The following is a 102733-nucleotide window of genomic DNA, read 5'->3' as shown; positions in this document are numbered from 1 at the left end:
GCGAAGCGGGTGGGGGGATTGTTGGGTGCGGGTGTTGGGGGGTGGTGGTTTTTTCCCCCCCCCAACCCCCCCCCCACGACCACCTGGACCGATGACTCACGGCCACCCTCACCTGCCCGATGGACATGGAAGCCCCTTACTCGCGCCTGGGGTGGTTGTGGCGATCACCGGGGTAGCGAAGGCCTCTTTTCACTACCTTCAGGGTAGGCAAGGAGGCCTTCACGGATCGGCCCCGCAGCCAGACCGCTACTCACGAGCGCGTGGACCGCGGCAGGTCCAGCGCGCCCGCGTGAAGCGCTACCCGACGACCACCCTTTTGGGTTAGGTTCCCCCTCATGAAGCTGCGCTGGGGTGTCACCGCTGTCGTTTCCGCTCTCGCCGCCGTGCTCCTGCCCGGTGTCGCCACCGCCGCGCCCGCGTCTTCGGTGCCGATCGTGCGCTGCGAGTTCACGCCGACGCCGGAGAACCCCGCGGCCCGCCCGGTGCTGCGCCCGCTCCCCTTCGCGTTCACCCGCGGCACCGTCGACGTCACCTTCCGCTTCAACTACGGCCCGGTGACCGTCCGGCTGAACCGCGCCGGCGCCGCTCCGTGCGCCGTCCACAACCTGGCGAGCCTGGCGCTGCAGCGGTTCTACGACCACAGCCAGTGCTGGCGCCTGACGAACTCGTCGCGCCTCGGCGTCCTGCAGTGCGGCGACATCTACGAAGCCGAGAAGGGCGGGCCGGGCTACAAATTCCCGGACGAGGTCGACGGCACCGAGACCTACGAACGCGGCACCATCGCCATGGGCAACCAGGGTCCCGGCACCAACGGCAGCGAGTTCTTCATCGTGCACTCGTTCGCGAACATCCCGAAGAACTACTCGGTGATGGGCAAGGTCGTGCGGGGTATGGAGGTGCTGGACCGGATCGTGGCGAACGGCATCGTCCCGACCGATCCGAACGGCCCGCAGGACGGGTTGCCCGCGAAACCGGTGAAGATCCAGAAGGCGACCGTCGGTTTCTGAGAGCGGCAAGCCTCGGACACGATCTTCTCGTCCGAGCTAGAGGAGAAGATGCTGCGCGCCGCTCATCGACGGTGCGCGGATGGAGATATTCGCACCCCATCGATGAGCGGTTTCACGAGTCAGTACGGTCAACGACGACATCATCTCCCCGCGCTCCAAGAACGCCCGGCTGTTATAGCCGAATGCCCAGCCCTCATCCTCCTCGACGCACCTGGCGATGACGATTTCCGTCGCATGTTCGGGCCGAATCCTCTCATCGAGAAAACGTTGAGCAGCCTCGAACGCGTCTTGCAACACCACGTTACTTCGCCCTAATAAAGTGGAAAGTTCGTTGTCGGTACCGACCATCGACCGCGCGCCATGCGGCGACGTAGCGCGCGACCAGCTCAAGGCCGCAGGGACGCGAGCGCTGGACATGACCCCGTCTCACAGTGCGGGAAGCCGAACCCGCGTTGGCCAGCGGGTGAGCAATTCGGGCGAAGTGCCCTTGTCTTGATCCGGTAGTCTTGGCCACCAAGGTCGAGAGGCGCTGCAACGGACCGCCGGGTCCGCCACGCTCGGCCCCGGACTTCACCGCAAGGGCGCCTCCCACGACATGGGAGGAGCGCTGGATGAAAACGACCGCCCTGCGAAAGCTGCTGGATGAGCGCATCGTCGTGCTTGACGGGGCGTGGGGGTCGATGCTCCAGAACGCCGGCCTCAAGCCGGAGGACTACCGCACCGAGCGGTTCCAGGACCACCCCCGTGACATCACCGGCGACCCCGACCTGCTGAACATCACCAGGCCGGACGTCGTGCGCGACATCCACCGCCAGTATCTGGACGCCGGCGCGGACATCACGACCACGAACACGTTCACCGCCACCACGATCGGCCAGGCGGACTACGGGCTCGAGCACCTCGCGTACGAGATGAATCTCCGCGGCGCCCAGATCGCCCGCGAGGCGGCGGACGCGGCGGGCGGGAAGTTCGTCGCCGGGTCGGTCGGGCCGCTGAACGTCACCTTGTCGCTGTCGCCCAAGGTCGAGGATCCGGCGTTCCGGGCGGTCACCTTCGACGAGGTGTACGCCGCGTACGCCGACCAGATCAAGGCGCTCGCCGAGGGCGGCGTGGACCTGCTCCTCATCGAGACGATCTTCGACACGCTCAACTGCAAGGCCGCGATCGCCGCCGCGCGCGACGTCGCACCGCATCTACCGCTGTGGATCTCGGTGACGATCGTCGACCTCAGCGGCCGGACGCTGTCCGGGCAGACGGTCGAGGCGTTCTGGAGCTCCATCGAGCATGCGGATCCGCTGCTCGTCGGCGTCAACTGTTCGCTGGGCGCCGAGGAAATGCGCCCGCACATCGCCGAACTGTCCCGCCTCGCGGGCACGTACACCGCCTGCCACCCCAACGCCGGCCTGCCGAACGCGTTCGGCGGGTACGACCAGACGCCCGACGAGACCGGCGGCCTGCTCGGCGACTTCGCCACGGCCGGGATGGTCAACGTCGTCGGCGGCTGCTGCGGCACGACCCCCGCGCATATCAAGGAGATCGCCGACGCCGTCCGCGGGATGGCGCCGCGGAACGTCCCGGCCCCGAAGCCGCACACCCGGTTCAGCGGGCTCGAGCCGTTCGAGATCGGCAAGGACACCGGGTTCGTCATGATCGGCGAGCGGACCAACGTCACCGGATCCGCCAAGTTCCGCAAGCTGATCGAGGCCGACGACCACCAGGCCGCCGTCGACGTCGCGCTGGAGCAGGTCCGTGGCGGGGCGAACCTGCTGGACGTCAACATGGACGCCGACCTGCTCGACAGCGAAAAGGCGATGACCACGTTCCTGAACCTCATCGCCACCGAACCCGAGGTCGCCCGGCTGCCGATCATGATCGACAGCTCGCGCTGGACAGTGCTCGAGGCCGGGCTGAAATGCGTGCAGGGCAAGGGAGTCGTCAACTCCATCAGCCTCAAGGAGGGCGAGGAGCAGTTCCTCCAGCAGGCCCGGCGCATCCGCGACTACGGCGCGGGCGTGGTCGTGATGGCCTTCGACGAACAGGGCCAGGCCGACACCGCCGACCGGAAGGTCGAAATCTGCGCCCGCGCCTACGACCTGCTCACCCAGCAAGCCGGTTTCGTCGCCGAGGACATCATCTTCGACCCGAACGTGCTCGCGGTCGCGACCGGTATCTCCGAGCACAACGGGTACGCCAAGGCGTTCATCGACGCGCTGCCGCGGATCAAGGAACGCTGCCCCGGCGTGCATATCAGCGGCGGTATCTCGAACCTTTCCTTTTCCTTCCGCGGCAACAACGTCGTGCGTGAGGCGATGCACTCGGCCTTCCTGCTGCACGCGGTGCGCGCCGGGCTGGACATGGGCATCGTCAACGCCGGACAGCTCGCGGTCTACGAAGACATCCCCAAGGATCTGCTGGAGCTGGTCGAGGACGTGCTCTTCGACCGCCGCGAGGACGCCACCGACAGGCTGGTCTCGTTCGCGGAAACGGTCAACGGCAAGGGGACCCGGCGCACGGTCGACCTCTCCTGGCGCGAGAACACGGTCGAGGCACGGCTGAGCCACGCGCTGGTGCACGGCATCGTCGACTACATCGAAGAGGACACCGAGGAAGCGCGCCAGAAGCTGCCGAGGCCGCTGGAGGTCATCGAAGGCCCCCTCATGGACGGCATGAAGATCGTCGGCGACCTGTTCGGCTCGGGCAAGATGTTCCTGCCGCAGGTGGTCAAGAGCGCGCGCGTGATGAAGCGGTCGGTGGCCTACCTCGAACCGTTCATGGAGGCCGAGAAGGAGAAGGCGCGCCTCGAAGGCCGGATCGAGACCCGCCAGGGCAACGGGAAGGTCGTCCTGGCGACGGTCAAGGGCGACGTGCACGACATCGGCAAGAACATCGTCGGCGTCGTCCTGGGCTGCAACAATTACGAGGTGATCGACCTCGGCGTGATGGTCCCGGCCTCGGTCATCCTGGACACCGCCGTCTCCGAGGGCGCCGACGCCATCGGGCTTTCCGGCCTGATCACGCCGTCGCTCGACGAGATGGTCAACGTCGCCGCCGAAATGGAGCGGCGCGGCCTGAAGCTGCCGCTGCTGATCGGCGGTGCGACCACGTCGCGCCAGCACACCGCGGTCCGCATCGCGCCCGCGTACGAGCACACGACCGTGCACGTCCTCGACGCCTCCCGCGTCGTCGGCGTCGTCGGCGACCTGCTCGACGCCGACCGCGCCGAGATCCTCGACAAGAAGAACCGCGAGGATCAGGAAGAGCTGCGCGTGCAGCACGCGAACAAGCAGCGGACGCCGTTGCTGACGGTCGAGCAGGCGCGGGCCAACCCGGAGAAGGTCTCCTTCGACGACATCCCGACGCCCGCGTTCACCGGCGTCCGGTACGTCTCGCCGTCCCTCACCGAGCTGCGCGAGATGATCGACTGGACCTTTTTGTTCCTGGCCTGGGAGCTGAAGGGCAAGTACCCGGCGATCCTGGAGAACCCGGTGGCGCGGGAACTGTTCGACGACGCGAACACCCTGATGGACCAGATCATCGCCGAAGAGCGGTTCCAGGCCAAGGGCGCGTACGCGTTCTGGCCGGCGCACTCCGAGGGTGACGACATCATCCTGGAGTCGGGCGTCAAGTTCCCGATGCTGCGCCAGCAGACCAAGAAGCCGCTGTCGCGCCCCAACCGCTGCCTGGCGGACTACATCGCCCCGGCCGGCGCGGGCGATCACCTCGGCGGTTTCGCGGTCACCATCCTCGGCGCCGAGGACTTCGCGGCCGAGTTCGAGGCGAAGCAGGACGACTACCGCGCCATCATGGTGAAGGCGCTCGCGGACCGGCTCGCCGAGGCGTTCGCCGAGCACCTCCACCTCCAGGCGCGGCGGGACTGGTTCGAGCCCGACGCCGATCCGAAGCTGGAGGACCTGCACGCCGAAAGGTTCCGCGGCATCCGCCCGGCGCTGGGCTACCCGGCGAGCCCGGATCACAGCGAGAAGCGGGAGCTGTTCGAACTGCTCGATTCCGACCGGCTCGGGATGGGGTTGACCGAGTCGTTCGCGATGACGCCGGCGGCGAGCGTCAGCGGGCTGATCTTCGCCCACCCCGATTCGCGGTACTTCACCGTCGGACGGCTGGGCAAGGACCAGATCGAGGACTACGCCGCCCGTCGCGGCCTCGAACTGTCCACTGTGGAGCAGTGGCTGCGTCCGAACCTCGCCTACGAGCCCGAATGACACAATGATCAGGTGACCGCCGAAGGCTCGGACTTCCTGCAGCTGGACATCGGGGACGCCCCGCCGGGACGCCGGTCGGACTGGCTGGCGTCGCGGTTGCGGCACGCCATCTCCGACGGCCGCCTGCCGGTCGGCAGCAGGCTGCCCGCGACCAGGGCACTGGCCGCGGACCTGCGGGTCTCCCGCGGTGTGGTCACCGAGGCCTACCAGCGGCTGGTCGAGGATGGTCATGTCGCCGGACGCGGCCGCGCGGGCACGGTGGTCGTCGCGGCGCCGGCGCGGACGAAGGAGCAGACGGCGCCCGGTCCCCCGTCCGCGGGCACGATCTTCCGGCCCGCGCCCGGGATCGGTGTCTTCGACTCACTGCGGTCGACCCCGGCGAGGATCGACCTGTCCCCCGGCGTGCCGGATCTGACGGCGTTCCCGCGAACGGCCTGGCTCCGCGCCGAACGCGCCGTGCTCAACAATCTTTCGGCGGCGGACTTCGGCTACGGCGACCCGCGGGGCGCGCCCGCGTTGCGGCTCGCGATCGCGCACTGGATCGCCCGCACCCGGGGGATCACCGCCGACGCCGACGACGTGCTGATCGTCGCCGGTGTCGCGCAGGGCCTCGGCCTGCTGGCCCAGGTGCTGTGCGACACCGGGATCTCCGAGATCGCGGTCGAGGATCCGAGCTCGCTGGGCGCCCGGCAGCATCTGCACGACCGGCGGCTGGCGACGCCGCCGATCCGCGTCGACGAAGACGGGATCGACGTCGAGGAGCTCGTGCGCAGCGGCGCGCCCGCCGTACTGCTCACGCCGGCGCACCAGTTCCCGACCGGGGTCGTGCTCGGCGGGGAACGCCGTCGCGAGCTCATGCGCTGGGCCGCGGACGGCGGGCTGATCATCGAGGACGACTACGACGCCGAGCACCGCTACGACCGTCCGCCGGTCCCCGCGCTGCGCTCGATGCTCGCCGAGCAGGTCTGTTACGCGGGCAGTGTGTCGAAGTGGCTCGCCCCCGCGCTCCGGGTGGGCTGGATGCTGGTTCCGCCGCGGTACCGGGACGAGGTGGTCGCGGCCAAGCGGTTCGCCGACCTGGGCAACGCCGTCCTCCCGCAGCTGGTACTCGCGCATCTGATGGAGTCCGGCGAGATGGAGCGGCAGCTGCGGTTCGTGCGCAAGCGGCACCGCCGCCGCCGGGACGCGATGATCGACGCGCTCCGGACGCATCTCCCGGACGCCGTGGTGCACGGCGCCGCCGCCGGGCTGCACCTGACGATCACCTTCGACGCGGAGTTCTCCGATCTCGACTTCGCCGCCGCCGCGCTGGATCAGGGGGTGAAGGTGCAGCCGCTGTCGTGGCACTGTCAGCGGCCGATGAATCCGGGGCTGGTCCTCGGTTATGGGGCCAGCCCGGCGAGCGACATCGCCGAGGGCATCGCCGTCCTGGGCAGGCTCAGGCGCTAGCCACCATCGCATTTCGTCCTCTGAATGCGGTGGTTCGATGGCGAACTACCGCATTCAGAGGACGAACTGCCGGGGGAAGGGCAGGAGCGCGGACGGGTCTTCGACGTGGGCGTTGTGGCCCAGTCCGGGGAACTCGACGGTGAAAGAGCTGAGCGCGCGAAGCTGCTCGGGACGGCTCATGGGGTCGTGCTCCCCTGCCGCGAGGACGACCGGGCAGCGTGCCGCGCCGAGCAGTCCACGCATGTCCGGAGCCCCGACGGCGAACGCCCGGGGGTCCAGCGCCAGCCGCCAGCCACCTTCGGTTTCGGCCACGCCGTCGGGATCCGCGTCGGCGATACCGACCAGGCCGGCGATCTTGAGGAAGCCGCGTTCGGCGTCTTCCCGCGCCGGGAACACTCGCGGCGGTTTCGCCGCCATCGCGGCCGCCCGCGCGAGGTCCTCCTCGCTCCATTCGACCTTGACGCCGACCGCGAGCAGCCCGGCGACCTTCACCCCGAACCAACCGGAGGCCAGCGCGAGCCCGACCACACCACCCAGCGAATGGCCGACCACCAGTACCGGACCGCGTTCCGGGAGCGCGTCGGCGACCGCCGCGGCCAGGCCGCCGAACGAGTAGTGCGGCAACCGGGGCGATCCTCCGTGACCAGGCAGATCCGGTGCCAGCCAGCGATATCCCGGCTGCGCCATGAGGCCGTCCCAGACCGCTCCTGTCGCGCCGAGGCCGTGCAGCAAGAGCACGGCGGGGCCTTCGGTTCCGGCGGTGCGCATCTTCAGCGTGTCCACCGGACGGATCTTTCCGCAGTCCCCCGTCCGCGGGCTAGGGTCGGAGGCGTGATCACCGATCCGGACGTATACACCCGGGGCGTGCCGTACGAGCACCTCGCGTCGCTGCGCCGGGGGTCACCGGTCGTGCGCGTCGACGATTTCTGGGCCGTGCTGCGGCATTCGGACGTCAAACACGTGCTCAGGAACCCGAAGCTGTTCTCGTCGCGGCTGGGCGGGACGCAGATCCGGGATCCGGCGACCGAGCAGGACCTCGGGTACGTCCGCCGGATGATGCTCAACATGGATCCGCCCGAGCACGCCCGGCTGCGGGGCCTGCTCACCAAGGCGTTCACGCCGCGCGCGGTCGGCAGGCTGACCGAACGGATCCAGGGCTGGGCGAGGGATCTGATCGCCGGAGTCCGCGCGGACGGTGGGTGCGACTTCGCCGCGGTCGCCGCCGATCTCCCGCTGCTGACGCTCGCCGAGGTCTTCGGGATCCCCGAGCAGGACCGGCGACTGATGTACGACTGGAGCAATCGCGTGATCGGCTATCAGGACGCCGACTACGCGGTGAGCGCGACCGTCGAGGCGGACGAGGTCACCGATCTCGCGCGGGCGGCGCTGGCCGTCCGGCCGGTTCCGGGGCCGGACGGGTCGATGCCCGATCCGCGCACCCGCGCGGGGATGCCGGATCTCTACGCGTACGCCAACGAGCTCGGCGAGTACAAACGCCGGCATCCCGGCGAAGACGTGATGAGCAACCTGATGAGTCACGTCGAAGACGGCGGCCGGGTGTCCATCGCCGAGTTCGAGAACCTGTTCTGGCTGTTTTCCGTGGCGGGCAACGAAACGTTGCGCAACGGCATCCCCGGCGGCATGCAGGCGCTGCTGTCGCATCCGGACCAGTACCGGCGGCTGCTCGCCGACCGTTCCCTGCTTCCCGGTGCGGTGGAAGAGATGCTGCGCTGGTGGACGCCGGTCATGCACTTCCGCCGGACCGCGACCGAGGACGTCGTCCTGTCCGATGTGGACATCCGGGCGGGTGACAAGGTGGTCGTCTGGTTCTCCGCCGCGAACCGCGACGAGACCGTTTTCGAGGACCCGGACCGCTTTGACATCGGCCGCACCCCCAACGATCACCTGACCTTCGGGCACGGCCCGCATTTCTGCCTCGGCGCCCAGCTCGCCAGGGTGCAGCTGCGCGCGATGTTCGGAGCGGTCCTGGACCTGCTCGGCGAGGTCGAACCCGCCGGGGAACCGGTGAGGTTGCGGTCGAACTTCCAGAACGGGCTGAAATCGCTGCCGATCCGCTGGTAGCGACGGGCCCCTTCCCGCCCCCGAGCGCGGGAAGGGGCCATCACCCCCTGGTCATTCGGCCGCGGCGAACTCCGGTTCGGCGACGGTGGAGCGGACTTCGGCCTTGCGCAGGCCGACGACTCCGGACAGCGCCACCAGGACACTGATCACGGCGATGCCGGTGACGACGGTGAGCGCGGGCGCCAGCCCGTTCAGCAATGCGGCAGGACCGGTGGCACCACCGGAGTTACCGGTCAGGACCGCGGTCACCACGGCGAGGCCGATCGCGCCGCCGACCTGGATCGACGTGTTCAGCAGCCCGCCGGCGAGCCCCTGCTCGTCGTCGGAGATGCCGTTGGTCGCCTGGATGTTCAGCGAGGAGAACGCCAGCATGAAGCCGATACCCAGCAGGATCATGCTCGGCAGCACCGAACCGGCGTAGCTGGAACTCTCGTCGATCCGCAGGAACAGCGCGTACCCGATGACGTGGGCGACGACACCGGCGAGGATCGTGCGCGGGGTGCCGAGCCGGTCGATCAGCGGCTCGATCCTGGGCGAACCGAAGGCCACGATCAGCGCGGCGGGCAGGAAACCGAGCGCGGTCTGCAGCGCGGACCAGCCCAGCACGGTCTGCAGGTACAGCATGACGACGAACTGGAAACCGATGTAGGCGCCGAAGAACGTCGCACCGCCGAGGTTGGCGCGGGCCAGCGGGCCGGAGCGCAGGATGCCGAGGCGGAGCAGCGGGTGCTTGCTGCGCTTCTCGATGAACACGAAGGTGACGAGCAGGGCGAGCGCGAGGGCGAACGAGATCAGCGTCCGCGGCGCGGCCCAGCCGATCTCCGGTGCCTCGACCACGGCGAAGACCAGCAGAAGCGAACCGGCGGCACCGGTGATCGCGCCCGGGAAGTCATAGCCGCCACCGGTCTGCGGCCGGTAGGACGGGATCAGCTTGATCGCGGCGACCAGCGCGGCGAGCGCGATCGGCACCGGCAGCAGGAACGTCCAGCGCCAGCCCACCTGGGTGAGCAGACCGGAGAAGACGAGGCCCGCGGAGTAACCGCTGGCACCGAAGACGGCGAAGATGCTGATCGCCCGGTTGCGGGCGGGGCCTTCGTGGAAGGTCGTGGTGATGATGGACAACGCGGCCGGTGCGGTGAACGCGGCGGCGAGTCCCTTGATGAAGCGGGTGGCGATCAGCAGCGCGCCGTCGTCGACGAGGCCGCCGAGCAGGGAAGCGAGCGCGAAGACCGCGACGGCGACGAGGAAGACCCGGCGCCTGCCGAGCAGGTCGGCGGTGCGCCCGCCGAGGAGCAGCAGGCCGCCGTAGCCGAGCACGTAGGCGCTGATGATCCATTGCAGGGCACCGGTGGAGAGACCGAGTTCGGCCTGGATGGACGGGAGGGCGACGGCGACCATCGACACGTCGAGCGCGTCGAGGCCCACGACGACGGACACAGTGAGCAGGACACCCCAGAGGCGCGCGTCCCACCTTGTCGAGCTGGTGGACAGCTGCACGGAAGAACTCATGACCCGTACAGTACATGCACGCGCATCTAATGCAAGTGCATTTAATGACTTTGCATAAAATTCATGTGCATGCTATCTTGGGCCGCGTGAGCGACGTCGCCGAACAAGACCTGCTGCGGGAGTGGCACGAACTGTCCGCCCGGCACGCGGCGGTCTTCGGACGGCTCGAGTGCCGCCTCCAGGAGCGCCACGGCCTCGGCGTCACCGAGTTCGAAGCTCTCGAACGACTGGTGACCTGCGTCGTCGGCAAATGCCGCGCGGCCGACCTGACCGAGGTCGTCCACCTGAGCCAGAGCGCCACCTCACGACTAGTCGCCCGCCTCGAACGTGAAGGACTCGTCCAGCGCGCGCTCTGCGAGTCGGACCGGCGCGGGATCTTCGTCGTCGTGACCGACGAGGGCCGCCGTCGCTACGAAGAGGCGAAGCCGACGCACCGGGCGACCCTCGAAGAGACCCTCACCGTCGACGCCTGAATCTCGGCAGCCGGGTCAGTTCCGGGCGAGCTCCTCGCGGATCGCCGGGACGACCTCGTTCCCCCAACGGCCGAGCGCGCTGTCAGTCGTGGTCGCGTCTTCGACCGGGAAGTAGATGAACCCCGCGGCGCCGTGGTCGCGTACCGCCGGAACCAGTTCCTCGACCCACCGCTCCGGCGAACCACCGACCCATCGTCCCTCGTCGTCACGCGGCGACGGCAGGGGCTTTTCCGTTATGCGGCCCGGAAATTATAGATGGTGGCGATCTCGCCAGGGTCGCGGCCCGCGTCGGCGGCGGCCTGGTCGATCACCGGACGGGATTCGGCGAACCGCGGGCTGAGCCAGTGCGCGGCATGCCCGGGGATCCAGCCATCGGCGAGTTTTCCGGTCACCGCCAGGGATTTGGGCCCGACAGCGCCCGTCCAGACCGGGGGCGCGGGCGCGGCCGCCGGCACCAACCCGTCGACGGAGTAGAACTCCCCCTCGAACGTCAACGGCGCCCCGCCGCCGGAAAGCGCCTTGATCAGGGTGATCGCCTCGCCCATCGCCCGGACCGCTTCGGCGGGCGTCCGATGCTCGACACCGAGTTTGGCGATCTCCCGCCAGAGGCCGCCCGCACCGATGCCGAGCGTGACCCGGCCGCCGGAGAGCGCCGAAAGCGAGGTGATCGTCCTCGCCAGCATCGGCGCGGGACGGCTCGGCAGGTTGGTCACGTTGACCGCGGCCGTGACCTGCGACGTCCGGCCGAGGATCACGCCCAGTGCCGCGTACGCGTCGAGCCGGTCGGCGAAGTACGGGTGATCGGACAGGCTGACCAGGTCGAGTCCCGCGCGGTCGGCCTGTTCGGCGTGCCGCAGGAGGTCCTCCAACTCGCCGACGCCGGTTTCGAGCCCGAATCCGGACAGTGTCATCACCACTCCTTAAGTTCGTACTACGCACTATTTGCATCACGAACTAGCTGCCCGCGTCGAAGTAAAGAATGTTTGACATGATGTCTAGAACTCTTTACCTTTGGTCTCGTGGCTATGGAAGAGAAACGCGCGTGGATCATGGTGGTGGTCACGATCTTCGGCTACGCCGCGTACCTGATCGTCGTCCTCCGCCGGGCGGGCTCCGGCCCGCTCGTCGATGTCCCTTACGTGGCGGCACTGGTGTGGACGATCGGCGCGGCCATCGCGGCTTCGATCGTGCTGCACATCGCCGCGGCGATCGCCTCACCGCGCGACGCGGGCCGCAAGGACCAGCGCGACCGCGAGATCGGCCGGTTCGGCGAGCACATCGGACAGTCGTTCGTCGTGATCGGTGGTGTCGCGGCACTCGTCATGGCGATGGCGGAGCTGGACCACTTCTGGATCGCCAACACCGTGTACCTCGCCTTCGTCCTGTCCTCCGTGCTCGGCTCGATGGCGAAGATCGCCGCCTACCGCCGGGGATTCCAGGCATGGTGAAACCGACCAAGGTCACGAACTCCATCCGTGCCCTGCGGTTCGCGAAGGGTGAGATGACCCAAGCGGGACTCGCGGACCGGATCGGCGCCACCCGCCAGACGGTGATCGCCATCGAACAGGGCCGCTACTCGCCGTCCTTGGAGATGGCCTTCCGGATCGCCAGGGTGTTCGGCGTCGGGCTCGACGACGTTTTCCAGTACCCAGACCAGGAATGAGGCCGCCGTGAAGGCGATCGCCCAGAACGAGTACGGCAACACTGACGTCCTGACACTGACCGACCTGCCCGAACCCGAAGCCGGACCGGGAGGCGTGGTCGTGCGGATCCGGGCGGCGGCGGTCGATCCCGGAGTCTGGCACCTCATGGAGGGCACGCCGTACTTGGTGCGCTTGATGGGTTTCGGCGTACGGAGACCGAAGGCCCGCGTCCGCGGGCTGGACTTCGCCGGCGTAGTGCACGCCGTCGGCGACGGGGTGACCCGATTCCGGCCGGGCGACGAGGTTTTCGGCACCTGCCAAGGGTCCTTCGCCGAGTACGCACTGACCACGGTGGACAAGATCACCCGGAAGCCCGAACGACTCAGTTGTGAAGAAGCCGCGGCGGTCCCCATCTCCGCTTTCACCGCGCTCCAAGCCCTTCGGGACAAAGGCCGGGTCGCGCCCCGGCAGAAGGTCCTGGTCATCGGTGCCGGCGGTGGCGTGGGCACCTTCGCGGTGCAGATCGCCAAGGCGTTCGGTGCCGAGGTGGACGGCGTGTGCGGAACGGGCAAGGTCGACCTCGTCCGCTCACTCGGCGCGAACCGCGTTTTCGACTACACACGCGAGAACTTCGGCGGCGGCTACGACCTCATCCTCGACACCGCGGGCAACCGGCCGCTGTCCTCGCTGCGGAAGGCCCTTACCCCGCAAGGCACTCTCGTCCTCGTCGGCGGCGAGAGCGAGGGGAAGTGGATCGGCGCGGTAGGACGCAATGTGCAGGCGCTGCTCCTCGGGCCGTTCGTGAAGCAGAAGCTCCGTGGCCTGTTCTCCACGGAGGACCACGACGATCTCCAGACACTGCGGGCGCTCATCGAAGCGGAGAAACTGGCGCCGGTCATCGATCGGGCCTACTCGCTGGCCGAGGTGCCCGAAGCCATCCGGTACGTCCGCGAAGGACACGCACGCGGCAAGGTCGTCATCACCGTCTGATGTTCTCCCCCACGTCGGACTCCGGCCATCTTGGCAGTGTTCGGTGTCGGAGAGCGATCCGCCGAGTGCCGAGGAGACCACCGATGTCCGTCAACCGCCGCGACCTGTTGCGAGGCGCCGCCACCGCCGGTGCGCTGGGGCTGGCCTGGCCGTTGAGTTCGCGGATGACGGTCGCGCAGGCCGAGGAGGCCGCGGCGGCGCTGGGCGCGACCTGGGACGAAGCGCCGTTCACCCTGGGCGTCGCGTCCGGTGACCCGGTCCCGTACGGCGTCGCGCTCTGGACCAGGCTCGCGCCGAAACCGATGGAGTTCGAGCAGCCGCTGGACGACACCGTCGAGGTCGCCTGGGAGGTCGCCACCGACCGCGCGTTCCGCCGTCGCGTGGCACACGGGACGACGGCCGCCACCGCCGGGCTCGGGCACAGCGTGCACGTCCCGGTGTCCGGGCTGGAGCCGGGCTCTCAGTACTACTACCGGTTCCACGCGCTCGGCAAGGTCAGCCGGATCGGCCGCACCCGAACCGCGCCGGTCGGGCCGGTCCGGCGGGTGCGGTTCGCCTCGGCGAACTGCCAGGCGTTCCACGACGGGTTCTACGCGGCGCACGCCGGGATCGCGCGGGAGGACCTGGATTTCGTCGTCCACTTCGGTGACTACGTCTACGAGCACGGTCAGGTCGGCGGGAATCCGCTGCGCGATCACGAAGGACCCGAAGTGCTCACCCTGCCGGCGTACCGGCGGCGGCACGCGCTCTACAAATCCGATCCCTCGCTGCGGGACGCCCACGCCGCCCACCCCTGGTTCATCACCTGGGACGATCACGAGGTCGTCAACGACTACAGCGGTACCACCCCGTCGTTGCGGGCGCGGCGCTCGGCGGCGTACCAGGCCTGGTTCGAGCACATGCCGGTGCGCCCCGACCACCCCTCGTCACCGAGGATCCACCGGCAGCGCCGCTGGGGCGACCTCCTCGATCTGTCCATTTTGGACCTCAGGCAGTACCGGTCGGCGCAGAACCTGCCCGACGGCACGATCCTCGGCGCGGACCAGAAGGCATGGCTCAAGGACCAGGTGACCGGTGCGGGCGAGGCGTGGCACTGCTGGGTGAACTCGATCATGCTGAGCCAGCTCGCGAAGCCCGGCGGCGGCTACATGTTCACGGACCAATGGGACGGCTTCCTAGCCGAACGCAAGGAAGTGCTGACCCACGTGGCCCAGAGCGGTCTCGAAGACCTCGTGGTGATCACCGGCGACTGGCACTCCGCGTTCGTCGACGACATCCGCCCGGACTTCGCGGATCCGGCCACCCCGGTGATCGGCACGGAGTTCACCGCGCATTCGGTCACCTCCGGGGCCTACTCCCCCGAATGGAACGCCACGAACGGACCGAAGATGGGTGCGGCGAACCCGCACCTCAAGTACTTCGAGGGCGACCGGTACGGCTACGACGTCTACGAGGTCACCCCGCACCGCTGGAGCACGCACATGCGGGTGATCGGCGACCGGCGCGACCCGCGCTCCCCGGTCAGCACCCTGACGACGTTCCACGTCGACCGCGGCAGGCCCGGGTCGTACGAGGACAGGTCCACCATCACGTCTCCGGCGCAGTACCGGAGGCGCTAGGCCAAAAGGGGAGCCGGGAACTCAGAAGAGGGGCGAGCGACGCCCTTTCGGAGCAGCGTGGTTCACCGCACGCGTTCTCGTTTCACCTGCCCGATGAATTCACGACAATTCTTCCGTGCGGCTAATCTGGGCATTCCATTGGGAACGAGCCGCGGGAGAAAGCAATGAAGAAGAAAATCGCCGCTTTAGTCATGGCCGCCTTTTCGGCGGCCGGAATCCTGGCCGCTTCACCGGCCTCCGCGGCGACCGAGGGCAGGTTCCCGCCCTACGGATGCGGCAGCGATCGCTATGGAATCCTCTTCGGCGAGGGTATTTCCCTGACCTGTTTCGGCCTGCCGGGACACTCGGAGACCTACCGGGTGGTCGCCCACTGCGCGTCCGGATCCTCCTATTGGTACACCGTCGGACATTGGGTTCCGGTCGGTTTCGGCCCGTCGACGGCGGAATGTCACGGCGCACTGCTTTCGAGCGCATACGTGGCCGGATATCACGTAGACGACTTCTAATATCCGAATGACTTGATGTCGATCTTGACGGCGCGGTTCAGCGTCCGCTCCCGGCAGGTCCCCACCGGCCCACTTCCGCGGTGAGCCACCGATGCAGGGAAAAGGCCAGTTCGACCGGCGCGTCGTACTGGATCAGATGCCCGGCCTCGGGAATGACGTCCAGTAGCGCATCGGGAATCGCGTCGGCGAGACGCTTCGCCCGGTCCACCGGGATCCACGTGTCGTCCGCACCCCAGATCACCTTCACCGGCAACGCCAGTTCCGGATAGCGGTCCTGGATCTCGTCGGTGTAGCGGACGTCCGCCTCGGCGATCTGCCGGTAGAAGGCACGTTGCCCGTCCGCGTCCAGCCAGGGCCCGGTGAGCGTGGCCAGCTGCGCGCCGGTGAGACCGCGATGGGAGGCCGTCCCGATGTAGGACTCCAGCGCTCCCCTGTGCACCGCCGGGGGCTGCGCCTGGAAGACCTCGGCGTTCTCCGCGACGAGCCGGAAGAACTCCGAACCCCACGGCCGCAGCGCGACGACGTCCACAAGGGCGAGCGAGGCGTACTCCGCGCCGTGCAGCAGCTTCGCGCGCAGAGATACGGCCCCGCCGTAGTCGTGGGCGATCACGTGCGGTGCCGTCAACCCCCAGTACTCGAGCAGGTCGGCGAAAAGCTCGCCCTGCGTCCCGAGATCGACGGCGTGGCCGGGGTCCTTCGACGAACGGCCGTACCCCGGCATGTCCCAGACGTGGACGGCGAACTCCGCGCTGAGCGCTCGCGCGAACGGCGCCCACAGTTGCACCGACCACGGTGTCCCGTGGCACAGCACCACCGGGGCGCCTTCGCCGAGGCGTTCCCACGCCACCGAACGGCCACGCCACTCGAACGTCCGCGACAACTCCAGCTCGCCGAAACCCATGATCGCGATCGTAGTGGCGTCCACCCGATCAGTCCGGCAGTTGCAGTTCCGTATGCCGTTTGGACAGCATCTCCGCCAGCTCCCGGAGTTTGACGTTCATGTTCTGCGACGTGTGCCGCAGCACCTCGAACGCCTCAGCGGCGTCGATCCCGCGCCGCGCCATCAGGATGCCCTTCGCCTGCCCGATCGCGTCGCGGCTGTCCAGCGCCTGCTGGAGCTGCTCCTCCTGGAGCTGACCGCGCGTGACCGCGTGGGTCGTCGCCAAGGCCAGCGACGCGTGCGTCGCCAGAAGCAGCAGCACGTCACGGTCGGCCTTGGCGATGCCGTGCGGACTGCGCGAATAGACGTTCAGCGCGCCGGAAGGCTGCGAACTCGACGCTTCGGGCAGGAGGGCCGTCGAGACCAGCGAGTGGAACCCGAGCGCCGCGGCGGCGGGACCGAAACGCGGCCATCGGGCGTCTTCCGCGAGATTGTCGCTGAACGCCGCCGCCGGCCCCGAAACCCGCGCCGCTTCGACGCACGCACCCTCGCCGTACTGATACTGCAGCTGATCCAGCTCGCCGGCGATCTCGTCGGTCCGCACCGGCGTGTGGAACCCTCCGTCGGGATCGAGGAGGGTGACGCTGACCAGATCCGCGCCCGGCACCAGGTCTCGCGTCGCGAAGACCACCCGTTCGAGGACCGCCGCTATCGAACCGGAATCCAGCAACGCCCTGGTCAGGGCTACGAACTGGGTGACAAGTGGCCCGGCGATGAGCCGGACGCCGCTTTCGGAGATCACCGGCAGGTCGCCGTCGCCGACATCCTCGACGAATCGGTTCTTATCCTGCTGCCAGTCGAATTCATCGGCCAAAGCCCGCCTCTCCCACTTCTGCACATCGGCGTGATGCACCACGGGAGTCACCGGCGGGAACCGGCGCCGAGCGCGCACCATCAACCGCCGCAACCAACCCGGTTACCGGCGGATCGGCGCTAACTTCTCAACGCTCAGAACCGCTTTCGGAAGCCGACTTTAGCCGAATGCGATCACCCGGCCTACCGCACCCCACGTTCGGCCCGTCCCGGATCGCCTCCTCCGGCCACACCGGCGATGACGGGTTCGGCCACCTGGCGTAATTCCGCATCGGCCCGCCGGGTCCGGCTCATGTTTCACCTCGGGCCGTGGTGGTACCCGGGCCGGTGTCGCCGAGAACCCCGGGGGGTGATCACTGTGTCCTCGCTCCAGGCCGCGGAGCAGCGCCGGATCATCGCCGATTGCTTCACGCGCACAGGGCTGACTTTGGAACAACTGTGGCTGAGATACTTCGCACTGGGCGGCGATGTCAGCGAAGTCGACTTGGAGGCCTACCTGCGGGGAGTGCTCCCCTTGCCCAGAATCCAGCGGGACATGGTGGCCCACGCGGTCAACGAGCGACTCGACGAGCTCTCCGGCGCGCGACGGGCACCGTACAGCCGCGACGTCGGGGAGGACAGCCGCCCCCGCGGTCTCCTGGCCGCGCTGGTGGGACTTCTCGATGGCGCCCAGCGGGTCTCACCCGAGCGGCTGCCCGAGATCGTCACCGCATCGGGCCGGGCGCTGGACCTGGAGCTGACGGTCTATCTCGCCGACTATGAGCAGCGGCTGCTCTTCCCCCTGCCCGGCGAGCGGGCGCCCGGCCGAATGCCGCTGCCCATCGAGGCCAGCACCGCCGGCCGGGCCTACCGGAACGCCGGCACCACGCTGACCGAGGAGCCGAGCGGACCGCGGTTGTGGGCCATCCTGCTGGACGGCGACGAGCGGATGGGCGTGCTCGAGATCGAAGCCACCACGGACGCGGACCTGCACGACCCCACCCTGCGCACCCAGTGCCAGTGGCTCGCCTCGCTGTCCGGCCACCTCATCGCCGCCGCGATGCGCTACGGCGACGGCCTCGACATGACCCGGCGTCGAAGACGGCGCGGCCCCACCGCCGAGCTGCTTTGGCAGAACCTGCCCCCGTCGACGGCGGCGACGGGCGACTTCGTGGTGGCGGGCGGCGTCGAACCGGCTTACGACGTTCGCGGAGTGAGCTTCGACTACGCCCTTTCCGAAACGACGGCGTGGCTGGCGATCTTCGACGCGGGCCGGGACACCGTGTCCTCGGGCCTGGTGGTGTCGGCGGCGCTCGCCGCCTACCGATCCGCTCGCCGCGAGGGCCAGGATCTACGTGGTCAGGAGCACTCTGTCGACAAAGCGCTTTCGACGCAATTCGGTGACGGCACCACGGTCCGCGGCACACTGGCCGAAGTGGACCTCACCCATGGAGCCCTGCGCCATCTCGAAGCGGGCGGGGAACCACCGCTCGTACTCGGCACCGGGTACGAACCGACCACAGTGGACAGTGAACGGCGGCCACCGTTCGGCGACGGAGGCCCCGGGCGCATCACGACCGCCCACCTCCGGGCCGGAGATCTCCTTGTCCTGCACACCGAAGGCCTCGCGGGAACACGCGTCGCCGACGGCGGACGGTTCGCGCTCGCCGACAGCCTGGCCGCCGGCGCCGGGCACGTACCGCCGGAAATCGTCCGTCGTGTGCTCGCGGCGGCGAACTCCCACTGCCGCGGCGGTTTCGCGGGCGACGCCGGACTGCTGGTCGCTCGCTGGCCGGGCACGCGGTGAAGCGGCTCAGCCGCGGAAATCGACGTCTTCGGTCTTGACCGTCCCTCCCTTCCGGCCCGGCGCGACCTGGTGCCGCCAGTACAGATTCGTGTGCGCGATGACCTGTTCCGGCTTGGGCGCACCCCACTCCGATTTGTCGAAGGTCGTGTGCGCGTCACCGACCAGCGTCGCGTCGTACCCGCGGACCAGCGCGCCGTGCAGTGTCGAACGGATGCAGGCGTCGGTCTCCGCCCCTGCGACCACGAGCCGCCCGACACCGCGCTCGGCGAGCACCTTCTCCAGATCGGTGTCCTCGAACGAGTCCCCGTAGGACTTTTCTACGAGCGGCTCGGACTCGTCACGGTCCAGCTCGCCGACGATGCGCCACTCTTCGCTGCCTCGCACGAGTCCGTCGTCGGAATGCTGCACCCACACGACCGGCACGCCTTCCGTCGCGCCTTGCCGACGAGAGCGCCGATGTTCGCGACCACGGAGTCACGCTCGTGGGCCTCGTCGACGACGCCGTTCTGGACGTCGACGACGAGGAGCGCGGTGTTCGGCCGGTTGGCGAGTGTGGTCATTGCGGGATCCCTCCAGGTCAGGCTGCTGTGGCAGACCTTAACCCGGACCACCGACAAGATCCGCCGATCAAGCTCCCGGAACGGCCAGCGCCTTCGCGTTGCGCTGAACGTCGGACCACGCCCGGTCGCTGCACAATCCGCAGGAAGCGCCGAAGAATTCCGCGTGTGCCCGCTCGTCGCCGGAAAGCCAGAACCGGAACCACGCCGTGATCGCGCCGCGGAACCCGCCTCCGTCCCCGACGGGCGTGAAATGGGTCGCTCCCCCGAGTTCGCCGTAGACCGCGGGGACCTGGTCCGCGAGGCGGTAGCGCGGGATGACCAGCAGCCCGGGAACGACGATGGTGTCGAACTGCCCACCCAGGAAGAACGCAGGCCCCTTCAGCGCCGCGGCCGAGCCCTGCGGTCCCGGTTCGATCGGGATCGTCGTGGTGACACGGGAGTCCGCGCCGGCGGCGATCGCCCCGCCGCCGCCCTGGGAGTGGCCGGTGGCGCCGATGTGCGCCGTGTCGATCTTCCCGTGGTACGGACTGCCGGGACGGGAGTTCTCGGCGATCAAGGTCGTGGCCCCGGCCAGCATCTCCTGACCGGAACCCGCGTTCGGCGTGTCCGCCGCCGCGACCACGAAACCGTGGGAAGCCAGATGCCGCAACAGGCCGTCATAGGTTTTCGGGTTCGCGCCGGTCCCGTTGCCCCACAAGATCACCGGGTGCTTCTTCAGCCGCGAAGGCCGGTACACGGTGTGGGCGCCGTCGAGGGCTTCGACGGTCACCGCGTACGGCCCCGGTTCACTCCACCGGCTCGCGATGCCGGACTCGGCCGTCGCGGCGGGCGTGATACCCACGGTCGCGAGCGCGACCATCCCGGCGATCAGTATCCGTGCGCGAAGTTTCCCCATCGTGGCCACCGTCCCGTTCCGTCCGGGCCTCGTTGCCCGCGCCCCTCCCCCAGCGTGTCGGCACGGTCACCGTTCGTCCATGGGGCCGCTCACAAGATCGGGCGAACGAGTCTTGTGATCGACCCCAAACCGGGTCAGCCGATGAGCTGCCACAGGTAACTGGGGCTCTTGACCGGTGCGACGGCGTTCTTCTTCCAGAGGTACTTGACCTTGCACGGCGGAACGATCCGGTACTTCTGCACGGTGAACGAGCGCGCTTCCTTGTACTGCTGCAACCGCAACGTCTTCCCCGCGGGCACCGTCGCGGCATACGACCAGGAATCGGACTTCGAGTAGCTCGCGCCGACGCTCACCGCCAGCGAAACACTCGCCTTGGCGAAGATGACGCCCGCCTCGGCACTGGTCGTACCGGTGATGGACGCGTTGACCGAGGAGGTCGTGGTCTTGTTGTAGGTGATCGTCCCCGGCCCGCGCAGGTAGTCGCTGCGCAGGTTCGTCTTCATCCAGGCCTTGGCGCCGTTCGAGATCTTGTAGTCGGGCGGATCGTTGACCTCGGGGCAAGGCTGGATCGCGAGCGACCGGGCCCCGGCCCCGAGAGCCGCGGGCGCCACGCACAAGGCGCAACCGAGAAGGACAGCAGCGGCCACCGACCGGAAACGCATCGCGAACCTCCCGTTGTCGATCATGATCGAACGGTAATACGGCTCCGGCGGCGGCGCGGAAATCCAACCTGTTCGAGTTAAGCGTCTTGGGTGCGTCGCGGGCCCGGTCCGTGAGGGCCTCACGGCGATGCGCGTGAAGGCCCCCTTCACGCGGCTGACCCAATGGGCCTTCACGCGTTCCCAAGTACATGAAGGACTCCTTCCTTGCGCCTGGCGCAGTGAAGGGGTCCTTCATGTACTTCGCGGCGGCTGGGGTTTCGCGTGTCTGGACGGACGACACACGTGATGGGATGGACAGGCACGCGAAACCGGGCATTCGGCACGCCGAACTGTCCACTGTGGCCGTCACCCGAACGCCGAAAGCCCGTCCAGCAGCCTGTCGACGTCCTCCGTGCTGGTGTACGGTGCCAGCCCGACGCGGAGCGCGGGGTCCTCGAGCTTCAGGGCCGCGAAGACTTCGTAGGCGTAGAAGGACCCCGCCGGCGCGACGACATTCCTCTCGGCGAGAGACTTTTGCGCCTCGCGCTCGCGCCCGCCGAGACTCATCAGGACGGTCGGCGTCCGGTCGGCGGCCTTGCCGTGGACGGTGACGGCGTCGCCCAATCCCTTCTCCAGCCTGGTGTGCAGCAGGCTTTCGTGCTCGTGCAACGAGTTCATCGAGTTCGTCAGCCGGTCGCGTCGCGATCCGGCCGGCCCCGGGTCGAGTGCGGCGAGGAAGTCCACGGCCGCCGTCGCGCCCGCGAGGATTTCGTAGGGCAGCGTTCCGAATTCGAACCGTTCGGGCACGGTGTCGGGCGACGGCATGAGCTTGTCCGGCTCGACGGTTTCGAGGAGGGACGGCGACGCGCCGAGCACCCCGCAGTGCGGGCCGAGGAACTTGTACGGCGAGCAGACGAAGAAATCCGCTCCCAGCGCGGGAACGTCCACCAGGTCGTGGGCGGCGTAGTGCACTCCGTCCACGAACACCAGCGCCCCGGCGTCGTGGGCGAGATCGGCGATCCGGCGGATCGGCGGTTTCGTGCCGAGGACGTTCGAAGCCGCCGTGACCGCGACCAGTTTCGTCCTTTCGGTGAGGACCAGGGAATCGAGGTCCAGTTCGGTGGTCAGAGGATCGATGTCGAGCCAGCGGACGGTCATCCCGGCTCGCTCCGCGGCCTGCACCCACGGCCGGACGTTGGCGTCGTGATCGAGCCTGCTGACGACGATCTCGTCGCCCTCACGCCAGCTTTTGGCCAGGTGCCGGGAAAAGTCGTACGTCAGCTGGGTGGCGCTGCGGCCGTGGACGACACCTTCGGCCGGCACACCGAGGAAGTCGGCGTAGGCGGCTCGGAACGCGGCGACGGAGTTCTCCGCGTTGAGTTCGGACGGACAGACCTCGCCCCGGTTCGACAGTGGCCCGGTGAGTGTCCGGGCGATGGCGTCGGCGACGGGCCGGGGTGTCTGGGTACCCGCTGGTCCGTCGAAGAAGGCGGTTCCGTCGGCGAGGGAAGGGAAATGGAGCCGGAGGGCGGCGACGTCGATGGCCATGCCCTCGACTCTGACATTCGGCGAGGACCGAGTAAACGCTTCGTGGCCGGAACTTTCTCCGGCCACGAAGCACCAGGACTCAGTACAGCTTCAACCGGTACGCGCCGGACTGCGCGGTGCCGGCGAACAGATACCGGCCGTCCGCGCTGATCGCCAGGGAGAGCACCCTGGGATCGGGCAGCGCGCCGGGCACGTGCGACCAGGTGCGGCCGAAGTCCGTGCTGCGCAGCACGCCTCCCCCGGTCGAATCACTCGCGAACCACACCCGGAAGTCGAACGGATGCGGCAGGATCCGGCTGATCTCACGGGGGTCTTCGCCGTCGCGAACCCGGCGGAACGTCCGGCCGCCGTCCTCGCTCAGGTGGATGCCCGCGCCGCCGATGAGCACGCGACCGCCACCCCACCGGCTGACCGAGATCGAACTGACCGGTTCGCTCGTGACGTGGGTCCAGGTCTTGCCGCCGTCGTCCGAGCGGGACAGACCGCCGGAGTCCCCGCCCCAGACGCGGTTCGGGTTCCACGGATCACCGGCGAACGTGAGGAAGCCGCTGTCGGTCGCGAGCTTTTCCCAGGTCTTGCCCGCGTCGTCGCTGCGGTAGAGCACGTAGCCGCCGGGTGCGAAGGCCGATACGAGGAGCCGGTCCGGGTCGGCGGGGTGGGCGAAGATCGCCCTGGGGAGTCCTTCCTTCGCCTTCGCCGCGAACTGCCAGGTCCGCCCGCCGTCACCGCTGCGCAGCACGTCGAGCGAGAACCCGTTCCTGGTCACCTGCCAGACGACGTCCGGGCGGCTCGGCGAGACGGACAGGCTCGCGTCCTCGTGCAGCCGGTCGGTGGGGTGGGACTGCCAGACCCGGTCCGTCGCGGAGACCTTGCCGCGCGGGAGCGGGGTGTTGTAGATCTCCTGCACACCGGCCGCGACGACGCTCTCCCGCAGGAGGTTCCCGGTGGTCACGAGGTCGCGAATGGTCTCCCCGGGCACGCCGATCTGCTGGTATCCGCTCTTGCCGCCGTCGGCGTACACGCCGCGGTACAGCGAGGAGATCAGCGTGGTGGCGGGTTTGCCCGGCACGGCGGGAAGATCGATCATGTCGCTGACACCCTCGCCGGGAGCGGGCGCCGGTTTGCGGGTCCAGGTACGGCCGAAGTCCGTGCTGGCGTCTATGTCGTTATACGTCGAGACGTACAGGCGTCCGCCGACGAAACGCGGTTCGCGCAGGGTCTGCCCACCGGGCTCGCGGCGCAGCACCGTCCAGGTCTTGCCGCCGTCGGCGGAACCGTGAAGTTCGGGGCCGACCGTGACCACGAGCCGCTCGCCGTCCGCGGCGACCTGATTGACCTCGCCGTTGGTCCGGTAGACGAGTTCCGCCCGCCGTTCCTTGCCGCTGACCCCGCGGACCACCCAGAGCGCGTATTCGGGGTAGACCGTCGTGAAGTAGGCGTCGTCGCCGACCATCGTGAGCTTGAGCGCGCCGACCGGCGAGGCGATCCCTTCGCGCGGCCAGGTCCTCGGCACGTCGTTCCAGTGCTCGCCGCCGTCGATGCTGACGCTCAGAGAGTCGAGGTTCTGCACCACGACGACCCGGCCCGTCGGGTCCGTGGCCATCCCGAACGCGCCGTCGGGGTACCACTCGCGCAGGGTCTCCCAGCTCTGACCACGGTCGGTGGTCCGCAGCAGCATCCCGTGCCACTCGCCGGGCATCCCGCCGGGCGAGTTGCCCACCGCGAGCATCCGGTCCGGGTTCACCGGATCGGCGAAGATTCCCTGGATGGCGGTGTCCGCCGGCAGCCCCCTGCGCACGGTCCACGAGGCGCCGCGGTCGCCGGAGAGCCACAGGGCGGGCGGGCTGGGCACCATCATCGCGAGCCCGGCGGGCGAAACCGCCAGCAGCCCGCCGACGCTGTTCGGGCCGACCGGGTCCCAGGCGCCGTGCGGCAGCCCGGTCGCGTTGGCCTCGGCGGGCGGAAGCTGGGGTTCGGCGGTGGCCACCGACGTCGCCCCGGTGGTCCCGAGAGCCGTCAGCAGTCCGAGAACGAACATGCGTTTGGTGATCGATCTCAGTTTCATGCGGGAGATCTTGGCGCAAGTTCCCGAAAAGAGATAGAGGATTCGTCGGATCTTTGCCTGGCGATAACCCCTTGCCAGCTTGTCGTAGCCTTGTCAAGGGTTGATATCCGCCAAACTCATCCGATCACTACCGCACGACGATCGCGACCAGCGCGGTGACGAGCAGGGCGAGGTACGCGATGGCGTGGGCGCGATCCGGGATCCGGCCGACCACCCGGCGCGTCACGGCGATGGTCGGCAGCGATCCGCACAGCAGCGCGCCCGCGGCCACCAGATCGATGTAACCGAGGTGGGCGGCGCCCGGAACCATGCCCGTCGCCGCGAAGGCGTAGACGGCCGTGCCGATCACCGCCACCGGCAGGCTCAGCGGGTTCGCCAGCGCGGCCGCGTCGGCCATCGGCAGGCCCTTGCGCCGCATGAGCGGGACGGTGAGGACACTGCCCCCGACCCCGAGGAAGCTCGCCACGGCACCGATCCCGGTCCCGCCCGCGGTGGTGGTGATCCCGCCGAGCGCACGCGGCCGGCTGTCCTCCCGCCTGCTCACGAATCCCTTCCGGACCACGCTGTCGGCGATGGTCAGCGCGAGGTAGGCGACGAAGAGCCAGCGCAGGACACTCTCGTCGGCCATGGTGGCCGCGAAGGACCCGAGCACGGCACCCAGGCCGATGAACGCGATGAGCGGCCACAGGTAGTCGCGGCGAAGCCGTCCTGTCCGCAGTTGCGCGAGGGTCGCGCTCCCGGCGTTGACCACCATCACCGCGGTCGACGTGGCCACCGCCACGTGCATCGCGCCCAGCGCGTGCTCCGGCTCGGCGAGCGCGAAGGCGTAGACGACGGGAACGGTGATGAATCCGCCGCCGAATCCGAAAAGGACGGTGGTGACCCCGCTCAGGCAGCCGAACCCGAGGAGCACCGAGATCTCGATCAGCACTCCTGCGACGGTAGGCGCCCGCGGCGCGGCGGGCATTCGAAAGAGCGCCAATTTCTTTCGCGGACCGGACCCCGGCGTAGGCTCGGTGAGGTGCGTGACATCCCCATCGACGAGGTCGACCACCTCGACCGCGCGGTGGTGGCGATCCGCACCGATTACCCGCCGGGGCACCGGATCCTCCCGCATCGGCACCGGCGGGCGCAGTTCCTCTACAGCGCGACGGGATCGATGCGGGTCGAAACGGCCGACGGCACGTGGACCATCCCGACGCGGCGGGCGGTGCTCGTGCCGCCGGAGACCGTCCATCAGGTCTTCACCACGACCGTGAGCACCCGGAGCCTGTACATCGAGCCGAAGGCCGTGCCGTGGTTCCCGCGCCGCTGCCAGGTCGTCGAAGTCTCCGCGCTGCTCCGGGAACTCCTGAACGAGGCCGTCGGCGTGCCCGATCTGTACACCCCGCGTGGGCGGGACGCCGCGGTCATCGGCCTGACCCTGCACGAAATCCGCCGGGCCGCCCCGGTCCGGCTCGATCTCCCGCTGCCGAAGCACGACCGGCTGCGAACCCTCTGCGAGTCCTTTTTGGACGATCCGGACATCCACGATCCGGTCGCCGGCTGGGCCGCCCGGCTGCACGTGAGCGAGCGGACGCTGAACCGGCTCTTCACCACCGAAACCGGACTGAGTTTCGCCCGCTGGCGGCAGCGGGCCTGCGTCCTGCATTCCCTCTCGCTGCTGTCGGAGGGTCGTCCCATCGCCGGGATCGCCGCCTCACTCGGCTACGAGAGCCCCGCCGCGTTCTCCACTATGTTCACCCGGCTTCTCGGCACCTCGCCGAAGGACTATCGCGCAGCGTCGTCGCTCTGATCGCCGGTGTCTCAAGGTGAGACACGAGGCCCCTCCCACGGTGCCGTCGTCGCCCCTACCTTCCGTTCAAGCCCAGGCGAACAAGGGAGTCATCGTCGGAAAGGGGATCGCGCTCCGGCTCGCCGCGGACGGGCACGACGTCGCGGTCAACGACGTCGCCGCCAACGAAGCGGAACTCGAGGCGGTCGCCAAGGAGATCCGCGAAACGGGACGGCGCTCCGCGGCGATCACGGCGGACGTTTCGGATCCGGAGTCGGTCACCGCCATGGTCGCCGAAACCGCCGCCGCGCTGGGTTCCCTGGACGTCATGGTGGCGAACGCGGGGATCGCGCAGGTCCTGCCGCTGCTCGAAGTGACCCGGAGGACTGGGACCGGATGATGGCCGTCAACGCGCGCGGCATGTTCCTCTGCTACCAGGCCGCGGCCAAGCAGATGATCCATCAGGGGAACGGCGGCAAGATCATCGGCGCGGCCTCCATCGTCGCCCATCGGCCGTTCGCGTCGCTCGGCCACTATTCCGCGTCCAAATGGGCGGTGCGCGGGCTGACCCAGGCCGCCGCGATGGAATGGGCCCGCCACGGAATCACCGTCAACGCGTACTGCCCTGGCATCGTCGGGACGGCCAGGTGGGACCTCATCGACGAGAAACTGGCGGAATCGGAAGGGATCCGGAAGGGATCCGGAAGGGACGGCTTCATCAGCCACGCTGGGCCCGTGCCGCCCCGACGCAGTACACGCCGAAGGCCGCGACGCCGAGGGCCACCACGATGAGCAGTACCGTGCCGAACGGCTGAGCGGCCAAGGTCCGCAGGGCGGCGTCGAGCCCACCGGAGCGGGCCGGGTCGTGCGTCAGCGCCGCATAGCCGACGAGTACCGCGACCACACCGAACACGACACCCCTTGCCACATAACCGATCCTGCCGAGCCGCTCCACCCACCGCCGGGTCCCCGACGGGAGCCGCGAAAGGTCGATATCCTGTTCGAAGGTCCGGCGTAAGCCCTTCACCACCGAACCCACCGCGACGCCGAACACGATGACGGCCACCACGGTCACCAGGAACGGTCCGGCGGGCAACTCAAGCAGCCGCGCGGTGAACTCCTGCTGCTTCTGGTCGCCGCTGCCCTGCTGTCCCGCGCCCGCGGCGACCCTGGCCGCGTAGACGCCCAGGGAAACCCCGACCACGCAGCGCACTCCGGACGTCACCCGCTTGACGGTCCGGGTCCTGCGTTCGTCGATCCAGGTGTAGCCGACCGCGGCCAGCAACGCCTGCCACAGGCCGTAGGCCACCAGTCCCGCCGCCAGCACCCACAACAGCACACCGCCCATCGCGGTCGAGCCGACCTCCGCGATCGCGCCACGTCCGTCGGCCTCCTGGCCGCCACCGCCGACGGCGACGCGCACCGCCAGGTACCCGATGAGCAGGTACACCAGGCCGTAGCACCCCATCCCGATCCGTCCGAGCACCTGGACGGCCGTGTTGTGCCGCACCTGTCTCGCCTTGGTCGCGGACATCCGGTCCACCTCCTCGTGAGTCTTCATCGAGTGTCACGGCCGACGGCCATGACCGCCGCGCGACTGGTCCGTCCGGCCCAGCGGGGAAGGAGGTGGTGTGTCGCCTAAGCGAGGAGCCAGTCGCGCGTGTCGCGGTGCCTGCCGAGCCCGACGGCGTCGAACTCGTCGAAGTGGTCACCCTTGACCACGCCGAGCCGCCGAAGCACCGCCTCGCCCTGTACTCCGAGGAACAGCGGATGGTCTTCGGCGCCACCAAGTTCCGCGCGAACATGGAGATGCTGAACGCGGAGATCGTGGAGCGCGAGGCTCTGGACCCGTGGGTGTCCGGCTGAAGCACCTGCCCGCGACGGTGGTGTCGGCCACGCCGCGGGGGCCGCTCGACTGGCCGGACGCGACCGTCGTGAACGGAGACGCGGTCGACGTCGTCGCCCGGTTCAAGGAGGAGTCCGACGTGCCGCTGCGCTCGCACGGCAGCCTGGCGATGAACCGGGCGCTGATGGCCGCCGGCCTCGTGGATCGCGTCCAGGTGACGGTCTTCCCTGTGGCCCCGGCACGAATCGAGCTGACCATCCACAAAGGACGATCGCGTCGAGCCTGCCTAGACGGTGCTCGACGCGACCGCCGGACGGCGGTGAGAACCGAGCCAGGGCGCCAGCAGGGCTTCGAGGTCGGCGTCCGACAACGCGTACGGCCCGCCGTGGAACTCGTGCCACCGCGAGGCGTCCCGCGCCGCCATGTACTCCACCTCGAACGCCCGCATCAGGACGTACATGAAGGTCACCGAGCTGAACCGGTCACCGAGCAGCGTCCTGGCCTCGCGCGCGACACCTGTCGCGCCGTGGCCGATCACGTCTGTGAGCTTCAGCTCCTCCGCAGCCGGGTCCAGCAGGCTGGGGGCATACATCACGACAAAATCTCCATCACTGAAAGGAAGAACTCAGTTCTCGGCGGCGAGCTGACCGCACGCCGCCGCGATCTCCTGACCACGCGTGTCACGGACCGTGCACGCCACTCCGCCCGCGTTCACCAGACGGACGAACTCCCGCTCCACCGGCTTCGGCGAGGCGTCCCACTTGCTGCCCGGCGTCGGGTTCAGCGGGATCACGTTCACGTGCACCAGCTGGCCAAGGTGCTGCCGAAGCCGCTTCGCCAGCAGCTCGGCACGCCAAGGCTGATCGTTGACGTCCCGGATCAGGGCGTACTCGATCGACACCCGGCGGCCGGAAGTGTCCGCGTAGTACCGGGCCGCGGACAGGACCTCGTCCACCGACCAGCGCTCGTTCACCGGCACCAGCGTGTCGCGCAGCTCGTCGTCCGGCGTGTGCAGCGAAACCGCCAGCCGCACCTGCATCTTCTCGTCCGCCAGCTTGCGGATCGCCGGCGCGAGACCCACCGTCGACACCGTCACCGAACGCTGACCGATACCGAGCCCGTCCGGCGAGGGATCCGTGATCCGCCGGACCGCCGCCACGACGCGCTTGTAGTTCGCCAGCGGCTCGCCCATGCCCATGAAGACGATGTTCGACAGACGGCCGGGGCCGCCGGGCATCGCTCCGTCGCGCATCACCGCGGCGGCCGCGCGGACCTGGTCGACGATCTCCGCGGTCGACAGGTTCCGGTCGAGACCGCCCTGACCGGTCGCGCAGAACGGGCAGGCCATGCCGCAGCCCGCCTGGCTCGAAATGCACAGGGTCGCGCGGTCCGGGTAGCGCATCAGCACGCTCTCCAGCAGCGTCCCGTCGTGCGCGCGCCACAGCGTCTTGCGCGTGGTGCCGTCGTCGCACGCGAGCGCCTTGATCTCGGTGAGCAGCGTCGGCATCAGATCGCCGACGAGCTTCTCCCGCGACGCCGCCGGGATGTCGGTCATCTCCTCCGGGTTCACCGTGAGCCGCGAGAAGTAATGGTTCGAAAGCTGCTTCGCGCGGAACGGCTTCTCCCCCAGCTCGGCGACGGCAGCGGCCCGCTCGGCGGCGGAGAGGTCGGCGAGGTGGCGCGGCGGGAGGCCGCGCTTGGGCGCGTCGAAGACAAGAGGGAGGGCAGTCATAGCTCACTCAGTGTCCCATGTCCACCTTTGACGCGCCTGAGCCGCCCCGGATCGCTGTTTCCCAGGTCACGTGAACCGCACCCGGGCCGGACCGTGTGTTCTTCCCGCGGAGTCGTGCGGATCGCATTTCAGGAGACGTCGGGAGGTCACGTCAGGACCGAGACTTGGTCATGTCGCGCCACGGACCTACGAGCGCCCCGCCGCCGCCGCGGTCCCGCACCTGGTCCGCGGCGGCGAGGCGGGCGTCCTGGAAACGATGGGGTTGCCATGGGGTACGAAGAGTTGAGACCGCGGCTCGACGGAATCGAGATCACCGATCTCGAACCGGAGCTCTGCTTTCTCGTCACACCCAGTGGGGGGCAGTTCTACATCGCCGCGCCCACCCGGGAGTTCCGCGCCTGGGCGAGCCGCTGCGACGGCACCCGGACCCGCGCCGAACTGCTGGCCGGCATGACCCCGGACTACGAGGAAATGATGGAGATCCTCGAAGCGGACGGCTGCCTCCGCCACGATCGGGACACCGGGGCGGACGACGTCGCGGCCACCTCGATCCTTCTCACCGGCTCGCCCGCGCTCGTCGAGCCCTTGGCGGAGATCCTCGACGGCAGCGGGTACGCGAGCGTCGAGGCGGTCCCCTACTTCCACGATCTGTCCGAAATGGACATAGAGAACGTGGTCGTGGTCGCGGCCTTCGATCACCCCGCCTATACCGAGTTGATCGCGCTTGACGCGTTGTGCGCCGGCAGCGGGGTGCGCTGGCTGCCGTTGCGCCGGGAACGCGGCCGGGTGATCGCCGGACCCGCGATCGCGCCCGACGGCATCGATTTCGCCGACGTCGTCGCGCGGCGCCGCTCCGCCGCGCAGGACCCGCGTGTCGTCGAGGCGTTCCTTTCGGCCCCCTCGGACTCCACCCCGCTTCGGCCGGGCGACGCCCGCTGGGCGCTGACCACTCTCGCCGTCCATCTCGAACGCTGGCTCGCCGGCGGACGATCCGCCATGACCACCGGCGAGATCGAACTGAACCCGGCGGACCTCACCGAGATCCGCCGCCCGATCCTCCCCGTACCCGACCGGGCCCGGCCCGTTCCCGCCACGACCGACCCCGAACTGCTGGTGGACGACCAGACCGGGATCGTGACCGGCGTCGGCGAAATCCCGCCCGCACCGGGGATGCCCGCCCGGCTGCGGGTCTGCGCGGTCGATGTCGCGGACATGCGCCGGGTGACGAACTGGCCCAACGACCGTCAGGCCTTCGGCACGTCGTGGCACGATTTCGACCTCGCGCGTCAGTCGGCCATCGGCGAAGCGGTGGAGCGCTACTGCGGAAGCTGGCTCGCTCCGGAGCACGAAGTGTGCTTCGGCAGCTACAAGCAATTCGCCCGCTACGGAATCCCCGCACTCGACCCGCAACGGCTGAACCTCTACTCCGCCACGCAGTACCGATCCCCGGGTTTCCCGTTCGCGCCACTGACCCAGGACACGGAATGCTCGTGGGTAGAAGGCTTCTCCCACACCACCGACGAACCCGTCTGGGTTCCGGCGTTCTTGTTCTCGAACGAACGCCAACCGGGGGAAGCGCATTTCGCCGATCCGCTGATCGCCGGCCTCGCGAGCGGGACCACCGAGGAGCACGCCGTCACCTCCGGCCTCGAAGAGGTACTCGAGCGCGACACGACCATGCTCTGGTGGGCGAACACGCCACGCCTCGGCAGGCTCACGATCCCGGACGAGATCCGGTCACTCATCGCCGACGCCACCGACGACTACGAAGTCACGCTCATCCACCTGGACAACGAGTTCGACGTCCCAGTGGTCGCCGCGGTGGTACTCGACCGTGTGAAACGCTGGTTGTCGATCGGCTTCGCCACCCGGCCGGACGCGCTGGAGGCCGCGAAGAAGGCGCTCGCCGAAGGATTCACGCTCCAGCACACCTGCCGTGCCCTCGACGACGAACGCGAGCTGTCCGGCATGCGCCGGGACCTGCCGCATCTGGGCAACCTCAAGCCGTATCGGGCCGATCGGCGCTACCTGGACTCGTACCGCGAAGACTTCGCCGATGTCGCGGATCTCCTTTGCCAGCAACAGATCTACCTCGATCCCCGGGCCGTGAAGCGAGTGGCCCCCTGGGTCATGGACCTGCCGAGCCGCGGCTGGGACGACCTTCCCGCCCTCGGGGAACGGCGGCTCAAGGCCTACCAAGCCCGCGTCGAAGCCCAGGGATTCGAGGTGATCAGCGTCGACCTGACGACCTGCGACGTCGCGGCCGCCGGATTCCACGCCGCGCATACGCTGGTCCCAGGGCTCGTCTCGAACTTCCCCGCCGGATCGCCGATGTGGGGCAACGGGAGGATCGCCGACGCGGCGGTGGGCCTCGGCTGGCGGGACGAACCGCTCGCCGAGCACGAACTCAACGTCTTCCCGCTCCCCCACGCATGATGGCCGCCGCCGACCTGCTCGGTCTGCCGAGCACTCGCGGCCGGTTCCCGCTCATCGCGGCGCAAAGCGTCGACGCGCTGTGGCGTGGCGATCCTGGTACTGGGCAGACTGAACCGTGCGCTCTGAACTGGACGACGTCGCCCGGTTCGGCGTGCTGTTCGCCGAACACGCCGCGCTCCCGGGGTTCGCCATGACGACAGTGCGCGAAGGCGGAGCACTCGGCGGCTTCGCCTACGGGGTCCGGCAAGAAGCCGGCTGGTGGCCCGAACGCGCGACGGCTCCGGCGCCTTCGTGGCTCGACGGCGAAGAACTGTTCTACGTGTACGAGCTGGCGCTCCTCCCCGAGCTCCGCGGTCGCGGGCTTGGCCGCGCTCTGCTCGATGACCTGCTGAAAGAGCGCCCCGAGCGGTTCGCCGTACTCGCGTCCCGCGTCGAGGCGCCCGCTCGGCGGCTGTACTGCCGCTGGGGCTGGCGGGAGGTCGGCGAGTTCGACTCCGGTGGCATCGATTTGCTCGCGCTCGACCTCTCCTGAGACCCAGATCACCGAGAACGGGTTGTCGTACGACTGTTTCCGATATATCGTGAGCATGTCGGAACAGTACGTAGAAAGGATTCACATCATGCGACGACGACCCTTCCCTCCAGAACACGGCCGACCGGCCTTCGGCCCTTGGGCCCGCGGCGGCTTCGGCGATTTCCCGCCGGGTCCGGGCGGACCGGGCCATCGGCACCGGCACGGCCGCCGCGGTGGCCCCGGGCGGCGCGGCAAACGCGGTGACGTCCGCGCCGCGATCCTGGCGCTGCTTTCCGAGCAGCCGAGGCACGGCTACGAGATCATCCGGGAGATCGGCGAGCGCAGCGGCGGCTTCTGGAAGCCGAGCCCCGGCTCGGTCTACCCGACCTTGCAGTTGCTGGCCGACGAAGGCCTGGTGATCAGCAAGGACGAGAACGGCAAGAAGCTGTTCGAACTCACCGAATCCGGCCGCGCCGCGGCCGAGCAGCAGGACTCGGTCCCGCCGTGGGAGCAGATCGCCCACGACGTCGACCCGGTCGAGGTCAACCTGCGCAAAGCGGGCGCGACCCTGGCCGCTGCGGTCGCGCAGGTGATGCACGCCGGCACCGAAAGCCAGCAAGCCCGCACCGTCGACGTGCTCAACGAGGCACGCCGGACGATCTACGGCATCCTCGGCGAGGCCGAGGACTCGACTCCGGACGAGGACACGGAGTGACCTGGCACGACGAGGCCGGTGGGCTTGACGCGCGCATGCACGCGATAGCCCACCGGCAGCGTCATCCGTTTCTCCCCGGAGCCTGACGAAACCTCGTTCAGGCGCCGGACCTCCGCGATCGCCTTCGCCGCGACCGGAGCGCTGAACTCGATCTTCAGCACGGCTTCCATCGCGGCGTCGTCCTCGAACAGCCACCGCGTCATCACCTTGCGGCAGCCGAATCCCTGACGGGCGAAGAACTTCTCCACCCCGGGCGGATCGTAGTGCGGAAGATCCAGCCGCATCCAGCGTCCGTAGGGCTCACTCGCCACATCGAGATCCACGATCATCATCAGCCCACCCGGACGCAGCACCCGCTCCGCTTCGCGAAGGCCGGGTTCACAACCGGGGCCGAAGAAGTACGCGGTGCGCGCGTGGACGACGTCGAAAGCCGCGTCCGGTAAGGGAAGCCGCTGCGCACGCCCTTGCCGCACCTCGACGTTCTCCAGCCGCCCCACCCGTTTCCGCGCGTCGCGGACGAGCGGCTCATGGGGTTCGATCCCGACCACCGACCGCGCCGTCTCGGCGAACCGCGGCAGATGGAAACCGTCACCGCAGCCGATGTCGAGCACGTCCGCACCGGACCAATCGCGATACCCGGCGAGCGCGCGCCAGATCTCGTCGTCGACGTCCTGCGCGCGGTTCTCGACCTCGTAGGCCTTTTGGTAATACCAGATGTTCGGGCTCGGCAGCACCTCCTCACCGCCGCGGCGGAAGGAGGAGAGGGCTCGGGGAAACCAGCGCACGGAAGCTCCAACGAAGGGACACCGGGCCGGGTTCCGGGGTCATCCGGTCGAAATCTTTGACGGAAACAATGCGGTCAGCGACTAGACTTTACTCCCACCGGTAAGGGAGAACCGCATGTCGCTCGGCTCGGCCGCCCACACTTCCGTCATACCTTCGGGAATCCCGTGCTGGATCGAGCTCGCGTGCAGAGACGAAACGGCCGCGCAAACCTTCTACAGCGGGCTTTTCGACTGGGAGTACGTCGTCCAGCGTGATCCGGCGACGCCGACCGGCCGCTACTCGATAGCGACGCTGAACGGCGTCCCGGCCGGTGGTCTGTACCGCGCGGGTTCGGGCGGGCCGTCCGGCTGGAGCGTCCACATCTCGGTGCCCCAGGCGGCCGCGGCCGCCGAGTGGGTGGACAGTCTCGGTGGCCGGGTCACGCTCGGGCCGGTGGCGATCCCCCATCGCGGCACCATCATCCACGCCGTCGACGCGTGCGGCGCGCACGTCGTCTTCTGGGAGCCGCCCGCCACCTGGGAGTTCGCGACAGGGGTGCCGAACACCTTCAGCGGCGCGGATCTCAACACCCACGACGGCGCGGCGGCGGATCACTTCTACTGCCGCCTCTTCAACTACACCAGCCACCAGATCGGCGACGGCGCCTCGCTCGACTACGCCGAATGGCTCATCGAGCATGAACCCGTGGTGTACCGATACGTGATGGGTTCGGAGTACCGGCCGGACACTCCCCCGCACTGGATGGTCTACTTCGAACTCGACCCTGCCCGCGGCGCCGACGCCGCGGCGGGACAGGCCCTGATGCTCGGCGGCACCGTCGTGGTCCAGCCCTACGACACCCCGTACGGCCGGATGGCGATCCTCGCCGACCCGGACGGTTCGGTGTTCGCCGTGATCGACCACTCGCGGGCCGTCGAGGGCTGGGGCACCGCCGAAGTCGACGACCCCTACGACGACTGAGCCGGGGCGACGAGGCCGCCCCGGCTCTTCGGTCAGATACCCGCCCAGAACCGGCAGTCGTGCACTGCCGCGAGGTCGACCGGGCCGATCACGCCCGGCGCCAGCGATTGCGTCCGCGGCGAAGGACGCCATTTCGGCAGTTCGCCGCCATTCGGATCGCCGGTGCGCGCGAACGCGGTCCAGTACCGAATCATTTGCCCCGCCAGTTCCTGCTGCGCGGGCGTCAATTTCGCCGGGAACCCGGTTAAATCAGACAAATAAGCCAATTCGGTTCCATGGGCGGCGCCGAGATTCATGCCTGGTGGCGCGGGAACAAGCGGGGGAGCCGCCCGATCGGCGAACTCGTAACCGAAGGTCCGCGTGCGCTCGCGCAGCAATCGCTCGGTACCCACCTGCGGGCAACCCCAGATCCGGTCGGTCATCGCGTCCGCGAACGCCATCGCCGGGCCGCCGTGCTTCGCCGACGGGTATCGGGCGGCGACGAGCGGAGCCTTCTCCCCGAACGCGGTCCGCAACAGTCCCTGGTAGTGCTCCTCGGTGAACGGATGTCCGGGGAACAGGGCCACGAACAGCCTCGCCTCGTCCCTGGTGACCCCCGTCAGCACCGGGACGCGGGCGAAGCGCCCCGCTTTCAGCGCGTCTGCCGGATGCTCGGGCAGCAGGCCGGTGCCGAACGCGGGCGTCCCGAGCGGCTGGTTCACCAAATCCTTGGCCGGAAGCCGCCGCATGCAGGCGATGTCGGCGCAGCCGAGTTTCTCGGCCCCTGCAGCACCCATCGCTTCGGCGTCGGCGCGGGGCAGATACGGCGAGCCCGCGGGGACGCCGGGGAAGAACCCGCCGTCGGGCCAGGTCAGCGTGCAAGGCCCGCTCTGGATGATCGCGCGGTGGAACAGCCCCGCGGCCCAAGGGGAGGCCAACTGGACACAAGTGCTCATCGCTCCGGCGGATTCGCCGAACAACGTGACGTTCCGGGGATCCCCGCCGAACGCATGCGCGTTGCGCTGCACCCAGCGCAGGGCTGCCTGCTGGTCCTGGAAGCCGAAAGAACCGGAGTCGCGGCCGAGTTCCGGATGCCCGAAGAAGCCGAACACACCCAGCCGGTAGTTCACGGTCACCACGACGACGTCCCCGCCGAGGGCCATGCGCTCGAAGTCATAGTCGCTGCCCGCGCCGGAGGTGAAGCCGCCACCGTGCACCCAGACCATCACCGGACGCGGCTTACGCGCGGGCTTGGCCGGGCTGATCACGTTGAGGTACAGGCAATCCTCGGCCTCGCTCGCTGCCGAACCGAGGCCGGCTCCCTGCGCGCATCGAGGTCCCGGTTTGCTCGCGTCCCGCACCGCGGTCCACGGCTCGGGTCTCCGCGGCGGGGCCCAGCGCAGGTCGCCGACCGGTGGCGCGGCGAACGGAATGCCTTGGAAACTCCGATATTCGGCAGTACTCACCCCGCGAACGGGGCCGGAATCCGTGCGGACTACGGGGCTTCCGCCCGCCTCCGCCACGGTCGTCGTCAGGGCGCCGAGCGTCACCACGCCCAGTGCCATGGCCAGAAGTCGCTTACTCATCCGTCGAGTTCGCATACCCCGACCTTGGCCCGGCGCCCCGGACTTTGTCACCTGGGTTTGGTCTAAACGGGGACGAATGCGGAGAGCAGCAGCCAGGAGACGACGGCCGAAGGGAGCAACGAATCGAGCCGGTCCATCAGCCCGCCGTGGCCCGGCAGCATGTTCCCCATGTCCTTGACGCCGAGGTCGCGCTTGATCAGCGACTCGACGAGATCGCCCAGGGTCGCCGTGCAGACGATCGCCGCGCCGAACAGCACACCCTGCCAGGCGTGGCCGTCGAGGAGAAGGCTCAGGGTCAGCGCGCCGGCGACCACACCGGCCACGAGCGAACCGGCGAACCCTTCCCAGGTCTTCTTCGGGCTGATACTGGGCGCCATCGGATGTTTGCCGCCCAGGACACCGGCGATGTAGCCGCCCGTGTCCGAAGCGACGACGCCGATCATGAACGCCAGCACCCGGCCGACGCCGTCCTCCGGCGGGACGAGCATGGCGGCGAAGGCGCCGAAAAGCGGGATGTACGCGGCGGCGAAGACCGACGCGCTGATGTCGCGCAGGTAGCCGTCCGCGCCGCCGGGCAACCGCCACAGCAGGCAGACGAGCACCGTCAGCACGAACGCCGTCAGCGCGCCTTCACGGCCGTACGGCCACGCCAGCCAAATCATCGCCTGACCGCCGACGAGCACCGGGACCAGCGCGACCCGGATGCCCGCCGCGCGCTTCAGTGCCCCGGCCAGCTCGATCGTGCCGACCGCGATGGCGATCGCGATGATGCCGATGAACAGAAAGCGGACGGTGAGCAGGGACGTGACGATCGCCGCCCCCAGCAGCAGCCCGACCCCGATCGCGGCGGGCAGGTTGCGGCCGGCGCGGGAAACCTTCTTCGCCGGTTCCGGCTTCTTGGCCGGAACCGGTTCCGGGTTCTCCACCCGGTCCTCGCGTTCCTCGCTCACCTGGCTCATCAGACCTCGAGTAGCTCGGCTTCCTTGTGTTTCACCAGCTCGTCGACCTTGTGACTGTAGGTGTCGGTGAGGTTCTGGAGTTCCTTCTCGGCGTGGACGACCTCGTCCTCGCCCGCCTCGCCGTCCTTCTTGATCCGGTCGAGCTCTTCCTTGGCCTTGCGGCGGACGCTGCGGATCGAAACGCGGGCGTCCTCGCCCTTGGCCTTGGCGACCTTGACCATCTCCTTGCGGCGCTCTTCGGTGAGCTGCGGGATGACGATGCGGATCACGTTGCCGTCGTTGCTCGGGTTCACACCGAGGTCCGACTCGCGGATCGCCTTCTCGATGGCGTTGAGCGAGGTCTGGTCGTAAGGCTTGATCAACGCCATCCGGGCTTCGGGGATGTTGACGCTCGCCATCTGGTTCAGCGGGGTCGGCGCGCCGTAGTACTCGACGACAATGCGCGAGAACATCCCGGGGTGGGCCCGGCCGGTGCGTACCGACGACAGGTCCTCCTTGGCGACGGACACCGCTTTTTCCATCTTCTCCTCGGCGTCGAGGAGGGTCTCGTCGATCACGGCAACTCCCGTAGTTGTGTATGCGTACCGATTGCGAAGATCAGAGCAGGCCTACGCGGGCACCCCGTCGGCGGGGGTGTCGACCAGGGTGCCGATCCTCTCACCACTGACCGCGCGGGCGATGTTCCCCTCGGTGAGCAGATTGAACACGATGATCGGCATGTTGTTGTCCATGCACAGGCTGAACGCGGTGGCGTCGGCGACCTTGAGATCCCGTTCCAGCACCTCGCGGTGGCTGATCTCGTGGAACATCTCGGCGGTCGGGTCGCTCTTCGGGTCCGCGGTGTAGACGCCGTCGACGGCCTTCGCCATCAAGACGGCCTCGCAGCCGAGTTCGAGCGCGCGCTGCGCGGCGGCGGTGTCGGTCGAGAAGTACGGCATGCCGACCCCGGCGCCGAAGATGACGACGCGCCCCTTCTCCAGGTGACGCTCGGCGCGGCGCGGGATGTACGGCTCGGCGACCTGCCCCATGGTGATGGCGGTCTGCACGCGGGTCGGCAGGCCCTCCTTCTCCAGGAAGTCCTGCAACGCCAGGCAGTTCATGACGGTGCCGAGCATCGCCATGTAGTCCGCGCGGTCGCGGTCCATGCCGCGCTGCGACAGTTCCGCGCCGCGGAAGTAGTTGCCACCGCCGATCACGACGGCGATCTGCACGCCCGTCCGCGCGACGTCGGCGATCTGCTGAGCGACCGAGTGCACCACATCCGGATCAACCCCGATGGAACCGCCGCCGAACATCTCGCCGCCCAGCTTCAGCAGCACCCGCCGGTATCCGCCTTCGACACGGACACCCATGTCGCCCTCCCTAGTGCTCTGAACCCGACTGTGCCCCGTCCCCGATGGACGGAGACGGGGCACAGTGGGGATTCTTGTGTTCCGCGCCTGGATCAGGCCTGGCCGACCTCGAACCGGGCGAACCGGCTCACGGACACGCCGGCCTCGTCGAGCAGGGCCTTGACGGTCTTCTTGTTGTCCTTGACCGACGGCTGCTCGAGCAGGACGTTGTCCTTGTAGTACGCGTTGACCTTGCCCTCGATGATCTTGGGCATGGCCTGCTCCGGCTTGCCCTCTTCGCGGGCGGTGGCCTCGGCGACGCGACGCTCGTTCTCGACGATCTCGGCCGGGACCTCTTCGCGGGTGAGGTACTTGGCCTTGAGCGCGGCGACCTGCATGGCGGCGCCACGAGCGGCCTCCGCGGCGGCCTCGCCCTCACCGGTGTACTCGATGAGCACGCCGACGGCGGGCGGGAGGTCCGCACCGCGACGGTGCAGGTACGTGGTGGTGGTGCCCTCGTAAGCGGCGACACGGCGCAGCTCGAGCTTCTCGCCGATGCGAGCGGCGAGCTCCTGGACCTGCTCCTCGACGGTCTTGCCGTCGAGCGAGGCGGCCTTCAGCTTCTCGACGTCGCTGGTCTTCTCGGCCTTCGCGACCTCGACGATCTTCGCGGCGAGGGCCTGGAAGTCCTCGTTCTTCGCGACGAAGTCGGTCTCGGAGTCGAGCTCGATCAGCACGCCGCCGTCACCGGCGACGAGGCCCTCGGCGGTGGCGCGCTCGGCGCGCTTGCCGACGTCCTTGGCGCCCTTGATGCGCAGGAACTCGACGGCCTTGTCGAAGTCGCCGTCGTTCTCCTCCAGCGCCTTCTTGCAGTTCATCATTCCGGAGCCGGTCAGCTCCCGGAGACGCTTCACGTCTGCGGCGGTGTAGTTCGCCATCGTGGGTGTGTCCGTCCTTTTTCAGGTACGAGAAAGTCTTTTGGGGAAGTCACCCGTGGGGCCACCCGGAGGCGGCCCCACGAGCGGGGTGGATCAGGAGGAGGCGGTGGCCTGCTCGGCCGGAGCCTCGGTGGCGGCCTCGGTCGCGGCGGCGGCTTCCTTGGCGTCCGCGGCGGCGGTCTCGGAGCCGGCGAGCAGCTCCTTCTCCCACTCGGCCAGCGGCTCGTCCGTGGCGACGCCCGCCTCGGGCTTGGCGTCGGCGGAGGAACCGTTGCGGCTGGAGCGGGCCATCAGACCGGCGGCGGCGGCCTCGGCCACGACCTTGGTCAGCAGCGCGGCCGAACGGATGGCGTCGTCGTTACCCGGGATCGGGTAGTCGACCTCGTCCGGGTCGCAGTTGGTGTCCAGGATCGCGACGACCGGGATGTTCAGCTTGCGAGCCTCGCCGACGGCGATGTGCTCCTTCTTCGTGTCGACGATCCACACGATGCTCGGCACCTTGGCCATGTCGCGGATACCGCCGAGGGTCTTCTCGAGCTTGTCCTTCTCACGGGTGAGCGTGAGGATTTCGCGCTTGGTCAGGCCGGCGAAACCACCGGTCTGCTCCTGCGACTCGAGCTCCTTCAGGCGGAGGAGACGCTTGTGCACCGTCTGGAAGTTGGTCAGCATGCCACCGAGCCAGCGCTGGTTCACGTAGGGCATGCCCACTCGCGAAGCCTCGGCGGCGATCGCTTCCTGAGCCTGCTTCTTCGTGCCGACGAACATGATGGTGCCGCCGTGCGCGACGGTTTCCTTGATGAACTCGTACGCACGGTCGATGTAGGTCAGCGTCTGCTGCAGGTCGATGATGTAGATGCCGTTGCGCTCGGTGAAGATGTAGCGCTTCATCTTCGGGTTCCACCGACGGGTCTGGTGCCCGAAGTGCACGCCGCTGTCGAGCAGCTGCTTCATGGTGACGACGGCCATTGCCGGAATCAACCTCTTCTGTGTCGTGCGCGCCCGGCTCCGCCGGAACGCGCTTGCTCGGTTCGTCGCTCTCGGCCGGGTGGCCGATCGCCCTGGTGCCGATGCTCGGGCCCGGACCCGGGAGCGAAGTACCCCAGGGACCGCCGGGCCGTGTGCCCCCGGCTGTCCTGACCCTCCGTGAGGAGATCGGCCATCGGGAGCGCGCACGTGCACGCGAAGTCAGTCCGCTGCCGCGGACCGCGCAAAAGAGTCTACTCCCTGTCGCCACCGGGTACCGCACCGGCAGCCCCGGATGAGAGGGGTTGTCCACAACCACCTCGGTTATCCACAGATTCCACCGGCGCGCCCCGCACGCCACGCCGTACCCCCAACCTGGAACACATGACCTCGACGACCTCTTCCCGCCCTGTCACCAGGCATTCCTTCGCGATCGACCGCACCGGCGGCAGGCACCGCCGCCCAGGGCACGCCCGGCGCCTTCCCCGCCTCGCGATCCTCGCTACCGTGCTCGCGATCCTCACGTCCGCGGCGATGCCCGGAACGGCGAGAGGGGCGCCTTCCCCGCAGGGGCGCCTCTCCTGGCCGCTCTCGCCGGCACCGAGCGTCACCAGGTACTTCGAGCCGCCCTCGACGCCGTACGGCCCCGGTCATCGGGGCGTCGACCTCGCCGCGCCACCGGGTGCGAACGTGCTCGCGGCCGCCGAGGGAGTGGTGATGTTCGCCGGGCAGGTGGCGGGCCGCGGAGTGGTGTCGATCGATCACGACGGAGGCCTGCGCACCACCTACCAACCGCTCGCCCCGACGGTCACCGCGGGTGATCAGGTCTACCGCGGCCAGGTGCTCGGAACGCTCGCGGCGGGCCACCCGGGCTGCCCGGAGCCGGCGTGTCTGCATTTCGGTGTGCGGCGGGGCGAAGAGTACGTCGATCCGCTCACGGTGATCGGTGAGCCGTCCGAGATCCGCCTCAAACCCTGGGAAGGAGACTGAGTGAGCGCTTCGGAAGGCCGGTGCCCATGGCCTGCGGGTCTCGAGGACGGATGGGTCGCAGGCGTTGCCCGCGGAGCCGCAGGGTGGGTCGCGTGGTCCTGGCTTTGGTTCCTGGCGTGGTCCTGCTCGCCCTTGCTGCTGTTTCGGTGGATGGCGCGATTCGCGTGTCCAGGCACGGGACGCGCGTGATTTGGGGAGCGAACACGCCGGGACCGGACTCCGCACCAGGTGATCCGGCGCGAGACACGCATGATCCGGCTCCACACACGTGTCTTCCGGCTGGAGACACGTGTCGTCCGTCCAAGCACACGCGTCGTCACCGCCGCCCCCGGAGCATGCGACGCACACACGCAGGGAAAGGGGCTCCGGTAGCGCAGCGAGGTTGCGACGCAGACCTCAAGTTTTCGCGGCCCACCCGAAGCAACTCGGCTGATCGTCGCGGAACAGGACGGTGGCTAGGCCTGCTCGACCAGTTTGGCGCGCAACCGCATGACGGCGCGGGTGTGCAGCTGGCTGACCCGAGACTCGGTGACGCCGAGGACCTTGCCGATCTCGGCGAGCGTCAGGCTTTCGAAGTAGTAGAGACCGACCACGATCCGGTCGCGTTCGGTGAGCTGGGCGATCGCCTGCGCGAGCTGACGGCGGTTGTCCTGGTCGACCAGGACGGCCACCGGGTCGACGGCGCCGTCGTCGGGCAGGGTGTCGACCAGCGAGCCGCTGTCCTTGCCGGCGGCGACCAGGTCTTCCAGCGCGATGATGCTGGTCAGCTGCATCTGGCCGTAGAACTCACGAAGGTCGTCGACGCTGATTTCGAGCTCGGCCGCGAGCTCGGCGTCGGTCGGGGTGCGGTTCAGCCGGGCGCCGAGGCGTTCCAGCGCGCGCTCGGCTTCGCGGGCCTTGCTGCGTACCGCTCTGGGGACCCAGTCCTGGGAGCGGAGGTCGTCGAGGATCGCGCCCCGGATGCGCTGCATGGCGTAGGTCTCGAAGCGCAGGCCCCTGGCGGGTTCGAACTTCTCGATCGCGTCGACCAGGCCGAAGATCCCGGACTGGATCAGGTCACCGACGTCGACATGGGTCGGCAGCCCGGTGCCGACCCGGCCCGCGACGTACTTGACGAGCGGGGCGTAGTGCAGCACGAGCCGGTCGCGCACGATCTGGTCGGGAGACTCAGTGAACTCACGCCACAGCGCCTGGATCCCGGCGTCCACTTCGTAGCCGGTCCGCGCTTCGGGCGCGACGGCAGGACCGTCCCCGCCGGGGCGGTGTTTCCCGGCGGCTTCGGTGACATGTGGGTCGGCGGTCATCGGACCGCCGTTCTCAGCATGCGACTCAGCGTGTTCTCCGTGCTCGTGCGGATGCGCGTGCGCCGCCGGTTCGGGCCGCCGGGTCACCTGCCGAGTCCTCCCCGGCATCATCGGGCCCGGGGGTGCGCGCGGTCGTGGATCGCCTTCAGCCGATCGACGGTCACATGAGTGTAGAGCTGCGTTGTGGCCAGCGTAGCGTGACCAAGCAGTTCCTGAACGCTTCGAAGATCAGCACCCCCTTCGAGCAGATGGGTGGCCGCGGAATGCCTCAAGCCGTGCGGTCCCATGTCGTTCGCGCCCGGCACCGAACCGACGGCTTCGTGGACGACCCGGCGGGCCGCCCGCGGATCGAGCCTGCCTCCCCGCGCTCCCAAAAAGAGCGCCGCCTCCGCGGGCCCCTTCGCTTCGACGGCGAGCCTTCCCCTGCCCTCGTCCAGCCACGCCCGCAAGGCCGCTTCGGCGGGGACGCCGAACGGCACGACACGTTCCTTGCCGCCCTTGCCCAGCACGAGCACGACCCGGCGGGAAAAATCGACGTCGCCCATATCCAGCCCGCACAGTTCCGAGACCCGCACACCGGTCGCGTAGAGCAGTTCCACGATGGCACTGTCCCTCAAAGCCACCGGGTCGCGCTGTTCGGCACCGGCGGCTGAGAAGCGCATGACGTCACTGGCCTGCTCCGCGCGGAGGACCCCGGGAAGCTTGCGATGCGCGCGCGGCGCCACCAGCCGCCCACCCGGATCCGACGCGAGCGCCCCGCCTCGGTGGGCCCACGCGGTGAAGGTGCGGGCCGCCGCGGCTCGCCTGGCCAACGTCGTCCGGCTCGCCCCTTCCTCGCGTTGCCGGGCGAGCCAGCCGCGCAGCGTCCCGATGTCGAGGTCGGAGAACCGGCCACCGTTCCCGTCCACGAAACCCATCAGCGACACCACGTCGCCGAGGTAGGCACGCACCGTATGCGCGGACAGCCCGCGTTCGAGGGAAAGGTGCCGCTCGTAGTCGTCGATCAGCTTCCGGACAGGCTCCGGCAGCGCGGCACGGGCGGCGCGCAGATCGGGTCTGCGGGCGCGTTTCCCCGTGCCGTGGGGACCTTCGGTCGACGGCATGCCGATCACGCTGCGCGATGTAGGGCGGATGGTCAAGTATCGCCGCACCCTGTTGCGGTGTCCGTGGTCGGATCGTGCCGGGATGGCGCCTCACGTGTAGGCCAGTCAGGTCTTGGCGGTCCGTCTTCGCCACCCTGCGTCACCCCTTTCCGCGAAGCCGTCGAGTTCGAGCGCCGGAAGCAGCGAACGGACACGTTCGACCGGGATGCCGGACTCGGCGGCGATCCGTTCCACCTGCCTCGCCGACCGATCGGAGAGCGCGTCGTGCACTCGCAGCGCATCCGGACCGAGCCGATCGGTGCGACGGCGCGGTTTCGACGGATCCGCTCCCGTCGACCCGAACCGTCCCGCCGTTTCGAGGATCTCGTCGACCGAGGTCACCAGCGTGGCCTCGCCTTCGCGGATCAGCGCGTGACAGCCGGCGGACATCGCCGAAGACACCGGTCCCGGCATGGCCATCACGACCTTGCCGAGCGCTCCGGCCGTCCCCGCGGTGTTCCGCGCGCCGCTTCGCCTGCCCGCCTCGACCACGACGGTCCCTTCCGTGAGCGCCGCGATGAGCCTGTTCCGGACGAGGAAGCGATGCCTCGCGGGTGTGGTGCCCGGCGGGTACTCGCTGACCACCGCGCCGGTCTTACCGATGGAGCGCAACAAGGTCGCGTGCTGGGCCGGATAGCCGACGTCGACACCGCAGCCGAGCAAGGCGACCGTCGTACCGTCCGCGCTCAACGCGCCCCGGTGGGCCGCGCCGTCGATGCCGTACGCCGCCCCCGAGAACACCGGGATCCCACGGCTCGCGAGGTGGTAGCCCACCTCGGCCGCGTTGTGCTCGCCGTACCCGGTCGCCGCGCGGGCACCGACGATCGCGATCGCCTGGTCCACGGCCTCGTCGAGCCTCGCGGGGCCGCGTACCCACAGCGCCAGCGGTGGCGCCACGCCGGAAACGCCCCTGCTTTGGGCCACGGCCAGCGAAAGCAACGGCCAGGCCGGCCATTCGTCGTCTTCCGGGATGACGAGACGGGCCTCGCCCGCCTCGGCTCGCTCCAGATCCCGCTCGGCGTAGTCGTGTGCTCGCCGCGCGGCGGTCTCGTCGCGCACCTTCGGCGGGCATTCGGCATTTCGCACTCGTTCCGCGGCGGCGACGGGGCCGAACTCACCGACGAAATCGGCCAAGGCGGGTGCCGGCGGCTCGGCCACGCGCAGGAGATACGACCGGGCGATGCGCTCGGCGTCGAGTTCACTCATCCGGATGACCTCTCTCGGAAATTCAGGGCAGCCGCGACCTCGTCCGCCTCCGGCTTGTCGGCGCCCTTCAAATCGGCGAGCGTCCAAGCGATGCGAAGGCAGCGGTCGGCGCCGCGCGCGGTGATCGCGCCCCGCTCCAACGCTCGGTCCAGCAACGCCGTGACCTGCGGCGGCAGCGCGAACTCACGGCGCAGCGCCGGGCCGGGCACCTCCGCGTTCGTGAGCCAGCCCTGCTCCGCCCAGCGTTTTCCGGCCCGTTCGCGCGCCTCCAGCACTCGCTCCCGGACGGCCGCCGACGCTTCGGGCGGCTCACTCAGGTGTGCGCTGAGCGCGGAAAGCGGGCGCAACCGAACCCGCAAATCCACCCGATCGAGTAATGGCCCGGAGAGTCGGCTCAAGTAGCGCCTCCGCACGGTCGCGGAGCACGTGCAGTCGGCGTCCTTCGCCGGAGCGCAAGGGCAGGGATTGGTCGCCAGTACCAGTTGGAACCGTGCCGGGTACCGCACGGCACCCTTGACCCTCGCGATCCGCACTTCGCCCTCTTCGAGCACCGTACGCAGCGACTCCAGCCGCTCCGGGCCGAATTCGCACACCTCGTCGAGGAACAGGATTCCCCGGTGCGCCCGGCTGATCGCGCCGGGCACGGCAAGGCCGCTTCCACCGCCGATCAGGGCGGGCACGCTGATCGAGTGATGAGGCGCGACGAACGGCGGCACGGTGACGAGCGGCGCGGACCGCGAAAGCGAACCGTCGATCGAATGAACCGCTGTCACCTGCAACGACTCTTCAGCGGTCAGTCGCGGAAGAAGGCCTGGGAGGCGCCGAGCGAGCATTGTCTTCCCCACCCCGGGCGGTCCGGTCATGAGCAGGTGATGCCCGCCCGCCGCGGCCACCTCCAGTGCCCACCGCGCTTCCGGCTGTCCCACGACGTCGGCGAGGTCGGGTACCCGCGGCGGCTCCTGGACGACGGACGGCTCGGGACGGGTGAGTTCCCCTTCGCCCTTGAGCCAATCCACGAATTCGCTCAGCCGCGCTACCCCGCGGACTTCCAAGCCGTCCACGAGTGCGGCTTCGAACAGCGACTCGGCGGGTACGACGGCCCTCCGGTACCCCGCGTTGCGTGCCGCCAGCAGTCCCGGCAGGACCCCGCGGACCGCCCGCACCCGGCCGTCCAGGGCGAGTTCGCCGAGCAGCACGGTGTTCAGCAGTTTCGTGGCGGGAACCGATCCGGTCGCGGCCATGACCGCCGCCGCGATCCCCAGGTCGTAGCCGGACCCCACCTTCGGCAGATTCGCCGGTGAGAGGCCGAGGATCACCCGCTCGTCCGGCCAGGTCCGCCCCGAATTGCGGACGGCGGAGCGGACCCTGTCCTTGGCCTCCTTCAGCCCGGTGTCGGGCAGCCCGACCATCGTGACCTTCGGCGAACCACCACCGATGTCGGCCTCGATCTCGATCATCCTGCCTTCGACACCGAGCAACGCGACGGACCAGGCTCTCGCCAGTGCCATTCAGAACGCCGCCTTGATATGCCGCACCTTGGGCTGGGCGTCTGGCCGGGCGACGATCGCGATGATGTCGTAGCGGACGGGGCACCAGCGGAGCATGAACTGGCGCTGCCACTGGTACGCGAGACGGCGGATGCGGTCCGCCTTGTCCGGGGTCACCGCCTCGGCGGGCGTGCCGAAACCCACCCCGGCCCTCGTCTTCACCTCGCAGAAGACGAGGCGTTTGGTGTCGGTCGCTATGAGATCCAGTTCGCCGTCACGGCAACGCCAATTGCGGCACAAGACGACATAGCCCGTCTTTTCCAGATGCCGGACCGCGAGCTCCTCGCCCCATCGGCCCAGTTCGATATGTGGTGCCCCGGCGGACGGCTGTTCGGCCGTGCTCGTCATCTCGATCCCCCTCAGCGATCGTCACGGTGCGTGTGCGATCAACGCTGCCAGGGTGAGGGGGCGGCGGACAGGTCTGATTTCGTCGCCTGTGGACAACCGGGGTGTTGTGGATGGTTCGGCCGTCGCGGAAGCTCGCCGGGCGGAATCGTCGGTGGGCTGTGCTAGGCGCCCCGGAGATACGTGAAGGCCCCCTTCACACGATGAAGGGGGCCTTCATGGACGTTCCGAAAGATCAGCCGGAGAACGGCCCGTCCTCCGGCAACCGGAGATCCGGTTTGTCGAGTTCCTCGACGTTGACGTCCTTGAACGTGATGACCCGGACGTGCTTGACGAACCGTGCTGGCCGGTACATGTCCCAGACCCACGCGTCGGACATGCGGACCTCGAAGTACACCTCACCGCCGCCGTCGCGCACCTGCACGTCGACGGCGTTGGCCAGATAGAACCGCCGCTCGGTCTCCACCACGTACGAGAACTGGCCGACTATGTCGCGATACTCGCGGTAAAGCGAGAGCTCCATCTCGGTCTCGTACTTCTCGAGATCCTCTGCGCTCATGAAATCCGCGCCCCTCCTCGCGATTTTGCTGCTGTTCCAGCGGCGGAGCGTTCATTGTCACCCACGTACGGGCCGAGGGCACGTATCGGCACGCTCGGGTTTTCCAGTGCCGCGACGGTCAGCACCACCGGGTGAGGTGGTGGCACGCGGTGCGCGGCGGCCGCGGTGGCCACGTTCGTGTACGACCAGCGATGGACCGGGCTCGGACCGTAAGTGTCCAGCGCCGCGCTGTGGTCGGTGGTGCTGTACCCCTTGTGCACGTCGAAACCGTAATGCGGGTGGACGTCGTGCAGGTCGCCCATGATGCGGTCCCGGGTGACCTTGGCCAGCACGGACGCCGCCGCCACGCACGCGACGGCCTTGTCCCCTTTGAGCACCGGGACGCTCGGGGCGGGCAGCCCGGACACGCGGAATCCGTCGGTCAGGACGTAGCCAGGTGTGTTCCGCAGCGCCGAGACGGCGCGCCGCATGCCTTCGAGGTTCATGACATGGATGCCGAACAGGTCGATCTCGGCGGCCGGGATGACGATGACCGAGTAGTCGACGGCACGCTGGACGACCCGGTCGTACACCCGGTCGCGAGCCTTGGCCGTGAGCACCTTCGAGTCGGTGAGCTCGGGCAGGCGGGCAGCGTCCCCCGGGCGCAGGACACAGGCGGCCACGACGAGCGGGCCGGCGCAAGCGCCGCGCCCTGCCTCGTCGACTCCGGCGACGGGCCCGAGGCCCCGCCGGTCCAGCGCACCCTGCAACCCCCAGAAGAGGTCACCACGCACCACTGCCCGCGGCGGCCGAAGCGGCTCGGCCGGTGTGAGCGGTACAGGAAATCTCAAGGCCTTACCGCCTCCGGTCGACCGCCTTGCGCACTCCGGCCGACATCCGCCTGCCGAGGAAGAGCACGGGCCACGCCGCGGCGACACCGACGCCGAGGGGAAGCCCCTGCTGCCAGGCGGGCGCACTGAGCGCCAGCGGCTGGGCGTTCGCCTGCGGGTTGTGGTCCGAAACGCCGCCCCAGCGGCCCGGCGGGAGCACGATGATCCGCGCCTTCCCGATGATGTTCTCGACCGGAATCGCGCCGTTGACCCCGCCGCCGCCCTGGCGCCGTGAGTCGCTCGAATTGTTGCGGTTGTCGCCCATCACCCAGACATAGCCGGCAGGCACCTTGACCGGAGCGAACGTGTCCTGGACGGGCTTGCCGCTCTCGTCCACATTGGAACCCGGTTCCCAGTGGATGTACGGCTCGTCGAGCGCCTTGCCGTCCACGATCACCCGGTTCTGCGGATCGCAGCACTGCACCGTCTGCCCGGCGGTCGCGATGATCCGCTTGACGAAGTCACGCTCGTCCGGCGGCGCGAACCCGATCAGGGAACCCAGCGTGCGGAATCCGGTGACGAAGATGTTGCTGGACTCCGGCGTGTCGATCTCGCCGACCCAGGCGGGCGGTCCCTTGAAGACGACCACGTCGCCGGGGCCGGGATCGGTGAAGTCGTACGTGATCCGGTCGACCAGGATCCGGTCGCCCGTGCACCCCGCGCAGCCGTGCAGCGTGGTCTCCATCGACCCCGAGGGGATCATGTAGACCTTGGCGAGGAACTGCTGGATCAAGATCGTCAGCACGAGTGCCACGACGATCAGGATCGGCAGTTCCTTCCAGAACGACCGCTTCTTGTTGACCTTGCCGAATTTCTTGGAGCCGGACCGGCCCCGCCGGGAGGCCCTGGTGGGGCGCTCCTCTTCGGGGCGATCGGGCTCGTCTTCGGAGGTGTTCTGGGACACGGGTTCGACCACGACGCCAGGTTACCTGTAACCGTGCGGCTACCTACTTGGCGGAGGTCGTCTCGCGGTTTTCGCGGCGTTCCTTGATCTTGGCGGCCTTGCCGCGCAGCTCGCGGAGGTAGTACAGCTTCGCCCGGCGGACGTCACCGCGCTTGAAGACCTCGACCTCGGCGATGTTCGGCGAGTGCACCGGGAAGGTGCGCTCCACGCCGATGCCGAACGACACCTTGCGGACCGTGAAGGTCTCGCGGATGCCGCCGCCCTGGCGACGCAGCACGACGCCCTGGAAGATCTGGTTGCGCTCGCGGTTGCCCTCGATGACGCGGACGTGAACCTTGAGCGTGTCGCCCGGTCGGAAGTCCGGGATGTCGGAACGCAGTGACTGCGCGTCCAGCGCGTCCAGGGTGTTCATCGGTGGTCCGTCCTCGTCTTCGTATGGCTTACGTGCAGCTTGGGCGCGCAGTGTCGGGCACTGCGACCTACCCGGGGGCTGATGGCGTTCCGGTGTACGGCGCCGGCTGCGAAGCCGCGCGTCCACTCACGCCAACCTGTCAAGTATTGCAGACCAGGTCTCAGGCGTTTGACCCGGCCTGGCCGCCCTCCTCGTGCAACCGCTCGAGGACGGCGAGATCGTGCTTGTCGAGACTACCTTCCGGCAGTTGCCCGATCAGTTCGGGCCTGCGCCGCACGGTGCGTTCCAGCGCCTGGTCGCGGCGCCAGCGGTCGATCAGCGCGTGGTTTCCCGAACGCAGGACGTCCGGTACGGCCAGGTCGCGCCAGACCTCCGGCCGGGTGTAGCTGGGGCCTTCGAGCAGCCCGTCGGAGAACGAGTCCTCCTCGGCGGAGCGGGCGTTGCCGAGGACTCCGGGCAGCAGCCGGACGACGGCCTCGACCATCACCAGTACCGCGGCCTCGCCGCCGACCAGCACGTAGTCGCCGATGGAGACCTCGTCGACGGGCATCCGCCTCGCGGCGTCGTCGATCACCCGCTGGTCGATGCCCTCGTAGCGGCCGCACGCGAACACCAGGTGCTCTTCGGCGGCGTACTGGTGGGCCATGGCCTGGGTGAACGGCCGCCCGGCGGGGGTCGGGACCACGAGGCGGGTGTTCTCGCCGCAGACGTCGTCCAGGGCGGGGCCCCAGATCTGCGGTTTCATCACCATGCCGGGCCCGCCGCCGTACGGCGCGTCGTCGACGGCGCGGTGGACGTCGTGCGTCCAGTCCCGCAGGTCGTGGACGCCGACCTCGATGAGGCCGCGGTCGATCGCACGCCCGAGCAGCGCGGCGCGGAGCGGATCGAGGTATTCGGGGAAGATCGTGACCACGTCGAGGCGCATCAGGCGTCCAGCAGGCCTTCCGGCGGGTCGATGACCACGCGGCCGCCCGGGACGTCGACCGCCGGGACGATCGCCTTCACGAACGGCACCAGCACCTCGCGTCCGTCGTGCTCGATCGACAGCAGCTCACCGGCGGGCGAGTGCACGATTTCGAGCACCTTGCCGACGACCGTGCCGTCGGCGAGTTCGGCCCGCAGGCCTTCGAGTTCGTGGTCGTAGAACTCATCGGGGTCTTCGGTCGGCGGCAGCGTCGAGGTGTCGGCGATCAGCAGCGCGCCGCGGAGGGTCTCCGCGACGTCCCTGGTCAGCACCTCTTCGAAACGCACCAGCAGCCGCCCGCTGTGCTCGCGGGCGGCTGCGATGGTGAGGTCTCTGCTGCTGCCGTCACGCAGCTTCGTCGTGACGGCCGAACCGACCGCGAACCGCTGTTCCGGCGAGTCCGTGCGCACGTCCACCGCGAGCTCCCCGCGGATTCCGTGCGCCTTGGCGATCCGGCCGACTACGACGTCCATCCCGTTGTGTCCTTGGTCAGCGATCGGTGTCGACGACGTCCACGCGGACGCCGCGGCCACCGATGCCGCCCATGACGGTGCGCAGGGCGGTCGCGGTACGACCGCCCCGGCCGATCACCTTGCCGAGATCGTCGGGGTGCACGTGCACCTCGAGCGTGCGGCCACGACGCGTGGTCAGCAGCTCGACCCGGACCTCGTCCGGGTTGTCGACGATCCCGCGCACCAGGTGCTCGAGGGAGTCAGCGAGGAAGCTCACGCCTCGGCCTTGTCACCCTCGGCGGCTTCGGCCTTGTCGGCTTCGGCCTTCTTCGGAGCGGACTTCTTCTTCGGCGTGGTGGCCTCGGCGGAGGCCGAGTCACCGGCGGCGGCGAGCGCGGCGTTGAACAGGTCCTGCTTCGACGGCTTCGGCTCGGCGACCTTCAGGGTGCCCTCGGCGCCCGGCAGGCCCTTGAACTTCTGCCAGTCACCGGTGATCTCGAGGATGCGCTGGACCGGCTCGGTCGGCTGGGCACCGACGGACAGCCAGTGCTGGGCCCGCTCGGTGTCGACCTCGATGAAGCTCGGCTCTTCCTTGGGGTGGTACTTGCCGATCGTCTCGATGGCCTTGCCATCACGGCGGGTGCGCGCGTCGGCGACGATGATGCGGTAGTACGGCGCACGGATCTTGCCGAGACGCTGCAGCTTGATCTTGACGGCCACGGGTGTGGGTACTCCTCAGTTCTCTCTGATGCATGTGGAAGGCGCACGCCAGCCGAGTGGGGACACGGCTGCGCACACCCGAAGGGTGAGCTCGGGCGCGGTGAGAGGGTCCGGCCAAAGCAGGCAAGCGTACATTCTGCCAGACGCTGATCGGCTGTCAGAACGCGGCTATCCCGAGCGAGGCCAGCAGGATCGTCACGGCCGGGAGGAAGTTGTTCACCTGATGGGCGACCACGCTGCCGAGCAGCCGCCCGGTGAACACCCTGGCCAGCCCGATCGGGATCGCGATCACCAGCAGCAACGTAGTGCGCAGCGGTTCCAGGTGGCTCGCCGCGAAAACGGCCGTGGAGACCAGGAACGCCGCGATCCTCCCCCAGCGTTCGGTGCGCCACGTCAACCGTTCCACCGCGCCCCACAAGAGGCCGCGGTAGATGATCTCCTCGCAGATCGGCCCGACCAGCCACAGGTAGATGAACATGACCACGGCCGCCGAGACCGACATCCGCCGGTCCTCAACGAGCGCGCTGATCGCCGAGGTCGCGTTCTCGTCGCCGACGACCTGTGTCCAGATGTAGGCGGCGAGCGAGGTGAACCCGAGCCCGAGCACACCGAGCTTGAGCCCGACCTTGACGTCGGCCCAGCTCCAGCCGATCCGCAGGTCGGTGAACGGACCGTTGCCACGCAGGCGGGTGATCAGCAGCGCGACCCCGGCGGCGATCATCGTCGGCAGCATGGTGCCCAGCAGCACCATGCGCATCGGCAGGGGCTGACCGGGCTGGACGTCGCCGAGCAGGACGCTGATGAACGCCGCCGACGCCAGCAGGACGGCTTCCACCAGGAGGAAGGCCCCGAATCCCCAGCGATGCGGCGGTGGCGTGTCGGGCGCGGCCACCTCACCTCCGGCAATGAGCTCATCCGGCGGCGCGGCCTCGGGGATCGGCTCCCTGGGCTGAGATACGGTCACGCCGATCCTCCGGTGATCGTTCGGTTACTCAAAGACTCTAACCGCCTGGACCGGCGATCACCTCGCCGCGAAGAGCAATACAGCCGGTGGGAGGTTGTTGGCGGCGTGCGCGATGACGGACGCGCTCACCCTGCCGGAGAGGTAGCGGGCGAGACCGATGGCGATGCCCTGGCCGAACAACGCGATCGTGCGCGCGGCCTCGCCGTGCAACTGGGCGAACACCAGTGCGGTGACCAGCAGGATCACCCACGAGGGCAGGCGGTGGAAGCCCATGGCGTTCCACAGCGTGCCGCGGAACAGCAGTTCTTCGGTGACCGGAGCGGCGAGGACGACGATGACCGCGGCCAGCACCAGCCAGATCGTGTCGCCGTCGGTGGTGCCCGACAGCTCGGTGATCGGGCCGGGCGAGACGTCGGAGAAGGTCCTGTCGTCGCTGTCGGTCCCGTACACGGCGAGCAGGAGCAGGTTGAGGAGGTAGCCGGCGGCGAGCGCGGCGGCCCCGCAAGCGAGCCCGATCCGGACGTCGCGCCAGGTGGGTTTGAGCCCGAAGTCCGTGCGGAGCCCCTGCCCCCAAACGCGTGAGCCGACCGCCGGGCCGAGACCGAGCACGAGGGTCGGCAGGAACGCGAGGATCAGCAGCGGGCCGACGTCACGGAGTTCGAGCGGGTCGTAGCCGCCGAAGCGGCCTGACATCAGGAAGCTCATGACGAGCGTGACGAGGTGGTATCCGGCGATGCCCGCGAAGAACGCTACAAAGCCCCAGTGCGCTCCGAGCACCAACCGCTCGCGAGCCTGCCCGTCGTCCACCACACCTCCACGCTAGGCCGTGTCCTGTGAGTCTTGTTCGATGGGATTCGTGATCCAGGTGGTTCCTGGCGGCACGGAGACCGCGGACAAGACTCACAGGACACGGCCCAGTGCCGCTCCGGTCACGGATGGAGTCGGGTCAGGCGTAGATCTTGCCACGCAGGACGATGTGGCTCGGATGCCGCAGCACCGCGAGATCCTCGCGCGGATCGGACGGGTAGACGAGCAGATCGGCCGACGCGCCGTCGACGATTCCCGGTACGCCGAGCCATTCGCGGGCCGCCCACGAAGCCGAAGCCAGCGCCTGCTCCGCGGACATGCCCGCCTTGTGCAGCGCCTCGATCTCGTCGACGAGCCTGCCGTGCTCGACCATGCCGCCCGCGTCGCTTCCGGCGTACACCGCGACGCCCGCCTCGATCGCCGTCGAGACCATCTCCCCCACGCCGGCGTGCAGTGCCCGCATGTGGTCGGCGTACACCGGGTATTTGCCTGCCTTGTCCGCGATACCCGGGAAATTCTCGATGTTGATCAGAGTCGGCACGAGCGCGATCCCGCGTTCGGCGAGGACGTCCAGCTGGTCCGTAGAAAGCTCAGTGCCGTGTTCGAGGCAATCGATCCCCGCGTCGATCAGGCCCGGCAACGCGGCCTGGCCGAACACGTGCGCCGTCACCTTGGCGCCCTCTGCGTGCGCGGCGGCGATGGCCTCGGCGAGGACGTCGTCGGGCCAGAGCGGCGCGAGATCGCCGACACCGCGGTCGATCCAGTCGCCGACGAGTTTGACCCAGCCGTCACCGTCACGCGCTTGTTCGGCGACCGCCTTCGGCAGTTCGGAAGGGTCTTCGAGTTCGATGCCCAGGCCGGGGATGTAGAGCTTGCGCAGGGCGAGATGCCGTCCGGCGCGGATGATCCGCGGCAGATCGGCCCGCTCCTGCAACGGCCGGACGTCGATCGGCAGCCCGCAGTCGCGGATCAGCAGCGTCCCGGCGTCGCGATCGGTGATCGCCTGTTCGGCGGCCTCTTCCAGCGTGGTCGCGCCGCCGACGCCGATCCCGGGGTGACAATGCGCGTCGACCAGCCCGGGAACCAGAAAGCCTTCCCGGACCACGGTTTCCGCTCCGGCGACCGGTTCGGTGGTGATCCGGCCGCCGGTGACCCACAGCTCGCGGTGCTCGCCGTCCGGCAGGACGACGCCGGCCAGGTGCAGCGCTTCCACGGGGCTACTTGTCCTTCGGCAGCTTGAACTTCTTCGGGTCGAACCCTGGGACGTCGTTCATGCCGCCGAGCTGCGAGAGGTCGGGCATTCCACCGGGCATACCGCCGCCCGGGGGGAGCATCGGCATGCCGCCGGGGAAGCCGCCACGGACCTTGGGCTGCGTCGGGCCGCGCCCCTTGCCCTTCTTCCCCTTCTTGCCCTTGCGGTTCTTGCTGCCGCCGCCTCCGCCGCCGAAGCCGAACCGGCCCGCCATCTGCGCCATCATCTTGCGCGCTTCGAAGAACCGGTTGACCAGGTCGTTGACGTCGCGGACGGCGACACCGGAGCCCTTCGAGATCCGGACGCGGCGCGAGGCGTTGATGATCTTCGGGTCGGCCCGCTCGGCGGGGGTCATGCCGCGGATGATCGCCTGCAGCTTGTCGAGCTGCTTGTCGTCGACCTGCGCGAGCTGGTCCTTCATCTGCCCGGCGCCGGGCAGCATGCCGAGCAGGTTGCCGATCGGGCCCATCTTGCGGACCGCGAGCATCTGCTCGAGGAAGTCTTCGAGGGTGAGCTGGCCGCTGCCGAGTTTGGCCGCCGTCTGCTCGGCCTTCTCCTGGTCGAAGTGCTGCTCGGCCTGTTCGATGAGGCTGAGCACGTCGCCCATGCCGAGGATGCGGCTGGCCATCCGGTCCGGGTGGAAGAGGTCGAAGTCCTCGAGCTTCTCACCGTTGGAGGCGAACAGGATCGGCTGGCCGGTGACCTGGCGGACGGACAGCGCGGCACCACCGCGGGCGTCACCGTCGAGCTTAGTGAGCACGACACCGGTGAAGCCGACGCCGTCGCGGAACGCCTCGGCCGTGGTGACCGCGTCCTGACCGATCATCGCGTCGACGACGAACAGCGTCTCGTCCGGCGAAACGGCGTCGCGGATGTCCGCGGCCTGCTTCATCAGCTCTTCGTCGACGCCGAGACGGCCGGCGGTGTCGACCAGGACGATGTCGTGCTGGGCGCGCTTGGCCTCGTCGATGGCGCGGCGGGCGACGTCGACCGGGTCGCCGACGCCGTTCCCGGGCTCGGGCGCGAAGACCGCGACCCCGGCCCGCTCGCCGACGACCTGCAGCTGCGTGACCGCGTTGGGACGCTGGAGGTCACACGCGACCAGCATCGGCGCGTGACCCTGCTTCTTCAGCCACATCGCGAGCTTGCCAGCGAGCGTCGTCTTACCGGCACCCTGCAGACCCGCGAGCATGATGACCGTCGGCGGGTTCTTCGCGAACGTGAGCCGCCTGGTCTCGCCGCCGAGGATGGTGACGAGTTCCTCGTTGACGATCTTGATGACCTGCTGCGCCGGGTTCAGCGCGCCGTGCACCTCGGCGCCCTTGGCGCGCTCCTTGATCCGGGCGATGAAGTCCTTGACCACAGACAGCGCGACATCCGCCTCGAGCAGCGCGATACGGATCTCGCGCGCGGTGGCGTCGATGTCGGCGTCGGAGAGCCTGCCCTTGCGAGACAGCGTCTGCAGGGCGGACGTGAGCCGATCGGAGAGGGTGTCGAACACGGGTGTGCACGCTCCAGCTGGGTCGTTGTGGCTCGCCGGTACCAACCGGCGGCTTCCCAGGGTAGTCGGTGTCGGAGGTCAGCGTTTGACGCGGTTGCGCACGGCCAGCAGGGCCAGGCCGAGCAGCAGCGGCCCGAGGACGCGCGTGACCAGCCGCAAGACCTCTCCGAGCGGCGTCAGGTCCTTCGGCAGCGACGCCAGTTTCGTTTCCAGCGAAACGGTGCTTTGGGCGACGTAGATCAACGTGTCACCGAAGGCGGGCGTGGTCTTGAAGCCGCCCAGCCAGATGCTCGTGCTCACGACGGCTATGAGGACCGCCAGGGTCGCGAGGGCTCTGAGGGCACGAAGGCCGTAGCCGGAGACGAGCCAGTAGAGATGGAGGATGACGCGCTCGGACCACGGGGTCGCCCGGCTGTGGCGGCGCATCTCCATCTCGCCGTAGTAGAAGTCGGCGGCACCGGGTTCGTTCTTGCCGTCTTCCTGTGCCTTGCGGAGCTGGCGGTAGAGGTCGGCGATGCGGCGCGGGCCGATGGCCTCGGGACTCTTCCGTCACCAGGCGCGTTCCTCGGCGAGGGCCTGCCGCCGCCGAAAGGTGCCGAACTCGCAGTCGCCTTCGATACGGAGCTTGTCCAGATGGTGCGCGCCGGCGAAAAGACAGCTCGCGAGGTCGATGTCGGTGAGCACGAGATCCGCGACATCGACGCCGCGGATCGACAACAGGCTCGGCTTGAGCATCGCCGCAGACGGCTCATCCTCAAAGAACGGCCGGTCGGCGGCACTGACTGTTGAAGGCTTGCCGAACACCGCCCGCTCGAGATCGATCTCGCCACCGCGCAGCGCCAGGGTGCTCCCTTCGTGAAAAGTGGCCTCGGCACAGTTCAACGTGGTGGCCACCACTTCGACAATCACCCGCCTCTGGAAAACGGCGTGCGAGAAGCTCAAGTCGCGAGCCAGCAGAGGTCCGATTCGTTCCGTTCGCTCGAACTCCGCCCCCGCAAAGCTGGAATCTCCCTCGAAACGCACGGTGTCGAAACCCGGATCAATATGGAATCTCGCCTCGGCGAACCAGGCGCCACCGGCGAACTTCGTCCGCCGAAACTCGACCGGCCCGGCGAAAGTGGCGCCCGCAAAATTGGCCGGGCCGGCGAATTCTGTTTCCTCGGCGAAGAGAGCTGGGCCGTCGAAAACCACATCTCGAAATTGAACCGGGCCGAACTTCGCATGGCGAACGAGAAGTTCGCCGAACCGGGCCTGCGCAAAGCTCGTGTTCGCGGAGAAACGTGCTCCCACGAAGGAACAAAACTGTCCGAAGTCGGTTCCCTCGAAGCTGACGTGGTCACTGAAGATCACGTCATTGAAGGTGACCGAATCGAAGACGGCGTCCTTGAAATGCGTGCGCTTATCGGGAAAGCGAGCGAGAGTGAAATCGGCACGGCCGAAGCTCGGTCGTGCATCTGCGTTTCGCACGGCGCGCAGCAAGCGACCGACCAGTTCCTTCGACAGCACGGTCGCGCGCAGATCGACGTCGTCGCCAGGCTTGAGTCCAGCCAGAGCTGTATCCAGATCGCCTGGTTCCAGATGAGCAAGGCAACGATCGAAGTCGCCGAAGCGGACAGCAGCACACTCATCGATCTGACAATCGCCCCAGGGATTCACCACACTCGCCTTTCTAGCGCAAAACAGGGCTCCGGGACCGATCGCCCCTCGCAGACCGGTACCGGAGCCCCTACGGAAGGCTCGCCTCCCCGCGAGCCGACCGTAAGCACACTTGGCGAGCTTCGCGGGACTCGGTATCGCCGGACCCCCAGTACCAGGCGATTCGCTGCCCGCGCTCTCTCCGCGCGATGGCATAACCTTGCCCGGTCACCCTGGGGTCACGGCAGCGTGAAGACCCCCAACTCCCCCTGAGTAGATCTACTCAACTGGTCTTGGCCGACGACGAAGCCCGCTTCGCCCGCGTCCGCGCCTGGCGTGCCTTGCCCGCCGCTTCCTTGGCTTTCTCGACCGGGCCCTGCTGCAATGCCGCCAGCAGCCGCGTCACGCCTTCGGCCTGTTCGGCGGCGGTCGGCTGGAGGACGTCGTCGCCGTCCAGCTTGGCCTGGATGAGCGCTTCGAGCGCTTCGCGGTAGTGATCGGTGTACCGGCCAGGATCGAAATCCCGCGTGAGGTCCTCGATCAGCGAGACCGCGTTCCGCAGTTCACCGCGCCGCAGGTCGACGTCCTCGTGCAGGAACGGGAAGTCGGGCCGCCGGATCTCGTCGGGCCACAGCATCGTCTCGAGCAGGATCACCTGGTCCCGCACGCGCAGCGCGCCCAGTGTTTCGCGCTGCCGCAGGGTCACCTTCACGATCGCGATCCGCCCGGACTGCTGCAGCGCCTCGCTCAACAACACGTACGGCTTGGTGCCGGCCGGTTCCGGTTCGAGGTAATAGCTGCGCGCGAAGTACATCGGGTCGACCTGCTCGGCGGGGGTGAAGGCGACGACATCCATCGACTGGGTGGTCGGCGGGAGCAGCGACGCGAAATCCCCGGCGGTCAGCAGGACGACGTCACCGTTGGGGACGGGGTATCCCTTGGCGATCTCGGCCGCGGGCACCTCGGCGCCGTCGACCTCGCAGACCCACTTCACCCGCACCCGGCCACCGTCGGGCTCGTGCACCTGGTGGAGGGGGACGTTGTGCTCCTCGGTCGCGCTGTACGCCTTCACCGGGATGGCGTAGGTCCCGAATCCGATCGTGCCTTTCCACACCGCACGCATGGCCCACCTCCGCTGGTCAGCGTATCCACGCGCCGAAGGAGCGGGACAGCTACAAACGGGTGTCAGGGGCGACCGATTCGCTCACACATTCGAAGGACGGTCGGGATTCGGCGAGTGCCTCGGCCGAACAGTCGACAGCGGTGGCCGCCGCACGGAGCACTTCGGCGACGACCTCGACGTCGATCATCGGGGCGGTGGCCAACGCGCCTTCCCCTCCCCCTTCGACCCGGCCGGCCATGCCTTCGAGCGCGATGGCGAGGGCCTGCTGCCCCGCGACGAGGTGCCGGACCACTTTGAGCAGTTCGGGCACGGTCGCGGCGGTACCGGACGCGGTGAGGGAGACGGCGAGGTCGTCCGCGCACGCACGGAGATGGGAGGCCACGACCGTCGGCGGAAGCGTGATCCGCTGCGGTCCGGGCGAGTCCTGCTCGTGGTCGAGCACGTGCTCACCGCCCCTCCGGCTCCTTCGGGTCTCGACCGCGCACATCCTGCCACCGCTACCCTCCGCGATTCGCACGACACCCCGATCGAGGTCAGCCGACGCCGAGCAGAACCACCGCGGCCGCCGCTCCGGCGAGACCGGCCGCCTGGATCCGTGACGGCCGCTCACGCAACGCCACGACGCCGAGCACCACCGGAACGACCGGGTAGAACGACGCGAGGACGACGGCGATCGTGGTCAGTCCCTCCCGGGTGGCGAACAGGTAGAGCATCAGCGACAACGCGGCGAAACACCCGTTCAGCGCGGAAAGTGCCGCCAGGCGTGGAGGAAGGCACAGGCCGCTCCCCGAGGGCAGTGCCATGGGCACGACCGTCAGCGTCGCGGCGAGCCTGCTCGCCACCAACGGCCAGAGACCGGCTTGCGGCGCCGCCTGCGCGAGGGCGAGGTATTGGACGGCGAAACCCACGCTCGCGATGAGCGCGACGCGAGCGGCGGGCGTCGTCCCCGGCTCCTCGCCGTGGCCGGAACGCGACACCGCCCACAGCGCGCAGATCGCCAGTCCGGTTCCGGACCAGGCCGGCGCCGAGGGGCGTTCGCCGAGTAACGCCACACCGGCGATCACCGGCAGTGTCACGCTCCCCACCGCGCTGAGCGGTACCACGATGCTCAACGCGCCACTGGCCATCGCCCGGAACAGGAAGACCATGCCGATGCCCGTGCCCACCCCGGACGCCGCACCCCAGCCGAGGTCCGGGAGGGACGGAGCTTCCGGCGTCAGCAGGGAAGCCGCGCCGAGCATGAAGACGAAACCCGCCGCCTGCCCCGCGAACGCGACGGCGACGGGGGCCGCCTTCCGCGCGAGCAGGCCGCCCGCGAAGTCGACCACCCCGTAGGACAACGCGGACCCCAAGGCGAGCAAGGTGGGGTCCGGCATGCCACTGGCCTACCCGGCGGCCGTGGGTTCAAACGATCAGCGGGGGTCAGGAAGCGGCGGCCAGCAGCGCGGCTTCGATCTTCGACCGCCACTCCTGGTCGACGCGGCCCGCCCGCGGCGCGACGGCGAACGAGTCGACGACGGCGCCACCGAGCGTGGCCACCTTCGCCCAGCGCACCTCGGCCTCGCACCGGCGCAGCGCGCCCGCGACCCGGTACAGCAGCCCGATCCGGTTCGCGGCCCGTAGTTCGACCACGACCGTGTCGTGCCCGCTGGTCTCGTCGTCGAACCAGATCACCTTCGCTTCTGCCGCCGGCGTCTCCCCTCCGCCGTAGTCCCGTTCCTTGGCCGCGAGCCGCTGGGTGAGCGGCAGCGTCCCGGCCACCGCCCGCGCGAACTGCTCACGCAGCAGGGTGACGTCGGGCAGCGAGCCGAACTTCGGCGACGCCGTGAACACGCCGGCCCGTCCCCCGTCGTGCCCGCGCAGCACCGCCGCGTGGACTTCGAGCGAGTTCAGCGCGAGCACCCCGGCCGCGGGAGCCAGCAGTTCCGCGCGGGCCGGGACCGCCAGCACCACGGTCACGACCTTGCCGGCGGCGGTGATGCGCACCTCGCCACGGCCGGACGCGACGGCTTCGGCGACGAGCTCCCGCTGTTCGGCACCCATCGGCTCCGGCGGCACGAAACCCTTTCCGTGCAAGGCTTCTTCGCAACCGGAGACGAGTTCGGCGAGCAGGCGTGCCTTCCAGTCGGTCCACACGCCAGGCCCGGTGGCCAGCGAATCGGCCGTCGTCAGGGCGTGCAGCAGTTCCAGCAGGACGAGGTTCTCGTCGAGCGTCTTCGTCACCCGCTGGATCGTCGCGGGATCGCTGATGTCCCGCCGCGTCGCGGTGTGCGGCAGCAGCAGGTGATGCCGGACCATCGCCGCGACCAGCGCCGAATCGGCGTCCGTCAGCCCGAGCCGGGCCGCGACCTGGGCGCTGATCTTCGCGCCGAGTTCGGAGTGGTCCGCGTCGCGGCCCTTGCCGATGTCGTGCAGCAGCGCGCCGATCAGCAGCAGATCCGGCCGCGAAACGGTGGTCGTCAGTTTCGACGCCTCGACCGCGGCACGCACGAGATGCCTGTCGACGGTCCAGGAGTGCACCGGCGATCTCGGCGGGAGATCCCGCACCGCCCCCCATTCGGGGAACAGGCGCGCCCACAGGCCGGTGCGGTCCAGCGCCTCCACGGCGTCGACGAGTCCCTCGCCCGCGCCGAGCAATTCCACCAGCGCTTTGAGGGCGTCGGCGGGCCACGGTGCGCGCAGTTCCGGCGCGGTTTCGGCGAGGGCCCGCAGGGTCCCGTGCGCGATGGGCTTCCGGATCCGGGCCGACGCCGCGGCGACCCGCAGCAGCAGGGCCGGATCCTTGGCGGGCACCGCGTCCCGCGCCAGCGCGACTTCGTTCCCGTGCAGGACGACACCCTCGTCGAGCGGCGTCCGCACCGGCCGCCGCCCGAACCGCGCCCTTGGCGGTTCCACAGTGGACCGGAGCGCGACGTCCACCGCGTACGCGATCGTCCTGCCGACACCGGAAATCTTGCGCGCCAAGGTGAACCGGTCGCCGAACCCGAGCTCGCCCGCGACCGTCTCGGCCTCCGGCGCGCTGAGGATGTCCCGCTCACGGCGCAGTTCCCGGCGCAGTTCCGTCCGGACGTCGAGCAGCAGGCTCTTCGCGGCCAGTAGTTCCTCGCCGGGTCTCGCCGTCAGCTGTGCCGCCGCCAGCGCTTCCAAGACGGCGAAGTCGCGAAGCCCACCCCTGCCGTGCTTGAGATCCGGCTCGGCGGACTGCGCGATCTCGCCACTGCGGGCCCAGCGCTGACGCACCGCGTCAGCCAGCTCGCCCATCCGTTTCCTCGCGGTCCGCCGCCACTGGTCCCGTGCCGCGGCCGCCAGCCTGGCGGTGATCTCGGCGTCCCCGGAGATGTGGCGGATGTCGAGCAGCCCCACCGCGGTCCGCAGGTCCTCGGACGCCACCTTCAGCGCCTCACCCGGAGTGCGCACCGAGTGATCGAGACCGATCTTGGCGTCCCACAACGGGTACCAGATCGCGTCGGCGATCTCGCCGACCCGCGAGTTCCCGTTGTGCAGCAACAAAAGATCGAGATCGGAGAAGGGCACCAGCTCGCTGCGCCCCAGGCCGCCGACGGCGGCCAGCGCGACACCGGGTTCAGCGGTGTCGACGCCGGCCGCCGCAGCGCCCTTGCCCAACCAGAATTCGTAGAGGTCGACCAGGGCCGCCCGCAACGCGGTCGCCCCCAGCCTCCCGTGCCTGCCCTCGAGCAACCGCTCGGTGGCCTTGACCAGTTCACCCCCGTCGGCCATCCGTGACGCCTATAGGGCGTCCGAGCCGCGCTCGCCGGTGCGTACCCGGATGACCGTCTCCACCGGCGTCACCCAGATCTTGCCGTCACCGATCTTGCCGGTGTGGGCGGCCGTGGTGATCGCGTCGAGCACCTTCTCGACGTTGGAATCGTCGGTGACGACCTCGACCCGCAGCTTCGCCACGAAGTCCACGGAGTACTCGGCACCCCGGTAGACCTCGGTGTGGCCCTTCTGCCTGCCGTAGCCCTGCACCTCGCTGACCGTCATGCCGAGCACGCCCAGCTGCTCCAGCGCGGAGCGGACGTCGTCGAGCGTGAACGGCTTCACGATCGCGGTGATCAGCTTCATGCCTTGCTCTCCTCGAGTTTCGTGGCCGCGTTTCCGGTGGACGACTTGACCGGGATGGAGCTCGGCTGGCCGAGGCCGCCGCCCGATCCGGTGAAGTCGTACGCGCTCTCCGCGTGCTGGGCTTCATCGATACCACTGACCTCGTCCTCCGCGCTGACGCGGAACCCGCCGAGCTTCTTGATCACCCAGCCGATGACGAAGGTGAGCACGAACGAGTAGCCGAGGACGACGGCCGCCGCGAGCGCCTGCTTGCCCAGCTGGCCGAGGCCGCCGCCGTAGAACAGGCCGTCGACGCCGAGCGAGTTGACGCTGGTGGTGCCGAAGAAACCGATGAGCAGCGTGCCGACGAGACCACCCACGAGGTGGACACCGACGACGTCGAGGGAGTCGTCGAATCCGAAGCGGAACTTGAGGCTGATCGCCAGCGCGCACAGGGCACCGGCGATGAGGCCGATGGCGATGGCACCCAGCGGGCTGACGAAACCGGCCGCCGGGGTGATCGCGACGAGACCCGCGACGGCACCGGAGGCGGCGCCGAGGGTGGTCGGCTTGCCGACCTTGATCTGCTCGATGATCAGCCAGCCGAGGATGGCGGCGGCGGTCGCGACGGTGGTGTTGGTGAACGCGACGGCGGCGAGGTCGTTGGCGGCCAGCGACGAACCGGCGTTGAAGCCGTACCAGCCGAACCACAGGAGCGCGGCACCCAGCAGCACGAACGGGACGTTGTGCGGACGTCCGGTGCCCTTCGGCCAGCCCTTGCGCTTGCCGAGCACGATCGCGAGCGCCAGTCCCGCCGCACCGGCGTTGATGTGGACCGCGGTACCGCCCGCGAAGTCGAGCGCCTTGAGCTGGTTGGCGATCCAGCCGCCGACCGAATCGGCGCTGATGAAGCCGTTGAACGAGAACACCCAGTGCGCGACCGGGAAGTACACGACGGTCACCCACACCGCGACGAACAGCGTCCAGCCCCAGAACTTGGCGCGGTCGGCGATGGCACCGGAGATCAGCGCGGGCGTGATGATCGCGAACATCAGCTGGAACATCACGAAGGCGAACAACGGCAGCGCGTCCGCACCGGGCCAGGCGACCTCGGGCGCGGTGTCGGTGGCGGCGGTCGCGAACCCGGCGAGTTTGCCGGAGATGTTCGAGAGACCGGCGAAGTCGAAGTTACCGAGCAATCCTCCGCCGATATCGTTGCCGAACGCCATCGTGAAGCCGTACAGCGTCCAGAGGACACCGACTACGGCGAGCGCGATGAAGTTCATCATCAACATGTTCAGGACGCTCTTCGCGCGGACCATGCCGCCGTAGAAGAACGCCAATCCCGGTGTCATGAGCATGACCAGCGCGGCGCTGATCAACACCCATGCGGTGTCTCCTGCGTTCAGCACAATCTTCCTCCCGTGCCTGGGGTGTACTGCGCAGGAATCTTTGGACCGCGGTGTTTCCTCGGGCGGCGATTCAGGTTTCACCCGCGTGAACTGTCGGTGCGGCGTTGTTACGTCCAGGTTTCCGGAGACCTGGTGCGTTCTGTCCGGTTGCGAAACCTCATGGTCGAATAGGTCCATGAACGCACGTGTATCCGGCCATGACCCACTGCCACCGGAGATCGTCCGGTCGCTGCGGTGTTCGGTCTGCGGTGACCCGGTCGGGGTAACCGATCGCACGGTGCGTTGCGGGAGAGGCCACTCGTTCGACGTAGCGAAGCAGGGTTACGTCAATCTTCTGCACGCGCGCATCCCGGCGGGCACGGCGGACACCGCGCCGATGGTCGCGGCCCGCGTCGACCTCCTTTCTTCCGGTGCTTATCTGCCTCTCGCCGACGCCCTCGCGAAGGTGGCCGCGGACCACGTCGAGGACGGGATGGTCATCGACGCCGGCGCGGGCACGGGGTACTACCTCGCGCACGTGCTCGACGCCGTCCCCGCCGCGTACGGACTGGCGCTCGACGTCTCCGCCGTCGCCCTGCGCCGGGCCGCGCGCGCACACGCGCGCGCGGGCGCGGCCGTGTGGAATCTGTGGGAACCCTGGCCGGTGGCCGACTCGAGCGCGTCACTCATCCTCAACGTCTTCGCGCCCCGCAACGCCCCGCAGTTCCACCGCGTCTTGACCGCGGACGGGCTGCTGGTCGTCGCGACACCGAAACCGGGACACCTCCGGGAACTGGGCGACCTGGTGATCTCCGTCGACGGCGGCAAGGACGCGCGGCTGGAGGACACCCTCGGCGAACGCTTCACCCGGGTGGACCGGCACGAGGTCACCCAGCGGGTGACGCTGGGGCCCGCCCTGATCCGCCAGGTGGTCGAAATGGGGCCGAGCGCACACCACCTGCACCGCGACGGCCGCCGTGAACGCCTCGACGCGATCACCGCGCCGGTGGACGTCACCACCTCGTTCAGCGTCACGCTGTACCGGCCGGTGCCCTGATGGAGGCATCCGCGACGCTGCTCGCCGACGCAACCTGGGTCAGCGCCCGCATCGGCGGGGCCGCGAAACTCTACGGCTGCTCGCGACCCGAAGTGCTCGGCACGATCTGGTGGTACTCGCTGTCCTCCGTCCTCGTCGCGCCCTCTGTCGAGTCGCTCGTACGTGGTGAGCCGCTGGACCCGTCACTCGACGCCGTCACGATCGACCTCGTCCCGGACGGCCGTTTCACCGGCGCCCGGTCGGCACGGCTCCTCGACGGTGGGCTGGCCGAACTCGGCGCCGCGTTCGCCGGGACGCTGAGCACGGCGATCGGCACCATTTCGGCCGTCACGGGGGCGAATCCGCGCGCGCTGGGCGCGATCGCGACGGATTCGATCGGCAACCGCCTGCTGTGGACCGGCGACACCGCGCGAGCGATCGAGCTGGCGGCACCGCTCGTGGCCGCGATCGGGCTCGGGATGCCGGAGCCGCGATTCTCCCGGATCGGGCGGAACACCGTGGTGCGCCGTGCTTCCTGTTGCCTGATCTACGAAGCGGGCAACCCGAAGTGCACCAGTTGCCCCCGGCAGACCCCGGAGGAACGGGACCGGCGGCTGCGCGCCGCGCTCGGCTAGTGCGCGATTTCCTTGCGCGACAAGGCGAGTTCGCCTGGCGATCGGTCGGGTTGGTCGTGAGTGGCGATTCGGGTTCCAATACTCCAGCTGTAGTTCGTGCTCTGGGTGTCGTCGCTGGTAGTGGCTGGTTTTGGCTCGGTGTTGGTGTCGGGCACGGGACCACGTTGGGCGGCGTGGTCGTCGAGTCCGGGAAGTTCGACTGGGGCAACGGGAAGTTCCCGCGGATGACCGAGGTCGTCGAGAGCTACGGCGGACTGAAGTACTGGGAGAACTTCGGCGAGTACGCCTTCTGCACCCGGCTCCGCGCCGAGCAGTTGCGCGACATCGGCGCGGTCCTCTCCCCGCATTCGGCCTTCCTCCTGCTGCAGGGGGTCGAGACCCTGCCGCAACGGATGGACGCCCGACCGCGCGAAGAAGTACTTGCCCGCCGGGCCGGGCGCCGTGTTGTCCTTCGGCGTCGACGGCGGGCGCGCGGCCGGGGAAACCTTCGTGAACTCCGTCGAGCTGCTGTCGCATCTGGCGAACGTCGGGGACGCGCGGACCCTGGTCATCCATCCGGCGTCCACCACCCACCAGCAGCTCTCCGAAGACCAGTTGCGCGTGGCGGGGGTGGGAGCGGATCTGATCCGCCTGTCGGTCGGGCTGGAGGACGTCGACGACATCCTGTGGGATCTCGATCAGGCACTCGGCAAGGCGGTGGCGGGATGACCTACGACGTCGGCGCGGTCGAACGCCGCCGCATCCTTTCGCGGACGAGGTCGGTGACCATCGTCGGCGCCTCGAACAACCCGGCGCGGCCGAGCTACCAGCAAGTACGAAGTCAACTTCGTGAACCCGAGGCTGGACGAGCTCCTCGGGCGCCCGGTGTACCCGTCACTGGCCGATGTGCCCGGCGAGGTCGACCTGGTCAGCGTCTTCCGCAAGCACGACGACCTCCCCGGCGTCGCCGAGGAGGTCGTCAAGGCAGGAGCGCGCACGCTCTGGCTGCAATTGGGCCTGTGGCACGAGCCCGTCGCCGACCGCGCGAAGGAGGCCGGCCTGGACGTGGTGATGAACCGCTGCGTCAAGATCGAGCACGCCCGGTTCGCGGGCGGGCTCCACCTCGCCGGATTCGACACCGGTGTGATCAGCTCCCGTCGCCGGTCCGCCCCCTGACCAGCGCGACCGCCGCCCGTGAGAGGGTGGCGGCATGGCCAAACCGACGCCGCTGCAGATCAGGAACATCGTCATGGCGGTGCTGATGGTGGGTGCCCTGGTGTGGAACCTGTCCATCGGCGGCGCTTGGTGGCTCACCGCGATCTTCTCGATCGGCACCGTCCTCTCGTTGTTCTCCGCGTATCTGAACCGGCCCGGCGCTCAGCCCTGAGCGGCCTCGAAACGCGAAGCGAGATCCGCGCGGCCGCGCTCCGAAAGCGCCCCGAAGAGCCGTAGGCGCGCCATCCCGCCGTCGGGATAGATGTCGAGACGGACTTCGGTCACCTCGGGCCCCTCGGCGAGGGCGAAGCGGTGCCGTGTATCGGGCTGCAAGCGGGTCTTCGGCAGCAGTTCGACCCATTCGCCGTCGCCGTCCCGGCCGCTCAGCGACGCCCAGCCCGGCGCGTTGCCCTTGAGGTTGCTGTTGTCCAGTTCGGCGAACCGGACGATGCCCGCGCCGGCGAGGCGCACCGTGACCCAGTCGTTCCCGCCGTCCCGGCGCCGCGCGGTCTCCCAGCCCTCGGCCTGATGCGCGGCGAGCCCTGGCGAGAAGAGGTTGTTGGGCGAGGAATAGAACATGTTGCTGCAGCCGGTGACCACCGCGCCGTTCTCCAGCGCGGCGAGATCGAGCGCGCCGAGGTCGAGCAGCCGCGGATCGGGGATCGGCGTGCCGTGCACCCGCAGCCGGGCCACGCCGCCGTCCGGGTGCATGGTCAGCCGGACGTGCGTGTAGCGCTTGCTCCCGCCGACCTCGAAGGAGTTCTCCGTGTGCCCCGCCGCCGCGCCGCGTTTCACCAGCACGTCCCAGTCCGCTTCGGCCAGTTCGGCGGCGTTGGGATAGCCGTCGGCGGCGCACGCCTCGACCGAGACGAACGGCGGGTAGTTCCCCTTGAAGAACGCGGTGTCGACGATGACACCGGTGATCGCGCCGGCCAGGCCGAGCCGGACGACGGCCTGGTCGTCACCGGGCTCGCGGTGCCGCCGGGTCTCCCAGCCGTCGTAGACCTGGCCCTTGGGGCCGAAGGTCTCCGTCTGATGCGCGGGGACCCAGGGGTTGACCAGGTTCTCCTTCTCGGCGAACAACTCGTCCGTCGCCCACATCACGGTCCCGCCGAACTTGCGCGAGGCCAGATCGGGCAGGGCTGTCCACTCAGGACGGTCGTTCACGGCATCCTCCATCTCAGCAGTCACCCCGGGTCAGCAGAACGCCTGCCGGGTCTTCACCGGTGATCTCCTCGCCCCGCAACCACGTGCTCCGGACGACACCGGCCAGCGGCCGTCCGTGGTAGGCGCTGACCGGGTTGCGGTGCTTCAATTTCGCGACGTCGACGACGAAGGCCTCGTCGGGCGCGAACACGCTGAAGTCGGCGTCGTAACCCGGCGCGAGATGCCCCTTGCGCCGCATCCCCGCCTGCGCGGCCGGATGTTCGGCCATCCAGCGGACGACGTCGGTGAGGGCGAACCCGCGCTGTCGTGCCTGGGTCCAGACAGCGGGCAGGCCGAGTTGCAGGCCGGCGATCCCACCCCACGCGAGCCCGAAATCGCCGCTGTCGAAACGTTTCAGCTCGGGGGTGCACGGCGAATGATCGGTCACCACACAGTCGATGACCCCGTCCGCGAGGCCTTTCCACAGCAGCTCGCGGTTCCCGGCCTCGCGGATCGGCGGGCAGCATTTGAACTGCGTGGCGCCGTCGCCGATCTCCTCGGCGGTGAAGCTCAGGTAGTGCGGGCAGGTCTCGGCGGTCAGCCGAACGCCGTCGCGCCGCGCGCTCTCGACCATCGGCAACGCGTCCGAAGAGGACAGATGCAGGATGTGCGCGCGGACGCCGGTCTTCCTGGCCAGCTCGATGACCTGCGCGATCGCCACGTTCTCCGCGCCGCGCGGCCGCGAGTGCAGGAAGTCTTCGTACTTCTCGCCGTGCGGGTCGGGCGCGTGATCGATCGCGTCGGAGTCCTCCGCGTGCACGATGATCATGCCGTCGAAGGTCCGCAGTTCGGTCATCGCCTCTTCGAGCCCGCGCGCGTCCAGCGGCGGGAACTCGTCGACACCGGAATGCAGCAGGAACGACTTGAAACCGAACACTCCGGCCTCGTGAAGGCCGCGCAGGTCCGCGAGGTTGCCGGGAATCGCCCCGCCCCAGAATCCGACGTCGACGTGCACCCGTCCCTCGGCGGTCTCGCGTTTCACCTCCAGCGACGCGACGTCGACCGTCGGCGGGAGGCTGTTCAGCGGCATGTCCACGATCGTGGTGACCCCGCCTGCCGCGGCCGCGCGGGTCGCCGAAGCGAAACCCTCCCACTCCGTGCGACCGGGGTCGTTGACGTGCACGTGCGTGTCCACCAGGCCCGGCAGCAGGACGACGTCCTCACCGAGTTCGAGCAGCCGATCGCCGCCCAGATCGGCTCCGGCGGGCTCCACCGCGACGATGCGGCCGCCGTCGACACCGATGGTCGCGGGTACCTCTCCGGCGGCCGTCACGGCCCGGGCGGCTTTGATCACCAAGTCCATCCACAAGCCTCCAACTTCCACTGAGCGGAATCGAGGTTTCGCACTCCGACATTAACTCCGGCCACCCTGCTCGTCAACGAGCCCGGACGGCGTTACCTTCGCTTCGTGCAGTTAGAAGCCGAGTTCACCAGCGAACCGTTCCACGGCGAAGGTCCGCCACCCGAACACGCCGTCAAAGCCCGCGACACCGCGGAGGACGCGGGCCTGTCCGCCGACTTCGGCCCGCTCGGCACCCTCGTCCGCGGCGACGCCGACACTCTCCTCGACGCGCTTCCCGCCATCGCCAGGGCGGCACTGGACGGCGGCGCCACCCGCGTGACCCTCCAGCTCCGCCAGGTCGGCGACGACGCGGGCGAACCCGCCGTCGAACTGCACAGTGCCCTCGCCCGCCTCATCGGCGACGTCGAACGCGAACTCGGCGGCAAACTCGACACCCTCGACCGCGCCGCCAAGCAGCGCGCGGTACGGCTGCTCAAGGAACGCGGCGCGTTCGGCCTCCGCAAGTCGGTGTCGACCGTCGCCGAGGCGCTGGGGGTCACGAGGTTCACGGTCTACAACTACCTCAACCGCGACCAAGACTGAAGAGCTGTTTCAACAAAATGTTGACGACGGCGGAATCGTCGCCGTACCGTCAGTTCCCGTGCCGCTCACCATCCGAGAGTTCAACGAGGCCCCCGCACAGGACGTCCGGCCGGCGCTGACCGCCTGTCTCGACGTCCCGCGCTGGGTGGAGACCCTGCTGGCCAGGCGCCCGTACGCCGATCTCGCCGCGCTGCTCGCCGCGTCCGAGGCGCTCACCCCGTTGCGTCCCGAAGAGATCCGGCGCGCCATGGCCGCCCATCCCCGGATCGGGGAGAAAGCGGAAGGGAAAAGCACCGAAGCGGGCTGGTCCCGCTCGGAACAGTCCGGTGTGGACGGTGACGCGGCGCGCGAATTCGCTGCGGCCAACGCCGAGTACGAAGCGACGTTCGGGCACGTCTTCCTGGTCTGCGCGAGCGGCCGGAGCGGCGCCGAACTGCTGGAAAACCTGCGTTCGAGGCTCTCGAACGACCCCGAGAAGGAACTCGAAGTGGCCGGTCAAGAGCTGGCCAGGATCGCCGCGTTGCGGCTGGAGAAGGCGATGACGGCATGAGCCTCGTGACCACGCACATCCTCGACACCGCCGCGGGACGGCCGGCGGCCGGCGTCGGGGTCAGGCTCGAAACCGGCGCGGGCGAACCCGTCGCCGAAGGCCGGACCGACACCGACGGCCGGATCCGCGGCCTCGGCCCGGACACCTTGGAACCCGGGGTCTACCGGCTGGTCTTCGACACCGGCGCCTACCTCGGCCCCGACTCCTTCTTCCCCGAAGTCACCTTGACCTTCCGCATCGCCGACGGGACCGAGCACCACCACGTGCCGTTGCTGCTGAGCCCGTTCGCCTATTCCACCTATCGAGGGAGCTGATCGCCGTGGCCATCACCCTGGGCCCCAACCAGTACGGCAAGGCCGAAGTCCGGCTCGTCACCGTCCAGCGCGAAGGCACCGTCCATCACCTCAAGGACCTCACCGTTTCGACGTCGCTTCGTGGCGACCTCGCGGCGACGCACCTCACCGGTGACAACGCCGACGTCGTCGCGACCGACACCCAGAAGAACACCGTCTACGCCTTCGCCAAGGAAGCCCCGGTCGGCGAGATCGAGGACTTCGCGCTGCGGCTCGGGCGCCATTTCGTCGGCTCGTTCGAGCACATCACCGGCTCCCGGATCCTGATCGACGAACACGGCTGGAACCGCATCTCGGGCCACGACCACGCGTTCTCGCAGGCGGGCGGCGAGAAGCGGACGACCGCCGTGACCGTGCAGGGTGACCAGGCCTGGGTGGTGTCCGGTTTGGACGATCTCGTGGTGCTCAAGTCGACCGGCTCGGAGTTCCACGGCTTCCCTCGCGACAAGTACACGACACTGGCCGAGACGAACGACCGGATCCTCGCGACCGCCGTGACCGCGCGCTGGCGCTACCAGGGCGACGGGATCGACTGGGCCACGAGCCACGCCGAGATCCGGCGGATCCTGCTGGAGACCTTCGCGGACAAGCACAGCCTCTCCCTGCAGCAGACGCTGTACGCCATGGGAGAGGCTGTGCTCAACGAACGCGAAGAGGTCGCCGAAGTCCGGCTCTCACTGCCGAACAAGCACCACTTCCTGGTGGATCTGTCACCGTTCGGACTGAAGAACGACAACGAGGTCTTCTACGCCGCCGACCGTCCGTACGGCTTGATCGAGGGTGTGGTCCTCCGCGACGACGCCGAAGACGCCGGTCTCGCCTGGCACACCCTCGCCGCCTTCTAAGGCACCGGCAGCGGCATACCGGGGACGCTCTGGTCGGCGGGGACGACCCCGTCGACCAGGAAGGCGTTCACGATCTTGTCCACGGCGGGGTTCCCGTCCGCGTAGAGCCCGTGGTCGCCCTCACCGGTCACGGTCAGCATGCGCGAGTTGGCGAACCCCGCGTGCGCCTTCCGGGCGCCCTCGATCGTCGTAGCCGGGTCGTGCTCGGAGTGGACGATCAGCACCGGCGGGACCCCTTTGCCGTCCAGCTTCGGCAGCGGGCGCGGTTCCTTGTCCCAGAACAGGCAGACCGAGGCGTTCAACGTGCCGCCGCCCGCCAGGAGCAGACCGCGGTCGAGGTTCCGCTGTGAAGCGCGGATCAGCGACTCGCGGGTGCCGGTGAAGCGCCCTTCGCCGCAGACGGTGTTCCAGAAGGTGGCGTCCGCCGCGTCGGAGTGGTCACCCGCGGCCTCGACGGCGGCCTTGGCCTCGGGCTTGGCCTGCTGGTTCTCCATCGCGTCCCGGACCTTGACCAGCAGATCGGCCAGCGCCGGGAAGGTCGCCTTCTTGTAGAGCATGTAGATGATCGCGGTGTCGAGTTCCATCGGCCCGGTCCCGTCCATCGGGTTGCGGGACAAGGCGTAGCGGGCCCGCTCGTAGGTCTGCCGGACCTCCTCACCGCTGGTGCCGAAGTGGTACTTGGCGTCGTACCGCGCCATCCACGGCAAAAAGTCCTGCCTCCAGCGCCGTTCGAAACCGACCGGCTGCCGGTCGAACGTCTTCTGCCAGTCGGTGGTGAACTCCGTCGAGGAGTCCAGCACGAACCGCCCGGTCCGCTGCGGGAACTGCTGGGCGTAGTGCGCTCCCAGCCAGGTGCCGCCCGAGTACCCCACCCAGTTGATCTTCTCCCGGCCGAGGAGGGCCCGGAGCAGGTCGAAGTCCCTGATCGTCTGGTAGGTGGTGATCAGCGGCCCGAGTTCGCCGCCGGCGCTCTGGCAGGACTTGGCCGCGTACTCGGCGTTCGCCAGGATCTGGTCCAGATTGCGCGGATCCCGGTCGCGCGGATCCAGCTTCCGGATGCCGTCGACCGCTCCCCGGCAGGTGACGTTGGTGCTCTTGCCGGTCCCGCGCACGTCGATACCGATGATGTCCTGGTGCTCGCGCAGTTTCTCCTGCCCGCGGAACATCGTCGGCTGCCAGCGGCCGGCACCGCCCGGCCCGCCCGGGTTGGTGAGCAGCGACGCCGTCGACGGCCCGGTGGACTTCAGCCTGCTGATCGCGATGGTCAGATCCTGCCGCTCCCCCGCCCGATCCCAGTCACGGGGAGTACGGAACGTCGCGCATTCGAGCCCGCTGATGTCGGTGCCCGGCGGCAACGAGATCAGGTCGGATTCGGCGCAGGGATGCCACGCCAGCTTCTGCTCGGCGTAGTGGGCCGGGACGCCCGCCGAAGCCGGTGTGGCTCCGGCGAGGAGCCCGCCCACGATCACCGGGAGCATCCCGGCTGCCAAGAGCCGCTTCATGTATTTCCCCCTTCTTCCTTGGATTCCCAACGGCTCACGACGCTAGGGCCGGGCACACCACGCGGACATCGACCGCAGGTAGCGCCGGAGGGTGAACCAAGGTTCAAGGGGCGGCTAGATCCACGGACGCGTTTGATAGAACGCTCTATCATGGAAGAGTGACTGGAACGCGGGAACGCATCGTGAACGCCGGCGCCGAGCTGCTCCGGCGCAACGGGTACACCGGCACCGGGGTGAAGCAGATCGTCGAGGCGGCGAACGCGCCGTTCGGCTCGCTGTACCACTTCTTCCCCGGCGGCAAGGAACAGCTCGGCGAGGAGGTCATCCGCACCTCGGGGATGATGTACCTCGCGTTGTTCGAGATCTTCTTCGCCGACGAGCCGGACCTGCTCCACGGTATCGAGGCGTGCTTCGCCAGCGCCGCCGAGACGCTGAAAGCGACCGACTACGCCGACGCGTGCCCCATCGCCACGGTCGCGCTGGAGGTCGCCAGCACCAACGAGAAGCTGCGGATCGCGACCGCCGACGTGTTCACGGCGTGGATCGAGACCGGCTCCGAGAAGCTGGGCAAGTACGGCCTCGCCCCCGAATCCGCGCGGCGCCTCACGATCGCTTTGGTGAACAGTCTCGAAGGAGCGTTCGTGTTGAGCCGTTCGCTGCGTAACACCGAAGCACTCGAGGTCGCGGGGGCCTCGTCGGTGGCTTTCGCGCGCACATTGCTCCCTGCTGCGTGAAGCACCGACGGCAGGCTTCTGAACACCGGGATTTCTCCGCAACGGACAACGGCTTCCGGCCGACCTAGCGGTCGCCAACACCGAAATCCGTTTGGGGAGCCCATGATCATCAGGAAGCTCGTGATCGGCACCATCGCCGCGGCCGCGCTGCTCACCGCGGGCCCGGTACCAGCGACCGCCGCCGAGGTCCAGCCGTCCACCCTCACCACGACCACCAGCAGCACCCGGATCGACGCCGGGCAGAGCGTCACGATCTCCGGGAAGCTCGCCAAGGCCGACGCCACGCCGATCGCGGGCGCCGAGGTGGGTATCTCGTTCTGCTTCAACGGCTTCTGCGGTGAGGCCCAGGCCAAGCCGGTCACCGACGCCGCCGGCGCGTACAGCGCGACACTGACCCCGATCCGCACCGGCCACTACCGCGCCGACTTCTTCTCGGCCGACCCGTCGATCGCGAACTCGGGCGCCGACACCGCGAAGATCGTCGTGCTCCACCCGGCGGAGATCACGTCGTTCGCGGCGGGCCGGAACGCGGCCAAGGCCGTGACCGCCACCGGGACGATCGAGTTCCCCGGCCGGTACACCGCGAACCCGATCCCGGTCGAGCTCCAGTACTTCTCGTTCAGCACCTACCGCTGGACCACGGCGGCGACGGTCACCGCGACCTGGAACGGCACCACCTGGGCCTTCGCGGCTTCGGCCGAACACCGCAAGCCCGGCGCCTGGCGGGCCTTCTACGCGGGCGCGCCCGAGATGTTCCACGCGGCGGCGAGCGACCTCGTCTTCGTGCTCTGACATTCCGTGAAGGCCTCCTTCCCTACTCTCAGGGTAGGGAAGGAGGCCTTCACGGACCGCTAGCGGGACGCGAGGTACGCCCGCCAGTCGCCTATCGAGGAGATGTCCGTCAGCTCCGGGGTGTCCACATAGGACGAACGCAGGACGGTGGCGAGGCAGGCCGCGCCGTCCTCGAGTTCGATGACGCCCAGCTCCAGTTCCGGCGGTTCGGCGGGAACGAGATGGTCTCGCAGCACCGTGAGCGGCAGGTCGTAGACCTCGCCCACGACGGACGCGGAACCGCCCTCGCGCATCGCCGGGAACCGGTCGCCCACGGAGAAGTAGTGATACTTGGGCGCGGAGCGGGCCACGCAGCACAACGGCGTGCCCTGCAACTGTTCGTGCAGCGGTCCGCCGCGCATCCCGCCGCCGTTGAGGAACATCAGAACCACGACATGATCCCTTCGATCCCGAAGTACACCCCGAACACCGCGGCCAGGATCCCGAGGATCCAGCCGATCTCGCGGATCTTGCCCTTGCAGATCTTGATCAGCACGTAGGCGACCAGCCCGGCGCCGATCCCGTTGGTGATCGAGTAGGTGAACGGGATCAGCGCGATGGTCAGGAATACCGGGATCGCGAAATCCAGGTCCTGCCAAGGGATCCGGCGGCACTGCGCCATCATCATCCCGCCGATGACCACCAGCGCGGGCGCCGCGGCCTGCGCCGGGACGATGGCCGCGATCGGCGTCAGGAACAGCGTCGCGGTGAACAACCCGCCGGTGACGATGCTCGCCAGCCCCGTCCGCGCGCCCTCACCGACGCCGGCGGCCGATTCGAGGAACACGGTGTTCGGCGCCGATCCGGTGACGCCGCCCGCCAGCGCGCCCGCGCCGTCGACCAGCAGGATGCGGCCCATCCCCTCGACCTTGCCGTTCTTGACCAGCCCCGCCTCCTCCGAGACGGACGTGATCGTGCCCATCGCGTCGAAGAACCCGGACAGCACCAGTGTGAACAGGAAGACCGCCGCCGTCACCGCGCCCGCCGACCCGAATCCGCCGAAGAGATCGATGTCGCCCAGCAGGCTGAAATCGGGATGCGCCACGACCTGGTCGGGCACCTTGGGTTCCACCAGCCCCCAGCCCTCGACGTGGAACACACTGTTGACCAGCACCGCGAGCCCGGTCGCGACCGCGATGCTGATCAGCACCGCACCCGGCACCCCGCGGCTCACGAGCACGATCATCAGCAACAGCCCGAGGCAGAAGATCGCGATCGGCCAGCCTTCGAGATGACCGGCGATCCCCATCCGCACCGGCACCGTCGACTGGGCGGAGTCCGGTGTCCTGGTCACGAATCCGGCGCTGACCAGGCCGACCAGCGCGATGTAGAGCCCGATGCCGACGGTGATCGCGACCTTGAGCGCCATCGGGATCGCGTTGATGATCCGCTCGCGGATGCCGGAAACGGCCATCAACACGATGCAGAAACCTTCGAGGACGACGAGCCCGAAGGCCTGCGCCCACGTCATGGCCGGAGCCATCTGGAAGGCGACGACACCGTTGACGCCGAGACCGGCCGCGAGCGCCAGCGGCGCGTTGCCGACCAGTCCCATCAGGATCGTGGTGACCCCCGCCGCCAGCGCGGTCGCGGTGGTGATCGCCTCGGTGCTCAGCCGGGCTCCGGTGATGTCGGCCGACGCCCCGAGGATGAGCGGGTTGAGCAGCACGATGTAACACATCGCGACGAACGTGGTGATCCCGCCGCGCACCTCGCGGCCGATCGTGCTGCCGCGGTGGGAGATCTTGAACCAGCGGTCGAGCCCGGACAGCCGCCCCGGCTCGGGCGAGGGCAGGTGAGGACGCTCGGTACCTAATTGGGTCATGCCTACTCCACAACGTTGTGGGGCGGGAAGAGATCAGTAAGCCTTCTTGTCGGGTTTCGACAGCCAGGCCTGGAAAGGCGCGAAAGAGTCCGGAAGGGACAGTTGGCCGACGGGTAGTGACCAGGTCTCGCGCGGGCGGGAAAAGAGGTCGTAGAACTCGCGGTCGTCGAAGCCCGCCTCGGCCGCGTCGTGGCGGTCCGCGGCGTAGACGACCTTGCCGACACGCGCCCAGAGCGCCGCGGAAAGGCAGAGCGGGCAAGGCTCGCAGGAGGTCACGAGGACGCAGCCGTCGAGTTTGTAGTCGCCGATCGCCTGGCAGGCCGCGCGGATCGCGACCACCTCGGCGTGCGCCGTCGGGTCCAGCGTCGGGGTCACCTGGTTGGTCCCGGTGGCCAGCACCGAACCGTCGCGGACGATCATCGCGCCGAACGGGCCGCCGCCGTTTTCGACGTTCGCGGTGGCCAGCTGGACGGCTTCGGCGAGCCATTTCTGCTCGTCGGACTCCGAAATGGACAGACGGGTACCCACGGATGTGCTCCTAGCTCGAAAAAGTACGGATTCTCAGGTGCCGGTGAGGTGTTCGGGACGCACCGGGACGCGGGACAGCGCGAGCCCGGTGGCCGCGCGGATGGCCGCGACGATCGCCGGGGTGGACGAGATCGTCGGCGGCTCCCCGACCCCTCGCAGACCATACGGGGCGTTGGGATCGGGCCGTTCCAGGACGTCGATGTCCATCGGCGGCATGTCCAGTACCGTCGGGATCAGGTAGTCGGTGAACGACGGGTTGCGAATCTTCCCGCCGTCGGTCTGGATCTCCTCCATCACCGCGAGCCCGAGCCCCTGCGCGGAACCGCCCTGGATCTGCCCGAGCACCGCCTGCGGGTTCAGCGCCTTGCCGACGTCCTGCGCGCAGTCGAGCGCGACGACCTTGATCAGACCGAGTTCGGTGTCGACGTCCACGACCGCGCGGTGTGCCGCGAAACCGTACTGGACGTGCGCGTTCCCTTGCCCCGTCTCGGGATCGATGGGCACCGTCGGACGGTGCCGCCATTCGACGGTCTCGTCGAAGACCTCGTCGCCGAGGACGTCGGCGAGGTCCGCGAGCACACTGCCGTCGGCCGAAACGACCTTGTTCGCGACGACGTTCAGCTTCCCGTCCGCGGCGAGTTTGCCCGCCAGGTGCTTGTGCAGCCCGGAACGCACCGCGACGCACGCGGCCTGCACGGCGCCGCCGGTGACGTAACTCTGCCGGGAGGCCGACGTCGAACCGCCGTTGCCGATATTGGTGTCCATCGGCAGGATCGTCACCTGCTCGATGCCGAGTTCGGTCCGCACGATCTGCTGCATGATCGTGACCAGCCCCTGGCCGACCTCGCAGGCGGCGGTGTGCACGGTCGCCGCGGGTTCGCCGCCGACGAGTTGCAGCCGCACGCGGGCCGTCGAGTAGTCGTCGAAACCCTCGGAGAAGCAGATGTTCTTGATGCCGACCGCGTACCCGACACCGCGGACGACGCCCTCACCATGCGTGGTGTTGGAGACGCCGCCGGGCATGCGGCGCAGGTCGAGTTCCTCGTGCGTGACCGGCAACGGCTTGGCGCGCAGGCGTTCCAGCAGCTCGGCGACCGGGGCGGCCGAGTCGACGATCTGACCGGTCGGCATGACGCTGCCTTCGGCCATCGCGTTGCGGATCCGGATGTCGACCGGGTCGAGGCCGCAGGCTTCGGCGAGCTTGTCCATTTGGGACTCGTAGGCGAAGCCCGCCTGCACCGCGCCGAAGCCGCGCATCGCGCCACAAGGCGGGTTGTTGGTGTACACGCCCCAGCAGTCGACCGAAGCACTGTCCACATTGTACGGTCCGACGCCCAGGGTGGCGGCGTTCGCGACCACCGCGCCGGTGGACGAGGCGTACGCGCCGCCGTCCAGGTACAGCTTCGCCTTCACATAAACGAGCCGGCCGTCCTTGTCGGCCCCGTGCTCGTAGTACATCTTCGCCGGGTGGCGGTGCACGTGACCGTAGAAGGATTCCTCGCGGTTGTAGACCATCTTGACCGGCTTGCCGGTGTACAGCGCCAGCAAACACGCGTGGACCTGGATCGAGAGGTCCTCGCGGCCGCCGAACGCGCCGCCGACGCCACCCAGCGTCAGCCGCACCTTCTCCTTGGGCAGCCCCAGCGCGGCCACGATCTGCTGCTGGTCGACGTGAAGCCACTGCGTGGCCACGTAAAGGTCGACACCGCCTTCGGTGTCCGGGATCGCCATACCCGACTCCGGCCCGAGGAAGGCCTGGTCCTGCATGCCGACCTCATAGACCCCGGACACCACGACGTCGGCCTTCACCGACTGGTCGCCGTGCCGGATCTTCGCGTACCGCACGACGTTCCCGCCGGGGTGCAGCTCGGCTCCCTCGCCGGCGGCGGCCTTCTCGGAATCCGTCACCGGTTCGAGGACCTCGTAGGAGACCTTGATCCGCTTCATCGCGCGGCGCGCGGTCTCGGGGTGGTCCGCGGCGACGAGCGCGACGGGCTCGCCCTGGTAGCGCACGACGTCGACGGCGAGCACCGGCTGATCCGCGTGCTCCAGACCGTACTTGTTCACCCCCGGCACGTCTTCGTGGGTCAGCACCGCGTACACCCCTTGCACCGCAAGGGCTTCGGTGATGTCGATACCGGTGATCCGCGCGTAGGGATGCGGGCTGCGCAACGTCGCGCCCCACAGCATGTCCTCGTGCCACAGATCCGAGGAGTAGGCGAATTCGCCGCGGACCTTGACCGTGCCGTCGGGCCGCTGCGGGCTCGTCCCCACCCCGTTCCCGGTGGTCTGCTTGGAGACTTCAGTGGTGGTCATACCGTCTCCCTCAGCCGCGCACTGGCCACGGCCAGCTCACGGGCGATCTCGTCTTCGGATTCCTCGCGCAGCGTTCCACCGTCGACGACGGTCGCGCCGCCGACGTACAGCCGCTCGACCGGCGGGGTCGTGCCGAGCACCAAGGCGGCGACCGGGTCGGTGATCCCGGCGTAGTTCAGGCCGTTCAGGTTCCAGACCGCGAGGTCGGCGAGCTTGCCCACCTCGATCGAACCCAGGTCCTTCTGACGGCCGAGGCAGCGCGCGCCGCCCATCGTGCCCATCCACAGCGCCTCGCGTGTGGTCAGCGCACGGGGTCCGCCGCGCTGTCGGGCCTGGAGCAACGACTGGTGCAGTTCCTCGCCGAGGCCACCGGATTCGTTGGACGCGGCGCCGTCGGCGCCGAGCCCGACCGGCACCCCGGCGTCGAGCAGCTGCCGGACCGGAGCGATCCCTGCGCCGATGCGCCCGTTCGACGTCGGGCAGTGCGCCGCGCCGGTACCCGTGGCACCCATCCGCCGGATCGCCTCCGGGGCGAGATGGATCGAGTGCGCGAGCCAGACGTCGTCGGCGAGCCAGCCGAGTTTGTCGGCGTACTCGGCCGGGGTGCAGCCGACTTCGGCGAGGCACTGCTTCTCCTCGTCGATCGTCTCGGCGAGGTGCGTGTGGAGCCGGATCCCCTTGCGGCGCGCCAATTCCGCCGCGCCGGTCATCAACCGCTCGCTCACCGAGAACGGCGAGCACGGACCGGCCGCGATCTGCAGATGCGCGCCGGCGGACGCGTCGTGGAACCGGTCGATCGCGGCCTCGGTGCCCAGCAGCGCGGCCTCGGTCTCCTCGACGAGGTTGTCCGGCGGCAGCCCGCCCTGCGACTCGCCCCGGTCCATCGAGCCGCGTACGACGTGCAGCCGCACACCGACGCGGATCCGGGCGGCGGCCAGGGCTTCGACCTGGTCGCCGCCGTCACGCGGGAAGACGTAGTGGTGGTCGGCGACCGTGGTGCAGCCGGTGGTCGCTAGCCGGGTGAGCCCGGCCGTGGCCGCCGCGTGCGTGATCTCGGCGTCGAGCCTGCCCCAGATCGGGTACAGCGCGACCAGCCATTCGAAAAGCGTGTGGTCGGCGGCGAGGCCGCGCGTGGCCCACTGGTAGAGGTGGTGGTGGGTGTTGATCAGACCGGGCGTGACCAGGCAGCCGGAGCCGTCGACGCGGTCGTCGTACTCGCCGTCGGGCGCCTTCCCCGCGCCGACCGCCGCGACGCGGTCGTTCTCGATGACGACGTGGCCCGAAGCGTGTTCGGTGCCCGCCCCGTCGACGGTGGCGATCGCGGCGTTCTCGATGACGGTCTTCACGTGGTCTCTCCCCTGGTCGCGGCCAGCCGGACGGCGTCGAGGATCTTCTCGTATCCGGTACATCGGCAGAGGTTCCCCGCCAAAGCCTCCCGAATCTCCTCGTCGGCGGGGTTTTCGACGCGGTTGAGCAGGTCGTGCGCCGCGACCACGAGGCCGGGGGTGCAGAAGCCACATTGGACGGCACCTGCGTCCACAAAGGACCGCTGGACGCGATCCAGCTTGTCGCCCTCGGCGAGTCCTTCGACCGTGCGGACCTCGCGGCCTTCGACCTGGCCGGCCGCGACCAGGCACGAACACACCGGGACGTCGTCGAGGTACACCGTGCAGGAGCCGCATTCGCCCTGTTCACAGGCGTTTTTGGAGCCCGGGAGGCCGAGCCGCTCGCGGAGGACGTAAAGCAGGCTTTCACCCTCCCAGACGTCGTCGGCCTGGCGGGACTCGCCGTTGATCGTCACGTTCACGCGCACTCGCGTTCACCCTTCTGGAAGTCGTTCCACGCCCAGGTCAGCGTTCGCCGCGCCAGGACGGACAGCGCGTGCCTGCGGTAGTCGGCGCTGCCGCGGACGTCGTCGATCGGCGACGCCGCCTCCGACACCAGCTCGCCGAACCGGCGTTTGACGGAATCCGTGATCGAAGCCTTGGTGGACCAGGGAAGCTCGTCGCCGAGGAACTCTTCGGCGGCGGTCGCGCGGCGCGGGGTCGGCGCCGCCGAACCGACGGCCGCGCGGATCTCGCGAGTGTCCAGGTGCAGCGCCAGCGCGAACGAGCAGACCGCGATGACCATCGCGTTGCGCGTCCCAATCTTGGCGAACTGCTGCGGGCCGACCTCGGCCGGCAGGTGCACCGCGGTGATCAGCTCGTCGGGTTCGAGGGCGTTGCGTTTGACGCCGAGGTAGAACTCCTCGGCCGGGATCAACCGGGTGCCGCGGACGGACGCGGCTTCCACCTCGGCGCCGAGCACGAGCAGGACGGGATGCGTGTCCCCGGCGGGTGAGGCTGCGCCGAGGTTGCCGCCGACGGTGCCCCGGTTGCGGATCTGCGGCGACCCGACGGTGCGCGAGGCGATGGCCAGCGCGGGCAGAACTTCACCCAGCTCAGCGATCACCCGGACGTAGGGCACCGAGGCGCCGAGCCGGATCCTGCCGTCGGTCTCGGTCCATTCGGCGAGTTCGGTGACCCGGTTGAGATCGAGCAGCGCACCGGGGCGGCGGTGGTCGAAGTTGAGCTCCACCATGACGTCCGTGCCGCCCGCGATGGGCACCGCGTCGGGCCGCTCGGCCTTGACGGCGAGCGCCTCGGTCAGCGAGCTGGGGCGCAGGAAATCCACTCTCGGGCTCCTCGGTTCGGCGGTGATGTGTGACGGCTGACTCAGTAGACGCCCTGTGCCCGTATGGCGGCAACGGTGCCGAAGCATGAAATCTCCCCTGCACGACCGGGTCGTTTTGTGCTTTCCTACAAACCTGATGACGACCGTGAAAACTCTGCTCGCGCTGCCCGGGCTGCGCTTGCGCGTACGTGCCGGGGCGGCTTTGCTCGACCGTCCGGTGTCCCGGATCTACGTCACGGAACTGTCCGATCCCGGGCGGTACGTGTCTGCGGGCGAACTCGTCCTGAGCGGGTTGCTGTGGTGGCGCGGGCCGGGTGATTCGGAGGCGTTCGTCGCGGCGCTCGCGAAGGCCGGGGCGGCGGCTCTGGCGGCGTCCGGAGCCGACTCCGACGGGATTCCCGAAGACCTCGTCGAAGCCTGTACGCGCCATGGGATCCCGTTGCTCGAGGTGCCGGCGGACCTGTCGTTCTCGGTCGTCACCGAACGCGTCGTCCTGGCGCTGGCCGCGGCCGCGGAAGGCGCTCGCAAACGTTTGCTTTCAGCGGCCACGGAAGACTCGTCGGTCGAGGCCCTCCTGGAGCGAGCGCGCGGCGAGATCGGCCTGCCCTGCTCGGTGGTGCCCGTCGGCACGCCGTCGGATCTCGTGCGCCGGTTCGTCGCCGCGGGCGGGCGTTCCCTGGAAGCCGACGACGTCTCGGTCCGGCCGGTCGGCGGCAGGCACGCGCTGCCGTGGCTGCTCGTGATCGGCGGCAGGCTGACCGCCGCGCAGGCGGAGATCGCCGAAGAACTCGCCGGTCTGATCGGACTCGCGCGCACGCGGGCGGACGAGGTCCGCGCCGTCACCGACAGGGTGCTCGAACCGTTGCTCGCCGCGCTCGACGAGGGAAGCGATCCGCACGCGGCGCTGACCGCGACCGGGCTGCGCGGCGATCTCCGGGTCGTCGTCGCGCGCACCGAGGGCTCCGAAGCGGCGCGCGGCATCTTGACCGAACTCATGCCGCCGGGCGCACTCGTCGGCCCCGCCGGCGAAACCACCTGGGCGCTGGCCGAGGACGACCGCGAATGGCCGGAGGACTGGCCCGCCACGGTGACCGACACACTGACCGGTATGGAATCCTTGCTGCCGTGCCGCCGGGTGCTGATCGGCGTCAGCGATCGCTCCCCGGTCTCCGTGCTGCGGGGCGCCAAAGAGGTCGCGCGCTACGCGCTGGCCGTGGCGGAGGAACGGCCCGGCACGATCGAGGTCGTCCCCGGCGGCGAGATCGGCATGCACCGGCTACTGCTGGCGGGCGCACCCGACGACCTGCGAGCCGCGTTGCGACGGCGGGTGCTGGGCCCGCTGCTGAGCTACGACGCCGAACAGGGCACCGATCTGGTGCACACCCTGCGCGTCTACCTCGAATGTTCCGGCTCGCCGACGCGGGCCGCACGGGCGCTGCACGTCCACGTCAACACCTTGCGCTACCGGATCGGGCGCGCGAGCGAACTGCTCGGCACCGATCTGACCGAGTTCACCGAACAGCTCGACGTCTATTTGGCCTTGTCGGCAGGGAGCTGAAATGGGCATCACCACGGCGAAAGAAGCCGCCTACGACCCGCGCGTGGTCGCTTTCGGCCGGATGATGGGCGCCGCGAACCGGCTCGAATACCTGCTCGGCCGCGCGCTGGAGGCCGAATGCGGGATATCGCACCTGATGTTCGAGGTCCTGCTCATCGTCGGCAGGTCGGGTGAAGCCGGGATGAGCATGCGCGCGATCGCGCAGGAGCAGGTGCTGACCACCGGCGGCGCGACCAGGCTGGTCGACCGGATGACCACGCTCGGCCTCGTCGTCCGCTCGTCCGACCCCCAGGACCGTCGCGTGCAACTCGTACGGCTGACCGCACAAGGCGAGGAGACGACCGTGCGGGCCGCGCGGGTGCACGTCGAGAACATCCAGCGGCTCTTCCTCGACCCGCTGCCCGCCGACCACCGTGACCGGTTCGCGCAGGACCTCCGGACACTGACCCACTCGGCACGTGACGCACTCCCCAAACTCCGGTAGGAATATCTGACCAGTCAGACATCGTTGGGTCCGTCATGAAGCTCATCTATGTCTTCGACGCGTACTGTGGCTGGTCGTACGGGTTCGCCCGCACCATGGCCGACGTCGCGCACCGGCATCCGGACCTGCCGGTCGAAGTGGTGTCCGGCGGCCTGTTCCTCGGCGGGCGCCGGGTCCCGATCCGGCAGTTCGGCTACGTCCAGGGAGCCAACGCCGAGATCACCCGCCGGACCGGCGCGCCGTTCGGGGAGAGCTACGAACGGCTCATCTCGGACGGGGAGTTCGTCATGGACTCCGAAGCCGCCGCCTGCGGGATGGCGGCGTTGCGCGAGGTCGGGCCGGACCGCGCGGTACGGCTCGCGGCACTGCTGCAGGAGGCTTTCTACCTCGACGGGCTGAGCCTGTCCGAGGTCTCGACCTATCGTGTGGTCGCGCAGCGGGCAGGCCTGGACGGGGACGCCGTCGAGGCCGCGCTGGACCGGGTTTCCGCCGCGGACGACTTCCGGCGAGCACGGGAATTGGGTGTCACCGGATACCCGACCCTGCTCGCCGCCTTTCCCGCGGACGACGGGGAACGGGTCGTCACGCTGGTCTCCGGAAACGCGAGCGCGGACGAGGTGGAGCGGCGGATCGGCGCGCTGGTTTCCTGAACTGCGTTCTATCCGGCGCGAGGATCGCCCGGATCGATCATTTCCGCGCCGATGATCGTGCCGATCTGGTCGGCCGCCCGCACGACCTCGGCGGGCGGGTTCGCCGCCCGCTCCGCCAGTTCGTCCTGCCGACCCGGCTCGCCCCGGTCTTCGCCGGGCGCCACCGGTCGCGGATCGAACTCCTGGCGCAACTGAACGCCAGTGTCCCGCAGTTGCCCCCGAAGCAGCTCCAGGCGCACCTCTCCCTCCTCGATCTCCAGCCGATGACGCTGCCAGGTCATCACCATCTCCAGCAGCCGGTGCAACCCGTACAGGGCTGCCGCGCCATAGGCGACCGGCGCCGAACGCTCGGCGAGCCCCGACAACACGCTCACCCAAGGACTGGCCATGGTGGTCCGAACGATTCCAGGAGACCTCGGCAGAACCCGCGCCGAGGAATCGAGCCATCGCGACTCGACGGGCGGGAGCAAACTGGCGTGGCCCGCCAGGATCAGCAGCGCGGTAACGTTCCGCTGATAGTCCTCCAGCGTAGGCACCGGGCCGAGGTCCACTTCGAGGAAGAGCAGTGGACCCGCCGCCGCATCGGGGTCCAAGGGGTCGAGGCCACGGGTGATTCCCATAAGCCGATACCGCCCGATTCCGGGCGCACCACGAAGTCGGCTCTCGCCACTTAAGCTGGCGTCATGCCTACCTCCACAGTGGTCCGGGCGGCGACGTCCGCGGACGCAGATGCCATCGCGAAAATCTGGTACCACGGCTGGCAGGACGGCCATCTCGGCAACGTGCCCGACTCGCTCGTCCGTATCCGCACCCGCGAGTCGTTCTGGGAGCGAGCCGCGGAGCGCGTCGGCGACACGACAGTCGCCGTACTGGACGGCGAGGTGGCGGGTTTCGTGATGGTCGTCGGCGATGAGGTCGAACAGGTCTACGTTTCTTCGGATCATCGCGGAAGCGGCGTGGCCGGCGTGCTGCTCTCGGAGGCCGAACGGCTGGTGAGCGCAGGCGGGCATGCACGCGCTTGGCTCGCCGTTGCGCCGGGGAACGCGCGGGCGCGGCGGTTTTACGAGCGGTGCGGGTGGGTTGACGATGGCGAGTTCGACAATCGGGTCACCGGTCCGGAGGGGATGGTTTCGGTGCCTTGCCGACGTTATGCGAAGACGATTGCTTGAACCTTCGCAATTAGGCGACTAATTGCGGTGGGTTCGGGTGCCTTGCACCCTTACGTAATCAACCTGACGGGCACCGCAGGCGCGTTGACGCTGGGAGGCCCGGGAATTGAGCCTCCGGTTTACTTGCCTCAGCGTGTTCAGACCACAACGATCGGATCACCCTTCAGTGGTAAATGCACTCGTTCACGGTGACTTAAAATTACGAACACGTGTTCGATTGTTTGCGGTATTCTTGAGGGGTGCCCGAGACCTTTCTTCCCGAGTTGCCGCAGGAACTGTGGCGCGCTGGCAAGCTGGAGCTTGCCCATGGCGTGCAGCAGTCTCTGCGGATGATTCGGATGGCTACCGCCGGATTGGGGCGGTATTTGGCGGAGATCGAGTCTCGGGGCGTCAAGGACTTGTACGGGTATGGCCGTACGGCCAACTGGTTCGCCGATATCGCGGGGTTGTCGGTCGGTGAAGCCCGTTCGGTGGTGAACCGGGCCATCGCGCTGAATCCCACGCGTGCGTTGGACGGCACCGAGGTTCCTGCCGTGGCACCGGCTACTGCCGCTGTCGCCGCCGAAGGCTTGGTCGGGGACGAGCGGATCGATCAGATCCTGGAGTTCTTGAAGAGGCTCCCTGCCGACACCTCCGCGGAGGATCGGGCGAGTGCGGAGAAGATTCTCGCCACCCTCGCCCGCGACGCCGGTCCCCGCCAGTTGGCGGACGCTGAAGCGAATCTGCTGGCGTTGCTGGACCCGGACGGCAACGAGCCGAAGGATCCCGAACCCAAGGAGCCGCGCCGGGAAATCACCCTGGAGCGCCGGAAGGACGGGTTCTGGAAGCTGACTGGTCTGCTCGATGACGAGACCGGTGCCCGCACCGCGGCCGCGTTGGAGGCGTATGCCCAGCCGCGGCCGGTGGACGAGTTCGGGCAGGCGGATCTGCGGATGAAATGCGAACGCCTGGGAGACGCCTGGGCCGACATCCTCGACCTGGCGATCGCATGTCCCGATCAGCCCGGCACCAGCGGCTACCGGACGTTGGTGAATGTCACCATCGGCCTTGACGAGTTGAAGTCGGGTCTCGGGACCGCGTGCCTGGATTTCGTGGGGACGATGACCTCCCGCGAAGCCCGCCTCGCGGCCTGCGACTGCCTCATGCTGCCGGTCGTAATGAGCGCCACGGGCGAACCCCTGGATGTGGGGCGGCTGCGGCGGTTCGTCACCCCAGGGCAGCGACGTGCGTTGAACATCCGCGACAGCGGCTGCGCCTTCCCCGGATGTCATCGGAAACCGAAGAACTGCCACGCCCACCACATCGTGCACTGGGCAAACGGTGGCCCCACCGACCTCCGAAATCTCGTGCTGCTGTGCGGGTTCCATCACCGGCTGATTCACCACGGTGACTGGGAAGTCCGGATGGCCACTGATGGGTTACCGGAGTTCATCCCACCCCAATACCGAGATCCGCTCCGAAAGCCTCGGCGTAACACCCTGCATCACCGCTGAGCCCCGAGGAGCCCGCCAGCCACACCGGCGACGGGCCCCTCGGCATGCCCACTGGAACCACAGGACCGAGCTAGGCCTTGTGGCTCAATGTGTTTCGGCGAATCGTGGGCGAGTCCCGGTGATGTCGCGGGATGCGATCCCGGAAATCGGGCCGTTGCTCCCGTCAACGAAGGGCCGTAGGTCGATCGGCGAGCAGCGGTTGAGGCGACGACATGGCGGGACCTGCCGGAGTGATTCGGGAACTGCAACAAACTTCAAGCGATAGGCACAGGGAACGCGGCGCGCAAAGGATGCAGTCCCTCGCCGAAGGTTCGGCCGGTCCCGTGGTGATCTGACATCCAAGACCCACCTGACCTGTGCTGAGCGTGGCCGCACGGTGGCGTTCGTCCGACTCCCGGGCAGGCGGCGTTTCCCGAAACTCAAGCAGTGGCGCGGAATCGCGAAGAAGTCTGACAAGCCGGCCGCGACACTCCACTGGCTCGCCAGGAATCCGGGAACAACGAATCGCTCAAGGTGATTTCTGGCTCCACCGGACCAGATACCCAGGCCCGTCGAGACGGTGACGATGCTCATCGAAGGAGGCCCAGTACGCGGTCCTCTTCTGGCCTGGTCGGGCACAACGGCGCCGGGAAGTCCACGCTCCTGCGGTTACTGTCCGGCATCTACGAGCCGACCAGAGGCAGCGCACGGGTGGTCGGCCGGATCGCGCCGGTGTTCGACCTCGGCGTGGGGCTGGATCCCGAGGTCTCCGGCCACGAGAACATCCTGATCCGAGGCCTGTTCCTCGGCATGAGCCGCAAGCAGCTGACGAAACGGGTCGACGACATCGCGGAGTTCACCGAACTGGGCGACTACCTTCACCTGCCCTTGCGCACCTACTCCGCGGGCATGCGGGTGCGGCTCGCGCTCGGCGTGGTCACCACCATCGACCCGGAGATCCTCATCCTCGACGAGGGGCTCGGCGCGATCGACGCCGCGTTCCTCATCAAGGCCCGCGAACGCCTGGTCGACCTCGCCCGCCGCTCCGGAGTACTGGTGTTCGCCTCCCACTCCGACGAACTACTGCGCGAACTGTGCACCACCGCCCTTTGGATGGACGAAGGACGGATCCGGGCGCGCGGCTCACTCGACGAGGTACTCGCGACCTATCACGGCTGATTCAGAGAAAGATCTTGACCAGCTGGTCCTGGCCGTCCGGGTCTCGCAGCACGACCTGCTTGCCCGCGCGGAGTTCCGCGTCGACGAACTCGTAGACCAGCAGCGCGCGGTTGACCAGGTCGACCTTCTTCAACCCGGTGCGCTCTTGCAGTTTGCCCAGCGCGTCGACCGCCTCGGCGATCAGCGCGACATTGACGCGATCGACCACCGCGGGGCGGCCGGTCGCGGTCTCCTCGACCGATGGCATACCTGCTCCCTTCCCCTGCGACCGTAAGGGCCGCCTGGCCCATGCTGACACAGAAGGTGCGCTTTAACCACATTTTCCACACTAAAAATGTGCGAGATGGGTTGCGACTCACCTCAGGGCGGTCCTACAGTGGGTGTCGGCCCCCCGGGGCCGGGCCAGACCGACATCCGTCCCATGCGACGGACGGCAAGTGCGACCACTCACTTCGTCGGCCTGACAGGAGAAACGCGGCGCGCGAGCTGGGAGGAAGCTCGCGAGCCGCAGATGTGAGGGGAAACGGAGGCAGCTGGGGAGTCGCCTCCGGGTGAAAGTGGTCCCCAGCTTGACGCGCCAATCCCGGCTCGCCTGACTGGGCCGGAAAGGGCATGCGCATGGCTGCCGAAATCGAGGGCCCGGGAGAGGCCGCGCCCGTGGAAGCAGTACCGGGCTGGGACGAGACACCGACCCCGCTCGCCAGGATCAGGATCGAAACGACCGAGCTGAAGGCCGAAGCGACGGTGCCCGCCACCGAAACCCGTCGGCTCCTCGCGACGATCCTGAACACGTTGTTGGTGCTCGGAGCCGTACTCGGCCCGGCGCTCACGTTGCAGGTGGTTCCGGCCGCCTTTCCGGTGTGGGCGACGGCGGGAACGATCGCAGCCCAGCTCGCCATGCTGGTGCTCGTCGCGAAGTCCGCGCACCCGAAGGAGACGCCCGGCCGCGGTCCATCCGTCTGACGCCGCCCGGGCGAGGAGCGGCTGAGCGAACGCCTGCCACGAAAGGCGCTCGCTCAGCCGCTCCTCACACCGTCCGTCGCGCGTAGCGGTCCAACTCCGCCCGGGAGAACGAAAGCTCCCCCACGTCGACGGCTCCGCAATCCAAGCCTCGCACCAGGAAACTCGCCAACGCCTGAGCGGTCGCCGGTTCGTCCAGCACCCCGCGCCCGGTCTGGTCCGCGTAGTCCCGCAACCGGCCCAGCGCCGCCGGGAAACCCTCGCGGAAGAACGCGTACGTCGCGGCGAACCGGGTCGGCAGCTGATGCGGGTGCAGATCCCAGCCCTGGTAGAAGCCGCGTTCGAGGGATCGCCGCACCAGCCGCAGATGTTCGCGCCAGGCCGGGAGGATCGCGTCGCCGACGGGCAGCTTGTTCGTCGAGCCGTCGGAAAGCCGGACGCCGGTGCCCGCGGCCGAAACCTGCATGAGCTGCTTGGCGAAATCGGCGGCCGGATGTTCCATGCTCTGGTACTCGGCGCCGATCCCGAGCCCGGCGCTGTAGTCGTAGGTTCCGTAGTGCAGACCCGAACACCGGCCGCGCGCGGCTTCGATGATCCGCGGGACCGCCACCGTCCCGTCCATGTCCACAATGGACTGGGCGGTCTCGATCTGGACTTCGAACCGCAGCGCGCCCTCGGGCAGCCCGTACGCGGATTCGAGGCGCTCCAAGACGTCCGCCGCCACTTCGACCTGCTCGACGGCGGTCACCTTCGGCAGCGTGACGACGAAACCATCCGGCAGCGGACCGCTTTCCAGCAACCCGGCCAGGAAGAGATCGAGCGTGCGGATGCCGCGACGGCGGGTCGCCTGCTCGAAGCTCTTGAACCGGATGCCGACGAACGGTGTGCCGCCCGTGACGGCGAGGGTCCGCCCGGCGGCGAGCGCGATGGCGTCCTCTTCGTCATCGCGCGGCCTGCCGAGGCCGTCCTCGAAGTCGATCCGCAGATCCTCGATCGGCTCGGTCAGCAGTTTGGTCCGGACCCGGTCGGCGATGTCCGCGTCCAGGCCCAGCTGATCGGCGTGCTCACCGAAGACCCGCAGCGCCTGCTTGCCCCAGTCCGCCACGAGCCGCGTCTTGTACCGCGACGCGGGCACGTACACGGTGTGCACGGGCTGGCGGCCGGGCGGCTCGCCGGGGTACTTGGCCACGACGCGCGCGTCGGCTTCTGCCAGACGCGCGTCAGCGGCGGTGTAAACGTCCTCGGTGAGCCGCCCGTTCCCCATCTGTCTACTTGATCCGTTCGTAGGCGGGCAGGGTCAGGAAGTCCGGGAACTCGTCGGCGAGCGCGACCTGCTCGAACAGTTCGACGGCGGGCTCCAGCAGCTCCGGCTTGATCTCGGCGGCGAGTTCGCCGCGGACCTCGGCCAGCACGCCGCGCACCAGCTCCTCGGTGACCTTGTCGCCGGTGTCGAGCTGCGTGCCGTTGCGCACCCACTGCCACACCTGCGAACGCGAGATCTCCGCGGTGGCGGCGTCCTCCATCAGGTTGTGGATGGCCGCCGCGCCGTTGCCGCCCAGCCAGGAGGCGATGTAGCGGATGCCGACGTCGACGGCGGCACGCAGCCCGGCCGCGGTGGCACTGCCCGGCGTCGAAGCCGCGTCGAGCAGCTGGTCGGCGGTGACGGACACCTCGTCGCGGGTGCGGTCGAGCTGGTTCGGCTTGTCGCCGAGGACCTTGTCGAACTCTTCGCGGCAGATGTCCACCATGCCGGGGTGCGCGACCCAGGAGCCGTCGAAGCCGTCGCCGGCCTCACGGCTCTTGTCGGCACGGACCTTGTCGAGCGCCGCGGCGGTGACCTCCGGGTCCTTGCGGTTCGGGATGAACGCGGCCATACCGCCGATCGCGAACGCGCCGCGCTTGTGGCAGGTGCGCACCAGCAGCTCGGTGTACGCGCGCATGAACGGCGCGGTCATGGTGACCGAGTTGCGGTCCGGCAGGACGAACTTCTCGCCCGCGTCGCGGAAGTACTTGATGACGCTGAACAGGTAGTCCCAGCGGCCGGCGTTGAGGCCGGAGGCGTGCTCGCGCAGTTCGTAGAGGATCTCCTCCATCTCGAACGCGGCCGGGATGGTCTCGATCAGCACGGTCGCGCGGACGGTGCCGTGCTCGATGCCGAGCGCCTTCTCCGCGTGGGTGAAGACGTCGTTCCAGAGCCGGGCTTCGAGGTGGCTCTCCATTTTCGGCAGGTAGAAGTACGGTCCCTTGCCGCGGTTGAGCAGTTCCTGCGCGTTGTGGAAGAAGTGCAGGCCGAAGTCGACCAGCGCGCCGACGGCCTGGCGCCCGCCGAAGGACAGGCCACGCTCGTCGAGGTGCCAGCCGCGCGGGCGGACGACGATGGTCGCGTGCTCGACGTCGTCACGCAGGGCGTAGCTCTTGCCGCCGCTTTCCAGCGTGATGGTCTCGCGGACCGCGTCGTACAGGTTGACCTGGCCCGAGACGACGTTCGCCCAGTGCGGCGTGTTGGCGTCCTCGAGGTCGGCGAGCCAGACCTTGGCGCCGGAGTTCAGCGCGTTGATGGTCATCTTGCGGTCGGTAGGGCCGGTGATCTCGACGCGGCGGTCGCGCAGCGCGGGCGGGGCCTCGGCGACCTTCCAGTCGCCCTCGCGGATCTCCTTGGTCTCGGGCAGGAAGTCGAGTTTGCCGGTGGTCCTGGCCTCCTCGCGGCGCTTGCTCCTGGCCTGCAGCAGCTCGTCGCGGCGGGCGGCGAAGGCCTCGTGCAGGCCGGCGAGGAAGACGAGGGCCTCCGGCGTGAGGATTTCGTCCCCGCGCTCGACCGGATCGCCGAGCACCTGAGCTTCAGACATGAGTAACACCCCGAGTTCGGAAAGATAACGTCCCTACGGTTTTACATGACGGACTATAGTTTCTGCATAGCGGAACATCAACGCCGACGTAAGGAGTACCACGGTGGCAGCGGAGAAGAACGGGCGCGACGGCGGCGTCCAGTCCCTTCAGCGGGCCTTTGAGCTCCTCGAGCATCTCGCGGACACCGGCGGGGAGGCCAGTCTTTCGGAGCTGGCGACCCTGTCCGGGTTGCCGATGCCGACCATCCACCGGCTGATCAGGACACTGGTGGACCTGGGTTACGTCCGGCAGAACACCAACCGCCGGTACGCGCTGGGCGCCCGCCTCATCCGGCTGGGCGAGAACGCCAGCATGCAGTTCGGCTCGTGGGCGCGGCCGCTGCTCGCGGAACTGGTCGACGAGGTCGGCGAGACCGCGAACCTCGCCGTCCTGGAGCGCGACGAGGTCGTATACGTCGCCCAGGTGCCCTCGAAGCACTCGATGCGGATGTTCACCGAGGTCGGGCGGCGTCTCCTGCCGCACGGCACCGGCGTGGGTAAGGCGATGCTGGCGCATCTGCCGTCCGACGACGTCACGGCGCTGCTCGCCAGGACGGGCATGCCCTCCTACACCGAGCACACCTTCACCGACCAGGACGCGCTCCTGCGCGAGCTGGCGAAAATCGCCCAGCAGGGTTACGCGCTCGACGAAGCGGAGCAGGAACTGGGCGTCCGTTGTGTCGCCGTCGCGGTGCCGGGCGCGCCGGTGCCGGCGGCCGTCTCGGTGTCCGGGCCTTCGGGACGGCTCACGATGGAAGCCGTCGAGCGGATCGCGCCCGTCGTCCAGCGGATCGCGAACTCGCTCGGTTCGACCCTTTCGCAGGACGGGGTCACCGTTTGAGCCTGGCCTCCAAGCCGTCGAGCATCCTGTCCAGCCCATAGCGGAACTTCTCGTCACGGAGCCGGACCGGATCGGTTCCGGCGGCGGCCCTGGTGAGCGCTTCCCGCTGATGCGGATGTCCTCGCACCGCCTCCTCGACGGCGGGCCGCAGGCGCTCCGCCCAGTCGCTTTCGCTCCGGCCGCTCTTGGCGACCGTCGTGAGCCAGGCCGCCTCGGTCGTCCCCATGCCGATGACGTAGGAGATGACCGCGCTGATCGCCTGATCGGCCTCGTCACCGGGGAAGCCCGCGCCCGCGAAGACGCCCAGCAGCCGCTCGTTGAGCCGCATGACGTTCGGCCCCAGGTACGACAGGCCGACCGAGCCGAGCAGTGAAGCGACCCACGGGTGCCGCAGGATCATCGCGCGAACGCTTTCCGCTCCCACTACGGCCGCTTCGCGCCACCCTGCCGAGCCGTCGCCGTCCGGCACGGTGATCTCGCCGTAGACCTCGTCGACGACGAGTTCGATCAGCTCGTCTCGGTTCGCCACGTGCCGGTAGAGCGACGTCGCGCCCGCGTTCAGCGCGGTGCCCAGCCTGCGCATGCTCAGCGCGTCGACACCTTCGACGTCCAGGAGCCGGACGGCCTCGGCCACGATCTGCGCCTGGCTCAACGCGGGTTGGTCCCGCTTCCGGCGAGGACGGGTCCAAACCGACTGGATCGGCTGCTCCTCGATCGACATGCCCCCACCTTAGCGCACGAGGTACCCCCTTGCGTACGACGTTTCTTTCTGCGTACAGTGTGCGCATCAGTCGAACAACGTACGCAAACACTTCTGGGGGTATCCCGATGAACGAGCCCGTCCGCGATCCACGCCGCTGGTGGATCCTGATCGTGCTATGCCTGAGCACGCTCGTGCTGGTCGTCGACAACATGGTGCTGACGGTCGCCGTGCCGCCGCTGGCCGAAGATCTCGGGGCCAGTGCCCAGGACACCCAGTGGATCTTGGACTCCTACATCCTGGTGTTCGCCGGCCTGCTGCTCACGTCGGGAAGTCTCGGCGACCGGTTCGGGCGCCGGAAGGTGATGCTCATCGGGCTCGTCCTGTTCGGGGTGGCCTCACTCGTCGCCGCGTTCGCCGCGAATCCGCTCGAACTGATCGTTTCCCGCGCGGTGATGGGCGTCGGCGGCGCGCTGATCATGCCGAGCACGCTGTCGATCCTGATCACCGTCTTCGACGACGAAGAGCGCCGCAAGGCGATGGCGGCCTGGAGCGCGGTCGCGATGATCGGCCTGATCGGCGGCCCGGTGCTGGGCGGCGTGCTGATCGCGTGGTTCTGGTGGGGCGCGGTGTTCCTGATCAACGTGCCGATCGTCGTCATCGCCGTGCTCGCCGCGCTGACCCTGATGCCGGAGTCCAAGGGCCCGTGGCAGAAGCCGGACCCGCTGGGCGCGATCCTGTCCGCGACCGGCATGGTCGCACTGGTCTGGACGATCATCGAACTGCCCAAGCACGGCATCACCGAGGCCGGAACGCTGATCCCGCTGGCGATCGCGGTGGTGAGCCTGACCGGCTTCGTGTTCTGGGAGCGGCACACGCCGTCGCCGATGGTCCCGCTCAAGCTGTTCCGCAAGCGCAACTTCAGCGGCGGCAGCCTGTCGCTCACGCTGGTGCAGATCGGCAACGGCGGGCTGCTGCTGCTTCTGACCCAGTACCTGCAGTTCGTGCTCGGCTACACCCCGACCGAGGCGGGTCTCGCGTTCATCCCGATGGCCGTCGCGTCGCTGCTCTTCAACACCCTCGGCGCCACACTGGGCCAGAAGATCGGCAACCGCGCACTGGCCACCGTCGGGATGACCGTGATGGCCGGCGGCTTCGGCCTGCTCGCGACGATGTCGGCGAGCGAAGGTTTCCTGCTGCCCGCGATCGCGCTGTTCCTGCTCGGCGCCGGCGGCGGGCTGGCGATGCCGGCGGCGATCGCGGCGCTGATGGGCGAGGTCCCGGAAGAGCAGGCCGGTGTCGGCTCCGCGCTCAACGACACAATCCAGCAGCTGGGCGCCGCGCTCGGCATCGCGATCCTGGGCAGCGTCGTGTCGGGCCTGTTCACCGCGAACATGCCCGAGTCCGCCCCGGCGCAGGCACGGCTTTCGATCGGTGACGCCTTCGCGATCGGTGACGGCGGCCTCATCACCGCGGCCCGCGAGTCGTTCACCTCGGCGATGTCGACCACGTTCCTGGTGAGCGCGGTGGGCGTGCTGGCCGCGGCGGTGGTCGCGTTCCTGGTGATGCGGGACAAGAAGACCGCACCGGTTCCGGCCAGCGAGAACGTCCCAGTCACGGCCTGACACGCGCTATGAAAGGTCCTTTCCTTGCAAATTTTGCAAGGAAAGGACCTTTCATAGCATTTGGACTAGCTGCTGAGCAGAGCCTCGACGAACGCGCCCGGCTCGAACGGCGCCAGATCGTCCGGTCCTTCACCGAGGCCGACCAGCTTGACCGGCACCCCGAGTTCGCGCTGCACCTGGAAGACGATGCCGCCCTTCGCGGTGCCGTCCAGTTTGGTCAGGACGATGCCGGTGACGTCGATGACCTCCGAGAACACGCGAGCCTGCATCAGCCCGTTCTGCCCGGTGGTGGCGTCGAGCACCAGCAGCACCTCGTCGACCTTCGCCTGCTTCTCGACGACTCGCTTGACCTTGCCCAGCTCGTCCATCAAGCCGGTCTTGGTGTGCAGACGGCCTGCCGTGTCGACCAGGACCGCGTCCACGCCCGCCTCGGTGCCGCGTTTGACGGCGTCGAAGGCGACCGCCGCCGGGTCCGCGCCTTCCTTGCCGCGTACGACCTCCGCGCCGACCCGCTCGGCCCACGTCTGGAGCTGGTCCGCCGCGGCGGCGCGGAAGGTGTCGGCCGCGCCGAGCACCACGGTGCTCCCCTGCGCGACGAGCACCCGGGCGAGTTTGCCGGTGGTGGTGGTCTTGCCGGTGCCATTGACCCCGGCGACCAGCACCACGGCGGGCTGCTTCACTCCGTCGACGGTGTGCGGCAGCGCGCGGACGGCCCGGACCGCGTCGGTCGACAGGGCGGAGGTCAGCACCTCCTGCAGCACCGCGCGCGCGTCCTCGGAGGTCCGCACCGCGCGGCGCTTCAGCTCGTCACGAAGGCGCTCGACGATCTCAGTGGTCGTCGCGGCACCCAGGTCCGCCATGAGCAGCGTGTCTTCGACGTCCTGCCAGGAATCCTCGTCCAGGTCACCGGCGCCCAGCAGGCCGAGCAGGCTCTGCCCGAATACCGAACGGGACTTGCCCAGCCTGCCGCGCAGCCGCTCGAGGCGGCCGGTCGCCGGGGCGATCTCCTCGGCGGGGGCGGGAGCCGGCGCGGGCGCCACATCCTCGGCCGGTTCGGGAAGTTCGACGTCGCGCACCGTGCGCTGCGCGGAATCCCTCGGCACCGCCGCGTCGTCCCCGACGGCGGGCTGCCCGTCGGTCTCCGGACGATCCTCGACCGGGTGCTCCGGTTCCTCGGTCTTCTCGCCGCCGGGGGCGAGAGCGATCCCGCCGGTCGCGGTATAACCGCCGCCCTTCGGCTTCTCGACGACGTCGGCAGCCTTGGACTCGTCCAGGCTGATCCGGCGGCGGCGCGCGATGAACAGCCCGGCCACCAGAACGGCGACCAGGACCACGACGGCAACGACAACGATCCAGAACCAGGGGGTACTCGACACGGCGCCATCCTCGCATCCGCACCCCATCGCGCTCAGACGCCCCATGGGAAGGAAGCCGATCTTGTCAAGCATCCACTGGATAGGACTCATTTCGGACAAGAAGAAACGGTCCGGCTTGCGCGATCTCCGGAACGACGGCTAGACCACTCCGAATGACGGTTTCTTCCGGCACTGGGGTCCGGGTGATCGGGCTCATCTCCGGCACGTCGATCGACGGGATCGACGTGGCGGCCGCCGAACTGCACGCCGACGGGGGCACCGTGGTGCTCTCCCCGCTCGGCCGACTGGAAGTCCCTTATCCCGAAGAGCTCCGCGAGGCCTTGCTCGCCGCCCTGCCGCCGAATCCCTGCGACGCCGGGCAGCTCACGAAACTCGACACCCTGGTAGGCCAGGCCTTCGCCGAGGCCGCCGTGCGCGGGGTCGAGGAGCTGGCCGGTGGCGCGGCGGACGTCGTCGCCTCGCTGGGCCAGACGGTGTTCCACTGGGTCGAAGACGGCATCGCGCGCGGCACGCTGCAACTGGGGAACCCCGCGTGGATCGCCGAACGCACCGGACTGCCGGTGGTGGCCGACCTGCGCGTCCGGGACGTCGCCGCCGGCGGGCACGGCGCGCCGCTCGCCAGCACGCTGGACGCGTTGTGGTTACGGGAAATGGCCGCTTCCGGCCCGGTCGCGGCGCTGAACATCGGCGGGATCGCGAACATCACGGTGGTCCCCGAAAACGGCACTGCCGGCGCCGTCCTCGCCTACGACACCGGCCCGGGCAACGCGTTGATGGACATCGCCGCGCACCGCGTCACCGGGCTGCGCGCCGACATCGACGGTGCGCTCGCCCTGCGCGGAACGGTGCGGCCCGACCTGCTGGCGAAACTCCTGCTCGAGCCCTACTACGCGGCCGCGCCGCCGAAGTCCACCGGCAAGGAACTGTTCCACGCCACGTATCTCGACAAGGCGCTCGACGGGCTCCCGCCGATCGGCGCGGAAGACCTCCTCGCGACACTGACCGAACTGACCGCCGTGACCATCGCCGCGGAATGCCGTCGCCACTCCATCGCCACGGTGATCGTCTCCGGCGGCGGCGCCGACAACCCGGCGCTGATGGCCGCGCTCGCCAGGAACCTGCCGGATACGGCGCTGAAGACCAGCGACGACCACGGGCTGCCCCGCGCGGGCAAAGAGGCATACCTGACCATTCTCCTCGGCTGGCTGACCTGGTCCGGCGTCCCGGGGAATCTCCCGTCGGCGACCGGCGCCCGCGGCGACCGGCTGCTCGGCAGCATCACCCCGGGCGCGGGTCCCCTGCGGCTTCCCGCGCCGCACAGCTCAACCGTGACCCGGTTACGGGTAGCGGCGAAGACCGGCGAGCGATAGGAGATACGGATGCGCGCACTTGACCTCGCGATCATCGGGCTTTTTCTGGTCGGCATGCCCTTGCTGGGCGTCTGGATCGGCGGCAAACAGAAATCCGGCTCCGACTACTTCGTCGGCGAAGGCAAGATCTCCTGGTGGGTGGCCTGCCTCTCGGTGGTCTCCGCGGAGACGTCCACCCTCACCGTGCTCTCCGTGCCGACGGTGGCCTACATCGCCACCCCCGGCGACGGCGGGATGACGTACCTGGCACTGGCGATCGGGTACATCGCGGGCCGGATCGTGGTGTCGATGGTGCTGTTGCCGCGATACGTGGCGGGCAATCTGGTCACCGCCTACGCCTTCCTCGGCAAGCGCTTCGGCAGCGGGCTGCAGGGCACCGCGTCGGTGACCTTCCTGCTCACCCGCACGCTGGCCGACGGCATCCGGCTGTTCGCCACCGCGATCCCGATCAAGGTGGTGATGGCGGCCTACGGCCTGAACGTCTCGTACTGGACCATCGTCGTGGGACTCGGTATCGCGATGGTGCTCTACAGCTTCTTCGGCGGGGTCCGCGCGGTCGTCTGGGTCGACGCGATCCAGATGCTCTGGTACGTCCTCGGCGCGGTCGTGGTGATCTGGGCGATCTCCGGCAGGCTGCCCGACGGCTGGTTCGGCAAGGCCGTCGACGCGAACAAGTTCCAGATCTTCGACTTCTCCTCGAACATGCTCACCGGCCAGTACGCGTTCTTCACCGCGTTGATCGGTGGCGCGGTGCTCTCGATGGCGTCGCACGGTTCGGACCAGCTGATCGTGCAGCGCCTCCAGGCCACCAACGATCTGCGCGCCGCGCGGAAGGCCTTGGTCGCCAGCGGTTTCGTGGTGTTCCTGCAGTTCGCGCTGTTCCTGTTCATCGGTGTGCTGCTGTGGGCGCTGTACAACGGTCTCGCCCCGACGAAGCCGAAGCCGGAAGGACTGGGGCTGGCCAACAAGGACGAACTGTTCGCGAACTTCATCGTGAACGACCTGCCGAGCGGTCTGTCCGGGTTCGTCATCGCGGGGATCCTCGCCGCCGCACTGAGTTCGTCGCTCGGCGCGCTGGCCTCGTCCACGGTGACCGACGTCTACGAACGGGTGATCGGCCGGGAGCTCCCGGAAGCCGACCGGCTGAAGCACGGCCGGATCTGGACGATCGTCTGGGCGGGCGCGCTGATCCTGTGCGCGGGTTTCTTCGCCTCCTCCAACAAGACCTCGGCCGACCCGATCGTGGTGCAGGCGCTCGGCATCACCGGCTACACCTACGGCGCGCTGCTCGGCGCGTTCCTCTTGGGCCTGCTGATCAAGCGGGCGAGGCAGGCGGACGCGATCGTGGCGTTCGTGTCGACGGTGATCGTGATGGCCTTCCTCATCCTGGGTGTCAAGTTCAACAAACCGGACGGCAGCCTGATCGGCGTCGACTTCAGCAAGGCGTCCGGGAACACCGTGGCGCTGGCGTGGCCGTGGTACACGCTGTGCGGTGTGGTGATCACGCTCGTGGTGGGCGGGTTGCTGTCGCTGCGGCACGGGAGCGTGGACCCGCTGGCCGAGCCGGACGTGAAGGAGTCCACGCCGGTTTAGCCGGTCCCGGACGACATGAAAGGTCCCTTCATTGCAAATTTTGCGATGAAGGGGCCTTTCATAGCACGCGCTAAGCGGGAACCGGGTCCTCTTCGGAGGTACGCAGCCGCTGCGAGATCACCTTCGTGATGCCGTCGCCCTGCATCGAAACGCCGTACAGCGCGTCGGCGATCTCCATGGTCGGCTTCTGGTGGGTGATGATGATCAGCTGCGACGAGTCCCGCAGCTGCTCCAGCAGCCCGATCAGCCGCCGCATGTTGGTGTCGTCGAGCGCGGCCTCTACCTCGTCCATGACGTAGAAGGGCGAAGGCCGGGCGCGGAAGATCGCCACCAGCATGCCGACGGCGACGAGCGACTTCTCGCCACCGGAGAGCAGCGAGAGCCGCTTGACCTTCTTGCCCGGCGGGCGCGCTTCGACGTCGACACCGGTGGAAAGCAGGTCGTTGGGCTGCGTGAGCACCATGCGCCCCTCGCCACCCGGGAACAGCACGCCGAACACGGTCTCGAATTCGCGCGCGACATCCTCGTACGCCGACGCGAAGACCTCGAGGATCTTTTCGTCGACCTGCTTGATGACGGCTTCGAGGTCCTTGCGGGTGTCCTTGAGGTCTTCGAGCTGGGTCGAGAGGAACTTGTAGCGCTCTTCCAGCGCCGCGAACTCCTCCAGCGCCAGCGGGTTGACCTTGCCCAGCAGGCTCAGGTCCTTCTCCGCGCGCTTCGCCCGGCGGGCCTGGGTGTCGCGGTCGAACGGCATGGGCGGCGGCGGGGTGACGTCCTCGCCGCGTTCCTTGGCGGCCTCGTACTCGGCCATCTCCCCCGCGCTCGGCGGCACGGGAACGTCCGGGCCGTACTCGGTGACGAGGTCCTCGAGGCCGATGCCGAAGTCTTCGGCGATCTTGGTTTCGAGCTGTTCCAGCCGCAGCCGCTGCTCGGCGCGCAGCACCTCGTCGCGGTGGACGGCGTCGGTGAGCTTCTCGAGTTCACCGGTCAGCTCGCGGACCTTGCTGCGGACCTGGGTCAGCGCGGTCTCCCGCGACTGCCGCTGCGCCTGCGCCTCGTCCCGTTCGTGGGCGGCGCGCTGCACGGAGACCTCGATGCGCTCCAGCGCGATCTCGCCGCCGTTGACCACCGCGTTGGCGATCTCGGCGCCGCGTTTCCGCGCGGCCCTGGACTTTTCGGCGCGTTCGCGTGCCTGCCGCTCGGCGTGCGCGGCCCGGCGGAGCGATTCGGCCTTGCCCTGGATGCTCCGTGCGCGCTCCTCGGCGGTACGCAGCGCGAGCCGGGATTCCATCTCCTCCTGGCGGACCGTGCCGAGGTCTTCGGCGGCCTGGTCGCGCTCGG

The 102733-nt window shown here is 68.9% G+C and carries 100 protein-coding genes and 5 pseudogenes (1 of these 105 running past the window's edge); 41 read left to right on the top strand and 64 right to left on the bottom strand.

All coding sequences use genetic code 11. The features are described 5' to 3' along the window. Positions 1-335: 335 nt before the first annotated feature. On the top strand, positions 336-1007 hold the full coding sequence (locus tag AC069I_RS12400; protein ID WP_478265439.1) for a peptidylprolyl isomerase: 672 nt from the start codon (positions 336-338) through the stop codon (positions 1005-1007). A gap of 36 nt (positions 1008-1043) precedes the next feature. Here the strand turns inward: AC069I_RS12400 and AC069I_RS12395 are convergent, their stop codons facing one another. Next, positions 1044-1355 (bottom strand): YrhB domain-containing protein, encoded by a 312-nt coding sequence (locus tag AC069I_RS12395; protein WP_478225557.1) that lies wholly within the window; start codon positions 1353-1355, stop codon positions 1044-1046. 263 nt (positions 1356-1618) lie between these two features. Here AC069I_RS12395 and metH point away from each other — a divergent pair, with 263 nt between their 5' ends. Both metH and pdxR read left to right on the top strand, forming a co-directional pair. Then, the gene (metH, locus tag AC069I_RS12390) at positions 1619-5227 is read left to right on the top strand and encodes a methionine synthase (RefSeq protein ID WP_478265438.1); all 3609 of its coding nucleotides are present in this window, start codon (positions 1619-1621) and stop codon (positions 5225-5227) included. A gap of 12 nt (positions 5228-5239) precedes the next feature. Beyond that, entirely contained in the window at positions 5240-6676 is a 1437-nt protein-coding gene (pdxR, locus tag AC069I_RS12385; protein ID WP_478225559.1) for a MocR-like pyridoxine biosynthesis transcription factor PdxR, read from the top strand. A 54-nt stretch (positions 6677-6730) separates the two neighbouring features. Here the strand turns inward: pdxR and AC069I_RS12380 are convergent, their stop codons facing one another. Further along, positions 6731-7459, bottom strand: a complete 729-nt coding sequence (locus AC069I_RS12380) for an alpha/beta fold hydrolase (RefSeq protein WP_478265437.1) — start codon at positions 7457-7459, stop codon at positions 6731-6733. 48 nt (positions 7460-7507) lie between these two features. Between AC069I_RS12380 and AC069I_RS12375 the strand changes: the two genes are divergently transcribed. After that, on the top strand, positions 7508-8758 hold the full coding sequence (locus AC069I_RS12375) for a cytochrome P450 (RefSeq protein ID WP_478265436.1): 1251 nt from the start codon (positions 7508-7510) through the stop codon (positions 8756-8758). Between the two features lie 51 nt (positions 8759-8809). On the opposite strand, the gene AC069I_RS12370 is transcribed toward AC069I_RS12375, so the two are convergent. Then, positions 8810-10267 (bottom strand): MFS transporter, encoded by a 1458-nt coding sequence (locus tag AC069I_RS12370; protein ID WP_478225562.1) that lies wholly within the window; start codon positions 10265-10267, stop codon positions 8810-8812. Positions 10268-10353: 86 nt separating this feature from the next. Here AC069I_RS12370 and AC069I_RS12365 point away from each other — a divergent pair, with 86 nt between their 5' ends. Further along, positions 10354-10740: a MarR family winged helix-turn-helix transcriptional regulator gene (locus AC069I_RS12365; protein ID WP_478225563.1), complete on the top strand. Its 387-nt coding sequence runs from the start codon at positions 10354-10356 to the stop codon at positions 10738-10740. Between the two features lie 233 nt (positions 10741-10973). Here AC069I_RS12365 and AC069I_RS12360 read toward each other — a convergent pair whose 3' ends face one another. Then, a complete protein-coding gene (locus AC069I_RS12360) occupies positions 10974-11651 on the bottom strand; it encodes an LLM class flavin-dependent oxidoreductase (protein WP_478265435.1) in 678 nt (225 codons plus the stop codon). Between the two features lie 108 nt (positions 11652-11759). On the opposite strand from AC069I_RS12360, the gene AC069I_RS12355 reads away from it, so the two are divergent. From AC069I_RS12355 to AC069I_RS12335, 5 genes are all read left to right on the top strand, one after another. Continuing rightward, positions 11760-12188, top strand: coding sequence for a hypothetical protein (locus AC069I_RS12355; RefSeq protein ID WP_478265434.1), 429 nt, complete (start codon positions 11760-11762; stop codon positions 12186-12188). After that, entirely contained in the window at positions 12182-12403 is a 222-nt protein-coding gene (locus tag AC069I_RS12350; protein WP_478265433.1) for a helix-turn-helix transcriptional regulator, read from the top strand. The genes AC069I_RS12355 and AC069I_RS12350 overlap by 7 nt, the downstream gene beginning before the upstream one ends. A gap of 7 nt (positions 12404-12410) precedes the next feature. Further along, complete coding sequence (locus AC069I_RS12345; protein ID WP_478265432.1) at positions 12411-13373, top strand: NAD(P)-dependent alcohol dehydrogenase; 963 nt, start codon at positions 12411-12413, stop codon at positions 13371-13373. A gap of 83 nt (positions 13374-13456) precedes the next feature. Beyond that, positions 13457-14992, top strand: coding sequence for an alkaline phosphatase D family protein (locus AC069I_RS12340; RefSeq protein ID WP_478265431.1), 1536 nt, complete (start codon positions 13457-13459; stop codon positions 14990-14992). 164 nt (positions 14993-15156) lie between these two features. After that, complete coding sequence (locus AC069I_RS12335) at positions 15157-15498, top strand: hypothetical protein (RefSeq protein ID WP_478225570.1); 342 nt, start codon at positions 15157-15159, stop codon at positions 15496-15498. 37 nt (positions 15499-15535) lie between these two features. Here the strand turns inward: AC069I_RS12335 and AC069I_RS12330 are convergent, their stop codons facing one another. Then, a complete protein-coding gene (locus AC069I_RS12330; protein WP_478265430.1) occupies positions 15536-16399 on the bottom strand; it encodes an alpha/beta fold hydrolase in 864 nt (287 codons plus the stop codon). 28 nt (positions 16400-16427) lie between these two features. Further along, a complete protein-coding gene (locus tag AC069I_RS12325) occupies positions 16428-17252 on the bottom strand; it encodes a GAF and ANTAR domain-containing protein (RefSeq protein WP_478225572.1) in 825 nt (274 codons plus the stop codon). Positions 17253-17609: 357 nt separating this feature from the next. Between AC069I_RS12325 and AC069I_RS12320 the strand changes: the two genes are divergently transcribed. Then, positions 17610-19037, top strand: a complete 1428-nt coding sequence (locus AC069I_RS12320) for a PP2C family protein-serine/threonine phosphatase (protein ID WP_478265429.1) — start codon at positions 17610-17612, stop codon at positions 19035-19037. A gap of 6 nt (positions 19038-19043) precedes the next feature. Here the strand turns inward: AC069I_RS12320 and AC069I_RS12315 are convergent. The 6 genes and pseudogenes from AC069I_RS12315 to AC069I_RS12290 form a co-directional block, all read right to left on the bottom strand. After that, a pseudogene (locus AC069I_RS12315) lies at positions 19044-19597 on the bottom strand (cysteine hydrolase family protein). A 67-nt stretch (positions 19598-19664) separates the two neighbouring features. Beyond that, positions 19665-20492 (bottom strand): poly(ethylene terephthalate) hydrolase family protein, encoded by an 828-nt coding sequence (locus AC069I_RS12310; RefSeq protein WP_478225575.1) that lies wholly within the window; start codon positions 20490-20492, stop codon positions 19665-19667. Between the two features lie 134 nt (positions 20493-20626). Further along, a complete protein-coding gene (locus tag AC069I_RS12305; protein WP_478225576.1) occupies positions 20627-21178 on the bottom strand; it encodes a hypothetical protein in 552 nt (183 codons plus the stop codon). Positions 21179-21499: 321 nt separating this feature from the next. Continuing rightward, the gene (locus AC069I_RS12300; RefSeq protein WP_478225577.1) at positions 21500-22681 is read right to left on the bottom strand and encodes a cysteine desulfurase-like protein; all 1182 of its coding nucleotides are present in this window, start codon (positions 22679-22681) and stop codon (positions 21500-21502) included. A gap of 79 nt (positions 22682-22760) precedes the next feature. Next, positions 22761-24746 carry a peptidase S8/S53 subtilisin kexin sedolisin gene (locus AC069I_RS12295; protein WP_478265428.1) on the bottom strand — a complete coding sequence of 662 codons (1986 nt, stop codon included), beginning with the start codon at positions 24744-24746 and terminating at the stop codon, positions 22761-22763. A gap of 127 nt (positions 24747-24873) precedes the next feature. Next, on the bottom strand, positions 24874-25677 hold the full coding sequence (locus AC069I_RS12290; protein ID WP_478225579.1) for a sulfite exporter TauE/SafE family protein: 804 nt from the start codon (positions 25675-25677) through the stop codon (positions 24874-24876). A gap of 90 nt (positions 25678-25767) precedes the next feature. Here AC069I_RS12290 and AC069I_RS12285 point away from each other — a divergent pair, with 90 nt between their 5' ends. Together AC069I_RS12285 and AC069I_RS12280 are read left to right on the top strand one after the other, a co-directional pair. Then, positions 25768-26541 (top strand): AraC family transcriptional regulator, encoded by a 774-nt coding sequence (locus AC069I_RS12285; RefSeq protein ID WP_478225580.1) that lies wholly within the window; start codon positions 25768-25770, stop codon positions 26539-26541. 16 nt (positions 26542-26557) lie between these two features. Continuing rightward, positions 26558-27312, top strand: a pseudogene (locus AC069I_RS12280) (SDR family NAD(P)-dependent oxidoreductase). Here AC069I_RS12280 and AC069I_RS12275 read toward each other — a convergent pair. After that, positions 27239-28054: a DUF1206 domain-containing protein gene (locus AC069I_RS12275; protein ID WP_478265427.1), complete on the bottom strand. Its 816-nt coding sequence runs from the start codon at positions 28052-28054 to the stop codon at positions 27239-27241. The pseudogene AC069I_RS12280 and the gene AC069I_RS12275 overlap by 74 nt on opposite strands. 134 nt (positions 28055-28188) lie before the next feature. Here AC069I_RS12275 and AC069I_RS12270 point away from each other — a divergent pair, with 134 nt between their 5' ends. Then, positions 28189-28386 carry a hypothetical protein gene (locus AC069I_RS12270; protein ID WP_478225583.1) on the top strand — a complete coding sequence of 66 codons (198 nt, stop codon included), beginning with the start codon at positions 28189-28191 and terminating at the stop codon, positions 28384-28386. A gap of 266 nt (positions 28387-28652) precedes the next feature. Here the strand turns inward: AC069I_RS12270 and AC069I_RS12265 are convergent, their stop codons facing one another. Together AC069I_RS12265 and rlmN are read right to left on the bottom strand one after the other, a co-directional pair. Next, a complete protein-coding gene (locus AC069I_RS12265; protein WP_478225854.1) occupies positions 28653-28958 on the bottom strand; it encodes a hypothetical protein in 306 nt (101 codons plus the stop codon). 33 nt (positions 28959-28991) lie between these two features. Continuing rightward, positions 28992-30098, bottom strand: a complete 1107-nt coding sequence (gene rlmN, locus AC069I_RS12260; protein WP_340687360.1) for a dual-specificity RNA methyltransferase RlmN — start codon at positions 30096-30098, stop codon at positions 28992-28994. 267 nt (positions 30099-30365) lie between these two features. Here rlmN and AC069I_RS12255 point away from each other — a divergent pair, with 267 nt between their 5' ends. From AC069I_RS12255 to AC069I_RS12245, 3 genes are all read left to right on the top strand, one after another. Beyond that, complete coding sequence (locus tag AC069I_RS12255) at positions 30366-32534, top strand: YcaO-like family protein (protein WP_478265426.1); 2169 nt, start codon at positions 30366-30368, stop codon at positions 32532-32534. Between the two features lie 115 nt (positions 32535-32649). Beyond that, positions 32650-33066 carry a GNAT family N-acetyltransferase gene (locus tag AC069I_RS12250; protein WP_478225585.1) on the top strand — a complete coding sequence of 139 codons (417 nt, stop codon included), beginning with the start codon at positions 32650-32652 and terminating at the stop codon, positions 33064-33066. 88 nt (positions 33067-33154) lie between these two features. Next, positions 33155-33763 (top strand): PadR family transcriptional regulator, encoded by a 609-nt coding sequence (locus AC069I_RS12245; RefSeq protein ID WP_478265425.1) that lies wholly within the window; start codon positions 33155-33157, stop codon positions 33761-33763. Here the strand turns inward: AC069I_RS12245 and AC069I_RS12240 are convergent. Then, the gene (locus tag AC069I_RS12240; RefSeq protein WP_478225586.1) at positions 33709-34548 is read right to left on the bottom strand and encodes a class I SAM-dependent methyltransferase; all 840 of its coding nucleotides are present in this window, start codon (positions 34546-34548) and stop codon (positions 33709-33711) included. The genes AC069I_RS12245 and AC069I_RS12240 overlap by 55 nt on opposite strands. Positions 34549-34663: 115 nt before the next feature. Between AC069I_RS12240 and AC069I_RS12235 the strand changes: the two genes are divergently transcribed. Beyond that, the gene (locus AC069I_RS12235; protein ID WP_478225587.1) at positions 34664-35509 is read left to right on the top strand and encodes a VOC family protein; all 846 of its coding nucleotides are present in this window, start codon (positions 34664-34666) and stop codon (positions 35507-35509) included. Between the two features lie 32 nt (positions 35510-35541). On the opposite strand, the gene AC069I_RS12230 is transcribed toward AC069I_RS12235, so the two are convergent. The 6 genes from AC069I_RS12230 to rpsB all read right to left on the bottom strand — a co-directional run bounded on the left by AC069I_RS12230 (position 35542) and on the right by rpsB (position 41268). Further along, positions 35542-37053: a carboxylesterase/lipase family protein gene (locus AC069I_RS12230; RefSeq protein WP_478265485.1), complete on the bottom strand. Its 1512-nt coding sequence runs from the start codon at positions 37051-37053 to the stop codon at positions 35542-35544. 83 nt (positions 37054-37136) lie between these two features. Continuing rightward, positions 37137-38033: a phosphatidate cytidylyltransferase gene (locus AC069I_RS12225; RefSeq protein WP_340687352.1), complete on the bottom strand. Its 897-nt coding sequence runs from the start codon at positions 38031-38033 to the stop codon at positions 37137-37139. Next, positions 38033-38590 carry a ribosome recycling factor gene (gene frr / locus AC069I_RS12220; RefSeq protein ID WP_034310934.1) on the bottom strand — a complete coding sequence of 186 codons (558 nt, stop codon included), beginning with the start codon at positions 38588-38590 and terminating at the stop codon, positions 38033-38035. Before frr ends, AC069I_RS12225 begins: the two co-directional genes overlap by 1 nt. A 51-nt stretch (positions 38591-38641) precedes the next feature. Further along, on the bottom strand, positions 38642-39385 hold the full coding sequence (gene pyrH / locus AC069I_RS12215; protein ID WP_005154669.1) for a UMP kinase: 744 nt from the start codon (positions 39383-39385) through the stop codon (positions 38642-38644). Between the two features lie 92 nt (positions 39386-39477). After that, positions 39478-40302: a translation elongation factor Ts gene (gene tsf, locus AC069I_RS12210; protein ID WP_340687351.1), complete on the bottom strand. Its 825-nt coding sequence runs from the start codon at positions 40300-40302 to the stop codon at positions 39478-39480. Between the two features lie 93 nt (positions 40303-40395). After that, positions 40396-41268, bottom strand: a complete 873-nt coding sequence (rpsB, locus tag AC069I_RS12205) for a 30S ribosomal protein S2 (RefSeq protein WP_034310929.1) — start codon at positions 41266-41268, stop codon at positions 40396-40398. A 381-nt stretch (positions 41269-41649) separates the two neighbouring features. Here rpsB and AC069I_RS12200 point away from each other — a divergent pair, with 381 nt between their 5' ends. Further along, entirely contained in the window at positions 41650-42255 is a 606-nt protein-coding gene (locus AC069I_RS12200) for a murein hydrolase activator EnvC family protein (protein ID WP_478225589.1), read from the top strand. Between the two features lie 455 nt (positions 42256-42710). On the opposite strand, the gene AC069I_RS12195 is transcribed toward AC069I_RS12200, so the two are convergent. From AC069I_RS12195 to AC069I_RS12075, 25 genes are all read right to left on the bottom strand, one after another. Next, positions 42711-43559, bottom strand: coding sequence for a FliA/WhiG family RNA polymerase sigma factor (locus tag AC069I_RS12195; protein ID WP_478225590.1), 849 nt, complete (start codon positions 43557-43559; stop codon positions 42711-42713). A 107-nt stretch (positions 43560-43666) separates the two neighbouring features. Then, the gene (locus AC069I_RS12190; protein ID WP_478225591.1) at positions 43667-44662 is read right to left on the bottom strand and encodes a tyrosine recombinase XerC; all 996 of its coding nucleotides are present in this window, start codon (positions 44660-44662) and stop codon (positions 43667-43669) included. 105 nt (positions 44663-44767) lie between these two features. Beyond that, positions 44768-45907, bottom strand: a complete 1140-nt coding sequence (gene dprA / locus AC069I_RS12185; RefSeq protein ID WP_478265424.1) for a DNA-processing protein DprA — start codon at positions 45905-45907, stop codon at positions 44768-44770. Then, complete coding sequence (locus tag AC069I_RS12180; RefSeq protein ID WP_478225593.1) at positions 45904-47415, bottom strand: YifB family Mg chelatase-like AAA ATPase; 1512 nt, start codon at positions 47413-47415, stop codon at positions 45904-45906. The genes dprA and AC069I_RS12180 overlap by 4 nt, the downstream gene beginning before the upstream one ends. Next, entirely contained in the window at positions 47416-47802 is a 387-nt protein-coding gene (locus AC069I_RS12175) for a YraN family protein (RefSeq protein ID WP_478265423.1), read from the bottom strand. A gap of 232 nt (positions 47803-48034) precedes the next feature. Further along, positions 48035-48358 (bottom strand): DUF2469 domain-containing protein, encoded by a 324-nt coding sequence (locus AC069I_RS12170; RefSeq protein ID WP_003096226.1) that lies wholly within the window; start codon positions 48356-48358, stop codon positions 48035-48037. After that, positions 48355-49134, bottom strand: a complete 780-nt coding sequence (locus tag AC069I_RS12165; protein ID WP_478265484.1) for a ribonuclease HII — start codon at positions 49132-49134, stop codon at positions 48355-48357. The genes AC069I_RS12170 and AC069I_RS12165 overlap by 4 nt, the downstream gene beginning before the upstream one ends. Positions 49135-49192: 58 nt before the next feature. Next, positions 49193-50143 carry a signal peptidase I gene (gene lepB / locus AC069I_RS12160; RefSeq protein WP_478225594.1) on the bottom strand — a complete coding sequence of 317 codons (951 nt, stop codon included), beginning with the start codon at positions 50141-50143 and terminating at the stop codon, positions 49193-49195. A gap of 31 nt (positions 50144-50174) precedes the next feature. Continuing rightward, entirely contained in the window at positions 50175-50543 is a 369-nt protein-coding gene (rplS, locus tag AC069I_RS12155; protein WP_005154717.1) for a 50S ribosomal protein L19, read from the bottom strand. Positions 50544-50703: 160 nt separating this feature from the next. Continuing rightward, the gene (gene trmD, locus AC069I_RS12150; protein WP_478265422.1) at positions 50704-51468 is read right to left on the bottom strand and encodes a tRNA (guanosine(37)-N1)-methyltransferase TrmD; all 765 of its coding nucleotides are present in this window, start codon (positions 51466-51468) and stop codon (positions 50704-50706) included. Then, positions 51468-51980 (bottom strand): ribosome maturation factor RimM, encoded by a 513-nt coding sequence (gene rimM, locus AC069I_RS12145; protein ID WP_340687343.1) that lies wholly within the window; start codon positions 51978-51980, stop codon positions 51468-51470. Before rimM ends, trmD begins: the two co-directional genes overlap by 1 nt. A gap of 16 nt (positions 51981-51996) precedes the next feature. After that, a complete protein-coding gene (locus AC069I_RS12140; RefSeq protein WP_003103110.1) occupies positions 51997-52236 on the bottom strand; it encodes an RNA-binding protein in 240 nt (79 codons plus the stop codon). Next, the gene (rpsP, locus tag AC069I_RS12135) at positions 52233-52679 is read right to left on the bottom strand and encodes a 30S ribosomal protein S16 (protein ID WP_005154724.1); all 447 of its coding nucleotides are present in this window, start codon (positions 52677-52679) and stop codon (positions 52233-52235) included. Before rpsP ends, AC069I_RS12140 begins: the two co-directional genes overlap by 4 nt. A gap of 157 nt (positions 52680-52836) precedes the next feature. Further along, entirely contained in the window at positions 52837-53643 is an 807-nt protein-coding gene (locus AC069I_RS12130) for a lysostaphin resistance A-like protein (protein WP_478225596.1), read from the bottom strand. 57 nt (positions 53644-53700) lie between these two features. After that, the gene (locus tag AC069I_RS12125; RefSeq protein WP_350579133.1) at positions 53701-54450 is read right to left on the bottom strand and encodes a CPBP family intramembrane glutamic endopeptidase; all 750 of its coding nucleotides are present in this window, start codon (positions 54448-54450) and stop codon (positions 53701-53703) included. 139 nt (positions 54451-54589) lie between these two features. Continuing rightward, on the bottom strand, positions 54590-55663 hold the full coding sequence (locus tag AC069I_RS12120; protein ID WP_478265421.1) for an amidohydrolase family protein: 1074 nt from the start codon (positions 55661-55663) through the stop codon (positions 54590-54592). 4 nt (positions 55664-55667) lie between these two features. Beyond that, positions 55668-57203, bottom strand: coding sequence for a signal recognition particle protein (gene ffh, locus AC069I_RS12115; RefSeq protein ID WP_007032900.1), 1536 nt, complete (start codon positions 57201-57203; stop codon positions 55668-55670). Between the two features lie 78 nt (positions 57204-57281). Next, on the bottom strand, positions 57282-57635 hold the full coding sequence (locus AC069I_RS12110; RefSeq protein WP_478265420.1) for a hypothetical protein: 354 nt from the start codon (positions 57633-57635) through the stop codon (positions 57282-57284). Positions 57636-57752: 117 nt separating this feature from the next. Next, positions 57753-58862, bottom strand: a complete 1110-nt coding sequence (locus AC069I_RS12105; protein ID WP_478265419.1) for a pentapeptide repeat-containing protein — start codon at positions 58860-58862, stop codon at positions 57753-57755. A gap of 259 nt (positions 58863-59121) precedes the next feature. Next, complete coding sequence (ku, locus tag AC069I_RS12100; RefSeq protein ID WP_478265418.1) at positions 59122-59961, bottom strand: non-homologous end joining protein Ku; 840 nt, start codon at positions 59959-59961, stop codon at positions 59122-59124. Between the two features lie 49 nt (positions 59962-60010). Beyond that, on the bottom strand, positions 60011-60403 hold the full coding sequence (locus tag AC069I_RS12095; RefSeq protein ID WP_478225600.1) for a hypothetical protein: 393 nt from the start codon (positions 60401-60403) through the stop codon (positions 60011-60013). A gap of 91 nt (positions 60404-60494) precedes the next feature. After that, positions 60495-61337: an EamA family transporter gene (locus AC069I_RS12090; protein WP_478225601.1), complete on the bottom strand. Its 843-nt coding sequence runs from the start codon at positions 61335-61337 to the stop codon at positions 60495-60497. Positions 61338-61383: 46 nt separating this feature from the next. Then, positions 61384-63699 (bottom strand): [protein-PII] uridylyltransferase, encoded by a 2316-nt coding sequence (locus AC069I_RS12085; RefSeq protein WP_478265417.1) that lies wholly within the window; start codon positions 63697-63699, stop codon positions 61384-61386. 9 nt (positions 63700-63708) lie between these two features. Further along, the gene (locus AC069I_RS12080; protein WP_020630602.1) at positions 63709-64047 is read right to left on the bottom strand and encodes a P-II family nitrogen regulator; all 339 of its coding nucleotides are present in this window, start codon (positions 64045-64047) and stop codon (positions 63709-63711) included. Then, a complete protein-coding gene (locus AC069I_RS12075; RefSeq protein ID WP_478225603.1) occupies positions 64044-65438 on the bottom strand; it encodes an ammonium transporter in 1395 nt (464 codons plus the stop codon). The genes AC069I_RS12080 and AC069I_RS12075 overlap by 4 nt, the downstream gene beginning before the upstream one ends. Positions 65439-65613: 175 nt before the next feature. Between AC069I_RS12075 and AC069I_RS12070 the strand changes: the two genes are divergently transcribed. The 5 genes and pseudogenes from AC069I_RS12070 (at position 65614) to AC069I_RS12050 (ending at position 68454) form a co-directional block, all read left to right on the top strand. Further along, on the top strand, positions 65614-66474 hold the full coding sequence (locus AC069I_RS12070) for a putative RNA methyltransferase (RefSeq protein ID WP_478265416.1): 861 nt from the start codon (positions 65614-65616) through the stop codon (positions 66472-66474). After that, on the top strand, positions 66474-67088 hold the full coding sequence (locus AC069I_RS12065) for a (2Fe-2S)-binding protein (RefSeq protein WP_478231478.1): 615 nt from the start codon (positions 66474-66476) through the stop codon (positions 67086-67088). The genes AC069I_RS12070 and AC069I_RS12065 overlap by 1 nt, the downstream gene beginning before the upstream one ends. Positions 67089-67153: 65 nt before the next feature. After that, positions 67154-67796 (top strand): annotated as a pseudogene (locus AC069I_RS12060) (PLP-dependent transferase); the annotation flags it as partial. Further along, positions 67793-68243, top strand: a pseudogene (locus AC069I_RS12055) (CoA-binding protein). The pseudogenes AC069I_RS12060 and AC069I_RS12055, both read left to right, overlap by 4 nt. A gap of 34 nt (positions 68244-68277) precedes the next feature. Beyond that, entirely contained in the window at positions 68278-68454 is a 177-nt protein-coding gene (locus AC069I_RS12050) for a hypothetical protein (RefSeq protein WP_340687324.1), read from the top strand. On the opposite strand, the gene alc is transcribed toward AC069I_RS12050, so the two are convergent. Then, positions 68445-69461 (bottom strand): allantoicase, encoded by a 1017-nt coding sequence (gene alc / locus AC069I_RS12045; RefSeq protein WP_478265415.1) that lies wholly within the window; start codon positions 69459-69461, stop codon positions 68445-68447. The genes AC069I_RS12050 and alc overlap by 10 nt on opposite strands. 1 nt (position 69462) lies before the next feature. Next, on the bottom strand, positions 69463-70791 hold the full coding sequence (gene allB, locus AC069I_RS12040) for an allantoinase AllB (RefSeq protein ID WP_478225607.1): 1329 nt from the start codon (positions 70789-70791) through the stop codon (positions 69463-69465). A 105-nt stretch (positions 70792-70896) separates the two neighbouring features. Between allB and AC069I_RS12035 the strand changes: the two genes are divergently transcribed. The 4 genes from AC069I_RS12035 to pucL are packed head-to-tail and all read left to right on the top strand — an operon-like array spanning position 70897 to position 73121. Beyond that, complete coding sequence (locus tag AC069I_RS12035) at positions 70897-71373, top strand: helix-turn-helix domain-containing protein (protein ID WP_395882521.1); 477 nt, start codon at positions 70897-70899, stop codon at positions 71371-71373. A gap of 58 nt (positions 71374-71431) precedes the next feature. Next, positions 71432-71923, top strand: coding sequence for a 2-oxo-4-hydroxy-4-carboxy-5-ureidoimidazoline decarboxylase (gene uraD, locus AC069I_RS12030; protein WP_478265414.1), 492 nt, complete (start codon positions 71432-71434; stop codon positions 71921-71923). Next, on the top strand, positions 71920-72237 hold the full coding sequence (gene uraH, locus AC069I_RS12025) for a hydroxyisourate hydrolase (protein ID WP_478265413.1): 318 nt from the start codon (positions 71920-71922) through the stop codon (positions 72235-72237). Before uraD ends, uraH begins: the two co-directional genes overlap by 4 nt. Positions 72238-72242: 5 nt before the next feature. Beyond that, positions 72243-73121: a factor-independent urate hydroxylase gene (pucL, locus tag AC069I_RS12020; protein ID WP_478265412.1), complete on the top strand. Its 879-nt coding sequence runs from the start codon at positions 72243-72245 to the stop codon at positions 73119-73121. Here the strand turns inward: pucL and AC069I_RS12015 are convergent. After that, on the bottom strand, positions 73118-74623 hold the full coding sequence (locus AC069I_RS12015; RefSeq protein ID WP_478231483.1) for an alpha/beta hydrolase: 1506 nt from the start codon (positions 74621-74623) through the stop codon (positions 73118-73120). The two genes, pucL and AC069I_RS12015, sit on opposite strands and share 4 nt — an antisense overlap. 158 nt (positions 74624-74781) lie before the next feature. Here AC069I_RS12015 and AC069I_RS12010 point away from each other — a divergent pair, with 158 nt between their 5' ends. Both AC069I_RS12010 and AC069I_RS12005 read left to right on the top strand, forming a co-directional pair. Then, positions 74782-75357, top strand: a complete 576-nt coding sequence (locus tag AC069I_RS12010; RefSeq protein ID WP_478225612.1) for a TetR/AcrR family transcriptional regulator — start codon at positions 74782-74784, stop codon at positions 75355-75357. A gap of 102 nt (positions 75358-75459) precedes the next feature. Then, positions 75460-76149, top strand: coding sequence for a hypothetical protein (locus tag AC069I_RS12005; protein WP_478265411.1), 690 nt, complete (start codon positions 75460-75462; stop codon positions 76147-76149). A 59-nt stretch (positions 76150-76208) separates the two neighbouring features. On the opposite strand, the gene AC069I_RS12000 is transcribed toward AC069I_RS12005, so the two are convergent. The 7 genes from AC069I_RS12000 to AC069I_RS11970 are packed head-to-tail and all read right to left on the bottom strand — an operon-like array spanning position 76209 to position 83530. Continuing rightward, on the bottom strand, positions 76209-76580 hold the full coding sequence (locus AC069I_RS12000) for an allophanate hydrolase-related protein (protein WP_478225614.1): 372 nt from the start codon (positions 76578-76580) through the stop codon (positions 76209-76211). Then, a complete protein-coding gene (locus AC069I_RS11995; protein WP_478225615.1) occupies positions 76571-78013 on the bottom strand; it encodes an NCS2 family permease in 1443 nt (480 codons plus the stop codon). The genes AC069I_RS12000 and AC069I_RS11995 overlap by 10 nt, the downstream gene beginning before the upstream one ends. 33 nt (positions 78014-78046) lie before the next feature. Beyond that, positions 78047-78541 (bottom strand): nucleoside deaminase, encoded by a 495-nt coding sequence (locus AC069I_RS11990; protein ID WP_016336263.1) that lies wholly within the window; start codon positions 78539-78541, stop codon positions 78047-78049. 33 nt (positions 78542-78574) lie between these two features. Continuing rightward, entirely contained in the window at positions 78575-80857 is a 2283-nt protein-coding gene (gene pucD, locus AC069I_RS11985) for a xanthine dehydrogenase subunit D (protein ID WP_478265410.1), read from the bottom strand. Continuing rightward, on the bottom strand, positions 80854-82203 hold the full coding sequence (locus tag AC069I_RS11980; protein ID WP_478265409.1) for an 8-oxoguanine deaminase: 1350 nt from the start codon (positions 82201-82203) through the stop codon (positions 80854-80856). The genes pucD and AC069I_RS11980 overlap by 4 nt, the downstream gene beginning before the upstream one ends. Next, the gene (locus AC069I_RS11975; RefSeq protein WP_478225619.1) at positions 82200-82670 is read right to left on the bottom strand and encodes a (2Fe-2S)-binding protein; all 471 of its coding nucleotides are present in this window, start codon (positions 82668-82670) and stop codon (positions 82200-82202) included. Before AC069I_RS11975 ends, AC069I_RS11980 begins: the two co-directional genes overlap by 4 nt. Next, positions 82661-83530 carry an FAD binding domain-containing protein gene (locus tag AC069I_RS11970; protein WP_478265408.1) on the bottom strand — a complete coding sequence of 290 codons (870 nt, stop codon included), beginning with the start codon at positions 83528-83530 and terminating at the stop codon, positions 82661-82663. The genes AC069I_RS11975 and AC069I_RS11970 overlap by 10 nt, the downstream gene beginning before the upstream one ends. Before the next feature lie 136 nt (positions 83531-83666). Here AC069I_RS11970 and AC069I_RS11965 point away from each other — a divergent pair, with 136 nt between their 5' ends. The 3 genes from AC069I_RS11965 to AC069I_RS11955 are packed head-to-tail and all read left to right on the top strand — an operon-like array spanning position 83667 to position 86222. Beyond that, positions 83667-85088 carry a PucR family transcriptional regulator gene (locus AC069I_RS11965; RefSeq protein WP_478225621.1) on the top strand — a complete coding sequence of 474 codons (1422 nt, stop codon included), beginning with the start codon at positions 83667-83669 and terminating at the stop codon, positions 85086-85088. A gap of 1 nt (position 85089) precedes the next feature. Then, positions 85090-85572 carry a MarR family winged helix-turn-helix transcriptional regulator gene (locus AC069I_RS11960; RefSeq protein WP_478225622.1) on the top strand — a complete coding sequence of 161 codons (483 nt, stop codon included), beginning with the start codon at positions 85090-85092 and terminating at the stop codon, positions 85570-85572. Between the two features lie 35 nt (positions 85573-85607). After that, positions 85608-86222: a DsbA family protein gene (locus AC069I_RS11955; protein WP_478225623.1), complete on the top strand. Its 615-nt coding sequence runs from the start codon at positions 85608-85610 to the stop codon at positions 86220-86222. An 8-nt stretch (positions 86223-86230) separates the two neighbouring features. Here AC069I_RS11955 and AC069I_RS11950 read toward each other — a convergent pair whose 3' ends face one another. Continuing rightward, the gene (locus tag AC069I_RS11950) at positions 86231-86842 is read right to left on the bottom strand and encodes a hypothetical protein (protein WP_478225624.1); all 612 of its coding nucleotides are present in this window, start codon (positions 86840-86842) and stop codon (positions 86231-86233) included. A gap of 63 nt (positions 86843-86905) precedes the next feature. Between AC069I_RS11950 and AC069I_RS11945 the strand changes: the two genes are divergently transcribed. The 3 genes and pseudogenes from AC069I_RS11945 to AC069I_RS11935 all read left to right on the top strand — a co-directional run. Continuing rightward, the gene (locus AC069I_RS11945) at positions 86906-87391 is read left to right on the top strand and encodes an N-acetyltransferase family protein (RefSeq protein WP_478265407.1); all 486 of its coding nucleotides are present in this window, start codon (positions 86906-86908) and stop codon (positions 87389-87391) included. 239 nt (positions 87392-87630) lie between these two features. Next, positions 87631-88884 carry an HNH endonuclease signature motif containing protein gene (locus AC069I_RS11940; RefSeq protein ID WP_478265406.1) on the top strand — a complete coding sequence of 418 codons (1254 nt, stop codon included), beginning with the start codon at positions 87631-87633 and terminating at the stop codon, positions 88882-88884. Positions 88885-89487: 603 nt separating this feature from the next. Then, positions 89488-90042: pseudogene (locus tag AC069I_RS11935) on the top strand (ABC transporter ATP-binding protein); the annotation flags it as partial. A gap of 1 nt (position 90043) precedes the next feature. Here the strand turns inward: AC069I_RS11935 and AC069I_RS11930 are convergent. After that, positions 90044-90289, bottom strand: coding sequence for a hypothetical protein (locus AC069I_RS11930; RefSeq protein ID WP_340687303.1), 246 nt, complete (start codon positions 90287-90289; stop codon positions 90044-90046). A gap of 371 nt (positions 90290-90660) precedes the next feature. Here AC069I_RS11930 and AC069I_RS11925 point away from each other — a divergent pair, with 371 nt between their 5' ends. Continuing rightward, on the top strand, positions 90661-91005 hold the full coding sequence (locus AC069I_RS11925) for a hypothetical protein (protein WP_478225629.1): 345 nt from the start codon (positions 90661-90663) through the stop codon (positions 91003-91005). Between the two features lie 64 nt (positions 91006-91069). Here the strand turns inward: AC069I_RS11925 and AC069I_RS11920 are convergent, their stop codons facing one another. After that, positions 91070-92266 (bottom strand): DUF6986 family protein, encoded by a 1197-nt coding sequence (locus tag AC069I_RS11920; protein WP_478225630.1) that lies wholly within the window; start codon positions 92264-92266, stop codon positions 91070-91072. 4 nt (positions 92267-92270) lie between these two features. Beyond that, complete coding sequence (aceB, locus tag AC069I_RS11915) at positions 92271-93848, bottom strand: malate synthase A (RefSeq protein WP_478225631.1); 1578 nt, start codon at positions 93846-93848, stop codon at positions 92271-92273. A 103-nt stretch (positions 93849-93951) separates the two neighbouring features. Here aceB and AC069I_RS11910 point away from each other — a divergent pair, with 103 nt between their 5' ends. Continuing rightward, the gene (locus AC069I_RS11910; RefSeq protein ID WP_125673234.1) at positions 93952-94728 is read left to right on the top strand and encodes an IclR family transcriptional regulator; all 777 of its coding nucleotides are present in this window, start codon (positions 93952-93954) and stop codon (positions 94726-94728) included. Here the strand turns inward: AC069I_RS11910 and AC069I_RS11905 are convergent. Then, positions 94718-95449 carry a TetR/AcrR family transcriptional regulator gene (locus AC069I_RS11905; protein WP_478225632.1) on the bottom strand — a complete coding sequence of 244 codons (732 nt, stop codon included), beginning with the start codon at positions 95447-95449 and terminating at the stop codon, positions 94718-94720. The two genes, AC069I_RS11910 and AC069I_RS11905, sit on opposite strands and share 11 nt — an antisense overlap. Before the next feature lie 107 nt (positions 95450-95556). Here AC069I_RS11905 and AC069I_RS11900 point away from each other — a divergent pair, with 107 nt between their 5' ends. After that, complete coding sequence (locus AC069I_RS11900; protein ID WP_478265405.1) at positions 95557-97053, top strand: MFS transporter; 1497 nt, start codon at positions 95557-95559, stop codon at positions 97051-97053. 65 nt (positions 97054-97118) lie between these two features. Here the strand turns inward: AC069I_RS11900 and ftsY are convergent, their stop codons facing one another. Continuing rightward, complete coding sequence (gene ftsY / locus AC069I_RS11895) at positions 97119-98429, bottom strand: signal recognition particle-docking protein FtsY (protein WP_478225634.1); 1311 nt, start codon at positions 98427-98429, stop codon at positions 97119-97121. Between the two features lie 152 nt (positions 98430-98581). Here ftsY and AC069I_RS11890 point away from each other — a divergent pair, with 152 nt between their 5' ends. After that, entirely contained in the window at positions 98582-99799 is a 1218-nt protein-coding gene (locus AC069I_RS11890) for an anhydro-N-acetylmuramic acid kinase (protein ID WP_478225635.1), read from the top strand. A 9-nt stretch (positions 99800-99808) separates the two neighbouring features. Further along, on the top strand, positions 99809-101392 hold the full coding sequence (locus AC069I_RS11885) for a sodium:solute symporter (RefSeq protein ID WP_478225636.1): 1584 nt from the start codon (positions 99809-99811) through the stop codon (positions 101390-101392). A 70-nt stretch (positions 101393-101462) separates the two neighbouring features. Here the strand turns inward: AC069I_RS11885 and smc are convergent, their stop codons facing one another. Beyond that, on the bottom strand, positions 101463-102733 hold the end of the coding sequence (smc, locus tag AC069I_RS11880) for a chromosome segregation protein SMC (protein WP_478225637.1). It continues 2329 nt past the right edge of the window; only the last 1271 of its 3600 coding nucleotides appear in the window; its start codon lies beyond the right edge, outside the window; its stop codon occupies positions 101463-101465.

The organism is Amycolatopsis sp. NPDC043885 (assembly GCF_056435685.1).
The sequence above is the reverse complement of the archived record's forward strand: the minus strand, read 5'-3'. Positions and strand labels throughout refer to the sequence as shown.

What these genes read in the sequence shown, in the direction of transcription:
- AC069I_RS12400 (WP_478265439.1), top strand. Translation starts at nt 336, where the DNA reads ATGAAGCTGCGCTGGGGTGTCACCGCTGTCGTTTCCGCTCTCGCCGCC.
- AC069I_RS12395 (WP_478225557.1), bottom strand. Translation starts at nt 1,355, where the DNA reads ATGGTCGGTACCGACAACGAACTTTCCACTTTATTAGGGCGAAGTAAC.
- metH (WP_478265438.1), top strand. Translation starts at nt 1,619, where the DNA reads ATGAAAACGACCGCCCTGCGAAAGCTGCTGGATGAGCGCATCGTCGTG.
- AC069I_RS12370 (WP_478225562.1), bottom strand. Translation starts at nt 10,267, where the DNA reads ATGAGTTCTTCCGTGCAGCTGTCCACCAGCTCGACAAGGTGGGACGCG.
- AC069I_RS12360 (WP_478265435.1), bottom strand. Translation starts at nt 11,651, where the DNA reads ATGACACTGTCCGGATTCGGGCTCGAAACCGGCGTCGGCGAGTTGGAG.
- AC069I_RS12350 (WP_478265433.1), top strand. Translation starts at nt 12,182, where the DNA reads ATGGTGAAACCGACCAAGGTCACGAACTCCATCCGTGCCCTGCGGTTC.
- AC069I_RS12340 (WP_478265431.1), top strand. Translation starts at nt 13,457, where the DNA reads ATGTCCGTCAACCGCCGCGACCTGTTGCGAGGCGCCGCCACCGCCGGT.
- AC069I_RS12335 (WP_478225570.1), top strand. Translation starts at nt 15,157, where the DNA reads ATGAAGAAGAAAATCGCCGCTTTAGTCATGGCCGCCTTTTCGGCGGCC.
- AC069I_RS12330 (WP_478265430.1), bottom strand. Translation starts at nt 16,399, where the DNA reads ATGGGTTTCGGCGAGCTGGAGTTGTCGCGGACGTTCGAGTGGCGTGGC.
- AC069I_RS12310 (WP_478225575.1), bottom strand. Translation starts at nt 20,492, where the DNA reads ATGGGGAAACTTCGCGCACGGATACTGATCGCCGGGATGGTCGCGCTC.
- AC069I_RS12305 (WP_478225576.1), bottom strand. Translation starts at nt 21,178, where the DNA reads ATGATCGACAACGGGAGGTTCGCGATGCGTTTCCGGTCGGTGGCCGCT.
- AC069I_RS12300 (WP_478225577.1), bottom strand. Translation starts at nt 22,681, where the DNA reads ATGGCCATCGACGTCGCCGCCCTCCGGCTCCATTTCCCTTCCCTCGCC.
- AC069I_RS12295 (WP_478265428.1), bottom strand. Translation starts at nt 24,746, where the DNA reads ATGAAACTGAGATCGATCACCAAACGCATGTTCGTTCTCGGACTGCTG.
- AC069I_RS12275 (WP_478265427.1), bottom strand. Translation starts at nt 28,054, where the DNA reads ATGTCCGCGACCAAGGCGAGACAGGTGCGGCACAACACGGCCGTCCAG.
- AC069I_RS12265 (WP_478225854.1), bottom strand. Translation starts at nt 28,958, where the DNA reads ATGTATGCCCCCAGCCTGCTGGACCCGGCTGCGGAGGAGCTGAAGCTC.
- rlmN (WP_340687360.1), bottom strand. Translation starts at nt 30,098, where the DNA reads ATGACTGCCCTCCCTCTTGTCTTCGACGCGCCCAAGCGCGGCCTCCCG.
- AC069I_RS12255 (WP_478265426.1), top strand. Translation starts at nt 30,366, where the DNA reads ATGGGGTACGAAGAGTTGAGACCGCGGCTCGACGGAATCGAGATCACC.
- AC069I_RS12245 (WP_478265425.1), top strand. Translation starts at nt 33,155, where the DNA reads ATGCGACGACGACCCTTCCCTCCAGAACACGGCCGACCGGCCTTCGGC.
- AC069I_RS12235 (WP_478225587.1), top strand. Translation starts at nt 34,664, where the DNA reads ATGTCGCTCGGCTCGGCCGCCCACACTTCCGTCATACCTTCGGGAATC.
- AC069I_RS12230 (WP_478265485.1), bottom strand. Translation starts at nt 37,053, where the DNA reads ATGGCACTGGGCGTGGTGACGCTCGGCGCCCTGACGACGACCGTGGCG.
- AC069I_RS12225 (WP_340687352.1), bottom strand. Translation starts at nt 38,033, where the DNA reads ATGAGCCAGGTGAGCGAGGAACGCGAGGACCGGGTGGAGAACCCGGAA.
- pyrH (WP_005154669.1), bottom strand. Translation starts at nt 39,385, where the DNA reads ATGGGTGTCCGTGTCGAAGGCGGATACCGGCGGGTGCTGCTGAAGCTG.
- tsf (WP_340687351.1), bottom strand. Translation starts at nt 40,302, where the DNA reads ATGGCGAACTACACCGCCGCAGACGTGAAGCGTCTCCGGGAGCTGACC.
- rpsB (WP_034310929.1), bottom strand. Translation starts at nt 41,268, where the DNA reads ATGGCCGTCGTCACCATGAAGCAGCTGCTCGACAGCGGCGTGCACTTC.
- AC069I_RS12200 (WP_478225589.1), top strand. Translation starts at nt 41,650, where the DNA reads ATGACCTCGACGACCTCTTCCCGCCCTGTCACCAGGCATTCCTTCGCG.
- AC069I_RS12195 (WP_478225590.1), bottom strand. Translation starts at nt 43,559, where the DNA reads ATGACCGCCGACCCACATGTCACCGAAGCCGCCGGGAAACACCGCCCC.
- AC069I_RS12190 (WP_478225591.1), bottom strand. Translation starts at nt 44,662, where the DNA reads ATGCCGTCGACCGAAGGTCCCCACGGCACGGGGAAACGCGCCCGCAGA.
- dprA (WP_478265424.1), bottom strand. Translation starts at nt 45,907, where the DNA reads ATGAGTGAACTCGACGCCGAGCGCATCGCCCGGTCGTATCTCCTGCGC.
- AC069I_RS12180 (WP_478225593.1), bottom strand. Translation starts at nt 47,415, where the DNA reads ATGGCACTGGCGAGAGCCTGGTCCGTCGCGTTGCTCGGTGTCGAAGGC.
- AC069I_RS12175 (WP_478265423.1), bottom strand. Translation starts at nt 47,802, where the DNA reads ATGACGAGCACGGCCGAACAGCCGTCCGCCGGGGCACCACATATCGAA.
- AC069I_RS12170 (WP_003096226.1), bottom strand. Translation starts at nt 48,358, where the DNA reads ATGAGCGCAGAGGATCTCGAGAAGTACGAGACCGAGATGGAGCTCTCG.
- rplS (WP_005154717.1), bottom strand. Translation starts at nt 50,543, where the DNA reads ATGAACACCCTGGACGCGCTGGACGCGCAGTCACTGCGTTCCGACATC.
- trmD (WP_478265422.1), bottom strand. Translation starts at nt 51,468, where the DNA reads ATGCGCCTCGACGTGGTCACGATCTTCCCCGAATACCTCGATCCGCTC.
- rimM (WP_340687343.1), bottom strand. Translation starts at nt 51,980, where the DNA reads ATGGACGTCGTAGTCGGCCGGATCGCCAAGGCGCACGGAATCCGCGGG.
- AC069I_RS12110 (WP_478265420.1), bottom strand. Translation starts at nt 57,635, where the DNA reads ATGGAGATGCGCCGCCACAGCCGGGCGACCCCGTGGTCCGAGCGCGTC.
- ku (WP_478265418.1), bottom strand. Translation starts at nt 59,961, where the DNA reads ATGCGTGCGGTGTGGAAAGGCACGATCGGATTCGGGACCTACGCCATC.
- AC069I_RS12090 (WP_478225601.1), bottom strand. Translation starts at nt 61,337, where the DNA reads ATGCCGGACCCCACCTTGCTCGCCTTGGGGTCCGCGTTGTCCTACGGG.
- AC069I_RS12085 (WP_478265417.1), bottom strand. Translation starts at nt 63,699, where the DNA reads ATGGCCGACGGGGGTGAACTGGTCAAGGCCACCGAGCGGTTGCTCGAG.
- AC069I_RS12080 (WP_020630602.1), bottom strand. Translation starts at nt 64,047, where the DNA reads ATGAAGCTGATCACCGCGATCGTGAAGCCGTTCACGCTCGACGACGTC.
- AC069I_RS12070 (WP_478265416.1), top strand. Translation starts at nt 65,614, where the DNA reads ATGAACGCACGTGTATCCGGCCATGACCCACTGCCACCGGAGATCGTC.
- AC069I_RS12065 (WP_478231478.1), top strand. Translation starts at nt 66,474, where the DNA reads ATGGAGGCATCCGCGACGCTGCTCGCCGACGCAACCTGGGTCAGCGCC.
- AC069I_RS12050 (WP_340687324.1), top strand. Translation starts at nt 68,278, where the DNA reads ATGGCCAAACCGACGCCGCTGCAGATCAGGAACATCGTCATGGCGGTG.
- alc (WP_478265415.1), bottom strand. Translation starts at nt 69,461, where the DNA reads ATGGAGGATGCCGTGAACGACCGTCCTGAGTGGACAGCCCTGCCCGAT.
- allB (WP_478225607.1), bottom strand. Translation starts at nt 70,791, where the DNA reads ATGGACTTGGTGATCAAAGCCGCCCGGGCCGTGACGGCCGCCGGAGAG.
- uraH (WP_478265413.1), top strand. Translation starts at nt 71,920, where the DNA reads ATGAGCCTCGTGACCACGCACATCCTCGACACCGCCGCGGGACGGCCG.
- AC069I_RS12015 (WP_478231483.1), bottom strand. Translation starts at nt 74,623, where the DNA reads ATGAAGCGGCTCTTGGCAGCCGGGATGCTCCCGGTGATCGTGGGCGGG.
- AC069I_RS12005 (WP_478265411.1), top strand. Translation starts at nt 75,460, where the DNA reads ATGATCATCAGGAAGCTCGTGATCGGCACCATCGCCGCGGCCGCGCTG.
- AC069I_RS11995 (WP_478225615.1), bottom strand. Translation starts at nt 78,013, where the DNA reads ATGACCCAATTAGGTACCGAGCGTCCTCACCTGCCCTCGCCCGAGCCG.
- pucD (WP_478265410.1), bottom strand. Translation starts at nt 80,857, where the DNA reads ATGACCACCACTGAAGTCTCCAAGCAGACCACCGGGAACGGGGTGGGG.
- AC069I_RS11965 (WP_478225621.1), top strand. Translation starts at nt 83,667, where the DNA reads ATGACGACCGTGAAAACTCTGCTCGCGCTGCCCGGGCTGCGCTTGCGC.
- AC069I_RS11960 (WP_478225622.1), top strand. Translation starts at nt 85,090, where the DNA reads ATGGGCATCACCACGGCGAAAGAAGCCGCCTACGACCCGCGCGTGGTC.
- AC069I_RS11955 (WP_478225623.1), top strand. Translation starts at nt 85,608, where the DNA reads ATGAAGCTCATCTATGTCTTCGACGCGTACTGTGGCTGGTCGTACGGG.
- AC069I_RS11950 (WP_478225624.1), bottom strand. Translation starts at nt 86,842, where the DNA reads ATGGGAATCACCCGTGGCCTCGACCCCTTGGACCCCGATGCGGCGGCG.
- AC069I_RS11945 (WP_478265407.1), top strand. Translation starts at nt 86,906, where the DNA reads ATGCCTACCTCCACAGTGGTCCGGGCGGCGACGTCCGCGGACGCAGAT.
- AC069I_RS11930 (WP_340687303.1), bottom strand. Translation starts at nt 90,289, where the DNA reads ATGCCATCGGTCGAGGAGACCGCGACCGGCCGCCCCGCGGTGGTCGAT.
- AC069I_RS11925 (WP_478225629.1), top strand. Translation starts at nt 90,661, where the DNA reads ATGGCTGCCGAAATCGAGGGCCCGGGAGAGGCCGCGCCCGTGGAAGCA.
- AC069I_RS11920 (WP_478225630.1), bottom strand. Translation starts at nt 92,266, where the DNA reads ATGGGGAACGGGCGGCTCACCGAGGACGTTTACACCGCCGCTGACGCG.
- aceB (WP_478225631.1), bottom strand. Translation starts at nt 93,848, where the DNA reads ATGTCTGAAGCTCAGGTGCTCGGCGATCCGGTCGAGCGCGGGGACGAA.
- AC069I_RS11905 (WP_478225632.1), bottom strand. Translation starts at nt 95,449, where the DNA reads ATGTCGATCGAGGAGCAGCCGATCCAGTCGGTTTGGACCCGTCCTCGC.
- AC069I_RS11900 (WP_478265405.1), top strand. Translation starts at nt 95,557, where the DNA reads ATGAACGAGCCCGTCCGCGATCCACGCCGCTGGTGGATCCTGATCGTG.
- AC069I_RS11890 (WP_478225635.1), top strand. Translation starts at nt 98,582, where the DNA reads ATGACGGTTTCTTCCGGCACTGGGGTCCGGGTGATCGGGCTCATCTCC.
- AC069I_RS11885 (WP_478225636.1), top strand. Translation starts at nt 99,809, where the DNA reads ATGCGCGCACTTGACCTCGCGATCATCGGGCTTTTTCTGGTCGGCATG.